99 protein-coding genes, 1 pseudogene and 2 riboswitches (2 of these 102 only partly in view) are annotated in these 113,890 nt (G+C 72.2%); of the genes and pseudogenes, 36 read left to right on the top strand and 64 right to left on the bottom strand.

All coding sequences use genetic code 11. The features are described from left to right. Positions 1-2,796, top strand: partial view of an isoleucine--tRNA ligase gene (ileS, locus tag ACFYPN_RS01765; RefSeq protein WP_389296428.1) — the 3' portion only. Its footprint begins 348 nt before the window's first position; 2,796 of the gene's 3,144 nt are visible here — the last part of the coding sequence; its start codon lies beyond the left edge, outside the window; its stop codon occupies positions 2,794-2,796. 288 nt (positions 2,797-3,084) lie between these two features. On the opposite strand, the gene ACFYPN_RS01760 is transcribed toward ileS, so the two are convergent. The 16 genes from ACFYPN_RS01760 to rsmH form a co-directional block, all read right to left on the bottom strand. Further along, positions 3,085-4,251, bottom strand: a complete 1,167-nt coding sequence (locus ACFYPN_RS01760) for a DivIVA domain-containing protein (protein ID WP_358761053.1) — start codon at positions 4,249-4,251, stop codon at positions 3,085-3,087. A gap of 49 nt (positions 4,252-4,300) precedes the next feature. Continuing rightward, the gene (locus tag ACFYPN_RS01755) at positions 4,301-4,597 is read right to left on the bottom strand and encodes a YggT family protein (RefSeq protein WP_358761052.1); all 297 of its coding nucleotides are present in this window, start codon (positions 4,595-4,597) and stop codon (positions 4,301-4,303) included. 68 nt (positions 4,598-4,665) lie between these two features. Beyond that, positions 4,666-5,283 carry a cell division protein SepF gene (locus tag ACFYPN_RS01750; RefSeq protein ID WP_327175244.1) on the bottom strand — a complete coding sequence of 206 codons (618 nt, stop codon included), beginning with the start codon at positions 5,281-5,283 and terminating at the stop codon, positions 4,666-4,668. 126 nt (positions 5,284-5,409) lie between these two features. Next, on the bottom strand, positions 5,410-6,132 hold the full coding sequence (locus ACFYPN_RS01745; RefSeq protein WP_358761051.1) for a YggS family pyridoxal phosphate-dependent enzyme: 723 nt from the start codon (positions 6,130-6,132) through the stop codon (positions 5,410-5,412). Then, positions 6,129-6,944 carry a peptidoglycan editing factor PgeF gene (gene pgeF / locus ACFYPN_RS01740; RefSeq protein WP_358761050.1) on the bottom strand — a complete coding sequence of 272 codons (816 nt, stop codon included), beginning with the start codon at positions 6,942-6,944 and terminating at the stop codon, positions 6,129-6,131. The genes ACFYPN_RS01745 and pgeF overlap by 4 nt, the downstream gene beginning before the upstream one ends. Before the next feature lie 14 nt (positions 6,945-6,958). Further along, positions 6,959-8,170: a cell division protein FtsZ gene (gene ftsZ, locus ACFYPN_RS01735; protein WP_358761049.1), complete on the bottom strand. Its 1,212-nt coding sequence runs from the start codon at positions 8,168-8,170 to the stop codon at positions 6,959-6,961. 275 nt (positions 8,171-8,445) lie between these two features. Next, entirely contained in the window at positions 8,446-9,240 is a 795-nt protein-coding gene (locus ACFYPN_RS01730) for an FtsQ-type POTRA domain-containing protein (RefSeq protein ID WP_358761048.1), read from the bottom strand. A 49-nt stretch (positions 9,241-9,289) separates the two neighbouring features. Continuing rightward, positions 9,290-10,384 carry an undecaprenyldiphospho-muramoylpentapeptide beta-N-acetylglucosaminyltransferase gene (murG, locus tag ACFYPN_RS01725; protein WP_358761047.1) on the bottom strand — a complete coding sequence of 365 codons (1,095 nt, stop codon included), beginning with the start codon at positions 10,382-10,384 and terminating at the stop codon, positions 9,290-9,292. Positions 10,385-10,390: 6 nt separating this feature from the next. Continuing rightward, the gene (gene ftsW / locus ACFYPN_RS01720; RefSeq protein ID WP_389296427.1) at positions 10,391-11,875 is read right to left on the bottom strand and encodes a putative lipid II flippase FtsW; all 1,485 of its coding nucleotides are present in this window, start codon (positions 11,873-11,875) and stop codon (positions 10,391-10,393) included. A 122-nt stretch (positions 11,876-11,997) separates the two neighbouring features. Then, positions 11,998-13,482 carry a UDP-N-acetylmuramoyl-L-alanine--D-glutamate ligase gene (murD, locus tag ACFYPN_RS01715; protein WP_358761045.1) on the bottom strand — a complete coding sequence of 495 codons (1,485 nt, stop codon included), beginning with the start codon at positions 13,480-13,482 and terminating at the stop codon, positions 11,998-12,000. After that, the gene (mraY, locus tag ACFYPN_RS01710; RefSeq protein ID WP_358761044.1) at positions 13,464-14,534 is read right to left on the bottom strand and encodes a phospho-N-acetylmuramoyl-pentapeptide-transferase; all 1,071 of its coding nucleotides are present in this window, start codon (positions 14,532-14,534) and stop codon (positions 13,464-13,466) included. The genes murD and mraY overlap by 19 nt, the downstream gene beginning before the upstream one ends. After that, on the bottom strand, positions 14,531-15,937 hold the full coding sequence (gene murF / locus ACFYPN_RS01705; protein ID WP_358761043.1) for a UDP-N-acetylmuramoyl-tripeptide--D-alanyl-D-alanine ligase: 1,407 nt from the start codon (positions 15,935-15,937) through the stop codon (positions 14,531-14,533). Before murF ends, mraY begins: the two co-directional genes overlap by 4 nt. A 4-nt stretch (positions 15,938-15,941) precedes the next feature. Further along, positions 15,942-17,681 (bottom strand): UDP-N-acetylmuramoyl-L-alanyl-D-glutamate--2,6-diaminopimelate ligase, encoded by a 1,740-nt coding sequence (locus ACFYPN_RS01700; RefSeq protein WP_389296426.1) that lies wholly within the window; start codon positions 17,679-17,681, stop codon positions 15,942-15,944. Between the two features lie 135 nt (positions 17,682-17,816). Next, positions 17,817-19,784 (bottom strand): peptidoglycan D,D-transpeptidase FtsI family protein, encoded by a 1,968-nt coding sequence (locus ACFYPN_RS01695; protein WP_389296425.1) that lies wholly within the window; start codon positions 19,782-19,784, stop codon positions 17,817-17,819. A 4-nt stretch (positions 19,785-19,788) separates the two neighbouring features. Next, positions 19,789-20,394: a septum formation initiator gene (locus ACFYPN_RS01690; RefSeq protein WP_358761041.1), complete on the bottom strand. Its 606-nt coding sequence runs from the start codon at positions 20,392-20,394 to the stop codon at positions 19,789-19,791. A 70-nt stretch (positions 20,395-20,464) separates the two neighbouring features. Further along, entirely contained in the window at positions 20,465-21,430 is a 966-nt protein-coding gene (rsmH, locus tag ACFYPN_RS01685; protein ID WP_358761040.1) for a 16S rRNA (cytosine(1402)-N(4))-methyltransferase RsmH, read from the bottom strand. 617 nt (positions 21,431-22,047) lie between these two features. Here rsmH and ACFYPN_RS01680 point away from each other — a divergent pair. The 4 genes from ACFYPN_RS01680 (at position 22,048) to ACFYPN_RS01665 (ending at position 27,910) form a co-directional block, all read left to right on the top strand. Continuing rightward, positions 22,048-22,611 (top strand): carbonic anhydrase, encoded by a 564-nt coding sequence (locus ACFYPN_RS01680; RefSeq protein WP_358761039.1) that lies wholly within the window; start codon positions 22,048-22,050, stop codon positions 22,609-22,611. A gap of 432 nt (positions 22,612-23,043) precedes the next feature. Then, positions 23,044-24,090 carry an AAA family ATPase gene (locus tag ACFYPN_RS01675; RefSeq protein WP_389296424.1) on the top strand — a complete coding sequence of 349 codons (1,047 nt, stop codon included), beginning with the start codon at positions 23,044-23,046 and terminating at the stop codon, positions 24,088-24,090. A 38-nt stretch (positions 24,091-24,128) separates the two neighbouring features. Further along, positions 24,129-25,493: a DUF58 domain-containing protein gene (locus ACFYPN_RS01670; protein ID WP_389296423.1), complete on the top strand. Its 1,365-nt coding sequence runs from the start codon at positions 24,129-24,131 to the stop codon at positions 25,491-25,493. Next, entirely contained in the window at positions 25,490-27,910 is a 2,421-nt protein-coding gene (locus ACFYPN_RS01665) for a DUF3488 and transglutaminase-like domain-containing protein (RefSeq protein ID WP_358761036.1), read from the top strand. Before ACFYPN_RS01670 ends, ACFYPN_RS01665 begins: the two co-directional genes overlap by 4 nt. Before the next feature lie 299 nt (positions 27,911-28,209). On the opposite strand, the gene ACFYPN_RS01660 is transcribed toward ACFYPN_RS01665, so the two are convergent. The 3 genes from ACFYPN_RS01660 to ACFYPN_RS01650 all read right to left on the bottom strand — a co-directional run bounded on the left by ACFYPN_RS01660 (position 28,210) and on the right by ACFYPN_RS01650 (position 30,325). Further along, the gene (locus ACFYPN_RS01660) at positions 28,210-28,602 is read right to left on the bottom strand and encodes a DUF3040 domain-containing protein (RefSeq protein WP_358758116.1); all 393 of its coding nucleotides are present in this window, start codon (positions 28,600-28,602) and stop codon (positions 28,210-28,212) included. A 302-nt stretch (positions 28,603-28,904) separates the two neighbouring features. Beyond that, complete coding sequence (locus ACFYPN_RS01655) at positions 28,905-29,663, bottom strand: methyltransferase (RefSeq protein ID WP_358758114.1); 759 nt, start codon at positions 29,661-29,663, stop codon at positions 28,905-28,907. A gap of 134 nt (positions 29,664-29,797) precedes the next feature. Continuing rightward, complete coding sequence (locus tag ACFYPN_RS01650) at positions 29,798-30,325, bottom strand: SAV_6107 family HEPN domain-containing protein (RefSeq protein ID WP_389296422.1); 528 nt, start codon at positions 30,323-30,325, stop codon at positions 29,798-29,800. 176 nt (positions 30,326-30,501) lie between these two features. Here ACFYPN_RS01650 and ACFYPN_RS01645 point away from each other — a divergent pair, with 176 nt between their 5' ends. The 5 genes from ACFYPN_RS01645 to ACFYPN_RS01625 all read left to right on the top strand — a co-directional run bounded on the left by ACFYPN_RS01645 (position 30,502) and on the right by ACFYPN_RS01625 (position 36,827). Beyond that, entirely contained in the window at positions 30,502-31,362 is an 861-nt protein-coding gene (locus ACFYPN_RS01645) for an ATP-binding cassette domain-containing protein (protein WP_389296421.1), read from the top strand. Then, positions 31,334-33,463, top strand: a complete 2,130-nt coding sequence (locus ACFYPN_RS01640; protein ID WP_389296420.1) for a YhgE/Pip family protein — start codon at positions 31,334-31,336, stop codon at positions 33,461-33,463. The genes ACFYPN_RS01645 and ACFYPN_RS01640 overlap by 29 nt, the downstream gene beginning before the upstream one ends. Before the next feature lie 52 nt (positions 33,464-33,515). After that, positions 33,516-34,127: a TetR/AcrR family transcriptional regulator gene (locus ACFYPN_RS01635; protein WP_358758107.1), complete on the top strand. Its 612-nt coding sequence runs from the start codon at positions 33,516-33,518 to the stop codon at positions 34,125-34,127. A 445-nt stretch (positions 34,128-34,572) separates the two neighbouring features. Continuing rightward, the gene (locus ACFYPN_RS01630) at positions 34,573-35,190 is read left to right on the top strand and encodes a DUF4126 domain-containing protein (RefSeq protein WP_358758106.1); all 618 of its coding nucleotides are present in this window, start codon (positions 34,573-34,575) and stop codon (positions 35,188-35,190) included. Positions 35,191-35,309: 119 nt separating this feature from the next. After that, entirely contained in the window at positions 35,310-36,827 is a 1,518-nt protein-coding gene (locus tag ACFYPN_RS01625) for a phytoene desaturase family protein (RefSeq protein WP_389296419.1), read from the top strand. Positions 36,828-36,941: 114 nt separating this feature from the next. Here the strand turns inward: ACFYPN_RS01625 and ACFYPN_RS01620 are convergent, their stop codons facing one another. The 5 genes from ACFYPN_RS01620 to ACFYPN_RS01600 form a co-directional block, all read right to left on the bottom strand. Then, positions 36,942-37,910 (bottom strand): hypothetical protein, encoded by a 969-nt coding sequence (locus ACFYPN_RS01620; protein ID WP_389296418.1) that lies wholly within the window; start codon positions 37,908-37,910, stop codon positions 36,942-36,944. A 52-nt stretch (positions 37,911-37,962) separates the two neighbouring features. Further along, positions 37,963-38,880, bottom strand: a complete 918-nt coding sequence (gene metF, locus ACFYPN_RS01615) for a methylenetetrahydrofolate reductase [NAD(P)H] (RefSeq protein ID WP_389296417.1) — start codon at positions 38,878-38,880, stop codon at positions 37,963-37,965. A 117-nt stretch (positions 38,881-38,997) separates the two neighbouring features. Continuing rightward, positions 38,998-39,642 (bottom strand): thiamine phosphate synthase, encoded by a 645-nt coding sequence (gene thiE / locus ACFYPN_RS01610; protein WP_389296416.1) that lies wholly within the window; start codon positions 39,640-39,642, stop codon positions 38,998-39,000. A 78-nt stretch (positions 39,643-39,720) separates the two neighbouring features. Further along, a complete protein-coding gene (locus ACFYPN_RS01605) occupies positions 39,721-40,086 on the bottom strand; it encodes an Rv2175c family DNA-binding protein (protein ID WP_358758097.1) in 366 nt (121 codons plus the stop codon). Positions 40,087-40,220: 134 nt separating this feature from the next. Continuing rightward, positions 40,221-41,462, bottom strand: a complete 1,242-nt coding sequence (locus ACFYPN_RS01600; RefSeq protein WP_389296415.1) for an NAD(P)/FAD-dependent oxidoreductase — start codon at positions 41,460-41,462, stop codon at positions 40,221-40,223. Positions 41,463-41,566: 104 nt separating this feature from the next. Further along, positions 41,567-41,678: riboswitch (TPP riboswitch) on the top strand. On the opposite strand from ACFYPN_RS01600, the gene thiO reads away from it, so the two are divergent. From thiO to ACFYPN_RS01575, 5 genes are all read left to right on the top strand, one after another. Then, on the top strand, positions 41,676-42,920 hold the full coding sequence (gene thiO / locus ACFYPN_RS01595) for a glycine oxidase ThiO (protein ID WP_389296414.1): 1,245 nt from the start codon (positions 41,676-41,678) through the stop codon (positions 42,918-42,920). It overlaps the preceding riboswitch by 3 nt. Further along, entirely contained in the window at positions 42,917-43,183 is a 267-nt protein-coding gene (gene thiS / locus ACFYPN_RS01590) for a sulfur carrier protein ThiS (RefSeq protein WP_389296413.1), read from the top strand. Before thiO ends, thiS begins: the two co-directional genes overlap by 4 nt. A gap of 2 nt (positions 43,184-43,185) precedes the next feature. Then, complete coding sequence (locus ACFYPN_RS01585) at positions 43,186-43,980, top strand: thiazole synthase (protein WP_358758090.1); 795 nt, start codon at positions 43,186-43,188, stop codon at positions 43,978-43,980. A gap of 110 nt (positions 43,981-44,090) precedes the next feature. Beyond that, positions 44,091-46,085 (top strand): Stk1 family PASTA domain-containing Ser/Thr kinase, encoded by a 1,995-nt coding sequence (gene pknB, locus ACFYPN_RS01580; RefSeq protein WP_389296412.1) that lies wholly within the window; start codon positions 44,091-44,093, stop codon positions 46,083-46,085. A 14-nt stretch (positions 46,086-46,099) separates the two neighbouring features. Next, positions 46,100-46,963: a deoxyribonuclease IV gene (locus ACFYPN_RS01575; RefSeq protein WP_358758130.1), complete on the top strand. Its 864-nt coding sequence runs from the start codon at positions 46,100-46,102 to the stop codon at positions 46,961-46,963. Between the two features lie 69 nt (positions 46,964-47,032). On the opposite strand, the gene ACFYPN_RS01570 is transcribed toward ACFYPN_RS01575, so the two are convergent. Next, the gene (locus tag ACFYPN_RS01570) at positions 47,033-47,665 is read right to left on the bottom strand and encodes a sulfite oxidase-like oxidoreductase (protein ID WP_358758086.1); all 633 of its coding nucleotides are present in this window, start codon (positions 47,663-47,665) and stop codon (positions 47,033-47,035) included. 152 nt (positions 47,666-47,817) lie between these two features. On the opposite strand from ACFYPN_RS01570, the gene bfr reads away from it, so the two are divergent. Beyond that, positions 47,818-48,297 (top strand): bacterioferritin, encoded by a 480-nt coding sequence (bfr, locus tag ACFYPN_RS01565; protein ID WP_358758084.1) that lies wholly within the window; start codon positions 47,818-47,820, stop codon positions 48,295-48,297. 43 nt (positions 48,298-48,340) lie between these two features. Here bfr and ACFYPN_RS01560 read toward each other — a convergent pair whose 3' ends face one another. Together ACFYPN_RS01560 and ACFYPN_RS01555 are read right to left on the bottom strand one after the other, a co-directional pair. Continuing rightward, entirely contained in the window at positions 48,341-48,616 is a 276-nt protein-coding gene (locus tag ACFYPN_RS01560; RefSeq protein WP_358758082.1) for a (2Fe-2S)-binding protein, read from the bottom strand. Positions 48,617-48,780: 164 nt separating this feature from the next. Beyond that, positions 48,781-50,127: a class II 3-deoxy-7-phosphoheptulonate synthase gene (locus ACFYPN_RS01555; RefSeq protein ID WP_358758128.1), complete on the bottom strand. Its 1,347-nt coding sequence runs from the start codon at positions 50,125-50,127 to the stop codon at positions 48,781-48,783. A gap of 259 nt (positions 50,128-50,386) precedes the next feature. On the opposite strand from ACFYPN_RS01555, the gene ACFYPN_RS01550 reads away from it, so the two are divergent. Next, the gene (locus ACFYPN_RS01550) at positions 50,387-52,282 is read left to right on the top strand and encodes an anthranilate synthase family protein (protein ID WP_389296411.1); all 1,896 of its coding nucleotides are present in this window, start codon (positions 50,387-50,389) and stop codon (positions 52,280-52,282) included. A gap of 142 nt (positions 52,283-52,424) precedes the next feature. Here ACFYPN_RS01550 and ACFYPN_RS01545 read toward each other — a convergent pair whose 3' ends face one another. From ACFYPN_RS01545 to ACFYPN_RS01530, 4 genes are all read right to left on the bottom strand, one after another. Further along, positions 52,425-53,429: a 2-hydroxyacid dehydrogenase gene (locus ACFYPN_RS01545; RefSeq protein ID WP_358758079.1), complete on the bottom strand. Its 1,005-nt coding sequence runs from the start codon at positions 53,427-53,429 to the stop codon at positions 52,425-52,427. Positions 53,430-53,558: 129 nt separating this feature from the next. After that, the gene (locus ACFYPN_RS01540) at positions 53,559-54,203 is read right to left on the bottom strand and encodes a response regulator transcription factor (RefSeq protein ID WP_358758126.1); all 645 of its coding nucleotides are present in this window, start codon (positions 54,201-54,203) and stop codon (positions 53,559-53,561) included. Between the two features lie 137 nt (positions 54,204-54,340). After that, positions 54,341-55,564 (bottom strand): MacS family sensor histidine kinase, encoded by a 1,224-nt coding sequence (gene macS, locus ACFYPN_RS01535; protein ID WP_389296579.1) that lies wholly within the window; start codon positions 55,562-55,564, stop codon positions 54,341-54,343. 206 nt (positions 55,565-55,770) lie between these two features. Beyond that, positions 55,771-56,556, bottom strand: coding sequence for a lysophospholipid acyltransferase family protein (locus ACFYPN_RS01530; RefSeq protein WP_389296410.1), 786 nt, complete (start codon positions 56,554-56,556; stop codon positions 55,771-55,773). 225 nt (positions 56,557-56,781) lie between these two features. Between ACFYPN_RS01530 and ACFYPN_RS01525 the strand changes: the two genes are divergently transcribed. Both ACFYPN_RS01525 and ACFYPN_RS01520 read left to right on the top strand, forming a co-directional pair. Next, positions 56,782-57,561, top strand: coding sequence for an alpha/beta fold hydrolase (locus tag ACFYPN_RS01525; RefSeq protein ID WP_358758077.1), 780 nt, complete (start codon positions 56,782-56,784; stop codon positions 57,559-57,561). After that, positions 57,554-58,210, top strand: a complete 657-nt coding sequence (locus tag ACFYPN_RS01520; RefSeq protein WP_389296409.1) for a hypothetical protein — start codon at positions 57,554-57,556, stop codon at positions 58,208-58,210. The genes ACFYPN_RS01525 and ACFYPN_RS01520 overlap by 8 nt, the downstream gene beginning before the upstream one ends. Positions 58,211-58,246: 36 nt before the next feature. Here ACFYPN_RS01520 and ACFYPN_RS01515 read toward each other — a convergent pair whose 3' ends face one another. From ACFYPN_RS01515 to ACFYPN_RS01490, 6 genes are all read right to left on the bottom strand, one after another. Beyond that, positions 58,247-59,011 carry an endonuclease/exonuclease/phosphatase family protein gene (locus tag ACFYPN_RS01515; protein ID WP_389296408.1) on the bottom strand — a complete coding sequence of 255 codons (765 nt, stop codon included), beginning with the start codon at positions 59,009-59,011 and terminating at the stop codon, positions 58,247-58,249. An 80-nt stretch (positions 59,012-59,091) separates the two neighbouring features. After that, complete coding sequence (locus ACFYPN_RS01510) at positions 59,092-60,033, bottom strand: ROK family glucokinase (RefSeq protein WP_275494622.1); 942 nt, start codon at positions 60,031-60,033, stop codon at positions 59,092-59,094. A 74-nt stretch (positions 60,034-60,107) separates the two neighbouring features. Further along, positions 60,108-60,599: a DUF5304 domain-containing protein gene (locus ACFYPN_RS01505; protein ID WP_389296407.1), complete on the bottom strand. Its 492-nt coding sequence runs from the start codon at positions 60,597-60,599 to the stop codon at positions 60,108-60,110. 136 nt (positions 60,600-60,735) lie between these two features. Continuing rightward, positions 60,736-61,983, bottom strand: coding sequence for an ArsA-related P-loop ATPase (locus ACFYPN_RS01500; RefSeq protein ID WP_389296406.1), 1,248 nt, complete (start codon positions 61,981-61,983; stop codon positions 60,736-60,738). A gap of 4 nt (positions 61,984-61,987) precedes the next feature. Beyond that, positions 61,988-62,437: an SRPBCC family protein gene (locus tag ACFYPN_RS01495; protein WP_358758068.1), complete on the bottom strand. Its 450-nt coding sequence runs from the start codon at positions 62,435-62,437 to the stop codon at positions 61,988-61,990. Between the two features lie 117 nt (positions 62,438-62,554). Next, positions 62,555-63,379 carry a metallophosphoesterase gene (locus ACFYPN_RS01490; protein WP_358758066.1) on the bottom strand — a complete coding sequence of 275 codons (825 nt, stop codon included), beginning with the start codon at positions 63,377-63,379 and terminating at the stop codon, positions 62,555-62,557. Between the two features lie 274 nt (positions 63,380-63,653). Between ACFYPN_RS01490 and ACFYPN_RS01485 the strand changes: the two genes are divergently transcribed. Then, positions 63,654-65,450: an AMP-dependent synthetase/ligase gene (locus tag ACFYPN_RS01485; RefSeq protein WP_358758064.1), complete on the top strand. Its 1,797-nt coding sequence runs from the start codon at positions 63,654-63,656 to the stop codon at positions 65,448-65,450. A gap of 70 nt (positions 65,451-65,520) precedes the next feature. Here the strand turns inward: ACFYPN_RS01485 and ACFYPN_RS01480 are convergent, their stop codons facing one another. Next, positions 65,521-66,663 carry a glycosyltransferase family 4 protein gene (locus ACFYPN_RS01480; protein WP_389296405.1) on the bottom strand — a complete coding sequence of 381 codons (1,143 nt, stop codon included), beginning with the start codon at positions 66,661-66,663 and terminating at the stop codon, positions 65,521-65,523. 204 nt (positions 66,664-66,867) lie between these two features. Here ACFYPN_RS01480 and ACFYPN_RS01475 point away from each other — a divergent pair, with 204 nt between their 5' ends. Continuing rightward, a complete protein-coding gene (locus tag ACFYPN_RS01475; RefSeq protein WP_389296404.1) occupies positions 66,868-68,109 on the top strand; it encodes a glycosyltransferase 87 family protein in 1,242 nt (413 codons plus the stop codon). Here ACFYPN_RS01475 and ACFYPN_RS01470 read toward each other — a convergent pair. The 5 genes from ACFYPN_RS01470 to ACFYPN_RS01450 all read right to left on the bottom strand — a co-directional run bounded on the left by ACFYPN_RS01470 (position 68,085) and on the right by ACFYPN_RS01450 (position 73,702). Beyond that, a complete protein-coding gene (locus ACFYPN_RS01470; RefSeq protein WP_389296403.1) occupies positions 68,085-69,371 on the bottom strand; it encodes a hypothetical protein in 1,287 nt (428 codons plus the stop codon). The genes ACFYPN_RS01475 and ACFYPN_RS01470 overlap by 25 nt on opposite strands. A gap of 16 nt (positions 69,372-69,387) precedes the next feature. After that, complete coding sequence (locus ACFYPN_RS01465) at positions 69,388-70,449, bottom strand: NlpC/P60 family protein (RefSeq protein WP_389296402.1); 1,062 nt, start codon at positions 70,447-70,449, stop codon at positions 69,388-69,390. 268 nt (positions 70,450-70,717) lie between these two features. After that, positions 70,718-71,743 carry an NlpC/P60 family protein gene (locus ACFYPN_RS01460; RefSeq protein WP_358758055.1) on the bottom strand — a complete coding sequence of 342 codons (1,026 nt, stop codon included), beginning with the start codon at positions 71,741-71,743 and terminating at the stop codon, positions 70,718-70,720. A 318-nt stretch (positions 71,744-72,061) separates the two neighbouring features. Then, positions 72,062-73,423: an NYN domain-containing protein gene (locus ACFYPN_RS01455; RefSeq protein WP_358758123.1), complete on the bottom strand. Its 1,362-nt coding sequence runs from the start codon at positions 73,421-73,423 to the stop codon at positions 72,062-72,064. A gap of 36 nt (positions 73,424-73,459) precedes the next feature. Further along, positions 73,460-73,702: a hypothetical protein gene (locus ACFYPN_RS01450; RefSeq protein ID WP_358758054.1), complete on the bottom strand. Its 243-nt coding sequence runs from the start codon at positions 73,700-73,702 to the stop codon at positions 73,460-73,462. 188 nt (positions 73,703-73,890) lie between these two features. Here ACFYPN_RS01450 and ACFYPN_RS01445 point away from each other — a divergent pair, with 188 nt between their 5' ends. Together ACFYPN_RS01445 and ACFYPN_RS01440 are read left to right on the top strand one after the other, a co-directional pair. Continuing rightward, positions 73,891-74,643 (top strand): rhomboid family intramembrane serine protease, encoded by a 753-nt coding sequence (locus tag ACFYPN_RS01445; protein WP_358758052.1) that lies wholly within the window; start codon positions 73,891-73,893, stop codon positions 74,641-74,643. Then, complete coding sequence (locus tag ACFYPN_RS01440) at positions 74,640-74,921, top strand: Lrp/AsnC ligand binding domain-containing protein (protein ID WP_358758050.1); 282 nt, start codon at positions 74,640-74,642, stop codon at positions 74,919-74,921. Before ACFYPN_RS01445 ends, ACFYPN_RS01440 begins: the two co-directional genes overlap by 4 nt. A gap of 76 nt (positions 74,922-74,997) precedes the next feature. On the opposite strand, the gene ACFYPN_RS01435 is transcribed toward ACFYPN_RS01440, so the two are convergent. The 6 genes from ACFYPN_RS01435 to ACFYPN_RS01410 all read right to left on the bottom strand — a co-directional run bounded on the left by ACFYPN_RS01435 (position 74,998) and on the right by ACFYPN_RS01410 (position 82,126). Then, entirely contained in the window at positions 74,998-76,398 is a 1,401-nt protein-coding gene (locus tag ACFYPN_RS01435; RefSeq protein WP_389296401.1) for an aminotransferase class V-fold PLP-dependent enzyme, read from the bottom strand. A gap of 172 nt (positions 76,399-76,570) precedes the next feature. Beyond that, a riboswitch (SAM riboswitch) is annotated at positions 76,571-76,688 on the bottom strand. An 87-nt stretch (positions 76,689-76,775) separates the two neighbouring features. After that, on the bottom strand, positions 76,776-77,840 hold the full coding sequence (gene trpD, locus ACFYPN_RS01430) for an anthranilate phosphoribosyltransferase (RefSeq protein WP_389296400.1): 1,065 nt from the start codon (positions 77,838-77,840) through the stop codon (positions 76,776-76,778). 124 nt (positions 77,841-77,964) lie between these two features. After that, positions 77,965-79,590, bottom strand: coding sequence for a cytochrome bc complex cytochrome b subunit (locus tag ACFYPN_RS01425; protein WP_358758044.1), 1,626 nt, complete (start codon positions 79,588-79,590; stop codon positions 77,965-77,967). Next, positions 79,587-80,642: a Rieske 2Fe-2S domain-containing protein gene (locus ACFYPN_RS01420; RefSeq protein ID WP_358758042.1), complete on the bottom strand. Its 1,056-nt coding sequence runs from the start codon at positions 80,640-80,642 to the stop codon at positions 79,587-79,589. Before ACFYPN_RS01420 ends, ACFYPN_RS01425 begins: the two co-directional genes overlap by 4 nt. Beyond that, positions 80,639-81,448, bottom strand: a complete 810-nt coding sequence (locus ACFYPN_RS01415; RefSeq protein WP_358758040.1) for a c-type cytochrome — start codon at positions 81,446-81,448, stop codon at positions 80,639-80,641. Before ACFYPN_RS01415 ends, ACFYPN_RS01420 begins: the two co-directional genes overlap by 4 nt. 57 nt (positions 81,449-81,505) lie before the next feature. Then, positions 81,506-82,126 (bottom strand): heme-copper oxidase subunit III, encoded by a 621-nt coding sequence (locus ACFYPN_RS01410; protein WP_358758038.1) that lies wholly within the window; start codon positions 82,124-82,126, stop codon positions 81,506-81,508. A gap of 187 nt (positions 82,127-82,313) precedes the next feature. Between ACFYPN_RS01410 and ACFYPN_RS01405 the strand changes: the two genes are divergently transcribed. Further along, positions 82,314-82,724: a hypothetical protein gene (locus tag ACFYPN_RS01405; protein WP_389296399.1), complete on the top strand. Its 411-nt coding sequence runs from the start codon at positions 82,314-82,316 to the stop codon at positions 82,722-82,724. A 56-nt stretch (positions 82,725-82,780) separates the two neighbouring features. Here ACFYPN_RS01405 and ACFYPN_RS01400 read toward each other — a convergent pair whose 3' ends face one another. From ACFYPN_RS01400 to coxB, 4 genes are all read right to left on the bottom strand, one after another. Then, positions 82,781-84,046, bottom strand: coding sequence for an Ig-like domain-containing protein (locus tag ACFYPN_RS01400; protein WP_389296398.1), 1,266 nt, complete (start codon positions 84,044-84,046; stop codon positions 82,781-82,783). A 118-nt stretch (positions 84,047-84,164) separates the two neighbouring features. Next, entirely contained in the window at positions 84,165-84,563 is a 399-nt protein-coding gene (locus ACFYPN_RS01395) for a cytochrome c oxidase subunit 4 (RefSeq protein WP_358758032.1), read from the bottom strand. Continuing rightward, positions 84,560-86,296: a cytochrome c oxidase subunit I gene (gene ctaD / locus ACFYPN_RS01390; RefSeq protein WP_358758030.1), complete on the bottom strand. Its 1,737-nt coding sequence runs from the start codon at positions 86,294-86,296 to the stop codon at positions 84,560-84,562. Before ctaD ends, ACFYPN_RS01395 begins: the two co-directional genes overlap by 4 nt. Next, a complete protein-coding gene (gene coxB, locus ACFYPN_RS01385) occupies positions 86,293-87,258 on the bottom strand; it encodes a cytochrome c oxidase subunit II (protein ID WP_358758028.1) in 966 nt (321 codons plus the stop codon). The genes ctaD and coxB overlap by 4 nt, the downstream gene beginning before the upstream one ends. Positions 87,259-87,529: 271 nt before the next feature. Between coxB and ACFYPN_RS01380 the strand changes: the two genes are divergently transcribed. Then, the gene (locus tag ACFYPN_RS01380) at positions 87,530-88,942 is read left to right on the top strand and encodes a cysteine desulfurase/sulfurtransferase TusA family protein (RefSeq protein ID WP_389296397.1); all 1,413 of its coding nucleotides are present in this window, start codon (positions 87,530-87,532) and stop codon (positions 88,940-88,942) included. Between the two features lie 93 nt (positions 88,943-89,035). Here the strand turns inward: ACFYPN_RS01380 and ACFYPN_RS01375 are convergent, their stop codons facing one another. Next, positions 89,036-90,010 carry a carbohydrate kinase family protein gene (locus tag ACFYPN_RS01375; RefSeq protein WP_358758024.1) on the bottom strand — a complete coding sequence of 325 codons (975 nt, stop codon included), beginning with the start codon at positions 90,008-90,010 and terminating at the stop codon, positions 89,036-89,038. A 318-nt stretch (positions 90,011-90,328) separates the two neighbouring features. Between ACFYPN_RS01375 and ACFYPN_RS01370 the strand changes: the two genes are divergently transcribed. Further along, the gene (locus ACFYPN_RS01370) at positions 90,329-90,526 is read left to right on the top strand and encodes a hypothetical protein (protein ID WP_389296396.1); all 198 of its coding nucleotides are present in this window, start codon (positions 90,329-90,331) and stop codon (positions 90,524-90,526) included. 172 nt (positions 90,527-90,698) lie between these two features. Then, positions 90,699-92,105 carry a hypothetical protein gene (locus ACFYPN_RS01365; RefSeq protein ID WP_389296395.1) on the top strand — a complete coding sequence of 469 codons (1,407 nt, stop codon included), beginning with the start codon at positions 90,699-90,701 and terminating at the stop codon, positions 92,103-92,105. Between the two features lie 144 nt (positions 92,106-92,249). Here the strand turns inward: ACFYPN_RS01365 and ACFYPN_RS01360 are convergent, their stop codons facing one another. Further along, positions 92,250-92,606: an iron-sulfur cluster assembly accessory protein gene (locus ACFYPN_RS01360; RefSeq protein WP_266703501.1), complete on the bottom strand. Its 357-nt coding sequence runs from the start codon at positions 92,604-92,606 to the stop codon at positions 92,250-92,252. Positions 92,607-92,879: 273 nt separating this feature from the next. Here ACFYPN_RS01360 and nadA point away from each other — a divergent pair, with 273 nt between their 5' ends. Continuing rightward, positions 92,880-94,067 (top strand): quinolinate synthase NadA, encoded by a 1,188-nt coding sequence (gene nadA, locus ACFYPN_RS01355; protein ID WP_389296394.1) that lies wholly within the window; start codon positions 92,880-92,882, stop codon positions 94,065-94,067. A gap of 109 nt (positions 94,068-94,176) precedes the next feature. Here the strand turns inward: nadA and ACFYPN_RS01350 are convergent, their stop codons facing one another. The 5 genes from ACFYPN_RS01350 to ACFYPN_RS01330 form a co-directional block, all read right to left on the bottom strand. Further along, complete coding sequence (locus ACFYPN_RS01350; protein ID WP_389296393.1) at positions 94,177-97,341, bottom strand: efflux RND transporter permease subunit; 3,165 nt, start codon at positions 97,339-97,341, stop codon at positions 94,177-94,179. Between the two features lie 216 nt (positions 97,342-97,557). Continuing rightward, the gene (locus tag ACFYPN_RS01345; protein WP_358758015.1) at positions 97,558-98,247 is read right to left on the bottom strand and encodes a response regulator transcription factor; all 690 of its coding nucleotides are present in this window, start codon (positions 98,245-98,247) and stop codon (positions 97,558-97,560) included. Further along, complete coding sequence (locus ACFYPN_RS01340; protein WP_358758013.1) at positions 98,244-99,500, bottom strand: sensor histidine kinase; 1,257 nt, start codon at positions 99,498-99,500, stop codon at positions 98,244-98,246. The genes ACFYPN_RS01345 and ACFYPN_RS01340 overlap by 4 nt, the downstream gene beginning before the upstream one ends. 174 nt (positions 99,501-99,674) lie before the next feature. Beyond that, complete coding sequence (locus ACFYPN_RS01335) at positions 99,675-99,953, bottom strand: hypothetical protein (protein WP_358758011.1); 279 nt, start codon at positions 99,951-99,953, stop codon at positions 99,675-99,677. 8 nt (positions 99,954-99,961) lie between these two features. Further along, positions 99,962-100,747, bottom strand: coding sequence for a PspA/IM30 family protein (locus ACFYPN_RS01330; RefSeq protein ID WP_358758009.1), 786 nt, complete (start codon positions 100,745-100,747; stop codon positions 99,962-99,964). A 297-nt stretch (positions 100,748-101,044) separates the two neighbouring features. On the opposite strand from ACFYPN_RS01330, the gene ACFYPN_RS01325 reads away from it, so the two are divergent. The 3 genes from ACFYPN_RS01325 (at position 101,045) to ACFYPN_RS01315 (ending at position 103,666) form a co-directional block, all read left to right on the top strand. Beyond that, positions 101,045-101,641: a DUF3043 domain-containing protein gene (locus ACFYPN_RS01325; protein ID WP_358758007.1), complete on the top strand. Its 597-nt coding sequence runs from the start codon at positions 101,045-101,047 to the stop codon at positions 101,639-101,641. A 59-nt stretch (positions 101,642-101,700) separates the two neighbouring features. After that, on the top strand, positions 101,701-102,444 hold the full coding sequence (locus tag ACFYPN_RS01320; protein WP_389296578.1) for a class I SAM-dependent methyltransferase: 744 nt from the start codon (positions 101,701-101,703) through the stop codon (positions 102,442-102,444). 118 nt (positions 102,445-102,562) lie between these two features. Continuing rightward, positions 102,563-103,666, top strand: a complete 1,104-nt coding sequence (locus ACFYPN_RS01315; RefSeq protein WP_389296392.1) for a S1C family serine protease — start codon at positions 102,563-102,565, stop codon at positions 103,664-103,666. 245 nt (positions 103,667-103,911) lie between these two features. Here ACFYPN_RS01315 and ACFYPN_RS01310 read toward each other — a convergent pair. Next, a pseudogene (locus tag ACFYPN_RS01310) lies at positions 103,912-104,112 on the bottom strand (hypothetical protein); the annotation flags it as partial. 208 nt (positions 104,113-104,320) lie between these two features. Here ACFYPN_RS01310 and ACFYPN_RS01305 point away from each other — a divergent pair. Next, positions 104,321-105,523 carry a bifunctional adenosylcobinamide kinase/adenosylcobinamide-phosphate guanylyltransferase gene (locus ACFYPN_RS01305; RefSeq protein WP_389296391.1) on the top strand — a complete coding sequence of 401 codons (1,203 nt, stop codon included), beginning with the start codon at positions 104,321-104,323 and terminating at the stop codon, positions 105,521-105,523. Between the two features lie 64 nt (positions 105,524-105,587). Here ACFYPN_RS01305 and ACFYPN_RS01300 read toward each other — a convergent pair whose 3' ends face one another. Beyond that, entirely contained in the window at positions 105,588-106,583 is a 996-nt protein-coding gene (locus ACFYPN_RS01300; protein ID WP_389296390.1) for an SGNH/GDSL hydrolase family protein, read from the bottom strand. 322 nt (positions 106,584-106,905) lie between these two features. Between ACFYPN_RS01300 and cobT the strand changes: the two genes are divergently transcribed. Next, positions 106,906-108,030: a nicotinate-nucleotide--dimethylbenzimidazole phosphoribosyltransferase gene (gene cobT / locus ACFYPN_RS01295; RefSeq protein ID WP_389296389.1), complete on the top strand. Its 1,125-nt coding sequence runs from the start codon at positions 106,906-106,908 to the stop codon at positions 108,028-108,030. Positions 108,031-108,121: 91 nt separating this feature from the next. Here the strand turns inward: cobT and ACFYPN_RS01290 are convergent, their stop codons facing one another. Beyond that, on the bottom strand, positions 108,122-108,883 hold the full coding sequence (locus ACFYPN_RS01290) for a hypothetical protein (protein ID WP_389296388.1): 762 nt from the start codon (positions 108,881-108,883) through the stop codon (positions 108,122-108,124). An 88-nt stretch (positions 108,884-108,971) separates the two neighbouring features. Here ACFYPN_RS01290 and ACFYPN_RS01285 point away from each other — a divergent pair, with 88 nt between their 5' ends. Continuing rightward, complete coding sequence (locus ACFYPN_RS01285; protein ID WP_358757994.1) at positions 108,972-109,778, top strand: adenosylcobinamide-GDP ribazoletransferase; 807 nt, start codon at positions 108,972-108,974, stop codon at positions 109,776-109,778. 57 nt (positions 109,779-109,835) lie between these two features. Here the strand turns inward: ACFYPN_RS01285 and ACFYPN_RS01280 are convergent, their stop codons facing one another. Further along, positions 109,836-110,663, bottom strand: a complete 828-nt coding sequence (locus ACFYPN_RS01280; RefSeq protein WP_389296577.1) for an endo alpha-1,4 polygalactosaminidase — start codon at positions 110,661-110,663, stop codon at positions 109,836-109,838. Positions 110,664-110,984: 321 nt separating this feature from the next. Here ACFYPN_RS01280 and ACFYPN_RS01275 point away from each other — a divergent pair, with 321 nt between their 5' ends. Next, the gene (locus tag ACFYPN_RS01275; protein WP_358757992.1) at positions 110,985-112,526 is read left to right on the top strand and encodes a leucyl aminopeptidase; all 1,542 of its coding nucleotides are present in this window, start codon (positions 110,985-110,987) and stop codon (positions 112,524-112,526) included. A 354-nt stretch (positions 112,527-112,880) separates the two neighbouring features. After that, on the top strand, positions 112,881-113,890 hold the 5' portion of the coding sequence (lpdA, locus tag ACFYPN_RS01270; RefSeq protein WP_389296387.1) for a dihydrolipoyl dehydrogenase. The gene runs 379 nt beyond the window's last position; only the first 1,010 of its 1,389 coding nucleotides appear in the window; it begins with the start codon at positions 112,881-112,883; its stop codon lies off the right edge, out of view.

Raw genomic sequence — 113,890 nt, 5'->3', positions numbered from 1 at the left:
ATCGCCGAGTTCAACGCCAAGTGCCGTGAGTCCGTGACCCGCCACACCGACGCCTTCTCCGACCTGACGACCCGCATGGGGTACTGGGTCGACATGGACGACGCGTACCGGACCATGGACCCGGAGTACGTCGACTCCGTCTGGTGGTCGCTGAAGAAGATCTTCGACAAGGACCTGCTGGTCCAGTCCCACCGCGTCGCCCCCTGGTGCCCGCGCTGCGGCACCGGCCTCTCCGACCACGAGCTGGCGCAGGGGTACGAGACGATCGTCGACCCGTCGGTCTTCGTCCGCTTCCCCCTCACCTCCGGCCCGCTGGCCGGCCGGACGTCGCTGCTGGTCTGGACGACCACCCCGTGGACGCTGGTCTCCAACACCGCCGTCGCCGCCCACCCCGGGGTCGAGTACGTCGTGGCGACGGACGGCGAGGAGCGTCTCGTCGTGGCGCGCCCGCTGGTCGAGAAGGCGCTCGGCGAGGGCTGGGAGCTCACGGGAGAGTCCTTCACCGGCCGGGAGATGGAGCGCTGGACCTACGAGCGCCCCTTCGACCTGATCGAGTTCCCCGCCGAGGCGCACTACGTCGTCAACGCCGAGTACGTCACCACCGAGGACGGTACGGGTCTGGTCCACCAGTCCCCCGCGTTCGGCGCCGACGACCTCCAGGTCTGCAAGGCGTACGGTCTGCCGGTGGTCAACCCGGTGCGCCCGGACGGCACCTTCGAGGAGGACCTGCCGCTGGTCGGCGGGGTCTTCTTCAAGAAGGCCGACGAGGCCCTCACCGCGGACCTGGCCGCCCGGGGCAAGCTCTTCCGCCACGTCCCGTACGAGCACAGCTACCCGCACTGCTGGCGCTGCCACACCGCGCTGCTCTACTACGCGCAGCCGTCCTGGTACATCCGCACGACCGCCGTCAAGGACCGTCTCCTCGCCGAGAACGAGAAGACCAACTGGTTCCCGGACTCGGTGAAGAACGGCCGCTTCGGCGACTGGCTGGAGAACAACGTCGACTGGGCGCTCTCCCGCAACCGCTACTGGGGCACCCCGCTGCCCATCTGGCGCTGCGAGGACGGCCACCTCAGCTGCGTCGGCTCGCGCGCCGAGCTGACCGAACTCACCGGCAGCGACCAGTCGGACCTCGACCCGCACCGGCCGTTCGTCGACGCGATCACGTTCACCTGCACCCAGGAGAACTGCCAACTGGAGGCGTACCGCGTCCCGGAGGTCATCGACGCCTGGTACGACTCGGGTTCGATGCCGTTCGCGCAGTGGGGCTACCCGTACAAGAACAAGGAGACCTTCGAGAGCCGCTACCCGGCGCAGTTCATCTCGGAGGCCATCGACCAGACGCGTGGCTGGTTCTACACGCTGATGGCGGTCGGCACCCTCGTCTTCGACGAGTCCGCCTACGAGAACGTCGTCTGCCTCGGCCACATCCTCGCCGAGGACGGCCGGAAGATGTCCAAGCACCTGGGCAACACCCTGGACCCGATCCCGCTGATGGACCAGCACGGCGCCGACGCGGTGCGCTGGTTCATGGCCGCGGGCGGTTCCCCCTGGGCGGCCCGGCGCGTCGGCCACGGAACCATCCAGGAGGTCGTCCGCAAGACGCTCCTGACGTACTGGAACACGGTCGCCTTCCAGGCGCTCTACGCCCGTACGTCCCAGTGGGCGCCGTCGGCGGCCGACCCGGCGCCGGCGGACCGCACGGTCCTGGACCGCTGGCTGCTGAGCGAACTCAACGCCCTGGTGGCCCAGGTGACCACCGCACTGGACGGCTTCGACACCCAGCGGGCGGGCAAGCTGCTCTCCTCGTTCGTCGACGACCTGTCCAACTGGTACGTCCGCCGCTCGCGCCGCCGCTTCTGGCAGGGCGACAAGGCTGCGCTGCGCACGCTGCACGAGGTCGTCGAGACGGTGACCCGGCTGATGGCCCCGCTGACCCCGTTCATCACCGAGCGGGTCTGGCAGGACCTGGTGGTCCCGGTGACGCCGGACGCGCCCGAGTCGGTGCACCTCTCCACGTGGCCGGTGGCCGACGCCTCCATGGTCGACCCCGAACTCTCCACCCAGATGGTGCTGGTGCGCCGGCTGGTCGAGCTCGGCCGGGCCACCCGCGCCGAGTCGGGCGTGAAGACCCGCCAGCCGCTCTCCCGCGCGCTGGTCGCGGCGGCCGGCTTCGAGACGCTCTCCGCCGATCTGCACGCGCAGATCACCGAGGAGCTGAACGTCTCCTCGCTGGCCTCGCTCTCCGAGGTGGGCGGCTCGCTGGTCGACACCACGGCGAAGGCCAACTTCCGCGCGCTGGGCAAGCGTTTCGGCAAGGGCGTGCAGGCGGTCGCCAAGGCGGTCGCGAACGCCGACGCCGCCGCGCTGTCGCAGGCGCTGCGCGAGGGCACCGCCTCGGTCGAGGTGGACGGCGAGACGGTCTCGCTGACGCCGGACGAGGTCATCATCACGGAGACCCCGCGCGAGGGCTGGTCGGTGGCGTCCGACTCGGGCGCCACGGTCGCCCTGGACCTGGAGATCACCCCGGAGCTGCGCCGCGCCGGCCTCGCCCGTGACGCGATCCGGCTGATCCAGGAGGCCCGCAAGAACAGCGGCCTGGACGTGGCGGACCGGATCGCGGTGCGCTGGACTTCCGACTCGGCCGCGACGGTGGAGGCGCTCACCGAGCACGCCCCGCTCATCACGGACGAGGTCCTCGCCCTGGACTACGCCCGGGGCGACGCGGACGACTCGTACGGCGCCCCCTTCGAGGACGAGGGCCTGGGCCTGAGCTTCCGCCTCCGCAAGCACTGACCGGCTGCTCCTCGGCCACCCCAAGGCCCGGCGGATCTCCCGCCGGGCCTTCGGCGTTCCCCGACCCAGCAGGCAGGCCTTCCAGACGGTACCGACAACTTCGTCCCACTACAGGGTGATTCACCCGCGCCTGAGTTGATTTCTTCGGGTACGGGCGGCCCTGCCGGGCTTCGGTTGACCGGACGCCCCCGGCTCACCGGTACAGGGAAAAGAGCCGGGCCCCGGGGAGATCCCCGGGGCCCGGCCCTCAGCCTGCCGACGGCTACGCGCTCAGCGAGCGCGTGCCGGTCAGTTGTCGTCCTCGTCGATGAGGAACCCGCGCATCGGCGACGGAGCCTGCTGCATCGGCTGCGGCGCCTGCGGCCGTACCGGTGACATCGGCTGCGTCATCGCGGGCGACATCTGCTGCTGCCCACCGAACGACGGGCCGGGGCCCATGGACGGGTTTCCACCCATCGACGGGCCGCCGTGGTTGCCGGCGCCCATGCCGTGACCCATCGCACCGGCACCGGCCGGAGCCAGCGAGGACGACGGCGGCAGCGACGCGGCCGCGGGAGACCGCGGCGGAGCCAGCGAGTCGTCGGCCTGGGTCTCCAGCTGACGCAGCTGGCTCTCCAGGTACGACTTCAGGCGGGTACGGTACTCGCGCTCGAAGCCGCGCAGGTCCTCGACCTTGCGCTCCAGCGTCGCGCGGGCCGACTCCAGCGAGCCCATCGCCACGCGGTGCTTCTCCTGTGCGTCCCGCTCCAGCGCGTCGGCCTTCGCCCGCGCGTCGCGCTCCAGACCCTCGGCGCGGCTGCGCGCCTCGCCGACGATCTTGTTGGCCTCGGAACGGGCCTCCGCGATCGCCTGGTCGGCGGTCTGCTGCGCGAGCGAGAGGACACGGGCGGCACTGTCGCCGCCGGGTCCCTGACCGGGCTGCTGCATCTGCTGCATCGGCTGCTGCATCTGCTGCATGGGCTGCATCTGCTGCTGCATCTGCTGCGGAGCGTGGCCCATGGGACCGCCCATGGGGCCACCCATCGAGCCCATGGGACCGCCCATGGGGCCACCCTGCATCGGGCCGGGACCGTGCTGGCCCTGCGGGCCGGGGCCGTGCTGACCCTGCTGGGGGCCGTGACCGCTGGGACCGGCGGGCAGCTGCGGCGGACCCATCTGCGGGGGCTGCTGCTGGACCGGCGGACCCGATATGGCGGCGGGCACGGGAGCCCCGGGCCTCTCCTGCTGCTGCTGCTGCTCCGGAGGCTTGCGCATGGCCTGCTGCTGCTGGTTCTGCGCGGCGGCACGCGTCGCCGCGGCCAGCTTGGCGCGCAGGTCCTCGTTCTCGCGGAGCAGTCGCGTCAGCTCGGATTCGACCTCGTCGAGGAAGGCATCGACCTCGTCCTCGTCATAGCCTTCTCGGAGGCGGACGGTCGTGAACTGCTTGTTCCGCACGTCCTCGGGGGTCAGCGGCATCTCTTCTTCACCTCTACGTAGTCGTCGGCAGTCGGCAAGACCGTATCGTTCACACGCTGCTCGCAAGCCACTTGAACAGCTCGATCAGGATGTAGACGATGATCATCAGAACGAAGAAGGACAGGTCGAGTGCCACGCCCCCGAGACGCAGCGGCGGGATCAACCGCCGCAGGAGCTTGAGTGGTGGATCGGTGACCGAGTAGGTGGCCTCGAGAACCACCACCATCGGCTTGCCCGGCTCCCATGAGCGCGCGAACTGGAAGACGTAGTCCATGACCAGCCGGAAGATCAGCACGATGAGGAAACACATCAGCGCGACGCTGACCACATCGAGTGCGACGCCCATGACCGCGCTCCCCTCCCCTGGCTCTCGTAGCTCCGGCCTCTCGGCCGGGTCGTTTCCGTGTCGCGTTCTCAGCTCTGGTTGAAGAACCCGCCCTCTGCAATACGAGCCTTGTCCTCCGCCGTTACATCGACGTTAGCAGGCGACAACAGGAACACCTTCTGCGTCACGCGCTCAATGCTGCCATGAAGCCCGAAGACGAGTCCTGCGGCAAAGTCGACAAGTCGCTTCGCATCCGTGTCGTCCATCTCCGTGAGATTCATGATCACCGGAGTGCCCTCACGGAAGTGTTCCCCGATGGTACGGGCCTCGTTGTAGGTCCGGGGGTGCAACGTGGTGATGCGGTACGGCTCCCGCTCGGAGACGACCTTGGGCATGATCACGGGCGCGTTCTTCTCCAGGTTGGGGCGTTCAGGTGTGATGGATGCCACGGGCGCGATCCGGGCGGGTCGCACACTGTCCGCGGGGAGCTGAACAGGCTCGCGCGGTGCGGGGGGTTGCACCACTCGTACCGGTTCGTCCCTTTCGCGCTCCCGCTCCACCTGATGCGCGGGCTGATGCCTGCGCCGGTCCCGCTCGGGCTCCGGCTCGGGTTCGAATTCATCGTCGGGGTCGAACCCCGGACCGTCGTACCCATCGTCCTCCACGAGGCCGAGGTAGACCGCCATCTTGCGCATCGCGCCGGCCATGCTCCGATTCCTCCGCTCTGTGGTGGATCGGCAATCGTCACCAAGTGCCAGCGATCCACGGTGGTCTCTCCCGTAAGGATCGGGAATGACCATATTTTCTGCTGTGGTCCGACCTTCTTCGCGACGTTACCCGAGCCGGGGTCGGACTCCGAGTACCGCAGTACCGACGCGTACATGTGTCGCTCCGGCCGCAACGGCGTCCTCGAGGTCCGAACTCATCCCCGCGGAGACCATGTTCGCAGCCGGATGGTCCGTGCGCAGCCGGGATGAGATTTCCATCAGCCGCTCGAAGGCGGCCCGTTGCCGTCCTGCGTACGGGCCCGCGAGCGGCGCGACGGTCATCAGACCGTCGAGCCGGAGTCCGGGTGCCGCCGCCACCGCGGCGGCCAGCGCCTCCACGCCCTCGGGAGCGACTCCGCCCCGCTCGCCGCGCTCACCGTTCCCGGCGTCGAGGGCGACCTGGATCAGGCAGCCGAGTTCGCTCTCCCGCTCTCCGGCCACGGCCGTGGAGAGAGCGGACACCAGCTTGAGCCGGTCGATCGACTGCACCACATCGGCATAACGCGTCACTGAACGGGCCTTGTTCGTCTGAAGTTGACCGACGAAGTGCCAAGTGAGCGACAGATCCGAACAGTCCGCGGCCTTCGGGGCCGCGTCCTGATCCCGGTTCTCGGCCACCTGACGCACCCCGAGTCCGTGCAGGACCCGCACGTCGCTCGCGGGATAGGTCTTGGTGACCACGATGAGCGTCACCTCGTCCCGCGACCGACCGGCCGCGGAACAGGCGGAGGCGATACGTTCCTCCACCCGCGCCAGGTTCTCGGCGAGTTCCTTGCTTCGCTCCGTCATGCTGTGTCCTCGGCGTCCCGGTCGTCCCGCTCGACAGGTCCGTCCAGCCATACGTATCCGGCGAGCCGGCCGGTGGTGCGGTCGCGCCGGTAGGAGAAGTGGTCGTCCGACTCCCGCGTGCAGAACGGCGACCGCCGCACGTCCCGCACACCGAGGGCGTCGAGTTGGGAGTGGACTCCGGCGACGACGTCCACCGCCGGTGTGCCCCACCGGGTTTCGGCCCGGGCGGCGGGCACGGCCGCGGCGACCTCGTCCCGCATCGCGGCCGGAACCTCGTAACAGCCGCCGCAGACCGCGGGTCCGGTGCGGGCGACGATCCGGGAGGCTTCGGCGCCGAGGGCGAGCATCGCCTCCACGGCCGCGGGGACGACTCCGGCGACGAGACCGGGGCGGCCCGCGTGCGCCGCCGCCACGACCCCGGCGACCGGGTCGGCCAGCAGGACCGGGACGCAGTCCGCGGTGAGCACGGCGAGCGGGAGCGCCCGACGGCTGGTCACCAGCGCGTCCACCGCCGGAATCCCGCGGTCCGGACCCCAGGGCCCGTCGACCACGGCGGCCTCACGGCCGTGCACCTGGTTCATCCAGACGACCCGCTCCGGGTCGAGCCCGAGGGTGCCGGCCGCACGTGCCCTGTTCGCGAGCACGGCGGCGGGGTCGTCTCCGACCGCGCCGCCGAGGTTCAGCGACCCGTACGGGCCGGTGCTCACCCCGCCCCACCGGTCGGTGAAGGCGAAGTGAGCACCGGCGCCGCCGGACGGGTCCGCTGCGGGTACCGCTGTGACCGTGGGACCCGCGGTGGTCGCAGGTCCCACGTGGTGCCGGTCTATCACTTCAGGAAGTCCGGTACGTCCAGCTCTTCGGCCTGGGTGTCCTGGTAGGGACGGGCCGTCGGGACGTGCGGCGGGGAGACCGGCGGCAGTGAGCCGTCGTTCGCGACCGGCGCGGCTTCGACCGGGGCCGGGGCTTCCTCGCGGGCCGGCACGGAACCGAGTCCGGCCGAGTGGCGGACCGGCTCGGGCCGGGCCGGCGGGGCGGGCTCCTCGCGCTTGGTGGCACCGGCGCCGATCACGTTCTCCCGGCGGGCCGGCGGCTGGCCGCCGTCGAAGCCCGCAGCGATCACGGTGACCCGCACCTCGTCGCCCAGCGCGTCGTCGATGACCGCGCCGAAGATGATGTTCGCCTCGGGGTGCGCCGCCTCGCTCACCAGCTGGGCGGCCTCGTTGATCTCGAAGAGACCGAGGTCGCTGCCGCCGGAGATGGAGAGCAGCACGCCGCGGGCGCCGTCGATGGACGCCTCCAGGAGGGGCGAGGAGATCGCCATCTCGGCCGCCGCCACCGCGCGGTCGTCGCCGCGGGCCGAACCGATGCCCATGAGCGCCGAACCCGCCTCGGACATGACCGACTTGACGTCGGCGAAGTCGAGGTTGATGAGCCCGGGGGTGGTGATGAGGTCGGTGATGCCCTGGACACCCGAGAGCAGCACCTGGTCGGCCGACTTGAACGCGTCGAGCACGCTCACCTGGCGGTCCGAGATGGACAGCAGCCGGTCGTTGGGGATGACGATGAGGGTGTCGACCTCTTCGCGGAGCTCGGCGATGCCGTCCTCCGCCTGGTTCGCGCGCCGACGCCCCTCGAAGGTGAACGGGCGGGTGACCACACCGATCGTCAGGGCGCCCAGCGAACGAGCGATGTTGGCGACGACGGGTGCGCCGCCGGTGCCGGTGCCGCCGCCCTCTCCTGCGGTGACGAAGACCATGTCGGCCCCCTTGAGGACCTCCTCGATCTCTTCACGGTGGTCCTCTGCCGCCTTGCGACCGACTGCCGGGTTCGCCCCGGCGCCGAGTCCCCGGGTGAGTTCACGGCCGACGTCGAGCTTGACGTCGGCGTCGCTCATCAACAGGGCTTGTGCGTCCGTGTTGATCGCGATGAACTCGACGCCCTTGAGACCGACCTCGATCATTCGGTTGATGGCATTGACACCACCGCCGCCGACACCGATGACCTTGATGACTGCGAGGTAGTTCTGCGGTGCTGCCACGTCGAAGGCCTCTCGCCTCGATTTACGTGTCGTCGCTCTGCGGTGGCCCGCCGCGACGACGGATGTCGATGGGGACGGTCCGAACGCCGACCCAAACCCTAACGCTGAAGTTTAGGGTTACCAGTGTGTCTGCTTCTTGGACTCTTCCGAACAGGACACTAAGTCGACAAGTGGCGCACGTTCAACGAACACGCCGAACCTCCCGTTTTTCTTTTCACCCTATGTGATCACCCGTAGCGATGACCAACCAGGGTGCCGGTCAGGCCAAATACCCGTCAACTCCCCGAAGCGGCAGGAGCGGTGGGCGCACTCACGTCGAAGTGTCCCGCTTTGGGCGCGGCTTTCATCAGGGCCGTGAGGACTTTCGCCTTCACGGCACCCTGTTCACCACTGCCCCAGATCACTTCCCGTCCACCTGTCAGCCGCAGCGAGATCGAATCGTACGAGGTCACCCGCACCGTCTCGGTGTCCCGGGCGATGGCCGCGGGGAGGTCACCGGCGACTCCGACCGCTTCCCGCAACAGACGGTCACCGCCGAAACGGCGCAGGCTCGCGGAACGATCGGGCGACAATTCCAGCAGCGGAACCCTTTCGGGCGCTCTGTCCACGGTGGCGAACCGCACGCCCCCCGCGTCGACTTCGGTGAACTTTGCGCCCTTTTCCAGCAGAAGGACCGGCTTTCGCTCCTTCACCGCGATGTCGATTCCGTGCGGCCAGGAACGCGTGACCTCCACGGTGTCGATACGGGGGAGTTTCCGCCGCAATCGCCGCTCCAGGGAATCGGTGTCCACGGCGATCAGCGGCGAGCCGACCGGAGCCGACGCCGCCGCCTCCACCTCGGCCGGGGAGAGGACACCGGTCCCGCTCACGCCGACCTGCTCCAGGCGGAGCCAGGAGGACCCCCAGAGCGCCCACGCCACGCCCCCGGCGAGCAGGGCGGCCCCGGCCGCGCCGAGGACCAGCGCCCTGCGCCGGGCGAACCCGCCCTTTCCGGGGCCGGCGTGCGGCGCCCGCGCCGGAGTGTCCGCCTGCTGCCCTGCACCGCGCTGGGCGGTCGTCGGTCCGGCCACGCTCGCTCCTTCGCCGGGCCCGGGGCACACGCCCCGGGCCCGCCCCGCCTCACGCCTGGCGGCGTGCGGCAATCGCCTCGTACACCATGCCGACGAGCAGGTCGTCGGCGTCGCGCCGGCCGAACTCCGCGGCAGCGCGTGACATTTCATACAATCGGTGCGGATCGGACAGCACCGGAAGGACGTTGGCCTGCACCCACTCGGGGGTGAGGGCCGCGTCGTCCACCAGCAGGCCGCCGCCGGCGTTGACCACCGGCTGGGCGTTGAGCCGCTGTTCGCCGTTGCCGATCGGCAGCGGTACGTACGCGGCGGGCAGCCCGACGGCCGAGAGTTCGGCCACGGTCATCGCGCCCGCACGGCAGAGCATCATGTCGGCCGCCGCGTACGCGAGGTCCATCCGGTCCACGTACGGTACCGGGATGTAGGGCGGCATACCGGGCATGTTGTCGATGCGCGGCAATTCGTTCTTCGGGCCGACCACGTGCAGGATCTGGATGCCGGAGCGCTGCAGCAGCGGCGCGACCCGCTGGACCACCTCGTTGAGGTGGCGGGCGCCCTGCGAGCCGCCGGAGACCAGCAGCGTGGGCAGGTTGGGGTCGAGCCGGAAGGCGGCACGCGCCTCCGGACGCACCCGGGCCCGGTCCAGGGTGGCGATGGTGCGGCGCAGCGGGATGCCGATGTAGCGGGCGCCGCGCAGCTTGCTGTCGGGGGTGGAGACGGCGACACCGTGGGCGTACCGGGAGCCGATCTTGTTGGCCAGTCCGGGGCGCGCGTTGGCCTCGTGGACGACGATCGGCACCCCGGCGCGCTTGGCGGCGAGGTAGCCGGGCAGCGCGACGTAACCGCCGAAGCCCACCACGCAGTCGGCCTTGGTGCGTTCCAGGATCTGCTCGGCGGCCTTGATGGTGCCGCGCAGCCGGCCCGGGACGGTGATCAGCTCCGGTGTGGGCCTGCGGGGCAGCGGTACGGCCGGGATGAGCGCGAGGTCGTACCCCCGCTCGGGTACGAGCCTGGTCTCCAGGCCGCGCTCCGTGCCGAGGGCGGTGATGCCCACGGTCGGGTCCTGCCTCCGCAGGGCGTCTGCGAGGGCAAGCGCGGGCTCGATGTGGCCGGCGGTCCCCCCGCCGGCGAGTACGACATGCACCGAAATTCACCGCTCTCCGGACGGACGCCTCTTGACGCGCCGTCTCATCGTCTTCCATCTCACCCCGGGCCTCCGCATGGCCAGGGCCGCTTTCGCGCCGGTCTCGTCCCGCGCGAAGGCGATCATCAACCCGACCGCGAACATGGTCGGCAGCAGGGCCGACCCCCCGTAGGAGAACAGCGGGAGCGGGACTCCGGCGATCGGCAGCAGGCCGAGCACCGCACCGATGTTGATCACGGCCTGCGCGGTGATCCACGTCGTCACGCCTCCCGCGGCGTACCTCACGAAGGGGTCCTCCGTGCGTCCGGCCACGCGGATACCCGCATAGCCTAGAGCCGCGAAGAGGGCGAGCACCGACAGTGTGCCCGCCAGCCCCAGTTCCTCACCGGTGATGGCGAAGATGAAGTCGGTGTGCGGTTCGGGGAGTTGTCCCCATTTCTCCACGCTCGCACCGAGCCCCGATCCGAACCAGCCGCCGGACGCGAGGGCGTAGATTCCGTGTGCGGCCTGCCAGCAGCCGCCCGCGGCGTCCGGTTCGCTGACGCCCACGCAGGCGAGCCGGGACATGCGGTTCGGATTGGTCTTGATCAGCAGCACGGCGATGGCCCCGGCGAAGCCGAGCACTCCGACGAAGAGCCGGGTGGGCGCCCCCGCGAGCCAGAGCAGGCCGAAGAGGATGGCGGTGAGGATGATCGCGGTGCCCATGTCGCCGCCCAGCATGATCAGGCCGAGCAGCATGAAGGCGACCGGGATCAGCGGCACCAGCATGTGTTTCCACTGGGTGAGCAGCCGCTTGTCCTGTTTGCGGGCGAGCAGGTCGGCGCCCCACAGCACGAGGGCCAGCTTGCCGAACTCGCTGGGCTGGAGCTGGAACGGTCCGCCGATGTAGAGCCAGTTCTGGTTGCCGTTGACCGACATCCCTATGCCGGGTACCTGGACCAGGGCCATCAGGAAGACCGTGCCGAGCAGCATCGGGTAGGCGAGCCCCCGGTGGAGCTTGACCGGCATGCGGGCGGCCAGCAGCATCAGCCCGGCCCCGATGACGGCGGCCAGGAACTGCTTGCGGAAGAAGTAGGTGCTCGGCTTGGCGAGTTCCAGCGCCTTGATCATGGAGGCGCTGTAGACCATCACGAGGCCCAGCACGGTGATCAGCAGGCTGGAGCCGAGGATGACGTAGTACGCCGTCAGGGGGCGGTCCCAGGCCCGCCGTGCCTGCTCGTAGGACCGGCGCACCCCGCCGCCGCGCAGGTCGCGGGGTGCGGGGGCGGATCGGCCCGGAGGGCGGGGCGGCCGGGAAGGGCGTCCCGCGCCGGTGGCGAGCCGTCCCCGCAGGGCCGTTCCGGGGTGTGTGGGTACCCCGGAGTCCGGTGGACCGGACGGGGCCACCAGCGCGGCCCGGACCAACGGCCGGGTACGGAAGGGGCCGGTCCTCGCCGCGTGTGCCCGCGCGCGGACCCGTCCCAGGGCGTCGGGACCCTCATCGGCCGGCATAGTCGCTGTCCCCTCCGCTTGTCGTGCCCGGGGCGGCGGCAGCCCGGCGGCCCGGCCGTCGGGCCGTACCGTCCCCCGGGCACATTGTCTCCGGGGACGGTACGGCCCGGGGGCCGGTCCTGTCAGGCGCTGTCGTCGGCGAGTGCGCGGACCGCGTCCGCGAACGCCTCGCCCCGCTCGTTGTAGTTGGCGAACATGTCCATCGAGGCGCAGGCCGGGGCCAGCAGCACGGTGTCGCCCGGGCGGGCGAGACGTGCGGCCTCGGCGACCGCCTCGGACATGGCCCCAGTGTCGGTCCGGTCCAGGTCGACCACGGGTACCTGGGGGGCGTGTCGCGTCAGGGCTTCGCGGATGAGGGCCCGGTCGCGGCCGATGAGGACCACGCCGCGCAGGCGCTTCGCGGCACCGCTCACCAGTTCGTCGAAGGTGGCTCCCTTGGCGAGGCCGCCGGCGATCCAGACGATCGGCTCGTAGGCGGCGAGGGAGGCTTCGGTGGCGTGGGTGTTGGTGGCCTTGGAGTCGTCCACGAAGGCGACACCGTCGACGTCCGCGACGTGCTCGATGCGGTGCGGGTCGGGGCGGAACGCGCGCAGTCCGTCGCGGACCGCCGCGGGCTTGACGCCGAAGGCGCGGGCCAGTGCGGCGGCGGCGAGGGCGTTGGCGATGTTGTGCGGGGCGGGCGGGTCGACGTCGGCGACCTCGGCGAGCTCCTGGGCCTGCTTCTGCCGGTTGGTGACGAAGGCCCGGTCCACCAGGATGCCGTCGACGACGCCGAGCTGGGAGGGGCCGGGGGTGGAGAGGGTGAAGCCGATCGCCCGGCAGCCCTCCTCCACGTCGGCCTCGCGCACCAGTTCCTCGGTGGCGGGGTCGGCCGCGTTGTAGACGCAGGCGACGGTGTTGCCCTCGTAGATCCGGCCCTTGTCGGCGGCGTACGCCGCCATGGAGCCGTGCCAGTCGAGGTGGTCCGGGGCCAGGTTGAGCACGGTCGCGGAGTGGGCGCGCACCGAGGGCGCCCAGTGCAGCTGGTAGCTGGAGAGTTCGACGGCGAGCACGTCGTACGTCTCCTCGCCGAGCACGGCGTCCAGCAGCGAGACGCCGATGTTGCCGACGGCCGCGGTGCGCAGCCCGGCGGCCTCCAGGATGGAGGCGAGCATCCGTACGGTCGTGGTCTTGCCGTTGGTGCCGGTCACCGCGAGCCAGGGGGCGGGTTCGCCGCCCTTGACCCCCCGCAGCCGCCAGGCGAGTTCGACGTCGCCCCAGACGGGGACGCCGGCCGCGGCCGCCGCGAGGAAGAGCGGCTTGTCGGGCTTCCAGCCGGGGGCGGTGACGATCAGTTCGGTGGGCTCGGGCAGGGTGTCGCCGTCGCCGAGGCGCACGGTGATCCCCTCCGCCGCCAGGCCGGCCGCCTGGGCGCGGGAGCGCTCGTCGTCGCCGTCGTTGACGACGGTGACCAGCGCCCCGAGTCCGTGCAGGGCCCGGGCGGCGGGAATCCCGCTGACCCCGAGTCCGGCGACCGTGACGTGCTTGCCCCGCCAGTCCGCCGTGTCCTGGCCAGCCCGGTCCGCCCGGTCCGCCCCTTCGGGGTTGTTCACTTCTTGGCTGCCCATCCCGCGTAGAAGAGTCCGAGACCGACGATCACGCACATGCCCTGGATGATCCAGAACCGGACCACCACCAGGACCTCCGACCACCCCTTGAGTTCGAAGTGGTGCTGGAGCGGCGCCATGCGGAAGACCCGCTTGCCGGTCATCTTGAAGGAACCGACCTGGATGACCACGGACATGGTGATCATCACGAAGAGACCGCCGAGGACGGCCATCAGGAACTCGGTGCGCGAGCAGATGGCGAGGCCCGCGAGGGCGCCGCCGAGCGCGAGCGAACCGGTGTCACCCATGAAGATCTTGGCCGGCGAGGTGTTCCACCAGAGGAAGCCGAAGCAGGAACCCATCAGCGCGGAGGCGACGACCGCCAGGTCGAGTGGGTCCCGCACTTCGAAACAGGCGCTGGGGTTGGTCAGTTCCATCGCGTTGGCGCACGACTCCTGGAACTGCCAGAGGCCGATGAAGGTGTAGGCACCGAAGACCATCACCGACGCACCGGTGGCCAGGCCGTCCAGACCGTCCGTCAGGTTCACGCCGTTGGACATGGCGAGAATCATGAACAGGGCCCAGACGACGAAGAGGACCGGTCCGATCGACCAGCCGAAGTCCTCGACGAACGAGAGCCGGGTGGACGCCGGGGTGTTGCCGTGGATGTCGGCGAACTGGAGCGAGAGCACCGCGAACGCGATGCCGACGATCAGCTGGCCGGCCATCTTCGCCTTGGCCCGCAGGCCGAGCGAACGCTGCTTGACGATCTTGATGTAGTCGTCCAGGAAGCCGACGAGCCCCATCCCCGTCATCAGGAAGAGCACGAGGACACCGGAGAACCGCATCTCCTCGCCGGTGATGACCTTCGCCAGGACGTACGCGATGATCGTCGCCAGGATGAAGGCGATGCCGCCCATGGTGGGCGTGCCCTTCTTGCTGCCGTGCGTGCGCGGGCCGTCGTCCCGGATGAACTGCCCGTACCCCTTGCGGGCCAGCAGCTTGATGAGCAGCGGGGTCCCGACCAGGGTCAGGAAGAGGCCGATGGCCCCCGCGAAGAGGATCTGCCTCATCGGCCGGTGACCTCGCCCTCGGTCGAGTTCTCCAGCAGTGCCTGGACGACCTTCTCCAGGCCGACCGACCGGGACGCCTTCACCAGCACGACGTCTCCCGGGCGCAGTTCACTGCGCAACAGGTCGACGGCCGCCTGTGCGTCGGACACGTGCACCGACTCCTCACCCCACGAACCCTCGTTGTAAGCGCCCAGTTGCAGCCAGGAGGCTTCTCTCCCCCCGACCGCGACGAGCTTGCTGACGTTGAGCCGGACGGCAAGCCGTCCGACCGCGTCGTGCTCGGAGAGCGACTCGTCACCGAGCTCGGCCATCTCACCGAGCACCGCCCAGGTCCGCCGGCCCCGGCCCATGGCGGCCAGCGCACGGAGTGCGGCTCTCATGGATTCGGGGTTCGCGTTGTAGGCGTCGTTGACGAACGTCACACCGTCCGGACGCTCGGTGACCTCCATGCGCCAGCGGGAGAGGGTGCCCGCCTCGGAGAGCACCTCGGCGATCTCGTGTACGGGCATGCCCAACTCATGGGCGACGGCGGCCGCGGCGAGCGCGTTCGACACGTGGTGCTCACCGTACAGGCGCATGGTCACCTCGCTGCACCCGGTGGGTGTGTGGAGGCTGAATGCGGGGCGTCCGTCCGCGGTGAGACGTACGTTCTCTCCCCGTACGTCCGCTTCGGGTGCCTCTCCGAAGAGCAGGAGCCGTGCTTTCGTACGGGAGGACATGGCACGCACGAGCGGGTCGTCGGCGTTGAGGACGGCCACCCCGTCCTCGGGGAGCGACTCCACCATCTCGCCCTTGGCCTGGGCGATCTGCTCCCGGCCGCCGAACTCGCCGATGTGTGCGGTGCCGACGTTGAGGACGAGTCCGATGCGGGGCGGGACGAGTCCGGTGAGGTAGCGGATGTCGCCGATGTAGCGGGCGCCCATCTCCAGCACGAGGTGCTGGGTCTCCTCGGTGGCGCGGAGCACCGTGAGCGGCAGACCGATCTCGTTGTTGAGGTTGCCCGCCGGGTAGATGGTCGGCCCCATGCGCTCCATGAGCTGGGCGATGAGGTCCTTGGTGGAGGTCTTGCCCGCCGAGCCGGTGAGGGCGACGACGGGGACGCCGAGGCGTTCGACGACGTGGCGGGCGAGGGCGCCCAGAGCGGCCACGACGTCGCTGACGACGATCGCGGGCACCCCGACGGGGCGGGTGGCCAGCACCGCGACGGCTCCGGCCGCCACAGCACCGGTGGCGTAGTCGTGGCCGTCGACCTGTTCACCGACGAACGCGGCGAACAGGCTGCCTCGCTCCACCTTCCGGGAGTCGATGACGACCGGGCCGTCGACGACGACCGAGGTGTCCGGTATGTCGTGCGGCTGCCCGCCGACGATTTCGGCGATCTCGGCGAGGGAAAGGGCGATCACTTGGTCATCCCTGACTGTTGTTCTCGTGGTGGGCTTCGTGCTGCTGCGGGTCGGTGCCGCCGGACGCGGCCCCGGAACGCCCCAGGGACCGTTCGATGGCCGCGCGCAGGACCAGGCGGTCGTCGAAGGGGCGTACCACCCCGTGGACGTCCTGGCCCTGCTCGTGCCCCTTGCCGGCGATCAGGACGGTGTCGCCGGGCTGCGCGCGGGCCACGGCCGCCGCGACGGCCGCGGCGCGGTCCGCGTCGACCAGGACGTCGCCGCGTTCGTGGACGGGCACCTCGGCGGCGCCCGCGAGCATCGCGGAGAGAATCCGCAGCGGGTCCTCGGAGCGGGGGTTGTCGGAGGTCAGTACGGCGGTGTCCGCGAGGCGGGCCGCGGCCGCGCCCATCGGGCCGCGTTTGGTGGTGTCGCGGTCTCCGCCGCAGCCGAGCACGACGTGCACCCGGCCCCGGGTGACCTTGCGCAGCGAGCGGAGCACCGATTCCACGGCATCCGTCTTGTGCGCGTAGTCGACGACCGCGAGGTACGGCTGCCCCGCGTCGACGCGCTCCAGCCGGCCGGGGACGCCGGGTACGGCCCCGACGCCGTCGGCGGCGGTCTGCGGGTCGATCCCGGCGACCGCCAGGGTGACGATCGCGGCGAGGGTGTTGGCCACGTTGAACGGGCCGGGCAGCGGCGCCCGGGCGGTGACGCGCTCGCCCTCGGGGCCGACGACGGTGAAGGTGCTGTCCTGCGGCCCGACTTCGACGTCCTCGGCGCGCCAGTCGGCGTCGGGGTGGCCCTCGGCGGAGAAGGTGGTGACCGGGACGCCGGCCTCGGTGACGAGTCTGCGGCCGTAGTCGTCGTCGTAGTTGACGACCCCTCGCCTGCTGCGCTCCGGGGTGAAGAGCTGGGCCTTGGCCTGGAAGTAGTCCTCCATGCCGGAGTGGAACTCCATGTGTTCCGGGCTGAGGTTGTTGAAGACGGCAACGTCGAAGACGCAGCCGTCGACCCGGCCCAGTACCAGCGCGTGGCTGGAGACCTCCATCGCGACGGCTTCGACACCGCGTTCGCGCATGACGGCGAAGAGGGCTTGCAGGTCGGTGGCTTCGGGGGTGGTGCGTTCGGACTTGATCCGCTCGTCGCCGATGCGCGTCTCGACCGTGCCGATGAGCCCGGTGGCACGACCGGCGCCGCGCAGCCCGCCCTCGACGAGGTACGCGGTGGTGGTCTTGCCCGAGGTCCCGGTGATGCCGATCTGGAGCAGGCCGGCGCCGGGGCGGTCGTAGATCTCGGCGGCGAGGTCGCCCATGACGGCGCGCGGGTCCTCGGCGACCAGCACCGGGAGCCCGGTGGCGGCGGCACGGTCGGCGCCCGAGGGGTCGGTGAGGACCGCGACGGCGCCCAGTCCGGCCGCCTGGGCCGCGAAGTCGGCGCCGTGCAGCCTGGCACCCGGCAGCGCCGCGTACACATCGCCGGGCCGGACCGCCCGGGAGTCGTGGGTGATGCCGGAGACGTCCACCGCCTTCGGTGGTTCGAGGCCGAGGCGGGCTGCCAGCTCGCCGAGGGGGGTCGGCCGGAGCCGCTCCGGTCGGGGCGCTCCCGGGTAGTTCACGGGCGCGTCCTTCTGGGTGATTCGGTACTGATCAGCGTGGGGCACGGCGGTGAGCGTACCGGGCTGACCCGGCCTCCCGCGAAGCGAGGGGCCGGGGTTGCGGAACCTTTCGTTCCGGTTCCCCGGATCGGGGGTGATGGTTGTCACTGGTGCTCCCCTGGGAACGTACGAGGTCACGGCCGGGTCCGGCCGGGTGCGGCGCGCGGTGCGGCTCGCCGTGCGGTCCGTGCCGGCCGGAACGTCTCCGTCCGCCCGGCACGGACCGCGGTGGTACTGCGCCTCTCAGCCGCCCGGCTGGAAGGAGACCGGCAGGCCGGGCGACTTGGTGCCGCTCGGCTGGGTCTGGAGGGTCTTCAGCGCGAACTCCATGACCTTCTTGTAGATCGGCCCGCAGATCTGGCCGCCGAAGTAGTTGCCCCGGGTGGGGTTCTGGATCGCGCAGTAGACGGTGATCTGCGGATCGTCGGCCGGCGCGAAGCCGGCGAACGAGGCGGTGTAGCCGTCGTAGACGCCGCTGACCGGGTCCACCCGGTTGGCGGTACCGGTCTTGCCCGCCACCCGGTAGCCGGGGATGCGCGCCTTGGTACCGGTTCCCTCTCCGTCGTCGACGACGGACTCCAGCATGGTGGAGAGTTCCTTGGCGGTCTTCTCACTGATCACCCGGGTCTTCCCGGGTTTCGGGGCCTCCGTGTAGCGGCCGTCGGCGCCCTTGGTGCCGCGGACGAGCGTGGGGGCGATCCGTACTCCGCCGTTGGCGACGGTCGAGTAGACCGAGGCCGCCTGGACGGCGTTGAGGGAGAGGCCCTGGCCGAAGGGGATCGTGTACTGCTGGGAGGTCGACCAGTCCTGGGGCTCGGCGAGGATGCCCGACGACTCGCCGGGGTAGCCGAGGCCGGTGGGGCTGCCGATGCCGAACTTGCGGAGGTAGGAGTAGAGGACCTTGTTCGCCTCGGGCTGGGTCCTGCCGAGCTGACCGGTCGCCAGGATGGTGCCGATGTTGCTGGACTTGGCGAGTACGCCGTTGAGCGTGAGGTACCAGGTCTTGTGGTCGATGTCGTCCTTGAAGAGCCGGTCCCCGCGGTGCAGCCGGTTCGGCACGGTGACGTGGGTGGTGGGGGTGGCGGCGCCCTCCTCCAGCACGGCGGCCATCGACATGACCTTGGCCGTGGAGCCCGGCTCGTAGACGTCCTGGAGCGCCGCATTGCCGAGGGAACCGGAGCCGACCGTGGAGAGGTCGTTCGGGTCAAAGCCGGGGGCGTTGGCCATGGCCAGCAGCTCACCGGTCCTGGTGTTCTGCACGACGACGTACCCGCCGTCCGCCTTGGACTCCTCGACCTGCTCGGAGATGGCCCGCTGGGCGGCCCACTGGATGTCCCGGTCGATCGTCAGCTCGATGTCCGTGCCCTCGACGGCGGGGATCTCCTTCGCCCCGGCGGTCGGCACCCGGCGGCCCCCGGACTGGGCGTACTTGATCTTCCCGTCCTGGCCGGAGAGCTCCTCGTTCAGCTGGGACTCCAGGCCACCGCCCCCCTTGCCGTCGGCGTTGACGAATCCCAGTATCCCGGCGGCGAGGTCGCCGTTGGGATAGACGCGTTTGGTCGTCGGCTCCTGGAAGACCCCCGCCAGCGCACTGGTCCCCTTCCCGCCTTTCTCGGCCGCCTTCTCCGCGAGGACGGACTTCAGATCCTTGATCTGCTTCCAGACCTGCGGGGTCTGCCGCCGGGCGAGCACGGTGTAGCGGCTCCCGGGCTTCGACAGCTGCGCGGTGAGCGTGGCCGTGTCCTTGCCGAGGATGGGGGCGAGCAGGGCCGCCGCCTGTTCCGGCGCGTCCGGGGTTCCGCTCTCGGCCGGGGTGAACATCTTGGGGTCGGCGGTGATGTCGTACGCGTCGACGCTGGTCGCCAGGGCGATCCCGTTGCGGTCGGTGATCTCGCCGCGTTCGGCGGCCACGGTGTACTCGAGGTAGCGGTTCTCCTTGGCCTTGGCCGCGTACGCGTGCGCGTCGACGGCCTGGACCTGGAGGAGCCGGGCCACGAACGCCAGCATGACGAGGGTCAGTCCGAGGCCGACCAGGCGCAGCCGGGGACGCGGGTTGCCGAGGCGCAGGGAGCGCGGTGCCGGGCGGCCGGGCCGGCCGGACGAGGGGCGCGGGCGCCGGGCCCCGGGCCGGGGGCGTCCCGTACCGCCGACGGCCCCCCGGGGGCGGGCGGGGCCGGGTACACGGCGGCGCGGCGGTTCCTTGGACGGCACTGCGTCACCTGCCGGGGCTCGTCGGGGTCGTGGTCGTCGCGGTGGAGTCCGCCGGGGTGGCGGCCGTGGAGTCCGCCGGGGCGGAGGGGGGCGGGACGCCGGCCGAGGGGCTCGCGGCCTCCTCCCCGGGGGCTCCGGCGGCCTGGGGCACTCCGGCTGCCGTGGGATCACCGGCGGCCTGGGGATCTCCGGCGGCCGTGGGGGCGTCCGCCGGGGGCGGGGTCGGTGTGGGTTCCGGGGCGGCGGTGACCTCGGCGGGAACGCCCCGCACCGTGCCGTCCGGGTTCAGGAAGGCGGGGCTGCCGCCGGGGACCATGCCCAGCTCCCTGGCCCGCCGCTCCAGCGCGTCGGGCTGCGAGTACCCGTCCACGTCCCGCTGGAGCGCCTGCTCCTCGTCGGTGAGGTCGGTCGTCTGCTTCCGCAGCTCGCTGAGCCGGAAGGAGCCCTCGTTGAGCGCGGAGTTGAGCAGCAAGAGGCTGATCAGCCCGCCGCCGAGGAGGACCACCACCAGCAGCATGAAGGGGGTACGGGCGGCGTTGCTCGGCCCCGACGGCATCAGCCGGGCCAGGCGGGCGGCGCGTCCCTTCAGCGGTGCGGCCGGTCCGTTCACCGCGCCGCCTCCCGCGCGCCCGTACCGTCGGCGGGAGTACGCCCCGGCAGCCCCGGGCCCGGCCGCGCGGTCACCGCTCCTCCTCGCGGATGCGTTCGGCGCCGCGCAGCCGGGCCGGGGCGGCCCGCCGGTTCTCGGCGACCTCCTCCTCGGTGGGCAGCTCGGCGCCCCGGGTGAGGAGCTTGAGGCGGGGCTGGTAGCGCTCGGGGACGACGGGCAGTCCCGGCGGCGCGGTGTTCGCGGCGCCTGCCGCGAACACCTGCTTGACCAGCCGGTCCTCCAGCGAGTGGTAGGACAGCACGGCGATCCGGCCACCGACGGCGAGGGAGGCGACCGCGGCGGGGATGGCGTTCTCCAGGACCGTGAGTTCGCCGTTCACCTCGATGCGCAGCGCCTGGAAGGTGCGCTTGGCCGGATTGCCGCCGGTGCGCTTGGCGGCCTGCGGCAGCGAGTCACGGATCAGTTCGACCAGCCGGGCACTGTTGGTGAACGGTTCCTTCTCGCGCTCGCGCACGACGGCCGAGACGATCCGCTTGGCCTGCTTCTCCTCGCCGTACGCGCGCAGGATGCGGACGAGTTCGCCCGGCGGGTAGGTGTTGAGCACCTCCGCCGCACCGATCCCGGTGCTCTGGTCCATGCGCATGTCGAGCGGCGCGTCCTGGGCGTACGCGAAACCCCGGTCGGCCTCGTCCAGCTGCATGGAGGAGACGCCGAGGTCGAAGAGGACACCCTGGACCTTGGGGATACCGAGCCGGTCCAGCACCTCGGGCAGTTCGTCGTAGACCGCGTGCACCAGGGTGGCGCGGTCGCCGTACGGGGCGAGGCGCTCGCCCGAGAGCCGGAGTGCCTCCTTGTCCCGGTCGAGGGCGACCAGCCGGGCCTCGGGGAAGGCGGTGAGCAGTGCCTCGCTGTGTCCGCCCAGGCCGAGGGTGCAGTCGACGACCACCGGTGGGGTGCCGTCCTCCCGCCGCAGAGCCGGGGCCAACAGGTCCAGGCATCGCTGGAGCATCACCGGGACGTGTCGGGTCTGGCTCAATGCGCCCTCTCAGGCTCAGGTCCGTGAGGCGGCACGTGCGGCCTGGTCCCCGCCCGCTCAGAAGGGGAGGCCTGCCGGCGCCGGGGAAGGGGCGCCGGCCGGCCATGAGCGGGAGAGGGCCGGGCCGCACGTTCGCCGCACATCACGGGGAGATCGGAAATACGGAGAACGTCGGAACACTACGGAGAACTGGGAGAACTAGGGGGACGACGACTGGTGGGACTGCGACGGATCACTGCCGCCCACCGCGGTGCGTGCGGAGAACCACCGGAACCGCTGCGGTACGTGCGGAGAACCACTCGAACCACGGGCACCACCGGTACCGCCGACGTCGCGGAAGGACCGGAACATGCGGCGGAAACGCACGGAGCCCGCGGAACGCGGCCGGCCTTACGGCCGGTCGGTAACTTCGCGTCACTTTAGTCCACCCTGCCATTCGATCGATTCCGGATCAACGAACCGCCCAGCGCGTCGCCCCGCTCCGGTGGCCCACGGTCCTCACTCGGACGGGTGAGCCGTAGTGAGTCCTGTGGATTGGCTCACAACAAGGCTCGTTGATGTTCTTTGTCCTTTTCCTAGAACCGCTCCGAGCAGGTGGGGCGGCTAACGTCGTATCCATGTCGACTTCCGCACAGTCCCCCTCCGCAGCCGTCCCCGCCGCCTCGGACACCTCCCGTCCGGCCGACTCCGTCACGGACCGCCTGGTGCAGGCGAACAGCCACTACGCGAGCGCGTTCACGGACCCGGGCATGGACGCCCGGCCGGTCCAGAAGGTGGCCGTGGTCGCCTGCATGGACGCCCGCATCGACCTGCACGCAGCGCTGGGCCTGGAACTCGGTGACTGCCACACGATCCGCAACGCGGGCGGCGTGGTCACCGACGACGTGATCCGGTCGCTCACCATCAGCCAGCGGGCGCTGGGCACCCGCAGCGTCATACTCATCCACCACACCACCTGCGGCCTCGAATCGCTGACCGAGGACTTCCGCCACGAGCTGGAGCTCGAGGTCGGCCAGCGGCCGGTGTGGGCCGTGGAGTCCTTCTCCGACGTCGACCAGGACGTGCGCCAGTCGATCCAGCGGGTCCGTACCTCGCCGTTCCTGCTGCACACCGACGACGTCCGGGGCTTCGTCTTCGACGTCAAGACCGGTCTGCTGCGCGAGATCTCCCCGGCCTCCTGACCCTCCCGCCCCGGCGAGCCCGCGGGGTCGCCGGGGCCCGCCGTCGCCCGGACCGGGTGGCGGGGCCCCTGACGGAGTTCCGCCCCGGGGTCCCGTGAGGTGCGCGGCGCGCCGGACCGTTCACCACCGGCTGCTTCCCCCGGACCCCTCCTCACCAGCTCTTCACCTCCCCTCGTCCGCCGGCTCCGTCCGTCGTCGGCCATCCGTCCCGCCCGCGGCCGGCCCCCGTCGCCTCTCGTCCCGGCATACGAATATCGACAACACCCGACATATCGGTGCCGGTTGTCCGCAGGCAAGTGACACGAAGCGGTAACGGCAACAAGAATGCGGTGGGTGACGTACTCCGGGGCTTCCGGAAGGGCGTCCGCAATTCGGGGTGGGCCAGGCCGTTCGGCGGTGGGGGCCCGTGCGTGAAGGGCCGAGGAGGACCGGGTGACCACCTATGACGAGCGAGCGAACCTCACAGATCTGACCACCACGACGGAGCGGGTGCGCGGGTCGGTGGAGCGCGTGATCGAGGGCAAGCCCGAGGTCGTGCGGATCGCGCTGACCGTGTTGCTCGCCGAGGGTCACCTGCTGATCGAGGATGTACCCGGGGTCGGCAAGACCATGCTGGCCAAGGCGCTGGCCCGGTCCATCGACTGTTCGGTGCGCCGCATCCAGTTCACCCCGGACCTGCTGCCCTCGGACATCACCGGTGTGTCGGTCTTCGACCAGCAGCGCAAGGACTTCGAATTCAAGCCGGGCGCCATCTTCGCCCAGATCGTGATCGGCGACGAGATCAACCGCGCGTCGCCCAAGACGCAGTCCGCCCTCCTCGAATCGATGGAGGAACGGCAGGTCACGACCGACGGGCAGACCTACGCGCTGCCCGACCCCTTCATGGTCGTCGCGACCCAGAACCCGGTCGAGATGGAGGGCACCTACCCACTGCCGGAGGCCCAGCGCGACCGGTTCATGGCGCGGGTGTCCATGGGATACCCCAGCCTGGAGGCCGAGCTGCGGATGCTCGACGTGCACGGCGGGGTCCCGCCGCTGGACGACTTCCAGCCGGTGGCCCACGCCCACGACATCGTGAAGCTGATCGACGCGGTCCGCGCGGTGCACGTGGCCGAGTCGGTGCGGCGATACACCGTGGAGCTGGTCCAGGCCACCCGCAACCACCCCGACCTGCGGCTCGGCGCCTCCCCCCGGGCCAGCCTGCACCTGCTGCGCGCGGCCAAGGCGTCGGCGGCCCTCGGCGGCCGGGACTACGCGCTGCCCGACGACGTCCAGGCGCTCGCGGTGCCGGTGCTGGCCCACCGTCTGCTGCCCACCGCGCAGGCGCAACTGAACCGCCGCACGGCGGAGCAGGTGGTGCAGGAGATCCTGCACCGCACGCCCGTACCCACCTCGCCGGACACGGTTGCCGCCGACCGGCGCGTCCTTCCGTACCCGCAGGGCGGTCCGGCGTACGCGCCCGGCGCGCGGCGCCCGTGATGGCGGACGCGCACCGGGGTCCCGGGCCCCGTGGCGGGATGGCCGGCGACGAGGCCGACGGCGGCAGAGGCACCTTGCGGGCGGCGCTGGGCGGGCTGACCACCCGGGGCCGTTCCTTCCTGGCCGCCGGGATAGCCGCCGCGGTCTGCGCCTTCGTCCTGGGCCAGGCCGACCTGCTGCGGGTCGGTCTGCTGCTCGCCGTGCTGCCGCTCGTCTGCGTCACCGCGCTCCACCGCACCCGCTACCGGGTGGTCGGCACCCGCCGGCTGTCGCCCTCGCGGGTGCCCGCGGGCTCGGAGGCGCGGGTGCACCTGCGGGTGGAGAACGCCTCCCGGCTGCCCTCCGGACTGCTGATGCTGCAGGACCGGGTTCCGTACGTGCTCGGCCCGAGGCCCCGGTTCGTGCTGGACCGGGTGGAGCCCGGCGGGCGGCGGGAGGTCTCCTACCGGGTCCGGTCGGACCTGCGCGGGCGGTATCCGCTGGGGCCGTTGCAGCTGCGGCTCGCCGATCCGTTCGGGATGTGCGAGCTGACCCGCTCCTTCAGTGCCCACGACACCCTGGTGGTGATCCCCCGTACCCAGGCGCTGCCGCCGCTCCGGCTGACCGGCGCGGCCTCCGGCTACGGTGACGGGCGCCAGCGCTCGCTCGCCCAGGCGGGCGAGGACGACGTGCTGCCGCGCGGTTACCGGCACGGGGACGACCTGCGCCGGGTCCACTGGCGCTCCACCGCCCGCTACGGCGAGCTGATGGTGCGCCGCGAGGAGCAGCCCCAGCGGGCTCGGGCCTCGGTGCTGCTGGACACCCGGCGGGCGGCCTTCCGGGGTGCCGGACCCGACTCGGCGTTCGAGTGGGCGGTGTCGGCGGCGGCCTCCGCGCTGGCCCACCTGGTGGAGCGGGGCTTCGCGGTCCGGCTGCTGACGGACGAGGGCGGGGCCGTGCCCGGTGACGGCGGTGACGGATTCTCCGGTTCTTCCGGCTCCGCCCACGAGTCCGCGGAGGCGGCCGGGCTGGTGCTGGACACCCTCGCGGTCGTCGATCACTCCGACGGCAGCGGACTGACCGGCGCGCACGACGTGCTGCGGTGCGGCCGGGAGGGGCTGCTGCTCGCCTTCCTGGGCGACCTCGACGAGGAGCAGGTGGCGGTCGCGGCGGCCATGCGGCGGCGCTGCGGTGCGGCCGTCGCGTTCGTCCTGGACGGCGAGGAGTGGGCGCCGGGCCCGGGGCAGGCTCCGGCGATCCCGTTCGAGGAGCGGCTGCGGCTGCTGCGTGAGGCGGGCTGGACCGCGGTGCCGGTGCCGCCCGGCGTGGACCTCTCCCGGGTGTGGCAGCAGGCAGGGCAGCCCGGTGACACCCAGCCCGCCGGTGGCGGCGCTGCGACAGGTTTCTCCGGAGGATGGTCATGAGCGGTCCGGTGCGGCTCGCCCTGTGCGCGTGGGTGGCGACACTGCTGGCGGCGGGGGCGCTGCTGCCCCTGGTCGACCCCTGGACGTGGATCTTCGAGGCCGCGCTGCTGCTCGCGGTGCAGAGCGCGGCGGGCGCGCTGGCGCGGCGGTTCGTCCCGGCGCGCACGGCGGCCGTCGGCGTGCAGGTGCTGGTCACCCTGGTGCTGCTGACGGCTGCGTTCGCCCGCGCGCGGGCGGTTCTCGGGGTACTCCCCGGTCCGCAGGCCGTCCAGTGGCTGGGCGACCTGCTGACGGCGGGCACGGAGGACGTCAGCAGGTACGCGATCCCCGCTCCCATGACGGACGGCATCCGGCTGCTGCTGGTCGGCGGGGTCCTGCTGATCGGGCTGCTGGTCGACGTGCTGGCGGTGACATGGCGCGCCGCCGCGCCGGCCGGGCTTCCGCTGCTCGCGCTGTACTCCGTGGCGGCGGGGCTGTCCGACGGCGGGGCGAGCCGATGGTGGTTCGCGCTCGCGGCGACGGGTTATCTGCTGCTCCTGCTGGCCGAGGGACGGGACCGTGCCGCCCAGTGGGGGCGGCTCTTCGGCGGCCCGGCGCGGGGCGGTCCCCCGTCCGGTGCCGGGGTGTGGCCGAAGGTGAAGTCCCCGGTGCGGACCGGGCGCCGGATCGGGGCGGCGGCGCTGGGGGTCACGCTGGTGGTGTCCTTCGCGCTGCCCGCGCTCGGCGGCGGGCTGCTGGACGGCCTCGGCTCGGGCAGCGGGCGGGGCGGCGGGGGCACCATCTCGGCGGTGAACCCGCTGGTCTCCCTCCAGGACAACCTCAACCAGTCGGAGAACCGGGAGGTGCTGACCTACCGCGCCGGTGACGGTGCCCCGCAGGGCACGTACCTGCGCATCCTCTCCCTCGACCGGTTCACCGGAAGCGAGTGGCTGCCGTCGAAGCGCGCGCTGCAAGACGTACCCGACCGGCTTCCGCAGCCCGCGGGTCTCGGGCCGGACATCGCCGCCAAGGAGGTCTCCTCGGAGATCACCGCGTCCGCCGGTTACCGGCAGGACTACCTGCCGATGCCGTATCCGGCGACGAAGGTCCGCGTCGACGGCCGGTGGCGGTACGAGCCGGAGGGGCGCACCCTCATCGGCGACGGAGGCCAGACGACGGGCGGGAAGCGGTACCGGGTCAGCAGTCTGATGGTGGAACCGACGGCGGCGCAGCTCGCGGCGGCCGGACTGCCTCCGAAGGAGCTGACCCTGGAGTACACCGAGGTGCCGACATCCCTGCCGGACGTGGTGGCGGAGACCGCCCGGCAGGTCACGGAGGGCTCGGCCAACCACTACGAGCAGGCCGTGGCGCTGCAGGACTGGTTCGCGCTGAGCGGAGGGTTCACCTACGACACCGCGGTGAGTTCGGGCACCGGGGTGTCGGCGATCTCGCGGTTCCTCAAGGACCGGCGCGGTTTCTGCGTGCACTTCTCGTTCGCGATGGCGGCGATGGCGCGGACGCTGGGCATCCCGGCCCGGGTCGCGGTGGGCTTCACGCCGGGCACGACGCAGGCGGACGGGTCGGTCTCGGTGGGACTGCGGGACGCCCACGCCTGGCCCGAGCTGTACTTCGAGGGCGTGGGATGGACCCGGTTCGAGCCGACCCCGACGCGCGGCACGGTGCCCTCGTACACGGTGGCGGACGCGCCGGCCGGGGCCGCGGACGAGTCGGCCGCGCCGACCGCTTCGGCCTCGGCACAGCCCTCGGCCGCCCCGTCCGCGTCGGAGAGCTGCCCGGCGCAGGGGCGCCGGGAGGGCGAGTGCGGGGCCTCGGCAGCGGCGGCCGCAGGAGGCGGCGCCGAGCCGGATCACCCCTTCGGCCCGCTGGTCACGGCGGCCCTGGTGGCCCTGAAGGTGGCCGGGGTGGCGGTGGTCCTGCTGCTCCTCCTCTCGCCGTGGCTGTGGCGGACCCGGACGCGGAGCCGGCGGCTGCACGGGTCGGGCGGCCGGACGCCCGCGGACGCGGCGGCGAGGACGCTGGCGGTCTGGCGGGAGATCACGGACACGGCCTGGGACCACGGCATCCTCCCGGACGACGCGCTGACCCCGCGCAGGGCGGCCGACCGCATCGTGCGGCTGGGCGAGCTGGAGGGTGAGCCGGCGGCGGCGCTGCACCGGGTGGCGGGAGCCGTGGAGCTGGTGCTCTACGCGCCCCGGCCACAGCAGCCGGTCCGTCTCTCCGAGGACGCGGTGACCGTCCGGGCGGCGCTTGCCGGGCGGGCGAACCGGTTCGCCCGGTTCCGCGCCGCGCTCGCTCCCCGCTCGGCCGTCCGGGTGATGTGGGCGGTCTCGGAACGCCGGACGGCGCTGGCCAAACGGTTCTCGGAGCGGATGGGGGCGGCGGGCCGGTCCCTCCGCCCGACCCGGTCCCGGGGCTGAGCATGGGAGCGGCCGGGGTGTGAGGCGGCCGGGGTTCGAGGCGGCCGGGGTTCGAGGCGGTCTCGCCCGGAGGCATCGACGCCCGCTCCCGGCTGCGGCCGGGAGCGGATCGGGCCGTGCACAGCTTGGGGCGGGCGGTGCACGGCCACGACCCGGGGCCCTGAGGACAACGACCCCGACGTACGGCTGAGGGGCGGGACGCTTCGCGCGTCCCGCCCCTCAGCCGTACGTCGTACCTCGTGCGCTGTTACGTCGTACCGGTCCCGCCCGGCTCACCGGGCGGGAGAAGTCTCACCGTTTCACTGGCCCTGTTCGTCGCGACGGCGCTGCCACCGTTGCTCGATGCGGTTCATCACCGAACGGCGCTGTCTGGGCCCACGCGCGGCAGCCGGGGTGCCGCGCTGCGGCTGTTCTCCGGGCTTGGGCGCCCTGCGCCAGCCGGTGACCGCGAGTACGGCGCAGCCCAGCATGACGAGGAACCCGACCACGCTGATCCAGATCTGCTTGGCGACCATTCCGGCCATGAGGAGCGCGATACCCACCAGAAACCCAGCGACCGCCTGGTAGACCCGTCGCCGGGTGTACGTACGCAGCCCGCTTCCCTCAAGCGCTGTCGCGAACTTGGGATCTTCGGCGTACAGCGCTCGCTCCATCTGCTCGAGCATGCGCTGCTCGTGCTCCGAGAGCGGCACGGAGTCCTCCTCGTCGTCGGCCGCGGGGGCGACCGGTAAGCGGCCCTTCCAGGATAGGCAGGGATTCGCCCCCGGGAAACCCGCCCACCAGCCAGCAGCCAGTCCGTACCGCCATGTCGGTTCGGCCCTTGGAGCGTTGATTCCCCGACGGCCGATCCGTCATGCCGGATCCTGTCACCCGATCATACGGGGCCCGGGCCCGGATCGGGGGCCCGGAGCGAGAGGGGATGCCCACCGGGTCCGTCCCCCGCGGCGCCGATCAGCCGCTCCCCCGCCACCCGGTGTTCCCCGGCGGACCGCCGTCAGGCCCGGCGCTCCCCCAGGACGTGCAGCTGGGTGGCGACCGAGTGGAAGGCGGGCAGCTCGGCGGCGGCGGCCTCCAGCTTCAGCAGAGCCTCCATCGCGCCGGGCTCGGTGTCCACCAGCACACCGGGGACGAGGTCCGCGAAGACCCGCACCCCGTGCACCGAGGTCACGTCGAGGCCCGCGTCGCGGATCAGGCCGGAGAGCTGGTCGGCGGTGAACCTGCGGGGCACCGGGTCGCCGTCGCCCCAGCGTCCGGCCGGGTCGGTGAGCGCCCGGCCGGCCTCCGCGAAGTGACCGGCGAGGGCGCGGGCCAGTACGGCGCCGCCCGAGCCCGCGGCGAGCAGGCTGAGCGCGCCGGAGGGGCGGAGCGCCTCGACCGCGTTCCGTACCCCTTCGGCCGGCTCGTCCACGTACTCCAGGACTCCGTGGCAGAGCACCGCGTCGAAGGTGCCGCGCTCCACCACGTCGAAGAGTCCGAGGATGTCGCCCTGGACCCCGCGGACCCGGTCGGCGACGCCGGCCTCGTCGGCCCGGCGCTCCAGCGCGAAGAGGGCGTCGGGGCTGGGGTCGACGACGGTGACGCGGTGGCCCAGCCGGGCGGCGGGGACCGCGAAGTTGCCGGTGCCGCCTCCGGTGTCCAGAACCTCCAGGCTGTCGCTGCCGGTCGCCTTCACCTGGCGGTCGAGGGCGCCCTTGAGGACCTCCCAGACCACGGCGGTACGGAGGGAGGCGCGGGGGCGCGGCTGGTCCGACACGGCAGATGACTCCTCGGCACGGCGCCGCTGCGGGCGGCGGAGCGTGAACGGTGCAGGTGGTGCGGGTGCGCCCCCACCCTATTGCCTCGCACCTCCCGCTCCGCCACCCCGCGCCCCGCCCTCCGGGAGCGCCGTCACCCCGCGCCGGGGCGGCCCCTCCTGGGCTGCGGGAGGGAGGGGTGGAGCCTGAGCAGCCGCTCCACCAGACGCAGGAACATCGCCACGTCGCGCAGCAGGTCGTCGGCGTCGCGCCGGCTCGCCGCACCGGGGAGGCCCGCCTCGGCCCGGGCCCGGCGCTCGGCGCCGGAGGCGAAGAGTGCGCTCCACTCGGTGAGCTCCGGCGCTGTCTCGGGGAGCACCTCCCACGCGCTGCGGATGCGCTCGCGGTGGCGCTTGGTGGTTTCGGGGCGGCCACGGGCGGCGAGCACGGCGGCGGCCGCGCGCAGGGCCGCGAGGTGCGCGGTGGCATAGCGCTCGTTGGGGACGTCGAGGACGGCGGCCTCGGTCAGGCCGGCGTGGGCCTTGGCGAGGAGATCGAGGGCGGCAGGCGGGGCTCCGGCCCGGCGCGCGACGGGGTGCACGTCGTCGGGCGGTCCGGTCGGTGAGGGGGCAGGGCTGCCTGCGCGGCGCCGCGGGGCGGCAGCTGCGGACGAGCTGGCCATGACGATCCTCCTGTCGTCTGTGACGGCTCGATGGCCGTGTGTGTCCATGGTGGCGGGTACCACTGACAATGCTGTTCAAGCCCCCGTTGACCTGGTCTTTTGCTTCACGCCTGAGTTCCGGCTACGTTTTTGCACTGACCAGTCAGTCCAAAAGTGGGTTCACCACAGGGGGAGCGATGGCAGACGAAGAGCCGGCGGCCGCCCCGTGCGGGGCGGCCGTCGAGGTACGGGGGCTCGGGCTGCGGGGGTCGCGCGGATGGGCGTTCCGGGGCGTGGAGTTCGACGCCCCGCCCGGCACGCTCACCGCTCTGGAGGGTCCTTCGGGTTCCGGCCGTACCTCGCTGCTGCTGGCCCTCACCGGCCGGATGCGGACGACGGAGGGCCGGGCGAGCACCGGCGGCCACCCGCTTCCGGGACGGCTCGCGGCGGTCCGGCGCATCACCGCGCTCGGACCGGTCCAGGGCGTCAGCGAACTCGACCCCGCCCTGACCGTCGCCGAACACCTGCGGGAACGCGCCCTGCTCCGGAACCGGTACACCGGCCCCGTCCGGGCGCTGCTCCGTCCGCGCCGGGAGCGAGCCGCGGTGGGCGAGCGGATCGGCCAGGTGGTGAACGCCGCCGGGCTCGACCTCAGCGCTCTGCCGAGGGCCGGGCGGACCCGGGCACGGGACCTGGAACGCCTGGACGCGCTGCGGCTCTCCGTCGCACTCGCCCTGCTGGACGAACCGCGGCTGCTCGCGGTGGACGACACGGACCTCGGCCTCGACACGGCGGGCCGGGCGGCGGCCTGGGAGCTGCTGCGCGCGGTCGCCGCCGGGGGCACGACCGTGCTCGCGGTCTGCGCCGAGGCCCCTGGGGGCGTGCGGACCGTACGTACCGGCCCGGACGCGGGCACAGGCGCGGACGACACCGCCACGGACACCACCACCCGCACCGGCCCGGACACCGAAGCCCGCCCGGACACCCACGCCGGCACCGGCATCCACACCGACGGGAAGGAGGCCGGCGATGCGCGCGACCGGACTGGCCGGGCTTGAACTGAGGCGCTTCGGCCGGGGGAGGCTGCCGCGCGCGGCGCTCGCCGCGCTCCTGCTGCTGCCCCTGTTGTACGGGGCGCTCTACCTCTGGTCCTTCTGGGACCCGTACGGGCACCTGGACCGGATTCCCGTGGCCCTGGTCAACGAGGACAAGGGGGCACGGCTCCCCGGGGAGAAGGGGGGTGAGGGGGCCGGGGACGGCGGTACGAGCGGTGACCGGCTCGCCGCCGGTGACGAACTCACCGGAAAGCTGCTGGACTCCAAGACCTTCGAGTGGCACCGGGTGGACGCCGCCGAGGCCCGCCGGGGTGTCGAGGACGGTACGTACTACCTCTCGCTCACCCTGCCCGCGGACCTCAGTCGGCGGATCGCGTCGAGTGGTGGCGACTCCCCCGAGACGGGCGCCCTCCAGGTGCGCACCAACGACGCCAACAACTACATCGTCGGCCAGATCTCGCGGACGGTGTTCTCCGAGATCCGCGCCGCCGCGTCGACCGAGGCATCGCGCGGCTTCCTCGACCGGATCTTCGTCGACTTCTCGGATCTCCACGACGCGACGGCGAAAGCCGCCTCCGGAGCCGACGACCTGCAGAGCGGCATCGCGAAGGCCGAGAAGGGTTCGAAGGACCTCGCCGAGGGGCTCGGGGAGAGCAAGGCCGGCAGCCAGCGGCTCTCCGACGGCATCACCGCACTCGACCAGGGCTCCGCCGATCTGCGGACCGGATCGCGGCAGGTGGCCGACGGCACGCAGCTCCTCGCCGACGAGGTCAACGGGCTCGCGGCCGACGTCCGCCCGTTCCTCCGGGACGACGGCAAATCCATCGGCGACACCGCCCGGCTGGTCGCCGACGCCTCGCACACCGTGCGGGAGAACCTCGACGGGCTGGTGAAGGCGGCGCCCGTCGCGGCCACCGCCGCGCAGACCGCCGCCGGTGATCTCGCCGCCGTGCACACCCAGCGGTGCGAGGACCCGCCGGTGCCGGACCCCGCCGTCTGTGCCCCTCTGGAGAAGGCGGTGACGGCGGCGGCCGAGGTCGCACGGGTCGCCGACGACGTGGGCGCACTGGTGAAGGACGAGGACGGCGATCTCGCCGCACTGCGTACCCGGCTGACGGTCCTGCAGCAGCGGGCGGAGGACCTCGCGGAGCACGCGCCGACGCTCGGCGACGACCTGGAATCGGCCGTGGCGAAGGTCAACTCCCTCAACGCGGGTGCGCAGCGGGTCGCCGAAGGCGCCGGGACCCTGCACACCGGGCTCTCGACGGCGAAGTCCGGGGCCACCGCGCTGAACACCGGTGTCGGGGAGCTCGCGTCCGGCGCCACCGGCCTGGACAGCGGGCTGCACCGGCTGAGCGACGGCTCCACCACCCTCGCCGACGGCCTGAACGACGGGGTCGGCCGGATTCCGGACTACGACGAGGACGACCGTGACGCGCGTACCGGTGTCATGGCCGACCCGGTCCGCCTCGCGTCCTCGTCCCTGCACGCTGCTCCGAACTACGGCACCGGCTTCGCCCCCTACTTCATCCCGCTCTCCCTCTGGGTCGGGGCGATGGTGGCGTACATGCTGATGCAGCCGCTGAACCGGCGCGCGCTCGCAGCGGGCGCCTCCGCCCGTCGGACCGCGTTCGCGGGCTGGCTGCCGGTGGCCGCGATCGGCCTGCTCCAGGTCGCCGCGCTGATGTCCGTACTGCACTGGGGGCTGGGTCTGGAGATGGCGCGTCCGGTGGCCACGATCGGTTTCCTCGCCCTGGTGACCTGCTGCTTCGCCGCGATCGTGCAGTGGCTGAACGCCCGGTTCGGAGCTGCCGGGCGGATTCTGGTGCTGGCGCTGCTGATGCTCCAGCTGACCTCGGCCGGCGGTACCTACCCCGTCCGGACCAGCCCCGGCTTCTTCCAGGCTCTCCACCCCTGGCTGCCGATGAGCTACGTCGTCGACGCGTTGCGCCGGCTGATCACCGGCGGCGGGTCCGGGCCCGTCTGGCTGGGCTGCGCGGTCCTGGCCGCCTTCACGGCCGGGGCCCTCGCGCTGACCGCCTTCACCGCCCGCAGCAAGCAGGTGTGGACGCTGGAACGGCTGCACCCGGAGCTGAGTCTGTGAAGCCCGGGGCGGACGGGCTCGGAGCGCCGGTGGACCTGTGAGAATCGACCTCATGGAAAGCAGTGGCACCACTCGCCGCCAGGCCACCCGGCAGAAGCTCTACGAGGCGGCCGTGACCCTCATCGCCGAGAAGGGATTCTCGGCGACCACGGTGGACGAGATCGCCGAGCGGGCCGGAGTGGCCAAGGGCACGGTGTACTACAACTTCAAGAGCAAGACCGAGCTCTTCGAGGAGCTGCTGCGGCACGGCGTGGGCCTGCTGAGCGCAGCGCTGCGGGCGGCGGCCGAGGAGACCGCCGGCCGCGGCGGGACCCGGGTGGCCGCGCTGGACGCGATGATCCGGGCGGGGCTGGCCTTCATCGACCGCTACCCCGCCTTCACCCAGCTGTACGTGGCCGAGCTCTGGCGCACCAACCGGGCCTGGCAGTCGACCCTCCTGGTGGTGCGCCAGGAGGCGGTCGCCGTGGTGGAGGGCGAGCTGCGGGCGGGTGTGGAGAACGGCGAGCTCAGTCCGGAGATCGACGTCCCGCTGACCGCCGCCGCGCTGGTCGGGATGGTGCTGGTGGCGGCCCTGGACTGGAAGGCGTTCCAGCCCGAGCGGTCGCTCGACGAGGTCCACTCGGCGCTGTCGCTGCTGCTCCACGGCCGGGTCAGCGGGCGCTGACGGCGGGCGACGGACAGCGGACGGCAGCCTGAAGACCACGAGCCCGCGGCTCGCGCCTCGTGACTCGCCCCCCGCGGACCGCCGGCCGGGAGGCACGGAAGCACGACCGCCACGGAAAAAGACGCCGGTCCGGCGGAGTTCGATCCCCCTCGAACCCCACCGGACCGACGTCCCGCGTACTGCCGGAGGAGCCTTCCCCCGTGGCCCCGGTCCCCCGTGGCCCCCGGCTCCTCCGTCGTGCGCCCCCGTTCTGTCGGAGGCACGGACCGTCCGCCGCCCCGTGCCGGCGGTCCGCGCACCGTGCCCCTTCCATGCCCCCACTCTTCCGTCCGGGCAGGTGGCGGCCCATCCGCTCAGCTACTCATCCGGCGCACTGGGTACGCGTACTCAGCCCTGTGTGCGAGAGCTCACCCGCAGCCGTCGCCGGCTGACTACGATCGCCTCCGTGTCCGTACTCCCCTTGGTTTTCACGAGCGGCTGGGCGAGCGGGATCAACGCGTACGCGGTGGTCCTCCTCCTCGGCGTCTTCGGCGCGACCGGCCTCACCGACGAGGTCCCCGCGTCCCTGCAGCGCCCCGACGTCCTCGCCGTGGCCGCGCTGCTCTTCCTGCTGGAGGCGGTGGCGGACAAGGTCCCGTATCTCGACACCGCCTGGGACGCGGTGCACACCGTGGTCAGACCGGCCTCCGGAGCGGTCGTCGCCGCGCTGCTGGCGGGCGACTCCGGTTCGCTGCCGCAGCTGGCGGCGGGGGCGGTCGGCGGTTCGACGGCGCTGCTGAGCCATCTGGTCAAGGCCGGTACCCGCATGGCGGTCAACTCCTCCCCCGAGCCGTTCTCCAACGTGGTGGTCAGCACGGCGGAGGACCTCGGCGTGGCGGGGATCATCACCTTCGCGATATTCCATCCGGTGGCGGCTGCCTCCGTCGCGGCGGTGCTGCTGGTGCTCGGCCTGGTGGCGCTCCTCCTGCTCGCCTCCCGCATCCGCCGCTACCTCCGCCGCCGGGCGCAGCGGCGGCAGGAGCGGGAGTTGGCCGGAACCGGCCGCCGCTGGCCTTACGACTGACGGACCGTACGACTGGCGGGCCTTACCGGGGGCCTTACGACGGAGGGCCCGGCCGCCCCGGCCCCGGGCGGCGCCACCTGGCGCCCGGGCGCCCGCCGGTGGTCGATAAGGTCACCGGCATGGCACGAATTGCGGTGATCGGCGCCGGGACGGGCGCCATGGCGGCGGCCGCCCGGCTCGCGGTGGCAGGCCACCGGGTGACGGTGTACGAGCGGTCGGACACGTACGGCGGCTCCCTCGGGCGGCACGAGCGGGACGGCTTCGTCTTTGACACCGGTCCGGCCCTGCTGCACCTGCCGGCCGTGCAGCGCGACCTCTTCGTCAAGACCGGCAAGGAGCCCCTGGAGCAGCGGGTGACGCTGACCCAGGTCGATCCGGCGAGCCACCACGTCTTCGCCGACGGCACCCGGGTCTCGCTCCCCCACGCCTCCCGGGCCGGGGTGGTCGCGGCCCTCGACGGGGCGCTCGGCGGGGGCGCGGGAGCACGGTGGGGCGAGTTCCTCGACCGGGCCCGGGACGCCTGGGACCGCTCGCGCCGGCCGCTGCTGGAGGAGCCGCTGCGAGAGGACTGGCAGGTGCTGGGCCGTGACCCGTACCCGGCCGTCCGGACGCGCCGGCTGCTGCGCGGGGTCCGTCGGGCCACCACTCCGGCCGAGGTCGGGGCGTGGGAGCTGGCCGATCCCCGGCTGGCCGCCCTGCTCGACGGGTATGCCCTGGCGTACGGCCTCGACCCGCGTGAGGCACCGGCGAGCGCCGCCCTGCTGCCGTACATGGAGGAGACCTTCGGCACCTGGTACGTGACGGGCGGGATGCGGGCGCTGGCCGACGCGCTGTACGAGCGGTGCCTGGCGCGGCGGGTGGAGTTCATGTTCGGCGCGGAGGTGGTCCGGGTCGTCGAGAAGGACGGCCGGGCGGCCGGGGTGGAGCTGGCGGACGGGACGCCGGCCGGGGCCGACCACGTGGTGCTGGGCGTACAGCGCCGTCCGGACCTGGTGCCGGGTACGGCCCTGGGGGCGGACGGGGACGTGCCGGTGCAGCCGCACCCCGGGGCGGGGCCACTGCCGGGCCGCTTCGTGGTGATGCTCTCGCTGCGCGGCGGCCGGGATGCCGGGGCCCCGCACCGGACCGTGGTGCACGCCCCGGACGGCGCGGCGGAGCAGGCGGCACTCTTCGCGGGGCGACTCGCCGAGGCGCCCACGGTCACCGTGCTGCGGCCGGACGACCCGGCGACCCGGCCGGACGAGGACCATGAGGCGGTGACGCTGGTGGCCACGGTCGCCCCGCACGGCCCGGTGGACTGGACCGGCCCGGAACTGCGCGAGCGGTACGCCGCGACGGTGATCGCCGCCGCCGGGAAGGCGGTCCCCGGACTGCGCGGCCGGATCCTCGACACCGAGGTGCGCACCCCCGCCGAGACGGAGGCGCAGACGGGGGCGGCCGGCGGTTCGGTGCCGCCGCCCGCGTTGGCGGGAGCGGCCGGCGCCCGGCTGCACGCCGCCAACCGCACCCGGCTGCCGGGGCTCTACCTGGCGGGCGGCTGGTCGCACCCGGGCGGCGGTCCGGCGCACGCGGGGATGTCGGGCGCCCTGGTCGCCGGGCTGATCGTGGAGGGCGACGACTTCAAGGGCTCGCGGTGAGCCGTGGGTTCAGGCGGTGAGCGACGGCTCCGAGGTCTCGCGGTGAGCGACGGCCGCGAAGGCTCGCGATGAGGGCGCGTCCCCTCCCGGGAGGGGACGCGCGGGAACAGCGGGTCAGTAGCGGTACTGCTCGTTCTGCCCCGTGTCGTAACCGTTGCCGTTGCCGTTGCCGTTGCCGTAACCGTCGTCACCGGCCGGATAGTTGCTCCCGTGCGGAGCGGGCGCGCCCTGGGCGTGCTGCTCGCCCTCCCGCTGCTGCGGCACCCAGACGCCGCCCGGCGGGGTGTCGGCGCCGTACTGCGGGGCGGCGTACGGCTCGGTGTACTGCTGCTGGTTCGGGTAAGCGTCGTAACCGCCGCCCGACCCCGCGTCGTAACCATTGCCGTTGCCGTTGCCGTAGGCGTCGTAGGACGCGTACGGCGGAGCAGCCGTGCCGCCGGCGCCGATGTACGGGTCGGAGTACGCCGCGTAGCTGTGCTGGTCGGTGCCGTAGGCGTAGCCGCCGTCGTACGAGGAGTTCTGCGCGGGCTCGCCGTAGCCGCTGTACGGGTCGTGGGCGGCGTACTGGGGCTGGGCGCCGGCCGGTTGCTGCTCCCGCGGGTGGCGCTGCTCCTCGTACCCCTGGTCGCCGCCCGGCTGCGCGTACGGGCTCGGGCTGTACACGCCGTACTGGCCGGTCTCCTCCGGCATCGGCTGCGGCTCGTACACGGCGGCCGGGTCGTCCTGCGCGGGTGCGGCCGGTTCCTCGTACTCCAGGCCGGAGACTTCGAGGACGGGCTCCTCGTTGACGGAGGGCCCGCGGCCGCGGCGACGGCGGCTGGCCCCGGGGCTGCCCCCGATGGCCCAGCCGGTGGAGAAGCCCCGCCGGAAGGAGAGCGTCACGTAGGTCTGACCCACCGCGAACGCGATCGCGCCGAGTGCGATGACCAGCACGGACGGGATCAGGACGCCGAGCACCACGCAGAGGAATCCGGAGAAGGCGAGGAGCCTCCAGCGCAGCCGTGCCTTGTACTGCAGAAGCACTTCCCCCAGCAGCCACAACGCCACCACGCCGAAAGCGATGTAGAGGACCGTCCAGCCCACGCCCGCCCCCTTCTACGGCCACCGCCGCCGGATCGGTGGCGGGTACGGCCGGTCACGACTGCTTGTGCAGTCCGAGATTTTCGTAGATTTCGAGCGTTGCCGTCGAGTTGTTGAGCGTGATGAAGTGCAATCCGGGCACACCTTCGGACAGCAGCTCCGCGCAGAACTCCGTTGCGAACTCGATGCCAATGGAGCGTACAGCCGCGGGATCGTCCCTGACCGCGTGGATGCGCTCTTCGAGGGCCCTGGGCACTGCCGCGTTGCTCAGCTGGGGGAATCTTTCGAGCTGTCTGACGCTGGTGACCGGCATGACCTCCGGAATGATGGGGGTGTCGCAACCCGCGGCGACCACACGATCACGCATCCGGAGGTAGTCGCCGGGTTCGAAGAACATCTGGGTGATGGCGTAGTCGGCCCCGGCCCTGCACTTGTCCACGAAGTGACGGGTGTCCGTTTCCCAGTCGGACGACCGCGGGTGCATTTCGGGGAACGCGGCGACCCCCACGCAGAAATCGCCCGACTCCTTGATGAGCCGCACCAGGTCGGCGGCGTACCGCACGCCCTCCGGGTGCTCGACCCACTCGCCCATCGGGTCGCCCGGCGGGTCTCCGCGCACGGCGAGGATGTTCCTGATCCCCGCGTCGGCGTACTGGCCGATCATGTTGCGCAGCTCCGCGACGGAGTGGTTGACCGCGGTGAGGTGCGCGACGGGGGTGAGGGTGCTGTCGGCGGCGATCTGCTGGGTCGCCCGGACCGTGCCCGCCCGGGTGGTGCCCCCGGCTCCGTACGTCACGGAGACGAAGCTGGGCCCCACGGCCTCGACCCGGCGCAACGCGTTCCAGAGGTTGCGCTCGCCCTTCTCGGTCTTGGGTGCCCAGAACTCGAAGGAGTACGACGTCTTGCCGGACGCGAGCAGGTCGCGCACGGTGCGTGCGCGGTCCGTCCGGGTGGAGGAGGTGCCAAGGGCCATACCGCGAGGTTAACCAGGGACCGGCCGTCACCCAACCAGAGCGGGATATTTGTCCGTATTGCAGTGAATACCGTCCACGCCTCGGACAGCCCGCCGGGACACCCGGCCGGGCGGGTGTCAGCGCTCGCGGATCCGCTTCGCCAGGCCGGCGGCGGCCGCGGCCGGGTCGTCGGCCTCGGTGAGCGCGCGGACCACCACGACGCGCCGGGCCCCGGCGTCCAGCACCTCGTCGAGATTGCCCGCGTCGATGCCGCCGATGGCGAACCACGGGCGGTGCCCGCCGAGGGAGGCGGCGTACCGCACCAGACCGAGGCCGGGCGCGTGGCGGCCGGGCTTGGTCGGGGTGGGCCAGCAGGGGCCGGTGCAGAAGTAGTCGACGCCGGGCTGTGCGACGGCCGCGTCCACTTCGGACTCGGCGTGGGTGGAGCGGCCGATCAGCGGAGGCTCGCCGATGATCGCGCGGGCCGCGGGGACCGGCAGGTCGCCCTGGCCGAGGTGGAGCACGTCGGCGCCGGAGGCGTGGGCGATGTCGGCGCGGTCGTTGACGGCGAGGAGTGTGCCGTGGCGGGCGCAGGCGTCCCGGAACACCTGGAGGTGCTCCAGCTCCTCCGCGGCTTCCATGCCCTTGTCGCGCAACTGGACGATGTCCACTCCGGAGCCGAGCACCGCGTCGAGGAATTCGGGGAGGTCCCCCTGGCGCCTGCGGGCGTCCGTGCAGAGGTAGAGACGGGCGTCGGTGAGCAGGTGGCGCGGCGTGGGCATCAAGGTTCCCCCCAGGTGGGTCACGTGGTCGCGGGCCGCGGGAAGCACGGCCCGCGACCACGTGTGCGGTCGTCTCGGTCAGACGGCGAGCGCCTGGGCGCGGCGCTTCACCTCCGTCCCGCGATTCTCGCTCAGCGCCTGCGCGGGGGTGCCGGGCAGGCTCGGGTCGGGGGTGAAGAGCCACTCCAGCATCTCTTCGTCGGAATAGCCGTCGTCCCTCAGGAGGGTCAGGGTCCCCGCGAGGCCCTTGACCACCTTGTCGCCGTCGATGAAGGCGGCAGGCACCTGGAGCGTCCGGTTCTCACCGCGGCGCACCGCGATCAGCTGGCCTTCCTTGACCAGCTGCCGCACGCGCGTCACCTCGACGTCGAGGAGTTCCGCGATGTCGGGGAGGTGGAGCCAGGCGGGGACGAGAGCATCGATCTTTGCGTCAATCCGGTTCACGAGGACAAGCGTGCCATCTGGGACCGACAGCTGGAAGCCGGGCCGACCGTACGGACCACGTCGCAGGGCGTCCCCGCAGGTCGCGCCCGGGTTCGGAGCGGCCCGGCCGGGCGCGCACGACCCCGCGCCGGGGCTCAGCGGACGGCGGACTTCAGGGGTACGGCCGGGTCGGCGGCCCGCTCGGGGTCGAGGGTCCGGCCGGAGGTGACGAGCTTGCGCCCCTGGGTGAGATCGCGCGGACGGCCGACCGCCAGCAGGGCGACGAGCGCGCCGTCGCGCAGCCAGAGCACGGTCCACTCCTCGTCGGCGGGGTCGCCGCGCCACAGCAGGGTGTCGGCGTCCGCGTGGTGCCCGGCGTACTGGACGAAGCGGCCGAACTGCTCGGACCAGAAGTACGGCACCGGGTCGTACGGCTCCGGTTCTGCGGCCTTTGCCCCTCCCGTCCGTGCGATGCCCGCCGCGACGGTGCGCGGGCCCTGGAGCGCGTTGTCCCAGTGGTGGACCAGGAGACGTGCGCCGTAGCGCGCGGAGGGGTACGAGGCGCAGTCCCCGACCGCGTACACCCCGGGCGCGGAGGTGCGCAGGGCGGCGTCCGCGATGACCGATCCGTCCGGGCCGAGCGCGACGCCCGAGCCGGCGAGCCAGCCGCTGGCGGGGCGGGCGCCGATGCCGACGACCACCGCGCCGGCCGGGAGCCGGCGTCCGTCGGCCAGGATCACGGCGCCGGGTTCGACGCGGTCGACCCGGGCGCCGGTGAGGAGCGTGGCACCGGCGTGCGCGTACCAGTCGGCCATGGGTGCGGTGACCTCGGCGGGCAGCACCCCGGCGAGCGGGCGGGCGGCGGCCTCCACGACGGTGACCGCGCAGCCGGCCGCACGGGCGGCGGTGGCGAACTCGGCGCCGATCCAGCCCGCGCCGACCACGACGACGTCGTGGCGCCCGGCGAGGACGGGCCGCAGCCGCTCGGCGTCGTCCAGGGTGCGCAGCAGGTGGACGCCGGGAACCCCTTCGGAGCCGGGCAGCGTCAGCGGTTCGGCCCCGGTCGCGAGGACCAGCACGTCGTACGGCACCGGGCCGTCCGGGGTGTCCACCTCCCGGTCGGCGGGGCGCAGGCCGTCCACGGGGAGCCCGAGGCGCAGACGGACGTCGAGCGCCTTGAAGTCGATGCCGAACGCGGAGTGTTCGGCGGTGCCGAGCAGGACGGCCTTGGAGAGCGGCGGCCGGTCGTAGGGCTGGTGGGGCTCCGCGCCGATCAGGGTGACGGGCCCGGTGTACCCCTCGTCCCGCAGTGCCACGGCGGTCCGCACGCCCGCCATGCCCGCTCCGACGATGACGACGCCGTGCTCCGGCGCCCGCTGGTCGCTCTCTTCGCTCACGTACCCACCCTAAGCACCTGACGCTCCATCACGTCACGGGGTCCGGTGCCCTCCGCGGCGGCTCCTTCGTACCGCGCGGGCGGCGGGGTCTAGGGTGGCTGCGCGAAGACACTCGCGGGAGCCCGGACGAACCGGGCTGAGAGGGAGGCTGGCGGCCTCCGACCGTACGAACCTGATCCGGGTCATGCCGGCGAAGGGAGGGGCTGGACACCCATGCGTGCATCACAGGAATCGTCCTCCGCCGCGAGCGGGGGCACCACGGGCGGGGGCACGGGAGACGCGGGCCGCCGGGGGCCCGCGTACGACGTGCTCGTCGTCGGGGGCGGCATCATCGGCCTGGTCACCGCCTGGCGGGCGGCGCAGGCGGGACTGCGGACGGCGGTCGCCGATCCGGAACCGGGCGGCGGGGCCGCGCGGGTCGCGGCCGGGATGCTGGCCGCCGTCACCGAACTCCACTACGGCGAGCAGATGCTGCTCGGGCTCAACCTCGCCTCCGCCGCCCGCTACCCGGATTTCGTGGCGGAGCTGGAGGCGGCGAGCGGCCGGGACACCGGCTTCCGCGCCTGCGGCACCCTCGCGGTGGCGCTCGACTCCGACGACCGGGCGCACCTGCGCGAACTGCACGCCCTCCAGGAGCGGTCCGGGCTCGACTCGCAGTGGCTGTCGGGGCGCGAGTGCCGGCGGCTGGAACCGATGCTGGCGCCGGGTGTGCGGGGCGGGCTGCGGGTCGACGGCGACCATCAGGTCGACCCGCGCCGGCTGGCGACCGCGCTGCTGACGGCCTGCGAGCGGGCCGGGGTGGTCTTCCACCGCAGCCCCTGCGAGCGGCTGGAGGTCGCGCGCGGCCGGGCGGCCGGGGCGCTGCTCGCGGACGGCACCGCGGTCTCGGCCGGCCAGGTCGTGCTGGCCGCCGGCAGCCTCAGCGGCCGGCTCGCGGGGCTGCCGGAGGGCGTCGCCCCGCCGGTGCGCCCGGTGAAGGGCCAGGTGCTGCGGCTGACCGTGCCGCGTGCGTACGCCCCCTTCCTCAGCCGGACGGTGCGCGCGGTGGTGCGGGGTCAGGACCTGTACCTCGTCCCGCGCGAGAACGGCGAGCTGGTCGTCGGTGCGACGAGCGAGGAGATGGGCTGGGACACCACGGTGACGGCCGGCGGGGTGTACGAGCTGCTGCGCGACGCCCACGAGCTGGTGCCGGGCATCACCGAGCTGCCGCTCACCGAGACCCTGGCCGGGCTGCGTCCCGCCACCCCGGACAACGCGCCGGTGCTCGGCCCGACCGCCCTGCCGGGGCTGCTGGTCGCCACCGGCCACCACCGCAACGGGGTGCTGCTGACCCCCGTCACCGGCGACGCCATGGCGCACGCGCTGACCACCGGCGAACTGCCCGAGGTGGCCCGCCCGTTCGCGCCGGGCCGCTTCACCACCCCCGTCGCCCCCGCACGCGAGGAGCAGTACGCATGACCGATCCGGCCGTCCCGACCGACCTGACCGATCCGACCGGCCTGACCGCCCCGACGGCCAGAGTGCCCGTCTCCGTCAACGGTGACCCGCGCGAGCTCCCGCCCGGGACCACCCTGGGCACCCTCGTGGCGTCCCTGACCCGCGCGTCCTCGGGGGTCGCCGCCGCCGTCAACGAGAGTGTGGTGCCGCGCTCGGCCTGGCACACCACCGCCCTCGCCGGGGGCGACCGCGTCGAGGTCCTCACCGCCGTACAGGGAGGCTGACCATGTCCGACGACCTCTTCCGCCTGGGCGGACTGGAGTTCTCTTCCCGGCTGATCATGGGCACCGGCGGCGCCCCCAGCCTGGACGTGCTGGAGCGGGCGCTCATCGCCTCCGGCACCGAGCTGACCACCGTCGCGATGCGGAGGCTGGACCCGACCGTGCGGGGTTCGGTCCTCTCCGTGCTGGAGCGCCTCTCCATCCGGGTACTGCCCAACACGGCGGGCTGCTTCACCGCGGGTGAGGCGGTGCTGACCGCCCGGCTGGCCCGCGAGGCCCTCGGTACGGAGTGGGTCAAGCTGGAGGTGGTGGCCGACGAGCGGACCCTGCTGCCGGACCCGGTCGAGCTGCTGGACGCGGCGGAGATCCTCGTCGACGACGGGTTCACCGTGCTCCCCTACACCAACGACGACCCGGTCCTCGCGCGGAAGCTGGAGGACGTGGGCTGCGCGGCGGTCATGCCGCTCGGCTCCCCCATCGGCTCCGGTCTCGGTATCCGCAACCCGCACAACTTCGAGCTGATCGTGGAGCGGGCCGGGGTCCCGGTGATCCTGGACGCCGGGGCGGGCACCGCCTCGGACGCGGCACTGGCGATGGAACTGGGGTGCGCGGCCGTGATGCTCGCCTCGGCGGTGACCCGGGCGCAGGAGCCGGAGCTGATGGCGTCGGCGATGCGGCACGCGGTGGACGGCGGGCGTCTCGCCCGGCGGGCGGGCCGCATCCCCCGCCGCCACTTCGCCGAGGCCTCCTCCCCGGTGGCGGGACGCGCGGTCCTGGACCCGGAGCGCCCGGCGTTCTGACCCTCCGGCGCGGGGAACGCGGACCCCGGTTGTCACGGCTCGGCTGCGATACGGCCCCGGGCCCGCTCCGGGGCGCCCGGGGCGCCGGCGGCGCCTCGTAGACTCGTCCGGTGGACACCACCCTCCAGGACCCGCTGCTCGGACGGCTGCTCGACGGCCGCTACCGCGTCGAGGCACGCATCGCGGTGGGCGGGATGGCCACGGTCTACCGGGCCGTGGACATCCGGCTCGACCGGGTGCTCGCCCTCAAGGTGATGCACCCCGCGCTCGCCGCGGACGTCTCCTTCGTCGAACGCTTCATCCGTGAGGCGAAGTCGGTGGCACGCCTCGCGCACCCCAACGTGGTGTCCGTCTTCGACCAGGGCGCCGAGGGCGCCTACGTCTACCTCGCCATGGAGTACGTCGCGGGCTACACGCTCCGTGAGGTGCTGCGGGACCGCGGGGCCCTCCAGCCGCGTGCCGCGCTCGACATCCTGGAGCCGGTGCTGGCCGCGCTGGGCGCCGCGCACCGGGCCGGGTTCGTGCACCGCGACATGAAGCCGGAGAACGTCCTGATAGGGGACGACGGCTGGGTGAAGGTCGCCGACTTCGGGCTCGTCCGCGCGGTCGGCACCGCCACCGACACCACCGGCTCCCTGCTGGGCACGGTGTCCTACCTCGCCCCGGAGCAGATCGAGCACGGCACGGCGGACACCCGCTCGGACGTGTACGCCTGCGGTGTCGTGCTGTACGAGATGCTGACCGGCACCAAGCCGTACACGGGCGAGAACGCCGCGCAGATCATCTACCAGCACCTCCATCAGGACGTCCCGCCGCCGTCCGCCACCGTCCCCGGGCTCTCCCCGGCGCTGGACGCGCTGGTGGCGGCGGCCACCGCGCGCGACGCCCGGGTCCGCGCGCAGGACGCGGTGGTGCTGCTCGCCGCGACCCTCGAAGCGCGGGCCCTCCTCAGCGACGCGGAGCTGGACGCGGTACCGCCGCAGGCGCTCCCCCCGGCGAGCGCCGGTGCGGCCGACCCCTCAGGTGTCTCCGGTGTCTCCGGTGTCTCCGGTGTCTCCGGTGCGGAGGACCGTACGAGCGTGCTGCCGCGCGCGGTGGCCGAGGACCGGGGCACCACCCACCGGACCAGCCGGCTGGAGATGCCCGCCACCGCCTCCGCCTCGGTCGCGCCCGGCCGGCCCCGGCGGTCCGCACGGACGGGACGCTCCGGCGGCACCCCGCGCCGCGGGGTCTACGCCGTGATCACCGCCCTGGTGCTGGTACTGCTGGCCGGGGGCGGCGTCTGGTACATCAATTCGGGCCAGTTCACCCAGGTCCCCTCGCTCCTCGGCCAGACGCAGGAGGCCGCCGAGAAGCGGCTGGGTGACGCCGGGCTCGATGTGAAGTCCGTCGCCAAGGCCTACAGCGACACGGTCGACCGGGGCTCCGTGATCAGCACCGACCCCGCGCCCGGCGACCGGGTCCGGGGCAACGAGTCGGTGAAGCTGGTCGTCTCGCGCGGCCCGGAGATCGTGAAGGTGCCCGATGTGGCGGGTACCTCACTGACCGACGCGCGCCGGGCGCTGAAGGAGGCCGGCCTGGCACCGGGCATGGTGACCAGGGAGTTCAGCGACGACGTCGGGCGCGGCGAGGTGGTCCGTACGGACCCCGGCGCGGGCGAGGAGCGTCACCCCGACTCCGCCGTGGCGCTGGTCGTGAGCAAGGGCTCCCCGGTTGAGGTACCGGACGTCTCCGGGCTCTCCGTGGAGGACGCCACCGACGCCCTGGACGAGGAGGGGCTGAAGGCCGAGGTACGGCCGGGCCGGATCAACTCCTCCGAGGTGGCGGGCGACGTCGCCGAGCAGACGCCGGACCCCGGCGCCGAGGCGGCCGAGGGGGACACCGTCCAGCTCACCGTCTCCAAGGGCCCCCGGATGATCGAGGTACCGGACGTCACCGGCAAGGACGTGGACGAGGCGCGGGAGATCCTGGAGGACGCCGGGTTCGAGGTCGAGGTCGACCGGCCGTTCCTCTCCTTCAGCGACACCGTCGCGAGCCAGTCCGTCGACGGCGGCGGCCGGGCGGCCGAGGGATCGGCCATCACCATCAGGACCAAGGGACTGTGACCGTGCGCAATCCTGTGCGCAACCCGGTGGGCGGACACGTCCCGGTGGCCGGCGGGCTGGTGAAGACCGGCCTCGGCCACGCCGACGAACTGGCGGCCGAGGCCATCCAGATCTTCGTGGCGAACCCGCGCGGCTGGGCCACCCCGGCCCGGAAGCCCGACCAGGACGAGCTGTTCCGCAAGGAGTGCGAGGCCCGGGGCATGCCGGTGTACGTGCACGCCCCGTACCTGATCAACTTCGGCTCGCACACCGGGGCGACGGTGGAGAGGTCCGTGGATTCCCTGCGGCACTCGTTGCGCCGGGCGCGCGAGATCGGCGCGCTGGGCGTCGTCGTCCACACCGGCTCGGCGACGGGCGGCCGGCCCCGGGAGGTGGCGCTGGCGCAGGTGCGCACCCACCTGCTCCCGCTGCTGGACGAGCTGACCCACGACGACGATCCCGATCTCCTGCTGGAGTCCACCGCCGGGCAGGGGTTCTCGCTCTGTTCGCGCACCTGGGACTTCGGCCCGTACTTCGAGGCGCTGGACTCCCACCCCAAGCTGGGTGTCTGCCTGGACACCTGCCACATCTACGCGGCGGGCCACGACCTGGCCGGCCCGTCCGGGATGCGGCAGACCCTGGACCTGCTGGTGGAGACGGTCGGCGAGGGGCGGCTGAAGCTGATCCACGCCAACGATTCCAAGGACGTGGTCGGCGCCCACAAGGACCGGCACGAGAACATCGGCGCGGGCCACATCGGCGTGGAGCCGTTCCGGGAGATCTTCACCCACCCGGCGACGGCCGGGGTGCCGCTGATCATCGAGACGCCGGGCGGGAAAGAGGGGAACGCGGCGGACGTGGCGCGGCTGAAGGAGCTGCGGGACTCCGCCGGTTCCTGAACCCGGCCGCGACCGGACCCGGCGGCCCGGAGTCGGGGCCCGGAGTCCGGGGGGGTCGGAGTCCGGGGCTCAGAGTTCGGGGCCGTCCCCGGGTTTCTCCTGGTAGGAGTAGCGCTGCTCGCTCCACGGGTCGCCGATGTTGTGGTAGCCGCGCTCCTCCCAGAAGCCGCGGCGGTCGGCCGTCATGTACTCGACGCCCCGGACCCACTTCGGGCCCTTCCAGGCGTACAGGTGCGGGACGACCAGGCGCAGTGGGAAGCCGTGCTCGGCGGTGAGGAGTTCGCCGTCCTTGTGGGTGGCGAAGAGGGTGTGCTCCGAGGCGAAGTCGGCGAGCCGGAGGTTCGAGGAGAAGCCGTACTCGGCCCACACCATCACATGGGTGACGTCGTCGGCGGGCGGGGCGAGACCGAGGACGACCGAGGCGGGCACGCCACCCCATTCGGAGCCCAGCATGCTGAATTTGGTCACGCAGTGCAGATCGGCCACGACCGAGGAGAACGGGAGTTCCGAGAACTCCTCGTGGTTCCAGCAGCGCTTCCCGCCGTCGGCGGTGGCTCCGAAGACCCGGAATTCCCAGCGTTCGGGACGGAACTTGGGTACGGGACCGTAGTGGGTCACCGGCCACCCGCGTTGCAGTCGCTGGCCCGGCGGAAGCTCGGACTGCCCCGCCGCGCGGTACCCCTCGCTCTCCGGCTGACCCATGCCTCCATGGTGACAGACAGGCAGGGGTGGTGATGACCAGAGACGAGGCAATTGGGGCAACTCGTACTAAGCATGTACTTACTGGACGGCCGGGGGGCGCGGTGCGAGGATCGGCGCAACTGTCCGGTACACGGTTGGAAGGAGCCTCTGCGATGCAGGGCGACCCCGAGGTCATCGAGTTCCTGAACGAACAGCTGACTGCCGAACTGACTGCCATCAACCAGTACTTCCTCCACGCGAAGATGCAGGACAACTTCGGCTGGACGAAGCTCGCCAAGTACACCCGGGCCGAGTCGTTCGACGAGATGAAGCACGCGGAGCTCCTGACCGACCGGATCCTCTTCCTCGACGGCCTGCCGAACTACCAGCGCCTCTTCCACGTACGTGTCGGGCAGACGGTGACGGAGATGTTCCAGGCGGACCGCCAGGTGGAGGTGGAGGCGATCGACCGCCTCAAGCGCGGCATCGAGGTCATGCGGGCCAAGGGCGACATCACCTCGGCCAACATCTTCGAGTCGATCCTGGAGGACGAGGAGCACCACATCGACTACCTGGACACTCAGCTGGAGCTGGTGGAGAAGCTCGGCGAGCCCCTCTACATCGCCCAGCAGATCGAACAGCCGGAGGGCTGACGACCCCGACGACCAAGGAGCGCGGGACGCCGCACGAGTCCGGTCAGGCCGCTTCGGGGAACGCGGTGTCCAGCGGATTGGCGGCGTCCGGCAGCTCCGGCAGCCCCACGGAGGCCACCAACGAGTCCGCGCGGCGCTCCAGCAGCTCGCGGCGCGGGCACTCGCCCCGGCCCAGCAGCGCCTGGATGCGGCGGACGCAGCCCCCGCAGTCGGTGCCGGCCTTGCAGACCGAGGCGATCTGCCGGGGAGTGCACGCCCCGGCCGCCGCATGCTGCTTCACCTGCTGCTCGGTGACGCCGAAGCAGGAGCAGACGTACATGCGGTTCACCTCTCCGGGGGTGTGCGAACACCGGAACACCTCCCGATGCGGTGAGGCAACCCTTACCTTACCCATTGGAACCGGTGGGCAAAAGCCCCGGAACGCCCGTGGGGCACGGATCACATGGATCCGTGCCCCACGGGCGCGTCACGCGGTCTTCCCGGCTACTGGTCGCGGTACATCTCCGCGACGAGGAAGGCCAGATCGAGCGACTGGCTGCGGTTGAGCCGCGGGTCGCAGGCCGTCTCGTAGCGCTGGTGCAGGTCGTCCACGAGGATCTCGTGGCCGCCGCCGACGCACTCGGTCACGTCGTCACCGGTGAGTTCGACGTGGATGCCGCCGGGGTGGGTGCCCAGGCCCTTGTGCACCTCGAAGAAGCCCTTGACCTCGTCCAGGACGTCGTCGAAGCGGCGCGTCTTGTGGCCGGAGGCGGCCTCGAAGGTGTTGCCGTGCATCGGGTCGGTGACCCAGGCGACGACCGCTCCGGAGGCGGTGACCTTCTCGACCAGCTCGGGCAGCTTGTCGCGGACCTTGTCGGCGCCCATGCGGACGACGAAGGTCAGCCGGCCGGGCTCGCGCTCGGGGTCGAGGCGGTCGATGTAGCCGAGTGCCTCGTCGACGGAGGTGGTCGGGCCGAGCTTGATGCCGATCGGGTTGCGGATCTTGGAGGCGAACTCGATGTGGGCGCCGTCCATCTGGCGGGTGCGCTCACCGACCCAGACCATGTGGCCGGAGGTGTTGTAGAGCTCGCCGGTGCGCGAGTCGGTGCGGGTCAGCGCCGTCTCGTAGTCCAGCAGCAGGGCCTCGTGCGAGGAGTAGAACTCGACCGCCTTGAACTCGGCCGGGTCGGTGCCGCAGGCCTTCATGAAGTTCATGGCGTTGTCGATCTCGCGGGCCAGCGCCTCGTAGCGCTGCCCCGAGGGGGACGACCGTACGAAGTCCTGGTTCCAGGCGTGCACCTGGCGCAGGTCGGCGTAGCCGCCGGTGGTGAAGGCCCGGACGAGGTTCAGCGTGGAAGCGGACGCGTGGTACATCTGCTTCAGGCGGTCGGGGTCCGGGATGCGCGCGGCCTCGGTGAACTCGAAGCCGTTGACCGAGTCGCCGCGGTAGGTCGGCAGGGTCACGCCGTCGCGGGTCTCGGTCGGCTTGGAGCGCGGCTTGGAGTACTGCCCGGCGATGCGGCCCACCTTGACGACCGGGACGGCCGCCGCGTAGGTCAGGACGGCGCTCATCTGGAGCAGCGTCTTCAGCTTGGCCCGGATGTGGTCGGCGGACACGGCGTCGAATGCCTCGGCGCAGTCGCCGCCCTGCAGCAGGAACGCCTCGCCCTTGGCGACGGCTCCCATGCGGGCGCGCAGCTGGTCGCACTCGCCGGCGAAGACGAGCGGCGGATACGACGCGAGGTCCGCGAGTACATCGCGCAGCGCCTCGGAGTCGGGGTACTCGGGCTGCTGCGCCGCGGGAAGGTCTCGCCAGGTGTTGCCACCGGCGGCGGAGGTATTGGCGTTCACGGTCACGGCGACCACATTACGTGGTTACGCGACGCGTCCATCCGGTCGCTCAATAGTTGAGACGCTTGCTCGCGTGACAGTGCGCACCGCTAGGATCGCCCCATGTTCACGATGTTCACGCACACGACCCAGAACTGGTGGTGGCCCGCTCGCCGGCGGCCCGCTGACAGTTCGCGCTGAACATCTCGCGAAGGCCGCCCCGAGGGGCGGCCTTTTCCGCGTTCGCGGAGCCGTTCCTCCCTGTTGGAAGGAACTCCTCATGCCGCACCGCGCCGCCCCGCTCGTCCACCGCCTCCTCCAGGACGACGCCCCGCCCTTCGCCCTGCTGCGCCGCCGCACGCCCGGTCACGACCACGACACGGTGGAGGTGCTGACCGGCGAGGTCCGGAAGGTGGCACGCCTCGCCGACCTGCCGGTGGGCGAGCTTCCCTCGCTGGCCCTGGTGCCGTACCGGCAGATCGCCGAGCGGGGCTTCGACGTGACCGACGACGGGACGCCGCTCGCGGTCCTGGTCGCCGACGAGGCGTACGCGCTGCCGCTCGCCGAGGTGCTCGCGGCGCTGCCCCCGCACGAGGTGCGGGTGACGGGCGGCGCCTTCGACGTGCCGGACGAGGAGTACGCGGGGATCGTCCGCCGGGTGATCGAGGACGAGATCGGGCGCGGCGAGGGCGCGAACTTCGTGATCAGGCGCACCTTCCGGGGCGAGATCCCCGGGTACGGCCGGGCGGACGCGCTCGCGCTCTTCCGCAGACTGCTGGAGGGCGAGCGCGGGGCGTACTGGACCTTCGTGGTGCACACCGGCGGTCCCCGGGGGCGGACCCTGGTCGGGGCGAGCCCCGAGGTACACGTGCGGATGTCCGGCGGCACGGTGGTGATGAACCCCATCAGCGGGACCTACCGCTACCCGGAGGGGGGACCGACCGTCGAGAACCTGCTGGACTTCCTCGGCGACCGCAAGGAGACCGAGGAGCTCTCCATGGTCGTCGACGAGGAACTGAAGATGATGTGCACGGTCGGCGACATGGGCGGGGTGGTGGTCGGCCCCCGGCTGAAGGAGATGGCCCATCTCGCGCACACCGAGTACGAGCTGCGCGGGAAGTCGACGCTGGACGTGCGGGAGGTACTGAAGGAGACGATGTTCGCGGCGACCGTCACCGGCTCCCCGGTGCAGAACGCGTGCCGCGTGATCCAGCGGTACGAGCCCACCGGGCGCGGCTACTACAGCGGGGCGCTGGCGCTCCTGCGCCAGGACGCCGACGGCGCCCAGACGCTCGACTCGCCGATCCTGATCCGTACCGCAGACATCGCGGCCGACGGCGGCCTCGCGGTGGCGGTGGGCGCCACCCTCGTACGCCACTCGGTCCCCGACGGCGAGGTCGCGGAGACCCACGCCAAGGCGGCCGGGGTGCTGGCGGCCCTCGGGGTGCGTCCCGGCCGGCGCCGGGAGGAGCGGACCGGGCAGCCGTTGGCGACCGATCCCCGGGTGCAGTCGGCGCTGGACGACCGGCGGGGCGGGCTGGCGCCGTTCTGGCTGCGGATGCAGGAGCGGACGCACGCGATGTCGGGCCACGCGCTGGTGGTGGACGGCGAGGACACCTTCACCTCGATGCTGGCGCACCTGCTGCGCGCCTCGGGGCTCGACGTGTCGGTGCTCAGGTTCGACGCTCCCGGGCTGCGGGAGACCGTCCGGGCGCACCGGGGCCCGGTGGTGCTGGGCCCCGGGCCGGGCGACCCCGGCGATCCGTCCGACGCCAAGATGCTGCTGCTGCGCTCGGTCGCGGCGGAGCTGGTGCGCGACCACCGGGACGGGCTGCTGGGTGTGTGCCTGGGCCATGAGCTGATCGCGGCGGAGCTCGGCCTGGAGGTGGTGCGGAAGGCGGAGCCCCACCAGGGGGCGCAGACACGGATCGAGCTGTTCGGCCGGCCGGAGACCGTGGGCTTCTACAACAGCTACGCGGCGCGGTGCGACGACGCGGCCGCGAGTGAGCTGGGCGCGCACGGCATCGAGGTCAGCCGGGACGGCGCCACCGGCGAGCTGTACGCCCTGCGCGGCGACGGGTTCGCCTCGGTGCAGTTCCACCCGGAGTCGGTGCTGACGCTGCGGGGCTCGGCGATCGTCACCGAGCTGCTGGCGGGGCTGCCGGTACGCGGCTGAAAGCGCGCGGGAACCGGAACCGCGCCGCGCCCTGCCCGGGGGTTCGGCACGGTTCCGGTTCCCCCGCCGTGCTCATCCCTGCACGCTCAAACCTGCACGCTCATCCCTGCGTGCTCAAGCCTGCACGCTCATCCCTGCGTGCTCAGGCCTGCGGGGAAGCCGGCACCAGGACGTTCTCGCCGCGGCGTCCGGAGAGGTAGTCGTCCACGTTGGCGGCCGTGGCGTCGATGATCTGTCCGACGGCGTCCTCGGTGTAGTACGCCTGGTGGGAGGTGACCAGGACGTTGGGGAAGGTCAGCAGCCGGGCGAGGGTGTCGTCGTCGATGCCCTCCAGCGACTTGTCGAGGAAGAAGAGTCCGGCCTCCTCCTCGTACACGTCGAGTCCGACGCCCAGGAAGTGGCCCGAGCGGAGTTCAGTGACGAGTGCGCGGGTGTCGACCAGTCCGCCGCGGCTGGAGTTGACGAGGATCGCGTCGCGCTTCATGAGCGCCATCGCCCGCTGGTCGATGAGGTGATGGGTCGCGGGCAGCAGGGGGACGTGCAGGCTGACGAGGTCCGCCTCGGCGAAGAGCTGGTCCTTCTCGACGTACCGCATGCCCAGCTCCACGCAGGCGGGGTTCTCGGCGACGTCCCAGCCGAGCAGGTTCATGCCGAAGCCGTGGGCGATCCGGGTGAACGCCTCGCCGATCTTGCCGGTCCCGATCACGCCCGCCGTCCGGCCGTGCATGTCCCGGCCGAGGAGTCCGGCGAGCCGGAAGTCGAAGTCGCGGGTACGGGTCGCCGCGCGGATGACCTTGCGGTTCACCGCCATCGCCAGGGTCCAGGCGAACTCGGCGACGGAGTGGGGCGAGTAGTAGGAGACCCGGGCGACGCGCAGACCGAGGCGGGCGGCGACGTCCAAGTCGATGTTGTTGAAGCCGGTGGAGCGCTGGGCGATCATCCGCGTGCCGCCCGCCGCCAGGATCTCCAGGGACCGGGGGCCGAGATCGGCGTTGACGCTGGTGGAGATGATCTCGTACCCCGCGGCGATGGCCGCCGTGTCCGGGGTGAGGAACACCTCCAGGCAGCGGACCTCGTGCTTCCCGGCGAACGCCTTCTCGATCAGGGGCTTCTCGTCGGCCTGCACACCGAATGCCAGGATTTCCACGACATCTCCCGTAGGTGCTGCGGTACGGCACATGACCCGGTCACCGCGAATATACGGCTCCGGCCGGGAGCGCGCCGCTCGGCGGCCCGCCGGGGCGGAAGCCGCCCCGGCAGGCATCCCCGGCCCGGCTCAGACGTCGTCCAGGCCGCGCTCGATGGCGTAACGGACCAGCTCCACCCGGTTGTGCAGCTGGAGCTTGCCGAGGGTGTTCTGGACATGGTTCTGGACCGTGCGGTGCGAGATCACCAGGCGCTCGGCGATCTGCTTGTACGACAGTCCCTTGGCGACCAGCCGGAGCACCTCGGTCTCCCGATCGGTCAGGCGCGGCGCTTTCGGATCGTCGGGGGCCGCCGGGGCCGGGTCGGAGGCGAGCCTGCGGTACTCGCCGAGGACGAGCCCGGCCAGCCCGGGGGTGAAGACGGGGTCGCCGACCGCCGTGGAGCGGACCGCCTCGATCAGCTCCTGGGTGCTGGCCGACTTGAGCAGATAGCCGGTGGCTCCGGACTTCACCGCCTCCAGCACGTCGGCGTGCTCCCCGCTGGCGGAGAGCACCAGCACCCGCAGGCCGGGATGGTGGGCGACGAGTTCCTTGCAGACCTGGGCACCGGGCATGCCCGGCAGGTTCAGGTCGAGCACGAGGACGTCGGGCCGGACCGCCTGGGCCCGGCGGACGGCCTGCGGGCCGTCGCCCGCGGTCGCGACGACGTCGAAGCCGGCCTCGGCGAGGTCGCGGGCGACGGCGTCGCGCCACATCGGGTGGTCGTCGACCACCATGACCCTGACGACCGTGGTGTCGTTGTGCGTCCGCGGCCCCGGCGCGCCCGCCGTGTCCGGTGCGGCCGCCGTGTTCGGTGCGGCCGCCGTGTTCGGTGCGGCCGCCGTGTTCGGTGCGCCCGGCGCTGTGGGTGTACTCATCGGATCGATCCTGCCTTCCCCCGTGGGACTTTCGGAACCTTCAACTCGACCTCCGTGCCCTGCCCCGGCACGGAGATCACCTCGGCCGTGCCTCCCAGATCGCGGAGGCGTCCGCGTATGGAGAGGGCCACACCGAGCCTGCCCTCGCCCTCGGCCTGGGCCAGCCGCCCCTCCGGGATGCCCGGTCCGTCGTCCCGGACCGTGACGACCACCTCGCCGGGTTCGTCCTCGACCAGGATCCACGCGTGCGCACCCTCCCCGGCGTGCGCGCGCACGTTGTCCAGGGCGGCGCCGGTGGCGGCGGCCAGCTCCCGCGCCTCGGCGGCCGGCATCAGAACCGGGGCTCCCGGCTCCGCGAAGCTGACCTTGGAGCCGGCGTGCGGGGCGAGCAGGGTCCGCAGATCGATGTCGGGAGCGTCGGCGGGCATCTCCTCCGGGGCGACCGTGCGGACCACGGCGCCGAGCGAGGCGTCTTCGGAGACCCGGGTCGCGGGCAGCAGGCCGCTGGAGACGAGGGTGCGCAGGGCGATCTCCTGTTCTCCGGCCATCCGGCCCAGTTCGGCCGCCTCGCCGCCGAGCGCGTTGCCCCGGCGCTGGACCATGGCGAGCACCTGGAGGACGCTGTCGTGGATGTCGCGGGCGAGCCGCTCCCGCTCCCGGGTCGCGGCCTCGATCTCCAGGGCGCGGGCGAGGGTGCGCTCACTGGCCCGGGCGACCTCGACGACGTAGCCGATCGCTATCGAGGCGACCCACACCAGCAGGACGTTGTGGAAGGTGTCCCGGCTGGGCTCGCCGCGCTCGACGATGTTGGCGACGGCGACGAGCGTGGACGCGAAGGCCGCCCACCGCCAGCCGCCCTTCAGTGCGAAGGCCAGCACCGCACCGGCGGTCCAGATCGACGGCAGGGTCGACCCGTCGATGCGGTGGGCGTCGAGATCGGCGACCGGGGTGAGCAGGATGCCGGCGAGCGCCACCACCAGGTCCGCGCCGAGGAACGGCCTCGTACAGCTCGCCGCGTTGGCCACCCGGGGCAGGGTGAGCAGCGTCCACACCGTCATCACGGCGAGGAACCCGAAGGCAACCACGGGCCGTTCGAACTCCGCGCGGCCCATCACCGCCAGCGTCAGGGCGTAGAGCGTCGTCAGCACCCGGTACGCGGTGAGCGCGCGCCACATGGGCTGCTCGACCGACATCCGTACGACCCGCTCGCGTCCGGCCATCTCCCCCACCCCCGTGGTCCGCGCCCCCATCGGCCGGACCATTCTCTCCACCGTTGCCGTTGCCGTTGCCGTTGCCGTTGCCGCGGACGCCCGTTGCCCGCGGGGTGTGTCGCCCGCGGACGCCTGTCGTCCCCGGACGCCTGCCGCCCGGCAGGCGTCCGTCCCCCGGGCCACCGGCTCGCCCCACCGTCCGCCGGTGACAACCGCTACGGTGTGGGCGGTCGTTCCGTCGAACGCTGCTTCCCGTCCCTCGCCACGTGCTTCTGCTCCAGCGCGGCCTGCTTCTGTTCCTGGGCGGCCTGTTTGGCCTCGTCCGCGATCCGGCGCTTGGCGGCCGTCGCGTAGACGTCCACGTACTCCTGACCGGAGAGCCTCATGATCTCGTACATGACCTCGTCCGTCAGCGAACGCAGGATGAACCGGTCGCCCTCCATGCCCTGGTAGCGGGAGAAGTCCAGCGGCTTGCCGATCCGTATGCCCGGACGCAGCAGCTTGGGAATCTTCTGGCCGGGCGGCTGGATCTTCTCCGTGTCGATCATCGCAACCGGGATGACGGGCGCGCCGGTGGCCAGCGCCACCCGGGCGAGGCCGCCGGGCTTGCCGCGGTAGAGGCGGCCGTCCGGCGAGCGGGTGCCCTCGGGGTAGATGCCGAACAGCCCGCCGTCCTCGATCACCTTGATGCCCGCCCGGATCGCGGCCTCGCCGGCGCCCCTGGCCCCGGAGCGGTCCACGGGCAGCTGGCCCACGCCCTTGAAGAAGGCCGCGGTGAGCTTGCCCTTCACCCCGGGGGCGGTGAAGTACTCGGCCTTGGCGATGAAGATGACCTTGCGGTCCAGCACGGCCGGCAGGAAGAAGGAGTCGGAGAAGGAGAGATGGTTGCTCGCGAGGATCGCCGGGCCGGTGAGGGGGATGTTCTCCAGTCCCTCGACCCACGGCCTGAAGGCGAGCTTCAAGGATCCCCCGAGGGAGAAGTGCATCGCGCCGTAGATCAACTCGGGTGCCTCCTGTGTCCTGTGTCACCGACCCTACCCGCGCGCGGCCCGCCGCCCCCGCGCGGTGCGGGGCGCTGCCCCGGGCCGGCGGCGCGACGGCCCTGGTCGGTGTCGGCCCGGTCGCGTACGGTGAAGTCATTCTTCTCGCGGGTGCCCCGTACGCCCCCCTCGCAAGCCCCCGAACACTCCCCCGCCCGAGCCCAGCCACACGAACAGGAGTCACCGGTGCCGGTCCTCCCTGGAGCCGAGCCGTTCCGCCACGAGGGCGGAGAGGTCGGCGTCCTTCTCTGTCATGGCTTCACCGGATCGCCCCAGTCGCTGCGCCCGTGGGCCGACTACCTGGCCGCGCGCGGGTACACCGTGTCGCTGCCGCTGCTGCCGGGGCACGGAACCCGCTGGGAGGACATGGCGGTCACCGGCTGGCAGGACTGGTACGCCGAGGTGGACCGGGAGTTGCGGGTACTGCGCGAGAGGTGTGCGCGGGTCTTCGTCTTCGGCCTCTCCATGGGCGGGGCGCTGGCGCTGCGGCTCGCCGCGCGGCACGGCGACGCGGTCGCCGGTCTGGTGCTGGTCAACCCGGCGAACAAGGTGCACGGCCTGTCCGCGTACGCCCTGCCGGTCGCCCGCCACCTCGTCCGGACGACGGCGGGCCTGGCCGGCGACATCGCGCTGGAGGGCGGTCGCGAGGTGGGTTACGACCGGGTCCCGCTGCACTCCGCCCACTCGCTGCGCCGGTTCCTTCGGATCGTCGACGCCGAACTCCCGCAGGTGACGCAGCCGTTGCTGCTGCTCCACAGCTCGCAGGACCATGTGGTGCCGCCCGCCGACACGGCCCGCGTCCTCAGCAGGGTGTCCTCGCGAGACGTCGAGGAGGTGCTGCTGGAACAGAGTTACCACGTCGCGACGTTGGACCATGACGCGGAGCGGATCTTCGACGAGAGCCAACGGTTCCTCGCCCGTCTCGCATCCGGCGTCGCGGAGAAGGGGAGTACGTCCGGTGGCTGAGCAGGACGCGGATCGCACGGGCAGTGACGAGGAGCGCGAACCGCCGCAGGCGGAGGGGCAGACCGCCGCACCCGGGCTTCCCGGGAGCACGGACGAGGCGCACCCGGACGACGTGCGCCCGCTGGACGAGGACGCCGCCTGGGCGGCGATCGTCGCGGGTTACGGCGAGGAGCCGCCGGACCCGCCGGGCGCCAAGCCCTTCAAGTCCGTGGAGGATCTCGCCCTGCTCGACGAGGACCAGATCAATCAGCTGGACGACGACGCCCGGCCCGACGGCCCGGCGGACAAGGGCAACGGAAAGAGCGGGCTGGGCAGTTCGGTGACCTTCGCCCCCGGCGTGGGCGGTCCCCGCGACCATGTGCTGCCGGACGGGGCTTCCGGCGAGGGCGACGCCGATACCGAGGGGCACTTCGTGCCGCCGGAGCCACCGCCGCTCCCGGAGGCGGACGCCACGTCGAAGTTCGCCTGGCTCGGGGTCGTCGGCTCGCCGGTGCTGATGCTCCTCGCGGTGCTGCTGGGCTGGGAGATGACCTGGTGGCTGACGACCGTCTGCATCGGCGGGTTCCTCGGCGGCTGCGCGACGCTGGTGGCCCGGATGCCGCACGACGACGAGGACCTGGGCGACCCGGGGCACGGCGCCGTCGTCTGAGCCGGTGAACCGGCGGGACGGCGGATCGGCGGGCTCTCAGCCGCCGCCCCGCGCCGCGGGGACCCGGAGGGCGGCCAGCACCGGCAGATGGTCGGTGGCCGCCCGCAGGTCGGCCTCGTCGACGCCGGGCAGCCCGGCAGGCACCCCGCAGCCGAGGACCTCGATGCCGTCGGTGGCGAGGACGGCGTCGATGCGGCGCACCGGCCCGTCGGACGGGAAGGTGTGCTCCCCTCCCCACGGCCGGACCTCCCAGCCGTCCCTGAGCCGCCCTGCGAGCAGCCGGAACGCCCCGCCGGTGGGCACCTCGTTGAGGTCGCCGCCCACCACCGCGTGCTCCACGCCCATCGCCTCCACCCGCTCCAGCAGCGCCCGCGCCTGGGCGCGGCGTTCGTCGGGCCGCAGGCTCAGATGGCAGCTGACGACGCCGAGCCGGGTGCCGGCGATCCGGACCACCGCCGTGGCGAGGCCCCTGCGGTGCTCTCCGGGGGTGCGCGGCAGCAGGACGTCCTCGGTGCGTTCGACGGTGGCGCGCAGGGAGCAGAGCAGCAGGGGGCCGGCGGCGGTGGCGCCGCCGGAGAGGACGACCAGGTCGGTCGCGGCGGCGAGCCGGGCGGCGGCCTTGCGCCAGCGGAAGAACCGCGGTGCCTCCTGGACGAACACCAGGTCGGGGGCGCAGGCGCGGATGACGCGGGCGAGTGCGGCGGGGTCGTCGCGCAGGGAGCGGACGTTGTAGCCGAGGACGCGGACGACGGCCGACCCGTCGTCCTCGGTACGGGAGGAGGGCAGCGGCGTCAGAACCATGCGGGCCACCCTACGACGGACGCCCGCCGTGCCCCTGGGGGCGCGGCGGGCGTCCGTCGTGATGACCGTGGTGCGGTGATTCAGCCCTGGCGGGCCAGGTCGGCGGCGCCGACCAGGCCGGCCTTGCCGCCGAGCTGTGCGGCGAGGACCTGGGCGTGCGGACGCCACTCGCCACCGATCAGCCAGCGGCGGAACGACTTGCGGATCGGGTCGAGCACCAACTCGCCCTCGTCGGAGACTCCGCCGCCGACGATGAAGGCGGACGGGTCGAAGAGGGAGGCCAGGTCGGCCAGGCCCGCACCGGCCCAGCGGGCCAGCTCGCGGAACGAGTCGATGGCCACCGCGTCGCCCTGGCGGGCGGCCTCACTGATGTGCTTGCCCTCGATGCCCTCGACCGTGCCGTCGCCGAGCGACAGCAGGACGGCGGCGTTCTCCGGGGTCGCGTTGGCGCGCTGCTTGGCGTACCGCACGAGGGCGCGGCCGGAGGCGTACTGCTCCCAGCAGCCCTGGCTGCCGCAGCCGCAGAGCAGACCGTCGGGGACGACCCGGATGTGGCCGAATTCGGCCGCTACGCCGAAGCGTCCGCGCCGCAGCTTGTTGCCGATGATGATGCCGCCACCGAGACCGGTGCCGAGCGTGATGCAGATGACGTCGTCGTGGCCCTTGCCCGCCCCGAAGCGGTACTCGCCCCAGGCCGCGGCGTTCGCGTCGTTCTCGACGACGACGGGGAGGCCGACACGCTGTTCGACCTCGTCCTTGAGCGGCTCGTGGCGCCAGTCGATGTTGGGGGCGAAGAGCACGGTCGCGCGCTTGTCGTCGACGTAACCGGCCGCGCCGATGCCGACCGCCTCGACGGTGTGTCCCTCGCTCGCACCGGCCACGGCCGAGCAGATGGCGTCGACGATGCCCGAGGCCGTCGGCGGGGTCGGTACTTTGAACATCGAGAGGATCTGGCCCTCTTCGTCGACCACTCCAGCCGCGATCTTCGTGCCGCCGATATCGACGCCGATGGTGAGTCCCATGAATCCCTCAGTTCCGGTCGAGCCCCGCTGGGTCAACCGTACCCGAGAAGGCAGCCGGAATTTCCGGCCAGGGTTCAGTCCAGGTCGATGTGTTCGCCCGCCGGCGACCCCCCCGACGACCCGTCCCGGGGGTCGGACGGGTCGTCGGCGGCCCGTCCGGGCGTGTCGGTGGGGCGGGGAGCTCCGCCGGAGGCGCCCTCGGTGGTCCGCGTCCAGCGGCCCTCCTGGCCCTCGACGGCGGAACGGTAGGCGGCCAGCAGTTCGTTGCCGGCAGCGGCGAGGTGGTCGAAGATCTCCGGATTGCGCTCGATGACCGGTTCGACCGCCGATTTGGCCTGCTGGATGACCTGCTGCACCGCGCCCTGGGCGGCGGTGCCGAGCAGCGGCGAGGAGAACGAGCCGAGCTTGCCGGCCACGGCGTCGACCAGCTTGCGCAGCTCCTCTGCGGCGGAGGCGGGCGGCGGCCCGTAGGTGGCGCGGCGGCGGGCCTTCTCCGCCTCCAGGTCCTCGGCGCAGGCATCGGCCCACGCGTCGCCGTCGACGGGACGATCGTTGGCTTCACTCATGGCGGGCTCCTGCGAGGCGGGTGACGTACTACCGACGTTACCCGAACGGAGGTCGTCCGTTCAGGGCGTGCGCGGGCGTGCGCGTACGTGCGGGGCGGACGCGGTCGGGGCCGCCCCCTCGCCGGCCGGCCGTCCGTCAGGGCGTGCGCGGCCAGAGCGACGGGTCGGGGGTGAAGCGGACGCGCAGCACACCGTCCCGGAGGGCCGCCCCGGACACCGAGCAACGGCGGAGCGCGGAATCCAGGCGCACGCTGCGACGGAAGGGGCCGACGGCGAGGAGGATCTCGTCGCCCCGGCGGACGAGCCGCAGACCGGACTTGACCGCTCCGGGCAGCGGCAGGCACCAGACGAACCCCTCGGCGCCGTCCGATCCGTCCGATCCGCCGGGTGGGGCGGCCCGTTCCGTCCACCAGGGGTCGTCGGCGCGGCCGGCCGGGCGGTCGTCCGGGGCGGGAATGCCGAGCAGGTCCAGGTCCCCGGGTTCCCGCGGGTCGTGGCCGAGGTGCGGGGCCTCGTAGAGCGCCTCGCCGGGGACCGTGGTGCGTGCGACCGCGTCGTCCGGTGCCCGGTCCTCGTACCAGCGGGTGAGGGTCTTCTCCTGCTGGGCGGCGAGTCCGGCGAACCACGGGTCGGCGCTGTGGCGCGGCAGCACCCGGTTGGCGACCAGCAGGTCGGCGCGCAGTCCGTGCAGCGCGAAGCCGGTGCGGGCGCCGCGCAGGGCATCCTCGGCGGCGGGTCCCGGCTCGGCGACCAGCCGGAGGGTGGTGGAGCGGTCCTCGATCAGCGCCTCGACCTCGGCGAGTTCGGCGTCCTTGCGAGCAGCGGCGGCGTACAGCCACTGCGCGGGCATCGGAACGCCGGCGAGCTGGGCGAGCACCGGGCGCAGCGCGCGGGCGGCCTGCCGTTCCGGGGGCAGCAGCCGGCGCAGGTAGCGGCGGAGCTGGGCGGGGAGGGCGAGCAGGGCGATGGCCTCGGGGAGGGGCGGCAGGGCGACGACGAGGGTGTCGTATCCGGCCTGGGACCAGTCGCCGGCGGCGGCCCGGTGCAAGGTGTGGAGGAGCGCGAGTTCGGGACTGCCGGGGAGCTCGGTGAGTTCCTCGGCATCCATGCGGCCGGCGCCGAGGAGGTCGAAGACGGCGGAGGCGCGTTCCTGGAGGGCGAGGAGTTCGGCGCGGAAGTGGGCGCCGGAGTCGGTCCGCGCGTGGTCCAGGAGGTCGTCCGCGGGGACGGGCCCGGGTTCGTCCGGGAAGCCGAGGCCACCGGGCATCCGGTCGCGGGTGACCAGGAGGGTGCGGCGGCCGGTCCGGGCCGCGGCCCGTGCGGTGGCCGCCGCGACCGTGGTGGTGCCGGCGCCGCCCGGCCCGGTGACCAGGACCGTGCGCACCGGGTCAGCCCTGGGGGGAGGACTCGACGCGCTTCTTCAGACCGGCCAGCGCGCGGTCGATGATGACCTTCTCCGCCTTGCGCTTGATCATGCCGAGGAGCGGGATCTTGACGTCGACGGCGAGCCGGTAGGTGACCTCGGTGCGCTCGCCGCCGGCCAGGGGCGCCAGCGCGTAGGTGCCGTCGAGCGCGCGCAGCATCTGGGACTTCACGAGGCTCCAGCTGACCTCGTGGTCGCCGTTCCAGGTGTAGGCGAGGACGTGGTCGTCCTTGATGGCTCCGGCGTCGAGGACCAGGCGGACCTGCTCGGCGCGGCCCCGGTCGTCGGTGGCCAGCACCTCGGCCTCCTTCACCTCGCCGGTCCACTCCGGGTAGCGGGCGAAGTCGGCGATCACGCCCATCACGTCGGCCGGTGCCGCCTCGATCGTGATGCTCGAGCTGGTGTGTTCAGCCATCGCCGTGGCCCTCCATGCGCTGTGCCGGTCCGTTCTCGGCAGGAGCCTGCCGGGTGCAGGCTATCGCGTGCGGGTGGACGTCCCGCGCGGGCGTCCCTCGCGGGCCCGGACGCCCTTTCACCACTCCAGCACCCACGGCTTGCCGGTGGAGGCGAAGTGTCCGACGTTGACGCACTCGGTCGCGCCGATCCGCATCCGGCGGGCCAGGGGCTGGTGGACGTGGCCGAAGAGGGCGTACCGGGGGCGGGTGCGTCGGATCGCGTCCAGCAGGGCACGGCTGCCGCGTTCGAAGCGGCGGGCGACGGTGTCGTAGACGAGTTCCGGCACCTCGGGCGGGATGTGGGTGCAGAGGACGTCGACCTCGCCGACCGCCTCCAGCTTCGCGGCGTACTCCTCGTCGCTGACCTCGAACGGTGTGTTCATCGGGGTTCTGAGCCCACCGCCGACGAATCCGAAGACCCGTCCGCCGATCTCCACGCGCTGGCCGTCCAGCACGGTGGTGCCGGGCCCGGCGTACTCGGGCCAGAGGGTGGGGACGTCCACGTTGCCGTAGGTGGCGTACGTCGGGGTCGGCATGGCCGCGAACATCTCGGCGTACTGCTTGCGGACCGCGCCGAGGATGGCGGCGTTGCGGTCCAGGCCGGCCCAGAGCTCGCGGCCGAAGTCGCGGGCCTCTTCGTAGCGGCGGGCGGTGCGCAGCGCCACGATGCGGTCCGCGTTCTCCACACCGAACAGCTCGGGGAAGATGCCGCGCGAGTGGTCGGCGTAGTCGAGGAAGAGCACCAGGTCGCCGAGGCAGACGAGGGCGTCCGCGCCGTCGCCGGCGCGGGCCAGCGCCCCGGTGTTGCCGTGCACGTCGCTCACCACGTGAACCCGGGTACCGCGGGTCCGGCGGGAGGCCGCTCCCGGGGCTCCCGTCGCTCGCTCTCCTCCTGCACGCATGCGATCACCCTAACCACGGCCCCGCGGCCTGAACAGGGCCTCGGACCTGCGGTTACTTCCGAGTCCTGAGGGGGGTGGTCTAGGGTTCCGGGAACGACGGCCTCTGTATGTGATGCATAAGACATCTGTCCTGCTGCTCTATCCGGAAGCACTACCGGTGGGTAACGTCCGGGCAGTCCAGTCGTGCTCACCCCACTGAGCACCTGCCAATCGTGGACCGTTCCGGTGCGTCACACAGAGCCGTGGCACCGGAGCCCGATGAGGAGCAGCAGTCTTGCGCGAGTTCAGCCTTCCGGCCCTGTACGAGGTCCCGACGGACGGCAACCTGACGGATCTCATCCGCCGCAACGCCGCTCAGCATCCCGCCACCGCGGTGATGAGCCGCAAGGTGGCCGGAGTATGGACCGACGTGACCGCGACCCAGTTCCTGGCCGAGGTCAGAGCCGTCGCCAAGGGCCTCATCGCCTCGGGCGTCCAGCCGGGCGACCGGGTCGCCCTGATGTCGCGCACCCGCTTCGAGTGGGTTCTCCTCGACTTCGCGATCTGGACCGCGGGTGCCGTGACCGTACCGGTGTACGAGACCAGCTCGGCGGAACAGGTCCAGTGGATCCTGGGTGACTCGGGCGCCGTCGCGGTGATCGTGGAGAGCGACGCCCACGCCGCCTCGGTCGCCTCCGTCCGGGGGGCGCTGCCGGATCTCGAACAGGTCTGGCGGATCGACGGGGGCGCGGTGGACGAACTGACCGCGGCCGGCGCGGAGGTCTCCGAGGAGACCGTGGACGCGCGGACGACCGCGGCGAAGGCCGACGACCCGGCCACCATCGTCTACACCTCCGGGACCACCGGCCGCCCCAAGGGCTGCGTGCTCACCCACCGCAGCTTCTTCGCGGAGTGCGGGAACGTCGTGGAGCGGCTGAAGCCCCTCTTCCGCACCGGCGAGTGCTCGGTGCTGCTCTTCCTCCCCACCGCGCACGTCTTCGGCCGGCTGGTGGAGGTGGCGGCCGTGATGGCGCCGATCAAGCTCGGCTGCGTACCGGACATCAAGAACCTCACCGACGAGCTGGCCTCTTTCCGGCCGACGCTGATCCTCGGTGTCCCGCGGGTCTTCGAGAAGGTCTACAACGCGGCCCGCGCCAAGGCGCAGGGCGACGGCAAGGGCCGGATCTTCGACCGGGCCGCGGCGACGGCCATCGCCTACAGCCAGGCGCTGAGCACCCCGAAGGGCGCCTCCCTCGGGCTGCGGCTCCGGCACCGGCTCTTCGACCGGCTCGTCTACGGCAAGCTCCGCGCGGTGCTGGGCGGCCGCGGCGAGTACGCGATCTCCGGCGGCGCCCCGCTCGGCGAGCGGCTCGGCCACTTCTACCGGGGCATCGGCTTCACCGTCCTGGAGGGCTACGGCCTCACCGAGAGCTGTGCGGCCACCGCCTTCAACCCGTGGGACCGGCCGAAGATCGGTACGGTCGGCCAGCCCCTGCCCGGGTCCGTCGTGCGGATCGCCGACGACGGCGAGGTCCTGCTCCACGGCGAGCACCTCTTCGGGGGGTACTGGGGGAACGAGGCGGCGACCGCCGAGGCACTGGCCGACGGCTGGTTCCACACCGGTGACATCGGCACCCTGGACGAGGACGGCTACCTCGCGATCACCGGCCGCAAGAAGGAGATCATCGTGACGGCGGGCGGCAAGAACGTCGCCCCCGCCGTGATCGAGGACCGCATCCGCGCCCACGCCCTGGTCGCCGAGTGCATGGTGGTGGGCGACGGGCGGCCTTTCGTCGGCGCGCTGGTCACCCTGGACGAGGAGTTCCTCGGCCGCTGGGCCGCGGAGCACGGCAAGCCCGCCGGTTCGACGGCCCGTTCGCTGCGCGAGGACCCCGAGCTGCTGGCGGAGGTCCAGCGGGCGGTGGACGACGGGAACGCGGCGGTTTCCAAGGCGGAGTCGGTGCGCAAGTTCCGTGTACTGGACGCCCAGCTCACCGAGGAGGCGGGACACATCACGCCCTCGCTGAAGCTGAAGCGGAACGTCGTCGCCAAGGACTTCGCCCACGAGATCGAGTCGATCTACGGCGGCTGACCCCCCGCAGCACGCCGGAGAGGCCCGCACGCGATCAGGAGCGTGCGGGCCTCTTCCGTGGTGCACGGGGTCAGAGCAGCGTGCGGAGCCTCTCGGCGAGCAGGTCCCAGCGCCACTTCTCCTCGACCCACTCGCGCCCCCGCTCCCCCATCCGGCGGCGGAGTTCGGGGTCGCCGAGCAGGGTGGTGATCCGGTCGGCGGTGTCCTCGGCGTCGCCGCCGCGGACCACCCACCCGGTCTCGCCGTCCAGGACCGCGTCGGGCGCCCCGCCGGAGTCGCCCGCCACCACCGGCAGTCCGGTCGCCGATGCCTCCAGGTAGACGATGCCGAGGCCCTCCACGTCCAGGCCGCCGCGCCGGGTCCGGCAGGGCATGGCGAAGACGTCGCCGGCGCCGTAGTGGGCGGGGAGCTCGTCCCAGGGCACGGCGCCGGTGAAGCGGACGGACTCGCTCACCCCGGTGTCGGCGGCGAGCCGCTCCAGGTCCTTGGCGTACGGCCCGCCGCCGACGACCAGCAGCACGGTGTCGGGGTGGCGGGCGAGGATCGCGGGCATCGCGAGGATCAGGGTGTCCTGGCCCTTGCGCGGCACCAGCCGGGAGACGCAGACGACGACGGGCCGGTCGGTGAGCCCCAGCCGGGCCCTGACCCGGTCGCCGCCGGACGCCGGGTGGAAGGTCTTCTCGTCGACGCCGGGCGGGAGTTGCACCATGCGGCCCGCGGCCTCGGGGGTGAGCGCGGCGGCGATCCTGGACCGGGTGTACTCACCGAGGTAGGTGATCGTGTCGGTGCCCTCCCCGATGCGGCGCAGCAGTTGCCGGGAGGCGGGGAGCTGCGCCCAGCCCGCCTCGTGGCCGTGGGTGGTGGAGACGAGGCGGCGGGCCCCGGCCCTGCGCAGCGCGGGAGCCATCAGCCCGAGCGGGGCGGCGGCACCGAACCACACGGAGGTGCAGCCGTGTTCCCGCAGCAGTCCGGCCGCGCGCCGGGTGACCCTGGGGGTGGGCAGCAGCATCGTCGTGCGGTCGCGGACGACGGTGAAGGGCTGTTCGGCGTCGAAGTCGGCGGTGGCCCGTACGCCCTCCTCGGTCCGCTTCCAGGTGGAGCCGTAGACGACGAGCCGTCCGGGGTCGAGCCGGAGCGCCATGTTGTGCAGGAAGGCCTGGATGCCACCGGGGCGGGGCGGGAAGTCGTTGGTCACGATCAGGGTCTTGTCCATCGCCGCCGACAGTAACGGACGACCGCGTGCGACGGGCCGTCACCTGCCGGGAACGGCCCCGGGCGACCGGCCGCGCCTGAGTCCCGCGCACCGCCGGGCCCGGCATCATGGCTGACCGGGCGTACGGCACGAGGTCCGTCGTCCGGTTCGGGTCGCATGCGGGCCCGGCATGATCCGGACGACGGATCGAGGGGCAGGAGCGCCATGACGGGACGGGCCGGAGCGGGGGGACTCCTCGCGGTCTGGGGGTTGACCAGGGCGCTTCTGCTGCTCTGGGTGCTGAAGGTGGTCACCGCCCCCGGGCTGGACGTCACCGTGGACGTCTCGGTGATCTACCGGGGCTGGTACGACGTGCTGCGCACCGGGGTCTTCCCGGCGGGCGATATCACCTGGCAGTACCCGCCGGCGGCGGCGCTGCCGGTCCTCTCCCCCGCGCTGCTGCCCTTCCTGGAGTACGCGACGGCGTTCTCCGTGCTCGTGCTGGTCTGCGACGCGCTGGTGGTGGGGGTGCTGCTGCGGGCGGGCTCTCGGCCGGGGTCCCGGCGCGCGGGTGCCTGGGTCTGGGTGGCGGGCGTACCGCTGCTGGGCCCGACCGCCTACGCCCGGTACGACCTGATGGTGACGGCGGTCGCGGTGGCGGGGCTGCTGGCCGGAGTGCGCCGCCCGAGGGTGCTGGGGGCGCTGGCGGCGTTCGGGGCGCTGCTGAAGGTGTGGCCGGTGCTGGTGCTGCTGGGGACCGCCCCGGGACGGGTGACCCGACGCGCCTGGTCTGCGGCGGCGGTGACGGCCGGGGTGGTGGCAGCGGGGTTCTGGCTGGCGATGCCGGGGGCGTTCGAGTTCCTCGCGTACCAGCGCGACCGGGGCACCGAGATCGAGTCGCTGGGCGGTCTGGCGCTCCATCTGGCCCGGTGGTCCGGCTGGCCGGGGCGGATCGAGCTGAGTTACGGCTCGATGGAGTTCCTCGGCCCGGGGGTGGACCTGGTGTCGTCCCTGGCGCTCTGGCTGAGCGTGGCGGGGTTCGGCTGGCTGGTGGTGTGGCGGCTGCGGGCGCGTACCTTCGCGGCGCACACCGCGGCGGACGCGGCGTTCACCGCGGTGCTGCTCTTCACGACGACGAGCCGGGTGATCAGTCCGCAGTACCTGGTGTGGCTGGTCGGTCTCGCGGCGGTCTGCCTGGTCTTCCCGGCCGGCCGGATGGCCCGGCCCGCGTGCCTGGTCCTGTTGGCCTGCCCGGTGACCTTCCTGGAGTTCCCGCTCGGCTTCGGGCACGTGGTGGCGAGCGACGGCACGGGCGTGGCCCTGCTCCTCGTACGGAACGGCCTGCTGGTCGCGGCGTCGCTGATCGCGGCGACGCGGCTGTGGCGCTCCACCGGACGGGCGGCCGCCCCGGTGGTGGCGGCGGAACCCGGGGAGCGGGTGCCTCAGCCGAGCCGGTCGGCGAGGTAGTCCCGCCAGCGGGTGGTGAACTCCCGCTCGCCGACGCCGAGTACCTTCTCCATCGCCGTGTCCACCGCCCCCTCGCGTCCGCCGTGCGCCCCCACCGCCCGGTAGAGGTCGGTGAGCGCGTCCTCGCCCCACTCCCCGGCGATGAGCGCGCAGGCGAGCCAGCCGCCCTCGTACGCCCGTGCCAGCTCGTCCGCGTCCCGGTCGAAGGCGAAGTCGTCGTCCAGGGGCAATGCGGCGGGCAGGTCGCGGGCGCGGACGGCGGTGGCGAGTTCGGGAGCGATCTCGTCGGCCGTCCGGTCCTCCCGCCGGTACGCGGCCCAGTCGGCGAACCCTTCGGAGAGCCAGAGCGGGGTGGCCGCGGTGGTGGCGGTGCGGGTCGCCACGTGGGTGGTCTCGTGGGTGAGGACCACCCGGCGGCCGAAGGTGCCGAGGGTGGCGTACGCCTCGGGGTTGACGACGACCCGGTCCGCGAGGCCCGGCTGCCCTTCGCCGCTGGAGACCGCGCCGGTGGTGACCGCCGCTATTCCCCGGTAGCTTCCGTCCGACGAGCCCAGGAGCCGCGCCATGTCCTCGGTGGAGGCCGGGACGAGGTAGACCGCCCGTGCCGCCCAGGGGTCCGGCCAGGCGGCGGAGACCGCGGGGACGGCGTGGTCGGCGGTCTCCGCGATCTCGCGCAGTTCCTTCGCCGGGCGGCCGACGCCGAGGACCAGGCTGTGGGTGCCGTGCACCACGACCACGGGGCCCTGGTCCCAGAGCGGTACGGCCGCGTCCTTCGCGGGCCGGTCCGCCGTGAGGTACCAGGACCCGCCCGAGCCGTCCCGGGCGACCTCCAGGGTGCGGCGGGCGGTCGCGGGGGCGGTGTCGAAGCCCGCGACGCGGTAGGCCAGCTCCACGTCCGCGGTGGCCCGGTCGGCACCCCGCTCGGTCACCGCCTTCACGGTGTACGTCCAGGAGCGCAGGGGTACCTGCGCCAGGGCGGCCAGTTCGGTGCGCTGGGCGGTACGCAGGGCGGCGGCGTCCGGGTCGACGACGTCCAGGTAGCCGGCGGTGTCCTGGTGCAGGACGGCTGCGGCCCGCCGGTCGAGGACGTCGGTGATCTGCCGGGCGGTGGCGGAGTCAGCGGTGCGGTCCGGGGCGGCGGCGCAGCCTCCGGCGGACAGCAGTCCGGCGAGGAGCAGCCCGAGGAGCGGGGCGGCCGCCGCACGCCGGGTGCGGGGGCGGCCCCGCCACGCGGGGGGCCGGAGCGGCGCGAGTCGTGCCATCGCGCCGATCGTACGGTCAGACCCGGGTGACCGAGGAGACGGGCATCATGCCGACGGGGTCGAAGCGGACCCGGGCGCCCGGGTACGGGGCGTGGATGACCCGGCCGTTCCCGGCGTACATGGCGATGTGGCTGGCGTCCGCCCGGTAGGCGACGAGGTCGCCGGGGAGCGCCTGGGAGAGCGGCACCATGCGGCCGGCGTACCGCTGGGCCTGGGAGGTGCGGGGCAGGCTGACGCCCGCGCGGGCGTAGGCCCACTGCATGAGTCCGGAGCAGTCGAAGCTGCCCGGGCCGTTGGCTCCCCAGACGTACGGGCGCCCCAGGGCCTGCCGGGCGGCGGCCAGGGCTGCCAGTGCCCTCGCCGAGCCGGGAAGGCCCTCGGTGGCGATCGGCGGTGCCGCCGGCCCGTCGGCGCCGCCCGGGCCGGGGGGACCGCCGGAGCGGGACGCGTCGTCGCCGAAGGCGGCGCGCTCCTCGGGCGGAAGGGCGGCCAGCAGCCGGCGGGCCTCGGCCAGCTTCGACTCGACGGTGCGCTTGTGGCGGGCCACGGCGGCCCGGCCGCGTTCCAGGTCCCGCAGGTCGTCCGCGGCCTCGGCGCGGATCTGGTCCATCTTCTGGCGGGTCCGGCGGAGCTTGTCGAGTGCGAGCGACTGGCGGGCGCCGAGCCGGTCGAGGGTGGCGGCCCGGTCGAGGTAGGTGTCCGGGTCCGAGGAGAAGAGCAGCGCCAGGGCGGGGTCGAGGGAGCCGGCGCGGTACTGCGCCCCGGCGAGGGCGCCGAGGTCCCCGCGCATCCCGTTGAGGGCGGCCCGGGTGCGGGCGGCGGCCTCCTGGGCCCGGCCGACCTCGTCGCGGAGGCGGTCGGTCTCCTCGCCGGCCCGGTTGTACTCCTCGGTCGCCCGCTCCGCCTCGCCGTACAGCTGGTCGATACGGGCCCGGGTGGCCTCCCGGTCGTGCACCGGCTCCGCGCTCGCGGGCGCCCCGGTGAGACCGGCGGCGGCGCTCGCCGCGGCCGCCGTCAGGACCGTGGCGCGGACACCCCGGTTGAGGCCGGACTGGTGGGGACGGCGATGGGACACCACGGGGGTCGTACTCCTTCCGCTGCGCGCGTGCGCACGCGGCCCCCTGCCGCCCGGGACGGGCGGGACGACGGACGGAGGCCGCACAGCAGACAGACAGTAGTCGTCCGGTCACACCCGGCCAAGGACCGCGCGGGCCGCGCGCGGGGGCGAAATGACTCCGCCCCGGCGGTGACCTCGGTCTCCGTCGGGGCGGGGCGTCGTGCGGGGGTGTACCGATTCGCCCGTTCGGGCGTCGGGCGAGCTCCGTCGGGCGAGGGCCGGGCGGGCCTCAGATGCGGACGCCGACCTGGAAGCTGCCGATGGTGTCCATCGACTCGTAGCGGACGAAGGCACCGGGGTGCGGGGCGTGCAGCACCGTGTTGTTTCCCGCGTACAGGGCGACGTGCGAGGTGTTGTTGAAGAACACCAGGTCGCCCGGCTTCAGCGAGCTGCGGCCGATCTGGGTGCCCTGGTTGATCTGCGTGTACGTGGTGCGGGTGATCGCCACACCGGCCTGGGCGTAGGCCCACTGCGTGAGGCCCGAGCAGTCGAAGGAGCTGGGGCCCGTGCCGCCGGAGACGTACGGCTTGCCGATCTGCGTGGCGGCGTTGGCGAGGGCGGCGGCGCCGAGGGCGGAGGCGGGGACCTCGTTGCCCAGGTCGACGCGGGTACCGGCGGAGCGGCTGGCGCGCGCGTCCTGGTCGGCCATCCTCTGACGCTCGGCGGTGGTGAGGGTGTTCAGCAGGGCCTGCGCGTCGGCGAGCTTCTTCTGGAACTTCTTCTTGTTCGCGCCGAGGGCGTCGCGGACCTCGGAGAGCTCGGAGAGCTTCCCTTCGGCCTCCTTGCGCTCCTGGGCGAGGGTGCGCTGCTTGGCCTGGATCTTCTCCAGCGACTCGGTCTGCTTCGCCGTCATCTGGTCGAGCGCGGAAGCCTGGTCGAGGAAGCTGTCCGGGTCCGAGGCGAGGAAGAGCTGTACGGAGGGGTCGATGCCACCGGAGCGGTACTGCGCGGTGGCGATCGAACCGAGTTCGCCGCGGAGGCTGTTGAGGTCGGCCTGCTCGCGCGCGACCTTGTCCTGGAGGGCGTCGACCTCCTTCTTCAGCTTCTCCTGCTGCTCCTTGGCCCCGTTGTACTTCTCGGTGGCGGCCTCGGCCTCGTCGTAGAGCTTGTCGACCTTCTCCTTGACCTCGGCCTTGGTGGGCTTGGGGTCGGCGTGCGCGGCCTGGGCGGACAGGGCGACGGCGGCCGCGGCGGTCGCGGTGAGCACGGTCACCCGAGCGCGGCTCGGCTGCTTGGGTCGACGGTGGGACGCCACGAAGGCGAGCTCCTTCTTCCTCAGAGCCGCCTACCAGACCGGAGGGCAGTGCACCCGGAACGACCCGGCTCCGTACGTCACGGACTCGGCGGTTCCTTCGCCGTCACCCCGAATGAGTGATCAACCGTGCGAAGGTTCGAGGCCCGACCCTAGTGACCAAGCTGTGATCAGTTCAAATCCTCGTCGGTAAATCTTCGTCACATTCGGCCCTCGCGCACCGTCGACGCACCGCGTGTGGCCGGAAGTTGACGGTACGTACTCCGGATTACGGCCGAAAAGCAGCTGAAGCGCAGCATGCCGCCCACACCGGGACAGCCCTCAGACGCGCGAAAGCCGCTTCAGGAGCAAGGCGGACGCGACGGGCCTGGCACCCACCTTGGCCACCCCGTCCGCCACCTCCCGGTCGGTGGAGACCACCACGAGGGGGCGTCCCTGGGGTTCGGCACGGGCCAGTTGGCGGATCAGCTCGTCGGCGGTCACCCCGGCCTTGCTGAAGAGCACCCGGACTCCGCGGGGCGGCGCGAGCAGCACCGGCACGGCGAGCTCCGCCCCGTCGAACACGCAGGTCATCTCGGCGCCGGTCTGCGCGGCGAGCATCGAGAGGCCGCCCAGCAGTCTCAACCGCTGCTTCTCCAGGGGCATCTGCGGGTAGCCGGTCTTCGTGACGTTGTAGCCGTCGACGATCAGGTGCGCCTGGGGCAGGGCCAGGAGCTGGTCCAGCAACGCCGGATCGGTCTCCGAAAGCGCCCGCGCGGCGATGTCCTTGGGCGACATCCGGCCCGGCTCGACCGCGTCCACCCCGTCTGCGGGACGGGACGTCGCGGGCGGCAGCGCGAGTTCGCGGCGCAGCCCCGCGGCGGCGTCGAGCACGGTGTCCAGCAGCAGCCGCAGCCGCATGTCCTCGACCGAACGGCCCTCGCGGGCGGCCCTGCGGCCCGTCTCCACGGCCGTCTCGGCCTCCGTCAGGCGGGTCTTGAGCCGCCGGGTCTCGCTTTCGGCACGGGAGACCTGTGCCGCCGCCTCCGCGCGTACGGCGTCCGCCTCCGCGGCGGCCCGGCGCAGCGCGGCCTCGTGGCGCTTGACCTCGCTGAGGGCGCTGCGCAGCTTGCGGTGGAGCGACTCGGACTCCTTGCGGGCGGCGTCGAGTTCGGCGCGGAGCCGCTCGGTGTCGGCCTTCGTCTGGCCGCGCGCCTGAGCCAGCTCCTCGCGCAGGCGTTCCGTCTCGCGCCGGGTCTCGTCGTCGACGCGCTCCGCACTGGCCCGCTGGACCTCCTCGCCGGCCGCCTGCACCAGCTTGACCCAGCCGACGGGGCGCAGCACGTAGGCGGCGGCGGCGACGTCCACCGGATCGGCGGCGGCCGGGGGTGCGCCGCTCTCCAGGGCGCGGGCCAGCTCCGGCTGGGCCGCCGCGATCCGCTCGCCGATGCGCCCGCGGAAACGCGCGTCGCCCTCCAGGGCCGCGGCCATGGCGTTTCCGGCGAACTTGGCCCGCCGGGTGGGGGTGAAGCGGGCATACTGCCGCAACTGGGCGGGCAGCTCGCCGACCGTCAGACCCCCGAAGGCGTCCGAGACCAGCGCGACGACCCGCCGCCGCACTCCCTCGGGCAGCGGGCGGTCGAGCGCCTCGACGGCGCCGTCGGCCCCATCGGCCGGATCAGCGCCGTTGGTCGGCTGCTCCACCATCCGTCACCCCATCGTGTCTGTGGTGCGACTCCGTCAGGAGTCGGCACCTGGCCTGTCCACCAGTTCGATCTGGTCCACCGCGTTGCACCAGCGGCAGCGCACCGATTCGATCGTCTCACTGACGACCTCCCGCTCTTCGACGCTGGCCTCACCGGCCAGGTCGAGGTGGATGTACTCCACCACCTTCGACGACCGCGTCACGTCGAAACGAGTGAGGTTCCCGCAGAGCGTGCAGCGCCAGCGGGTCGCGTCGGTCGGCTGGGGAACCGTCGTCATCGTGCCGTCCTCTTTCGTCGTCGGGCCTCGTGCCGTCCCGGACCGAGCCCCGTCCTGTCCTGCCTCAAGGATCTCGCGGTGCGCCGTCGAACTGCGGGTGTCCTGGGGCAACCCTACGGCCTCGTGCCCCGCCACCGGCACGGCGAGGCGGCCCGGCCCGTTCCGTCCCGGTACGTCATGCTCCGTGCATGATCGAACAGCGTGACGGGGGCCCGCCGGGCGCCGTACGGAGACTCCGCCTCCCCGCGGCGGCGGGCGGTGCGCCGGTCACGTACGGCCTCATCGCCGTGTGCTGCCTGGTCTTCGTCGCCTCCCCGGTCTCCGGCTTCGGCCCCTCCTACGGCACCGCCGACGCGTTGCTCGCCGCCCAGGCCGGGTACTTCGAGCGGTGGGGCGTGATCCCCGCCGAGTTGTGGGGCGGCTCCGCCCACGCCTGGCTCACCCCGTTCACCGCCCTCTTCGTGCACGGCGGCTGGCTGCACCTGCTGGGCAACATGCTCTTCCTGCACGTGTTCGGCGCCATGGCCGAGGAGCGGATGGGCCACCTGGGCTTCGCCCTCTTCTACACGGGCTGCGGCTACCTGACCCTGGTGGTCTACGCGGCGGCGTACTCCGGCTCCGAGCAGACGCTGGTCGGAGCCTCGGGGGCCATCTCGGCGGTGCTCGGGGCGTTCCTCCGCCTCTTCCCCCGGGCGCGGGTCACCAGCATCTTCCCGTTCCTCCTCTTCCTGCCGCTCCGCTTCCCGGCCTGGATCGTGCTCCTGTTCTGGTTCGCCCTCCAGTGGCTGGCGGCCCGGAGCGCGGCGAGCGGTCCGGGCGTGGCCTATCTGGCCCACGTGGCCGGGTTCGCCGCCGGGTTCGTCCTGGCCCGGGGGGCGCACCGGCGTGGGGCTAAAGTGAAGGCACCAGCCACGGCCACCGAGGGAGAAAGCCAGCCGTGATCACCGCGATCGTGCTCATCAAAACCAGCGTCGACCGGATTCCGGAGATCGCGGAGTCCATCGCGGCGCTCGACAGCGTCAGCGAGGTCTTCTCGGTCACGGGCACGTACGACCTGATCGCCATGGTCCGGGTGGCCCGGCACGACGACCTCGCCGAGGTCATCCCCGGCCGGATCAGCAAGATCCCGGGTGTGGAGGGCACCGACACGCACGTGGCCTTCCGCACGTACTCCCAGCACGACCTGGAAGCCGCGTTCGCCATCGGCCTGGACGCGTAACCACCTCTTCCGCACAGCACGTCGGGCGGGTACGGGCAGCCGCCCGTACCCGCCCGACGTGCTGTCGGCAGCCGCGTCAGAGCTGCGCGGCGCCCCGGTCCGGGACGCAACGGCCGCCCTCGGTGCGGTACTTCCACTGGGCGCCCTCGCTCACCAGCTCGCCGACCGCGCGCACGAAGCGGTCCACGTGCTCGTCCGGCGTACCGGCGCCGAAGCTGACGCGGATGGCGTTCAGGGAGCGCTCGCCCGGCTCGGCCTCCGGCGCGCCGCACTCGCCCGGGTCCTGCGGTTCGCTGCCGAGCAGGGTGCGGATCAGCGGGTGGGCGCAGAACAGGCCGTCGCGGACTCCGATGCCGTACTCGGCGGAGAGCGCGGCGGCGAAGTGGGAGCTGTTCCAGCCCTCCACCACGAAGGAGATGACGCCGACGCGCGGGGCGTCATCGCCGAAGAGCGAGAGCACCTTGACCTCCGGCACCTCGGCGAGGCCCGCGCGGACCCGGGCCACCAGCCGCTGCTCGCGGGCGACCAGCTTGTCGAAGCCGGCCTCGGTCAGGGCCTTGCAGGCGGAGGCGATGGAGTAGACGCCGATGACGTTGGGCGAACCTGCCTCGTGGCGGGCGGCGGTGGTGTGCCACTCCACGTCCACGCCGCCGTCGGTGCGCCGGGCGACCTTCTTCGACGCGCCGCCGCCGGCCAGGTAGGGCTCGGAGTCCTGGAGCCAGTCGGCGCGGCCGGCGAGGACGCCGGAGCCGAAGGGGGCGTAGAGCTTGTGGCCGGAGAAGGCGACCCAGTCGACGTCGAGCCCGGCGATGTCCACCGGGTGGTGCGGGGCGAGCTGGGCGGCGTCCAGCACGATGCGGGCCCCGTGCGCGTGGGCCGCGGCGGCCAGTTCACGGACCGGCCACAGCTCGCCGGTGACGTTGGAGGCTCCGGTGACGCAGACGAGGGCCGGGCCGTGGGGGTCGCGTCCGGCGAGCGCGCGCTCCAGGGTCTCGACGGCCTGCTGCGGGGTGCGCGGCGCGTTGAGGTAGGTGACCCGGGCGTCGCGCCAGGGCAGCAGCGAGGCGTGGTGCTCGGTCTCGTACACGAACACCTCGCAGTCGGCCGGGATCACGGCTGCGAGCAGGTTGAGGGAGTCGGTGGTCGAGCGGGTGAAGATCACCTGGTCGTCGGGGCGGCAGCCGAGGAACTCCGCGACGGTGGCGCGGCTGTTCTCGAAGAGGTCGGTGGAGAGCTGCGAGAGGTATCCCGCGCCGCGGTGCACGCTGCCGTAGTACGGCGCGTAGGCCGCGACGTCGTCCCAGACCCGCTGGAGCGCAGGGGCGCTGGCCGCGTAGTCGAGTGCCGCGTAGGTGACTTCGCCGCCGGTGACGAGCGGGACGGTGACGTCCTTGCCGAGAACCGGCAGCGGGGCGGTCTCCGCGTCGGATTCGACGGAAACAGCGGGGGTGTTGACGGCAGCAGAAGACACGGACATGACGAACTCCCGGATCACGCAGGCGAATTCACCGCGCCGGCGGATACGCGGCAGCGCAGTGCGAAGAGATGGAGGTGTGCGGAGAAGGGCTGTGCGCCCTATCGCATTCGCTTGCTCACAGAAGGCTCCCTAGGGACCAGGACCCCGGGGTTGGCATTCAAGGATGCCGAGGGGCCCGCGCTTGCCGCAGACCTCGCTGCCTGCGGCCTGGTCTTCACCCGGGGCACCCCGCCACGGACGGAGGGTTGCCGGACAGCGGGCCGGGGCCGTAGTCGCTGTCACTCATGACCTGCCAGCATCTTGCCACACGTGCCGGTGAACGCAAGGGCACGTTCCGCGATGCGGACCGTGCCCTCGTGCGCGCGTACGGCGGTGGGTCAGGCGTTGCTGGCCGCCACCCAGCGCTCCAGCGCGCGGTGCGCGGCCCCGGAGTCGACGGACTCGGCGGCGGCGGCGATCTTGGCGCCGATCTGCTCGGTGAGGGTGCCCTCCCCCGGGTCGAGCGCCACGAGCGCCGCCGCCGTGTTCAGCAGCACCGCGTCGCGCACGGCACCCTTCTCGCCGTCCAGCACCCGGCGGGCGACATCCGCGTTGTACGAGGGGTCGGCGCCGCGCAGGGCCTCGACCGGCACCAGTTCCAGCCCGACGTGGCGCGGGTCGAAGGCATGCTCGCGCACCTCGCCGTCCCGGACCACCCAGACCCGGGAGGTCGCGGTGGTGGTCAGTTCGTCGAGCCCGTCGTCGCCGCGGAAGACGAGCGCGGAGTTGCCGCGCTCGGCGAGGACGCCGGCCACGATGGGTGCCATCCGGAGGTCGGCGACCCCGACGGCCTGGGCGCGGACGTGGGCGGGGTTGGTGAGCGGGCCGAGGATGTTGAAGGTGGTCTGGGTGCCCAGTTCCTTGCGGGCCTTGGCCGCGTACCGCAGGGCCGGGTGGAACTTCACCGCGAAGCAGAAGGTGATGCCCGCCTCCGCCGCCACCTCGGCGACCCGCTGCGGAGTCAGCTCCAGGTTGACGCCGAGCTTCTCCAGGACGTCGGAGGCGCCGCTGGCGGAGGAGGCGGACCGGTTGCCGTGCTTGACGACCTTGGCCCCCGTGCCGGCGATCACGATCGCGGACATCGTGGAGATGTTGACCGTCTTCGCGAGGTCACCCCCGGTGCCGACGATGTCGACCGAGGGACCGGGCACCTCGATGGTGCGGGCGTGCGCGTACATCGCGCGCACCAGGCCGCTCACCTCGGCGACCGTCTCACCCTTGGCGCGCAGCGCGACGGCGAAGCCCGCGATCTGCGCGTCGGTGGCGTCCCCGCTCATGATCCGGTCCATGGCCCAGGCGGTGTCGTCCGCGGCGAGGTCCTCGCCGCGCAGCAGGGGCGTCAGCACGCCGGACCAGGAACGGTCCGCCGCGCTGTCGCCGCCGTTCGGGGTCGCCACGTTCATGGTCCGCTCCAAGAATCCACAGCCGGAAAGGGGGTGCCCGATCACCTTATCGGGGCACGCGGACGGCGAAGAGCCCCGTCCGGCGAATGGACGGGGCTCTCGCTGTGGCGATCAGTTCAAGCGATCAGTGGTGACCGTGGCCGCTGGTGATCTCCTTGTACTCCTCGGCAGTGGGCTTGGCGATCTGGTTGTGCTCGCCGTAGAAGCCCTTGCTGAGCTTGGCGCGCAGCTTGGTGAGGGCCGAGACCTTGCGCTCGACACCGTTCTCGTCGACCGTCGGGCCGATCTCGAGCGGCGTGTACTGCTGGTGCGCGGTGAGGGTGTGCAGGTGGCCCGGGCTGAGCGGCTCGTGCACCTCCACGAACTCACCGTGCGGCAGGCGCTTGATGAGACCGGACTCGCGTCCGTGCAGCACCTTGTCCCTGTCGCGGCGCTGGAGGCCGAGGCAGATCCGCTTGGTGGCGATGAACACGATGACCGGCACCACGAAGAAGCCGACGCGCACGAACCAGGTGATCGCGTTGATCGACAGGTGGAAGTGCGTGGCCCACAGGTCGTTGCCGCCGCCGACGAGCAGGATGAGGTACCAGCTGAGCCAGGCGACACCGAAACCGGTCCGGGTCGGCGCGTTGCGCGGCCGGTCCAGGATGTGGTGCTCACGCTTGTCGCCGGTGACCCAGGACTCGATGAACGGGTAGACCGCGATCGCCGCCAGCACCAGCGGGAAGATGACCAGCGGGATGAAGACGCCCAGGACGAGCGTGTGACCCCAGAGGTTGATCTCCCAGCCGGGCATGACACGGATCAGGCCTTCGGAGAAGCCCATGTACCAGTCGGGCTGCGCGCCGGTGGACACCTGGTCCGGCCGGTACGGGCCGATGGCCCAGATCGGGTTGATCGAGGCGATGGCCGCGACGACCGAGATGACACCGAAGACCAGGAAGAAGAACCCTCCGGCCTTTGCCATGTAGACCGGCAGCAGCGGCATGCCCACGACGTTCTTGTTCGTACGGCCGGGGCCCGCGAACTGCGTGTGCTTGTGGTAGAAGACCAGGATCAGGTGGGCCACCAGCAGGCCCATCATGATGCCCGGGAGCAGCAGGATGTGGATCGAGTAGAACCGGGCCACGAAGTCGCCGCCGGGGAAGTTCCCGCCGAACAGGAAGTACGCGAGGTACGTGCCGACGAGCGGCACGGACAGGATCGCGCCCTGCATGAAGCGGACACCCGTACCGGAGAGCAGGTCGTCCGGGAGCGAGTAGCCGGTGAAGCCGGTGAACATGCCCAGCACGAACAGCAGGAACCCGAAGAGCCAGTTGACCTCGCGCGGCTTGCGGAACGCGCCCGTGAAGAACACGCGCATCATGTGCACGAACATCGCGGCCAGGAAGATCAGCGCGGCCCAGTGGTGGATCTGCCGCACGAGCAGACCACCGCGGACGTCGAAGCTGATGTTCAGCGTCGAGGCGTACGCCTCGGACATCCGGATGCCCTGCATGGGCTCGTACGGGCCGTGGTACACGACCTCGTTCATGCTCGGGTGGAAGAACAGCGTCAGATACACACCCGTGAGGATGATGATGATGAAGCTGTAGAGCGCGACTTCGCCGAGCATGAAGGACCAGTGGTCCGGGAAGATCTTGCGCATGTTGGCCTTGGCCAGGCCGTAGATGCCCAGCCGGCCGTCCGCCCAGTCGGCGACCCGCTCACCGGCGGGCGCCTTGCGCGTGGTTTCCGTCGTAGTACTCATCCGCGCTCCCAGAAGGCAGGACCGACGGGCTCTTCGAAGTCACCGAGGGCTTCGAGGTCGCCCTCGCTGCTCACGCCGATCCGCAGCTGCGGAAGCGCGTGCCCGGCCGGACCGAAGATGACGCGGGCGCCGTCGGAGAGGTCGAAGGTGGACTGGTGGCACGGGCAGAGCACGTGGTGCGTCTGCTGCTCGTACAGGCTGATCGGGCAGCCGACGTGGGTGCAGATCTTGGAGAAGGCGACGATGCCCTCGTGCGCCCACTCGCGCTCGCGCTTGTCCTTGATGTCGTCCGGCTCGATGCGGATGATCATCAGGGCGGCCTTGGCGATCTGCGCCTGGAAGTCCTCCGCGTCCTCCTCCAGCCCCTCGGGCATGGCGAAGGTCAGCGAACCGACCTGGATGTCCTCGGGACGCAGCGGCTCCATCGTGTTCATGTTGATGAGCTTCTTGCCCTTGGCCCACAGGGTCGAGCGGAGCTTCTTCTCCGGCAGCGGACCGAGGTCGCGCAGCAGCACCACACCGGCGAGCGGCACCAGGGCCAGCGCGCCGAACATCGTGGTGCGGATCAGCTTGCGACGGCCGATCACGGACTCCTCGGCACCGGCCTTGAAGTCGGCGAGGACCTGCGCCTTGACCTCGGGCGTCGCCTCGATCGGGTGGCGCTCGGCGGCGCTCTCGACGTCGGACATCAGGGTGCGCGCCCAGTGGACGGCGCCCGCGCCGATGGCGAAGAGCGCCACGCCCAGGGTGAGACCCAGGGAGAAGTTCAGCGCGCTCACATGACCGAACGGCCAGATGTAGACGATCTTGTCGACCGGGAAGATGACGTAGGAGGCGATGAACGCCACCGTCGCCAGCATGGACAGGATGAACAGGTACGCGACGACTCGCTCGGAGCGGTCGGCGGCACGTTCGTCGATGTCCTGGATGCGCGGCTTGTGGGCCGGCAGCCCCGGGTCGGCGAACGGGTCGCCCGTACCCACTACCGCGCCGTGCGCGGCGTCCTGCTCGGTGAGCAGGCTCTTCTCTGGATTCTCTTCTTGGCTACTCATGACTTCTTGGCCTTAGCGGTGTGGGCCGCGACCCAGACGGCGACGGCGATCAGGAGGCCCAGACCGAAGATCCAGGCGAACAGGCCTTCGCTGACCGGTCCGAGGCCACCGAGCGACAGGCCGCCCGGGCTCTCGCTGTTGTCACCGTTCACGGTCTTGATGTACGCGATGATGTCCTGCTTCTGCTGCTCGGGCATCGTCGTGTCGGGGAAGGAGGGCATGCTCTGCGGGCCGGTCTGCATGGCCTCGTAGATGTGCTTCGGGCTCACGCCTTCCAGGTTCGGGGCGTACTTGCCGTTCGTCAGCGCACCACCCTCACCCGTGAAGTTGTGACACTGGGCGCAGTTGGTGCGGAACAGGTCACCGCCCTTGGCGATGTCCGCGCCGTCGGGGCTGACCTGCTTCTCGGTCGGCCGGATCGGACCGGCGCCGAGCGAAGCCACGTACGCCGCGAGCTGGTCGATCTCGCCCTGCGAGTAGACGACCCTCTTCGCCGGGATCTGGGCACCCGGCTGCTGCGCGGGCATCCGGCCGGTGCCGACCTGGAAGTCGACGGCGGCGGAGCCGACGCCGACCAGCGAAGGCCCGTCGGACGAGCCCTGACCACTGGTTCCGTGGCAGCTGGCGCAGCCGACGGTGTAGAGCTTCTTGCCCTCCTCAATGGGGAGGGACTGGACGGATTCGTCTGCCTGCGCCTTGCCCGCAGGCGCAAACGCGGCGTACAGCCCCCCGGTAGCCGCCAGCGCGAGGAGTAGTACGACGACGGCCGCCAGTGGATGGCGTCGTCGTGCGGAGAGCTTTTTCACGGATTACCCCGGTGTCAGGATCTTCTGCGTCGATGATGGGTGGGTGCGAGCGCCCGGTTACTTGATCATGTAGATCGTCGCGAAGAGGCCGATCCACACGACATCGACGAAGTGCCAGTAGTAGGACACGACGATGGCTGCGGTCGCCTGTTCGTGGGTGAACCTCTTGGCTGCGTACGTTCTGCCGAGAACGAACAGGAAGGCGATGAGGCCACCTGTCACATGCATGCCGTGGAAGCCGGTGGTCAGGTAGAACACCGAGCCGTACGGGTCGGAGGACAGGGAGAGCCCGTCCGTCTTGACCAGCTCGGTGTACTCCACGACCTGGCCGCCGATGAAGATCGCACCCATGACGAACGTGATGGTGAACCACGTCCGGAGCTTCTTCACGTCGCCCCGCTCGGCGGCGAAGACGCCGAGCTGGCAGGTGAGTGAGGAAAGCACCAGGATCGTTGTGTTCGTCGCCGAGAACGGGAAGTTCAGATGGTCGGCCATCTCCTTCCAGTGATCCGGTCCCATCACCGATCGCAGGGTGAAGTACATCGCGAAGAGGGCCGCGAAGAACATCAGCTCGGAACTCAGCCAGATGATGGTTCCGACGCTGGTGAGGTTCGGCCGATTGACCGACGGGTGCGCGTGCCCGGTTTCTACTGTCGTTGCTGTCGCCACGACCGACATTATGTCGGTCGCTTATCCCGCCCTCACTCCCGGGGGTGCCGTTCGGTGTGTCAGGGGGGTGTGTCCTCCCCGAACGGCCCAGCGGAACGACGTCATTACCGGTGCTGACGGGCTGTCCGCGGGAGTACGATCCGCGCATCGGTTCATGCCCCGAGAGCCCCGACGACACAGCTGTCACGGAGGAACAATGCAGGCGACCGCCACGGTCCTGGTCTACAGCGACGATGCCAATGTCCGCGAGCAGGTGAAGCTCGCCACCGGACGACGGCCGGCGGCCGACGTGCCCGAGGTGCGGTTCCTGGAGTGCGCGACGCTGCCCGCGGTGCTCTCCGCGCTCGACGCCGGCGGCGTCGACGTCTGTGTGCTGGACGGCGAGACCGCGCCGGTGGGCGGGATGGGCGTGTGCCGGCAGATCAAGGACGAGGTCTTCCACTGCCCGCCCGTGCTGCTGCTGATCGGGCGCCCCCAGGACGCCTGGCTGGCCACCTGGAGCCGTGCGGACGCCGCGGTGACCCTCCCGGTCGACCCGGTCGAGTTCGCGGACGCCCTGGCCGCCCTGGTGCGTACACGGCTCCAGGCGGCGGCCGGGGCGTCCTGAGACTGCCCGCACGGTCCTTCCGGGCGGTCGTCCGGGCAGGCGGCGCACCTCCGGCGTCAGACCTGGGGACGCAGTCGCGCCGCCAGGCCCGACGCCGGCGGATGCGCTCCGGCCCCGGGCGTGGCGTTCCGCAGGGCGCTGCCCTTCTGCCACGCCTCCCAGGAGACGTTCCAGTCCCCGAACCCGTTGTCGAAGGGGGTCATGGTCTCCCCCTCGCTGCCGACGACCTTGACGACGTCGCCCTCGCGGACGGTGTCGAAGAACCATTCGGCGTTGTCCGTGCTCATCCCGGTGCAGCCGTGGCTCACGTTGGCGCTGCCCTGGGAGCCGACGGACCACGGCGCGGCGTGCACGTACTCGCCGCTCCACGTCACCCGGGTGGCCCAGTAGACCGGCAGGTCGTACGACTCGGAGGAGCCCTCGGCGATGCCGACGGTCTCGCCGCGCATCCGGACGAACGGCTCCTTCCCGAGGACGACCTTGACGCCGTTGCGGGTGGAGAAGCCCGGCTTTCCGGTGGTGACCGGAATGGTGTTGATCACTTCTCCGTTGCGGAGCACGGTCATCTCGTGCTCGGCGGCGTCGGTGATGGCCTCGATCCGGTCGCCGATGGTGAGCCGTAGCGGTTTCACCTCGGCGCCGTACAGGGCGTTGGTCACCTTGATGCCCTTGAAGTTGCTGGTCACCTCGACCGACGCCCCGGCGGGCCAGTAGTCCTGGGGCCGGTAGTGCAGGATCTTGTCGTCGACCCAGTACCAGGAGCCGGTCACGGCGGGGGTGGACCGGACCCTGAGGGAGCGTTCGACGGTGGCCCTGGCGGCCCTGTCGGTGACCGGAGCGCTGAGTTCCGCGGTGATGGGCTGTCCGACCCCGTACGTGCCCGCCTGCGGGCCGAAGGAGACGCTCAGGAGCTGCTTCGGGGAGGTGGTCTCGAAGGAGAGCGTACGGCGGCCCGGGGCGCCGTCCTCGTTCTCGGTGGTGACCCTCACCTCGTACCGCGTGCCTGCGGCGAGCGGGGTGGTGGAGTGCCAGCGTTTCCCGTCGGCGGCGAGTTCGCCGGCCAGACGGCGGCCGGTGCTGTCCGCGGCCGTCACATCGGTGATGCGTCCCTCGTCACCCTTGACGGTGACTTCCAGGGGCTTGTCGGGATCGGCCTTCCCCCGCGGGGCATGGCCGTTGAAGGAGACCTGGTCCGCCGCGTCGAACGGCTTGGCCGAGAGCGGGTGGCCATCGGGTTCTCCACAGGCGGTCGCAGCGGCGACCAGGGTCACGACCAGCAGGGTGCAGCTCACTACGGAGCGGGTGCGCGGCGTGTCGTTCATGAACACACGCTAAGAAGATTCATCCGATCCAGCGCGTTCTGTGACTGCAAACGAGGGGCCCGGACCGCTCTTGCCGAGCAGTCCGGGCCCCTCGCGAGGTGTTACGGGTAACGCGGTGTCACTGGGTGCGGTTCTCACCGCGGTAGTACTCGAAGACCCAGCCGAACAGGCCGATCGCCAGCATCGGGGCCGAGAAGTACGCCAGCCACCAGCCGAAGGCGACGCTCATGAAGAGCAGCGCGCCGCCGATCGCCAGGGAGAGCGGCTGCCAGCTGTGCGGGGAGAAGAAACCCACGTCGCCGGCCTCGTCGGCCACGTCCGCTTCCTTGTTGTCCTGGGCCATCTGGTCGACCCTGTTGGCCGTGAAGGCCAGGTAGAAGCCGATCATGATGGACAGCCCGAAGGCCAGGACGAGTGCGGTGGTGCCGACCGGCTCCTTCGACCACAGGCCGTACGTGATGGCCATGATCAGGATGAAGACGCTCAGCCAGATGAAGAGCTTGCCCTGGATCTTCACTTGCCTGCCTCCTTACCACCGGCGAGGACCTTGTCGTCTTCGGAGTGGTGACCGAGCTGCTCCAGCGCGGCGATCTCCGGGTGGTGCAGATCGAACGCCGGGGATTCGGAACGGATCCGCGGCAGGGTGATGAAGTTGTGGCGCGGGGGCGGGCAGGAAGTTGCCCACTCCAGCGAACGACCGTAGCCCCACGGGTCGTCGACCTCGACCTTCTTGCCGTACTTGGCGGTCTTCCACACGTTGTAGAAGAACGGCAGGATCGACAGACCGAGCAGGAACGAGGAGATCGTCGAGATCGTGTTCAGCGCGGTGAAGCCGTCGGCCGCGAGGTAGTCCGCGTAGCGACGCGGCATGCCCTCGGCACCGAGCCAGTGCTGCACCAGGAACGTGCCGTGGAAGCCCACGAACAGCGTCCAGAAGGTGATCTTGCCGAGCCGCTCGTCCAGCATCTTGCCGGTGAACTTCGGCCACCAGAAGTGGAATCCGGCGAACATCGCGAACACCACGGTGCCGAAGACGACGTAGTGGAAGTGCGCGACGACGAAGTACGAGTCCGAGACGTGGAAGTCCAGCGGCGGCGAGGCCAGCAGAACGCCGGTCAGACCACCGAAGAGGAAGGTGATCAGGAAGCCGATCGACCAGAGCATCGGCGTCTCGAAGGACAGCGATCCCTTCCACATCGTGCCGAGCCAGTTGAAGAACTTCACACCGGTCGGCACCGCGATGAGGAACGTCATGAAGGAGAAGAACGGCAGGAGCACGCCGCCCGTCACGTACATGTGGTGTGCCCACACCGTCACGGAGAGACCCGCGATGGCGATCGTGGCCGCGACCAGGCCGATGTAGCCGAAGATCGGCTTGCGGCTGAAGACGGGGATGATCTCCGAAATGATTCCGAAGAACGGTAGCGCGATGATGTACACCTCTGGGTGTCCGAAGAACCAGAAGAGGTGTTGCCACAGCAATGCGCCGCCATTGGCCGCGTCGAATACGTGGGCCCCGAATTTTCGGTCCGCTTCCAATGCGAAGAGCGCGGCGGCGAGAACCGGGAAGGCCAGCAGGACCAGAACAGCGGTCAGCAGGACGTTCCACACGAAGATCGGCATCCGGAACATCGTCATGCCGGGGGCGCGCATGCAGATGATCGTGGTGATGAAGTTGACGGCGCCGAGGATCGTGCCGAAGCCGGAGAAGGCCAGGCCCATGATCCACATGTCGGCGCCGACACCCGGCGAGCGGACCGCGTCCGACAGCGGGGAGTAGGCGAACCAGCCGAAGTCCGCGGCGCCCTGCGGGGTGAGGAAGCCACCGACCGCGATGAGCGAACCGAAGAGGTACAGCCAGTACGCGAACATGTTCAGCCGCGGGAACGCCACGTCGGGCGCGCCGATCTGCAGCGGCATGATCCAGTTGGTGAAACCGGCGAACAGCGGCGTCGCGAACATCAGCAGCATGATCGTGCCGTGCATCGTGAACGCCTGGTTGAACTGCTCGTTCGACATGATCTGCGTACCCGGACGGGCCAGCTCGGCGCGCATGAAGAGCGCCATCAGTCCACCGATGCAGAAGAACGCGAACGACGTGACCAGGTAGAGCGTGCCGATCGTCTTGTGGTCAGTGGTGGTCAGCCACTTGATGACGATGTTTCCCGGCTGCTTGCGCCGCACCGGCAGCTCGTCCTCGTACGAGTCGTCTGCTGCCGCGGCACCCTGGGATTCGTTGAGGATGCTCACAGTTTGTTGGTCTCCGCATTCCTGGCCGGGTCAGTCTGCTCGATGCCTGCCGGCACGTAGCCCGTCTGCCCCTTCTCAGCCAGCTCCTTGAGGTGCTGCTGGTAACGCTCGGGAGAGACAACCTTGACGTTGAAGAGCATCCGGGAGTGGTCGACGCCGCAGAGCTCGGCGCACTTGCCCATGAAGGTGCCCTCCTTGTTCGGAGTGACCTCGAACGCGTTGGTGTGGCCCGGGATGACGTCCTGCTTCATGAGGAACGGCACCACCCAGAAGGAGTGGATGACGTCACGTGAAGTGAGGATGAAACGGACCTTCTCCCCCTTCGGCAGCCACAGGGTCGGACCCGGGTTGCCGGTCTGGGGGTTGCGCGTGCCCGGGATTCCCGCGTCGTAGACGCCGCCGGCGCCCTTCGGGAAGTCCGCGAGGTAGCGGTCGGGGATCGCGGAAAGCTCCGGGGCCGTCTTGGTGGTGTTCGGCGAGCCGTCCACGTCCTCGACGTAGTTGAACGCCCAGCTCCACTGGTAACCGACCACGTTGATGTTGTGGACGGGCTTCGTGGAGAGGCTGAGGAGCTTCGATTCATCGCGCGCGGTGAAGTAGAAGAGCACCGAGACGATGATGAGGGGGACCACTGTGTACAGCGCCTCGATGGGCATGTTGTACCGGGTCTGCGGAGGTACCTCCACCTTGGTCCGGCTACGCCGGTGGAAGAAGGCACTCCAGAGGATCAGCCCCCAGACGAGGACACCCGTGGCGAGCGCAGCCGCCCACGAGCCCTGCCAGAGGGAGAGGATCCGAGGGGCCTCTTCCGTTACCGGGGTAGGCATACCGAGGCGAGGGAAATCCTGCCAGTTGTACGAACAACCGGAGGCCGTCGCCAGGACCAGGCCCGCAGTCAGCACCTGCGGCAGCTTCCGCCGCATCGGGCGCCGCGACGAGCGGTCGGAGCCGTTGGGACTCACGTAGCGCCTTCCCGAGAGTCTCGCCCGCTACGGTCGGCGCGCCCGTATGTCTCTGGTCGGTCGCCGCCCTGTCGCGGGCAGGGGTTTGGATGTTTATGCGGACCAAACCCTACTGGACGCTATTTGGGGTCGCGCGGGGAGGGTGCCCAACGCGCCGTCCGACACCCCGAAGGGGTGGAATCCCGGCTTCCGGGCGCCATCTGACGTTCCCTCTCCTGGTTCGGGGGTGGCCACCACCGGCGGGGGCCCGCCCGCGGACTAGCGTGGCGGGGTGCCCTACTTCGACGCCGCCTCCTCCGCCCCCCTGCATCCCGTGGCCCGTCAGGCCCTGATGGCCTCCCTGGACGAGGGATGGGCCGATCCCGCCCGCCTCTACCGGGAGGGGCGGCGGGCCCGGATGCTGCTGGACGCCGCGCGCGAGGCGGCCGCGGAGGCGGTCGGCTGCCGCCCGGACGAGCTGGTTTTCACCCCTTCGGGGACGGCCGCGGTGCACACGGGAATTGCCGGAGCTCTTTCGGGCCGTCGGCGTGTCGGTCGCCGCCTGGTCGCCTCGGCCGTCGAACACTCGTCTGTATTCCATGCCGCCGCCTCGCACGAGGCGGCGGGCGGGTCCTTCACCGAGGTGCCGGTGGAACGGACCGGATCGGTGGATTCCGCGGTGTTCGGCGCCTCGCTCGGCGAGGACACCGCGCTCGCCTGCCTCCAGTCCGCCAACCACGAGGTGGGCACCGAGCAGCCGGTGGCCGCCGTCGCCGCGCTGTGCCGGGAGGCCGGGGTCCCCCTGCTGGTGGACGCGGCCCAGTCCCTGGGATGGGGGCCGGTGGCGGACGGCTGGTCGCTGCTGACGGCGAGCGCGCACAAGTGGGGCGGCCCGGCGGGCGTAGGACTGCTGGCGGTACGCAAGGGGGTCAGGTTCGCGGTCCGGGGCCCCGCCGACGAGCGGGAGTCGGGGCGGTCGGCCGGCTTCGAGAACCTTCCGGCCATCGTGGCCGCCGCCGCGTCGCTGCGCGCGGTGCGCGCCGAGGCGGCGGCGGAGGCGGCGCGGCTGCGGGCGCTGGTGGACCGCGTCCGCGCGCAGGTGGCGGCCCGGGTGCCGGACGTGGAGGTGGTGGGCGACCCGGAGCGGCGGCTGCCGCACGTCGCCACCTTCTCCTGTCTCTACGTCGACGGGGAGACCCTGCTGCACGAGCTGGACCGGAACGGGTTCTCCGTGTCGTCCGGTTCCTCCTGCACCAGCAGCACGCTGACGCCCAGCCATGTGCTGAAGGCGATGGGGGTGCTCTCGGAGGGGAACGTGCGGGTGTCGCTGCCCGCGGGCACGGCCGCCTCCGACGTGGAGCGCTTCCTCGACGTGCTGCCGGGGGTCGTCGCCGGGGTACGGGAGCGCCTCGGGGTGCCGGTGACCGGCCGGCCCGCCGGGGCGGCCGGAGTCACGGGGGTCGCCACCCCCACGCCGGCCGCCTCGCTCGTGGTGGACGCGCTGGGCCGGCGTTGCCCGATCCCGGTGATCGAGCTCGCCAAGGTGATCGGGGACGTACCGGTGGGCGGCACGGTCACGGTGCTCGCCGACGACGAGGCGGCCCGGCTGGACATCCCGGCCTGGTGCGAGATGCGGGAGCAGGAGTACGTGGGCGAGGAGCCGGCCGAGCGGGGCGCGGCGTACGTGGTCCGCCGGGTGAGCTGAAGGGCTGGGCGGGAGGAAGCCGGCCCGAGGGGCCCGTACGGTCCGGCGGGACACCGGGCCGTACGGATCAGGCCCCGGGATCAGGCCCCGGGATCAGGCGAGGTGCGCGCGGACCTCGTCGGCGGCCTCGTGCCCGTACGCCTTGGCGAAACGGTCCATGAAGCGGGAGCGGCGCAGGGTGTACTCCTGCGTGCCGACCGTCTCGATGACCAGGGTGGCGAGCATGCAGCCGACCTGGGCGGCGCGCTCCAGGCCGACGCCCCAGGCGAGGCCGGAGAGGAAGCCGGCGCGGAAGGCGTCGCCGACGCCGGTGGGGTCGGCCTTCGTCTCCTCGTCGGGGCAGCCGACCTCGATGACCGGCTCGCCCACGCGTTCGATGCGCACCCCGCGCGCGCCGAGGGTGGTGATCCGGTGGCCGACCTTGGCCAGGATCTCCTCGTCGGTCCAGCCGGTCTTGGACTCGATGAGCCCCTTCTCGTACTCGTTGGAGAAGAGGTAGGTGGCGCCCTCCAGCAGTATCCGGATCTCTTCGCCGTTCATCCGGGCGATCTGCTGGGAGAAGTCCGCGGCGAAGGGGATGCCCCGGGTGCGGCACTCCTCGGTGTGGCGGAGCATCGCCTCCGGGTCGTCGGCGCCGATGGAGACGAGGTCGAGGCCGCCGAGGCGCTCCGCGACGCTGTGCAGCTCGATGAGCCGGGCCTCGCTCATGGCGCCGGTGTAGAAGGAGCCGATCTGGTTGTGGTCGGCGTCCGTGGTGCAGACGAAGCGCGCGGTGTGGAGCACCTCGGAGATGCGGACGGACCCGGTGTCCACGCCGTGCCGGTCGAGCCACGCGCGGTACTCGTCGAAGTCGGAGCCGGCGGCGCCCACCAGCACCGGGGAGGTGCCGAGCAGCCCCATGCCGAAGCAGATGTTGGCCGCGACCCCGCCCCGGCGCACGTCCAGGGCGTCGACCAGGAAGGAGAGGGAGACCGTGTGCAGCTGGTCCGCGACGAGCTGGTCGGCGAAGCGGCCGGGGAAAGTCATGAGGTGGTCGGTGGCGATGGAGCCGGTGACTGCGATGCGCACGGGAGGCTGCTCCTGCGGAGGGCGGGGGGACGCGTGAGCGTTCCGGGACGGCGTGACACCTCACGCTACCCGTTGACGCCCTCGGGCCGTGTCCGGCGATTCCCGCCGGGCGGGCGGCGCCCGGCACGGCACCTCGGGGCGTTGTCGGATTGCCCGAGTACATCCAGCACCCGGGCAGTCCTCCGCCTTGCGACGCACCGCGCCGGAGACCGCCCGCTGATCCGACGCGTATGGTCGGACACGGCCTGGCACCGATGGGTTGAAACTACCCGATAGTAGGTCTTTCTCCCCGAGGGGATCGGTGCGTACGGTGCGGATATGCCCACACACAGCGTTGTGTCCGAGCCCGAAGCGAGCCTGGCCGATCTGAGGGGCGACTGCGTGCGGATGGCACCGCACTGGGTCGTTCCGCCGAAGACTGCCACGCCGCGCGTCGCGCCGTCCCTGATTCACGGAGTCAGGGTGCCGCCCGCCTCCGCGCGGCTGATCGAGGCGACGGAGGAGTACGGGGGCTGACCGGACCGGCCGCGACGGTCCCGGACCCGCCCCGAGGCGAACTCCCGCCGCCGGGACGGCACTCGGCGTACCGGGGGGGAACCGATCGCCGCGGCGCGCCGTCACAGCTCCGTCCCCTCCGTGGGGACGGGCGGACCGCCCGCCCAGGCAGTGACGGCGAAGGAGTGATCCGGTGAGCGTCGAGCGACCCGACAACGACATGACCGTCCCCCGGCGGCGGCCCTCCGCCCTGGTCGCCGCGGCGGTGGCCGCGGTCGTACTGGCCGGCGGCGGCGGAGCCTGGTGGGCGGCCACGGCGGACGACGGCGAGGGCTCCCGGGCGGCGGCCCCGGCACCCGCGCGTTCTCCCTCTCCGGCGCCGTTGGACGTCTCCGGGACGGCCGGTCCGTCCGGGCCGGGCATCGCCCCCGGCGAACCGGCGCCCACCGGTGTGGTCTACCGCGTGCACGGCGCACTGCCCGGCGGCCCGGCGACGGCGTCCGTGCGCCGGGCGGACGGCGCGGTGACCGCCTCCCAGGTGTCCCGGCTGGCGCGGGCGCTCGGGATGCGGGGCACCCCGCGCGGCGAGGGCGCGTTCTGGCTGCTGGGCTCCGACGAGGGCGGTGCGCAGCCGTACCTGCGGGTCGCGCGGGCAGCGCCCGGGACCTGGAGCTACGCGCGCGGCTCGGGCCCCCTCTCCCCCTGCCCGTCCGGAGCGGTGTGCGCGGACGGAGCCGAGGAGACGGGCCCGGTGGGCCCCGAGAAGGCGAAGGCGGCGGCCCGGCCGGTGCTCGATGCGGCGGGCCTCGGCGGCGCCGCGCTCGGCACGGACCAACTGATCGGCGCCGTACGGGTGGTGAACGCCGACCCGGTGGTGGACGGGCTGCCGACGTACGGCTGGTCGACCGGGGTCCAGGTCGGGCCGGACGGGACGGTGACCGGGGCTTCGGGCCGGCTGGCGCTTCCCGCCGGGGGTGCCGCCTACCCGGTGGTGACGGCGGCCGAGGCGGTGGCGTCGCTGAACGCCGACGGAACGGCCGGCGCGCCGGACCCGGGGGGCTGCGCGACGCCCGAGCCGCTGGGGGACCCCGCGGGCGGGCCGAAGGCGGCCGGGCCGATGTGCGTCCCGTCCGCCGGCCGCCCCGTGCCGACGGTGGCGATGACGGTGGAGGACGCGGTGTTCGGGCTCTCGGCGCAGTACGTGGACGGGGGCCAGGCCCTCGTGCCGTCCTGGCTCTTCACGGTGCGGCCGGAGGCGGGCGGCGCGGTCTCCACGGTCGCGCGGATCGCGGTGGACCCTGCGTACCTGGCGCGGTCGCGGGAGCAGGAACCGTCCGGCGGCGGGAAGGTCACCTCGTACACGGCGGACGGGCGGACGCTGGACGTCACGTTCTGGGGCGGGGTGTGCTCCGACTACGCGGCGAGCGCCGAGGAGAGCGCGGGGCAGGTACGGATCACGGTCAAGGAGTCCGGTAAGCACGACGGCGGGCCGTGCATCGCCCTTGCCAAAGAGCTCAGGGACACGGTGACGCTGGACTCCCCGCTCGCGGGGCGGACGGTCGTCGACGCGGCCTCGGGCCGGTCGGTGCCCCGGGTCTGAGGGGTCCGGCTGCCTGAGGACCTGAGAACGCGGACGTACGACGGCGGCGGCCCCGGAAGAGATTCCGGGGCCGCCGCCGTACGCGCTCGTGCTCCGCCACCGGCCCGTGACCGGGCGGGGTGTGCTCAGAAAGCCGGTGAGGGCTCAGCTGAAGGAGTCGCCGCAGGCGCAGGAGCCGGTGGCGTTGGGGTTGTCGATCGTGAAGCCCTGCTTCTCGATGGTGTCGACGAAGTCGATCGAGGCGCCGCCGAGGTACGGGGCGCTCATGCGGTCGGTGACGACCTTGACGCCGTCGAAGTCCTTCACGACGTCGCCGTCGAGCGAACGCTCGTCGAAGAAGAGCTGGTAGCGCAGGCCGGAGCAGCCGCCGGGCTGTACGGCGACGCGCAGGGCGAGGTCGTCGCGGCCCTCCTGGTCCAGCAGGCCCTTGACCTTGGCTGCGGCGGCGTCGGACAGGAGGATGCCGTCGCTCACGGTGGTGGTCTCGTCCGATACGGACATCTGCTTCTCTCCCGGGTTGTACGGACTGCTTGCCGACGGTGCAACCGCCGCGCGCGCGGATTCATTCCGCGCCCACGTCCGCCTGTTCTCTTTTCATGCTCGCACACGGCGCGCGCGAGGGTATGCGTCACATCGACGGTAATGGTGTCGTCAAAGTGACACGATCCGGTTATCATAGATAACGTCAAATAGACGAAAAGACTCCCGGCGCTGAGCACCGGCCTCACCGCCCGGCTCCGCCGCGCTCACCAATGACAAGAAAGGGTGCGTGACGTGACCACGGCCCACCCCCCTGTGGAACTCGATGTTCAGCCGTCGCCCCTGGCCCTGCTGCTGCTCGGCCGTGAGGCCGACCCGAGGAGCGAGCGCGGTGTGGAGTGCCCCGGCGACCTGCCCTCCCCGTCCGACCCGGATCTCGTGGAGCGCGCCCGCGCCGCGAAGGAGAAGCTCGGGGACAAGGTCTTCGTCCTCGGCCACCACTACCAGCGCGACGAGGTCATCCAGTTCGCGGACGTCACCGGCGACTCCTTCAAGCTGGCCCGTGACGCCGCCGCCCGCCCGGAGGCCGAGTACATCGTCTTCTGCGGTGTGCACTTCATGGCCGAGTCCGCGGACATCCTGACCGGCGACGATCAGAAGGTCGTGCTGCCGGACCTCGCGGCGGGCTGTTCGATGGCCGACATGGCCACCGCCGAGCAGGTCGCCGAGTGCTGGGACGTACTGACCGAGGCGGGCGTGGCCGACCGGGTCGTCCCCGTCTCGTACATGAACTCCTCGGCCGACATCAAGGCGTTCACCGGGCGCCACGGCGGCACCATCTGCACCTCCTCCAACGCCGAGCGGGCGCTGGAGTGGGCCTTCGAGCAGGGCGACAAGGTCCTCTTCCTCCCCGACCAGCACCTGGGCCGCAACACCGCGGTCCGGGACATGGGGATGTCCCTGGACGACTGCGTCCTCTACAACCCGCACAAGCCGAACGGCGGGCTGACGGTCCAGCAGCTGCGCGACGCGAAGATGATCCTGTGGCGCGGGCACTGCTCGGTGCACGGGCGCTTCTCGGTGGAGTCCGTGGAGGACGTGCGCGCGCGCATCCCCGGCGTCAACGTCCTGGTCCACCCGGAGTGCAAGCACGAGGTCGTCGCGGCGGCCGACCAGGTCGGTTCGACCGAGTACATCATCAAGGCCCTGGAGGCGGCCCCGGCCGGCTCCAAGTGGGCCATCGGCACCGAGCTCAACCTGGTGCGCCGTCTGGCGAACCGTTTCGCGGCCGAGGACAAGGAGATCGTCTTCCTCGACAAGACGGTCTGCTTCTGCTCGACGATGAACCGGATCGACCTGCCGCACCTGGTCTGGACGCTGGAGTCGCTGGCCGAGGGCAAGCTGGTCAACCGGATCCAGGTCGACCGGGAGACCGAGAAGTACGCCAAGCTGGCGCTGGAGCGGATGCTCGCGCTGCCGTAGGGCGGCCCCGTAACGACCGGAGGGCCCGGCCCCCGCACTCTCTTGCGAAGAGTGCGGGGGCCGGGCCCTTTTCGAACACGGGTGCCGGTTCGGCCGTCGTCGGCCGCCGTCAGACGCCGGAGTGGGCCGCCTCGCGGGAGCCGTCCGGGCCCGCGCCGGGGCCCGAGTCGCCCTCCGCGGGAACCTCGCCCTTCGTCGCGCGCCAGGCCGCCTTCCTCTTGGCCCGGCGCTCCTTGCCCAGCTCCACCATGGCGTACAGCGTCGGCACCAGCAGGAGCGTCAGCAGGGTGGAGGTGAGGAGACCGCCGATCACGACGACGGCCAGCGGCTGGGAGATGAACCCGCCGTCGCCCGTGACGCCGAGCGCCATCGGCAGCAGCGCGAAGATCGTCGCCAGCGCGGTCATCAGGATCGGACGGAGCCGGTGACGGCCGCCCTCGACGACCGCCTCGACGACGCCCATGCCCTGCGACCGGTACTGGTTGATCAGGTCGATCAGCACGATCGCGTTGGTGACCACGATGCCGATGAGCATCAGCATGCCGATCATCGCCGGGACACCCATGGGGGTGCCGGTGACGATCAGCAGACCGAGGGCACCGGTGGCCGCGAACGGGATGGAGACCAGCAGGATCAGCGGCTGGATCAGCGAACGGAAGGTCGCGACCAGCAGCATGAAGACGATCGCGACGGCCGCCAGCATGGCGAGGGCCAGCTTGAGGAAGGCGTCGTCCTGGTCCGCGGTGACGCCGCCGATGGTGGCGGTGGCGCCCTCGGGAAGGTCGAGCGCGTCCAGCTTCGACGCGAGCTCGGTGCTGACCGCGCCGGTGTTCTCGTCGGTGGGCCGCGCCGTGATGGTGGCGGCGCGCTGTCCGTCGATCCGGGTCATGGAGACCGGACCGGGAACCAGCTCGACGTCCGCGATCTGGCCGAGCTTCACCGAGCCGAGCCGCACCTCCTTGAGCTGCGCCATGGTGGTGGCCGGCGTCGCGGACTTCACGACGACGTCGCGCTCGGTGTCGTCGAGCATCGCCTTGCCGGACTTCGTGCCGCCGACCGCTCCGGCGACGACGGCGCCGAGCGTGGTCTGGTCGAAGCCGGCGGCGGCCGCCTTGTCGTTGGCGCGGACCGAGATGCGCGGCACGCTCTGCGAGAGGTCGCTCTGGACGTCGGTGACACCGTCCAGCTTCTCCACCTCGGTGCGCACCGCCTCGGACGCCTTCTTCAGCACGTCCGCGTCGGCGGCCTTGACCGTGACGCTCAGGTCCTGGCTGCCGAAGCCGCCACCCGCGGCGATGCTGGTGCGGCCGATGCCGTCCAGCTTCGCGAGACCGTCCTCGATCCGCTTCTGGGCGGCGTCGTAGTCGCCCGCGTCCTTCAGGGTGATCTGGTAGGAGGCCTGGTTGGCTCCCGTGCCACCGCCGAAGGCGGCCATGAAGCCGGAAGAACCGACGGTGACCTGGTAGTCCTTCACGCCCTTGTCGGCGGCGATGACCTTCTCGACCTTGCGGGCCGCCTCGTCGGCCGAGTCCAGGCTGGTGCCCGGCGTCAGCTTCTGGGTGACGGAGAGGACCTCCTGCTCGCCCTGGTCGAAGAAGTTGGTCTTCAGCAGCGGGGCCATGCCGAACGTGCCGAGCAGGATCACCAGCGCGAGCACCACGCTGGTGACGCGGCGCCGGGTCGCGAAGCGCAGGACGGGGACGTAGAAGCGCTGGAGCCGGCTCGCGGCTTCCTTCTCCTCTGCCTTGCGGCGAGCCGCGTCCGGGTCCTCCTCGGCGCCCTTGGGGGCGCGCAGGAACCAGAAGGAGAGGACCGGCACCACGGTCAGCGAGACCAGCAGTGAGGCCAGCAGCGCCGCCGTGACGGTGATCGAGAACGAGCCGAAGAGCTGGCCGACCATGCCGCCGACGAGTCCGATCGGCAGGAAGACGGCGACGGTGGTGAGCGTCGAGGCGGTGACCGCTCCGGCCACCTCCTTCACCGCGGCGATGATCGCCGGCTGGCGCTCCTCGCCGTAGCCGAGGTGGCGCTTGATGTTCTCCAGGACGACGATCGAGTCGTCGACGACCCGGCCGATCGCGATGGTCAGCGCCCCGAGGGTGAGCATGTTGAGCGACAGGTCGCGGGTCCACAGAACGATGAGCGTGAGGACCACGGAGAGCGGGATGGAGACCGCGGTGACGAGCGTCGAGCGGATCGACGCGAGGAAGAGCAGGATCACCACGACGGCGAAGACCAGGCCGAGCGCTCCCTCGGTGGTCAGACCGGAGATCGCCTTGGAGACGGCCGGGCCCTGGTCGGAGACGACCGTCAGCTCGGCCCCGGCGCCCAGGTCCTTGCGCAGGTCGGGCAGCTTCTTCTCGACCGCGTCGGAGATGGCGACGGCGCTGCCGTCCTGGTCCATCGTCGCCATCACGGCGAGGCTGGGCTTGCCGTTGGTGCGGGTGATGGAGACCGGGGCTGCCTCCTCCTGCTTCACGGTGGCGACGTCACCCAGGCGGACCGGCTTGCCGGGCTTGCCGGTCGCCGCGCCGGGGACGATCCGGACGTCCTCGATCTGCTGGAGGGAGGTGAAGCCCCCGCCGACCTGGATGGTGCGGCTCTTGCCCGACTCGGCGAAGGAGCCGGCCGACATGGTGCCGCCGGCCGCCTGGAGCGCCGGGGAGAGCGAGGCCGCGGAGAGGCCGGCCTTCGCGAGCTTCTTGTCGTCGGGGACGACGGAGACCTGCAGTTCCTGGACGCCACTGACCGCGACCTGGCCGACGCCCTCGATGTCCTCCAGCGCGGGCACGACGGTGTGGTCCAGCTGGTCGGCGAGCGCCTGCTGGTCCTTGTCGGAGGTGACGGCGAGGACCACGGTCGGAATGTCGTCGGTGGAACCGGCGATGACCTGCGGGTCGACGCCCTCCGGGAGCTGGTTGCGCGCGCGGTTCACGGCCTGCTGGATGTCGGCGACGAGCTGCTTGGTGCCCTCGTCCCCGAAGTCGAAGCTGGCCATGACGACGGCGTTGCCCTCGCTGGCGGTCGAGGTGACTCCCTCGATGCCGTCGACGGCCTTGATGGCGTTCTCGAGCGGTTCGACGACCTGCTTCTCGACCACATCGGGGGACGCCCCCTGATAGGGCGCCAGGACCGACACCATCGGCAGCTCGATGGTCGGCAGCAGCTGCTGCTTGAGCTGCGGGATCGCTATCGCGCCGAAGACGAGGGCGACGATGGAGATCAGCCCGATCAGGGCCCGTTGCGCGAGGCTGAACCTTGACAGCCAGGACATGGGTGGGGTCTCTCTTCTGTGGCTTACGCGGTGATGGGCGGGTGCGGGGGTCAGAGGGGACACACCCGGCCCACTCTTACGATCCCTGATGGCCCCGGGCGGAGCGTCGCCCCCCGGGCTGCTTTTACGACCGGCGTGTACCGCAGCTGGAGTACGCCCGCCTCCACCCGGTCCGCGCTCCGGGCGGTACGCGCCCCGCCGACGCCGGCGGAGCGGTCAGCGGACCCGGGGGCGTACCAGGCCCGACTCGTAGGCGATGACGACGAGTTGGGCGCGGTCGCGGGCGCCCAGTTTCGCCATGGCCCGGTTCACATGGGTCTTGACGGTGAGCGGGCTGACGGCGAGGCGTTCGGCGATCTCGTCGTTGGGGTGTCCGGCGGCGACCTGGACGAGCACCTCGCGCTCGCGGACGGTGAGTGCGTCCAGCCGCTCGGCGTGGGCGGCGGCGTCGGGCAGCTGGTCCGAGGAGGCCGCCTGCGCGAGGAAGGTGGCGATCAGCCCCTTGGTGGCGGCCGGCGAGAGCAGCGCCTCGCCCGCCGCGGCGACGCGTATCGCCTGCAGGAGCTCCTCGGGTTCCGCGCCCTTGCCGAGGAAGCCGGAGGCCCCGGCCCGCAGCGACTGCACGACGTACTCGTCCACCTCGAAGGTGGTCAGCATGACGACCCGTACGCCGGCGAGCGCCGGGTCCGCGCTGATCAGGCGGGTCGCGGCGAGGCCGTCGGTGCCGGGCATCCGGATGTCCATCAGGACGACGTCGGGGGCGGTGGTGCGGGCGAGTTCCAGTGCCTGGGCGCCGTCGGCGGCCTCACCGACCACCCGCATGTCGGGTTCCGAGTCGACCAGCACCCGGAACGCGCTGCGCAGCAGTGCCTGGTCGTCGGCGAGCAGCACCCTGATCACGCTCACGCGGGTCCTCCCGTACGTTCCGGATCGCCCGGCCGGACGTCCAACGGGAGGATCGCATGCACCCGGAATCCGCCGCCGTAGCGGGGGCCCGCCGTGAGGGTGCCGCCGAGCGCGGTGACGCGCTCGCGCATGCCGAGGAGGCCGTGGCCGCCGCCGAGTCCGCCCTGGGCGGGGACCGCGGGGGTGCCGCGGCCGTTGTCGAGCACGGTCACCTCCGCGGAGGCTCCGACCCGTACGACGCTCACCTCGGCCTTGGTGCCGGCCCCGGCGTGCTTGCGCACGTTGGTCAGGGCTTCCTGGACGACCCGGTAGGCGGCCAGGTCGACGGCGGCGGGCAGCGGGGCGGAGTGCTCGGGGCAGGCGACCTCCACCGGGAGGCCGGCGTTGCGGAAGGTGGCGACCAGTTCGCCGAGGACGGCGAGGCCGGGCGCGGGTTCGGTGGGCGCGGCGGGGTCGCCGGACTGGCGCAGCAGCCCCACGGTGGCGCGGAGTTCGTCGAGCGCCGAGCGGCTGGCCTCGCGTACGTGCGCGAGCGCCTCCTTGGCCTGGTCGGGGCGTTTGTCCATGACGTGGGCGGCGACCCCGGCCTGGACGTTGACCAGCGCGATGTGGTGGGCGACGACGTCGTGCAGGTCGCGGGCGATGCGCAGGCGCTCCTCGGCGACGCGGCGGCGGGCCTCCTCGTCGCGGGTGCGCTCGGCGCGTTCGGCGCGTTCCTGGATGGCGTCGATGAAGGCCCGGCGGCTGCGCACGGCGTCCCCGGCCGCTCCGGCGAGACCGGTCCAGGCGACGACGCCCAGATTGACCTGGCTGTACCAGGGTGCCGCCCCGAAGATCATCGCGGTGGCGGCCAGCGCGCCGCCGGTGACCAGCCCGACCCGCCAGGCGGTGGGCCGGTCGGTGCGGGAGGCGACGGTGTAGAGGGCCACGACCGCGCTCATCACCACCGGCCCCGGTGGGTCGACCACCACGAACTCCACGACCGACAGGCAGCAGGTGAAGCCGAGCACCTGGAGGGCCCGCTTCCTGCGCAGCACCAGCGCTGCGGCGCCGAGCAGCATCAGGACGACGCTGGAGGCGGCGGGGCTCCGGGAACCGAAGGAGGGTCCGTGGTGGCCGGGGCCGCCGGAGTCGGCGAAGGACGCCACGAGCATGGTCCCGAGGACGGCGAGGGCGAGCGCCGCGTCGAAGGCGAGCGGGTGGTCCCGCAGCCAGCGGCGGGCGCGCGCGAGTCCGGTTCCGAGGGTGGTCACGTCGGGCAACGGTACGGCGTCCGGGGAGCGGGGTGGCCGGGGCGGCGGCCGTCGCGCTCCGGTGCGCCCCCCGCGCGCGCCCCTGGCCTGCCTGCCGCGCCGCCCGCACACGCATATCGCCCGCCCGGGGGTCCGGGCGGGCGATATGTGGAGTGCGCGTGCGCGTGCGGTGGGTCAGCCGGGGATCAGCCCGTCGTCGTGGAGCATGGCGCGGACCTCTTCGAGGGTGGCGTCGGGCGACGGCAGGATCAGCTCGGACGGCTCCAGGGAGTCGTCCGGCAGCGGCGAGCCCAGTTCGCGGACCCGGCCGAGCAGGGCGTGCAGCGTGGTGCGGAAGCCGGGGCCGTCGCCGCGCTCCATCTCCGCGAGCAACTCGTCGTCGAGCGTGTTCAGCTCGGCGATCTTGCCGTCGGCCAGTTCCAGCTGGCCCTCCCCCATGATCCGTACGATCATGACCGTCCTCAGCTCTTGTCGTACCGGTGCGGTGACTGCTGCTGGGAGCCGGGCGCGGTGTCCTGGGCGCCGCCCTCGATGGCCTGCTGGCCGGTCGAGGTGCCGCCGGCCAGTTCGGCCTTCATCCGCTGGAGCTCCAGCTCCACATCCGTACCACCGGAGATGCGGTCCAGCTCGGCGGCGATGTCGTCCTTGGCGGTGCCGGTGGGGTCGTCGAGGGCGCCGGAGGCGAGCAGCTCGTCGATCGCGCCCGCCCGGGCCTGCATCTGCTGGGTCTTGTCCTCGGCCCGCTGGATGGCCAGGCCGACGTCGCCCATCTCCTCGGAGATGCCGGAGAACGCCTCCCCGATGCGGGTCTGCGCCTGGGCCGCGGTGTAGGTGGCCTTGATCGTCTCCTTCTTGGTGCGGAAGGCGTCGACCTTGGCCTGGAGCCGCTGGGCCGCGAGAGTGAGTTTCTCCTCCTCGCCCTGCAGCGTCTGGTGCTGCGTCTCCAGGTCGGTGACCTGCTGCTGGAGGGCGGCGCGACGGGAGAGCGCCTCGCGGGCGAGGTCCTCCCGGCCGAGCGCCAGCGCCTTGCGGCCCTGCTCCTCCAGCTTGGACGACTGACCCTGCAACTGGTTCAGCTGCAGCTCAAGCCGCTTGCGCGACGTCGCCACGTCGGCGACTCCGCGACGCACCTTCTGCAGCAGTTCCAGCTGCTTCTGGTACGAGTAATCGAGGGTCTCGCGCGGATCCTCGGCCCGGTCAAGAGCCTTGTTTGCCTTCGCGCGGAAGATCATTCCCATACGCTTCATGACACCGCTCATAGGCTTCGCGCGCCCCCTTCTCAACGACTGAGCTCCAGCACTCCAACAGAACCCACAGTACGGGCCCTGTCTCCATTACCGCACTGTTCGGGGCTCGATGTGCTCCTCCCCAAGGACGACTGCGCCGGGCGGCCGCTCCCGCTCGAGGAGTACACGGCGGTGCGGGCCGACCGGGGTGGGCGTCCGTGTTGCCCCGGTGGGACACCGTTGAGGACGCGGGCCGTTGCCGGATCGTTCCCGCCCTGTCCGTCTGGCCGCGCGCCGGACCCCGTACCCTTGGGTTTTGTGTTCCGTAGCCGCTCCAAAGAAGAGAAGGCCCCCACCGGCAAGGTGACGGCGGACCTCTCCACCCAGTCCCGCGACCCGCAGGCTCCCAAGGGTCGCCCCACGCCGAAGCGCAACGACGCGCAGACGCAGCGCCGTCGCGCCTCGACCACGCCGGTCGACCGCAAGGAGGCGGTGAAGCGACAGCGCGAAGCGCGCCGGGTCGACATGGCCAAGCAGCGCGAGGCCCTCGCCTCCGGTGACGAGCGCTACCTCCCGACCCGCGACAAGGGCCCGGTGCGGCGCTTCGTCCGTGACTTCGTGGACTCGCGCTTCTGCATCGCCGAGTGGTTCCTGCCGATGGCCGTGGTCATCCTGGTCCTCAGCGTGATCCAGATCCGGAACATCCAGAACATCTCGCTGCTGCTCTGGCTCGGCGTGATCGTGCTGATCGTGCTGGACTCCATCGGTCTCGCGTTCCGGCTGCGCAAGCAGCTGCGCGTCCGCTTCCCGGACACCCCGCAGCGCGGTGCCGTGGCGTACGGCCTGATGCGTACGCTCCAGATGCGCCGGCTGCGGCTGCCGAAGCCGCAGGTCAAGCGAGGAGAGCGGCCCTGACCGCGGACACCTCGGGATTCGCCGGAGGGTCCTCGACCTGGCTCGCGGGACTCGGCGGACTGCGCAACGTCGTCCGCCAGGAGCTCGTGGCCCGGCAGTTGGACGAGCAGATAGCCGCCCGCTTCCCGGTGGGGCGGCGGCTGAGCATCCTCGACGTCGGGCTGGGCCAGGGCACCCAGGCCCTGCGCCTGGCCCGGGCCGGCCACTCGGTGACCGGCCTGGACTCCGACCCCGAGATGCTCGCCTCGGCCCGTGAGGCGCTGGCCCACGAGCCGGAAGGCATCCGCGAGCGCGTCCGGCTGATCGAGGGCGACGGCTCGGAGACCGGGGTCCACTTCCTCCCCGGCAGCTTCGACATGGTGCTCTGCCACGGCGTACTGATGTACGTCGAGGAGCCGGACGCCCTGCTGGCGGGGCTGGCCCGGGTGCTGGCACCCGGGGGCCTCCTCTCCCTGCTCGTACGGAACGGCGACGCGCTGGCGATGCGCCCGGCCGCGGCCGGTGACTTCGGATCGGCGCACGCCGCCTTCGACACCGCCCGTTACACCAACCGGCTCGGCCTCCAGGTCCGGGCCGACCGGCTCGACGCGCTGACCGCCACCCTGGCGGGGATCGCGGCGCCGCTGCGCGCCTGGTACGGGGTGCGCGTCTTCACGGACAACGCCCCGGGCGACGCCCCCCTGCCCGACGCCGCCGAGCTGGAGCAGATCTTCGCCGCCGAGGAGCGGGCCGGGCGGACCGATCCGTACCGGCGGGTGGCAGCACTCCTCCACCTGTGCGGCGTACGCGGCGAACGGACCTGACGGGGCCTGCCCGCCCCGGCGGGACGGGCCCGACGGTGGCCGGAGCGAACGGCGGGGACCGGACCGTTCGGCCCAGCAGCACCCGCCGCCCGAAGGGGACGAACGGGATACTCCGGACATGGACGCATCCCCCTCCCGCAGCCTCGCCCGCCGGCTCTCGCTGCCCCTGGCCGCAGGTCTGAGCGCACTCGCCCTGGTGAGCGGCTGCTCCGGCCGGGCCCCCGGCGGCCACGCCTCGGAGCGTGTCTCCCCGGCGGCCTCCGCGTCGGCGGCCCGGCAGGATTCCGCGCCCCACGCCGTGGCGCAGCTGGAGACCGACTACCAGCGGGTGATCCGCGAGGTACTGCCCTCCGTGGTCCAGATCCAGACCGCCGACGGGCTGGGTTCCGGCATCGTCTACGACGACCGCGGCGACATCGTGACCAACGCCCACGTCGTCGGCGACGGGAAGTCCTTCAAGGTCAGCGTCGCCACCGGCGAGAAGGTGCTCGCCGCCTCCCTGGTCGCGACCTACCCGGCGCAGGATCTGGCCGTCATCCGCCTCGACGACGTACCGGACGGACTGCGGGCGGCGAAGTTCGGCGATTCGGAGAAGGTCGAGGTGGGGCAGATCGTGCTGGCGATGGGCTCGCCGCTCGGTCTGTCCAGCAGCGTCACGCAGGGCATCGTCTCGGCGCTCGGCCGGACGGTCAGCGAGTCCGAGTCGGGCGGCGGTACGGGGGCGACCCTCGCCAACATGGTGCAGACCTCGGCGGCGATCAACCCGGGCAACAGCGGGGGCGCGCTGGTCAACCTGAACAGCGAGGTCATCGGCATCCCCACGCTCGCGGCGACCGACCCCGCCCTCGGCAACAGTGCGGCGCCCGGCATCGGCTTCGCGATCCCGGTGTCGACGGTGAAGACCATCGCGGACCAGATCATCGAGAAGGGCAAGGTCACCGACTCCGGGCGGGCCGCGCTCGACGTCACCGGCCGCACGGTCGTCGACGACGACTACCAGCCGGCCGGCGTGGCGCTGGTGAGCGTGGCCCGGGGCGGGGCCGCGTACGACGCGGGGATGCGGGTCGGCGACATCGTCACCCGGCTCGGCTCCACCGAGGTCACCACGATCACCTCGCTCGCGGAGGCGCTCGCCTCCGAGCAGCCCGGGGACGAGGCCGAGGTGACGTACACCCGCGGCGGGGCCACGCGGACGGCCCGGGTCACGCTCGGCGAGATCTGACACACCGGCGGACACGGGAACGGCTCCGGCGGCGCGGCTGCGGCGTCGGGGCTACGGCAACGGCCACGAGCGCGCACGGGAACGAAAGCGGGAGCGGGCGGTCCGGGACACTCCGCTCCCGCCCGCTCCCGCCCGCTCCCGCCCGATCAGACGGTCTCGGCCTGCGGGCCGCCGGGTTCCGCCGCGGCTCCGGTGCCGGAGGACTCGGGCTCGGGCTCGGGTGCGGGCTCCGGCTCCGGGTCCGGTTCCGCGTGGAGGCTCATCGGGCCGTAGATCTTCGTGGAATCGTCGAAGAGCGTCACCTGGTCCGCCCCGCCGTCCAGGAGTTCCTTCCAGAACTCGCCGATCCAGGACTCCGCGTCACCCTGTGTGGTGAATTCCTCCGGCTGCAGCGCCGGCTCCGTCTCCGTACCGTCGGACTTCTCGAACCGCCACGTCCACGCCATGTCAGCCTCCTGGGTCCTGTTGCTGCCCCGAGCCTAGGGCCTCCACCCGCGATCCTGCCGCGATCGTCCCGAAGATTGCCGTCGGGGGGCCGGGAACCCGCCACCGCCCGCCCCCTCGTGCGCGCCGGGCGGTCCTCCGGGGCCCGTGGCGCGTCGCCAGGGCGTGGCCGGGCGCGCACGCCCGGCGCGCACGCGGGAGGATCACCGTGTGGAACTGACTCTCCTCGGCACCGGAGCCCCCGGCGGGCTGCCCCGGCCCGACTGCCCCTGCGCCGTGTGCGCGACCGCCCGCGGCGGGTCCGCGCGAGCCACGACGGCCCTTCTGGTCGACGACGCCGTGCTGCTCGACCTCACCCCGGGCGCGGCGCTCGCCGCCGCCCGGGCGGGCCACTCGCTGGCCGGTGTCCGCCAGGTGCTGCTGACCCGCCCGCAGAACGGGCCCGCGGTCGAGCTGCCTCCCGGGCTCCCCCGGGCCGGCCGGGTGCCGGACGGGCAGGTGCTGACACTGATCAGCGGGCACCGGGTGCGGGCCGTGCCGATGGACGCGCCGGGCACGGGGTACGAAGTCACCTCCCCCGCCGGCGCACGGCTGCTCTACCTGCCGCAGGGCGCCGCTCCTGCCGGGCTCACCGAGCCGTTCCCGGAGCCGTACGACCTGGTGGTCGGCGACGTGGTGGGGCGGCCCGACGCGCTGGCGCGGCTGCGGGCGGTGGGCGCGGTCGGGCCGGCCACCGAGGTCATCGCCGTCCATCTGGACCACGACGCCCCGCCCGGGGCCGAGCTGGACCGCCGGCTCGCGGCGGCCGGGGCCCGGACGGTGCCCGACGGGACGACGCTGGTGACCGGGGAGTACCGCCCCCTTCCCGAGGTGCCCCGCCGCACCCTGGTGACCGGGGGCGCCCGGTCGGGGAAGTCGGTGGAGGCGGAACTGCGGCTGGAGACCTTCCCCGACGTGGTGTACGTGGCGACGGGCGGGCGGCGGGACGGGGACACCGAGTGGGCGGCGCGGATCGGGCTGCACCGGGAGCGCCGGCCGGCCGCCTGGCGCACCGCGGAGACCTGCGAGGTGGCGGGACTGCTGCAGGCGGACGGGCCGCCACTGCTGATCGACTGCCTCTCGCTGTGGCTGACCGATGCGATGGACCGGGTGGGGGCCTGGGACGACGGCCGGTGGGCGGAGGGCGGCGAGAAGGCGCTGCGGGCGCGGGTCGCGGAGCTGGTCGCCGCCGTCCGGGAGACCTCGCGGACCGTGGTGGCGGTGACGAACGAGGTGGGTTCGGGCGTGGTCCCGGCGACGGCCGCGGGACGGCGGTTCCGGGACGAGCTGGGGCGGCTGAACGCGGCGTTCGCGGCGGAGTGCGAGACGGTGCTGCTGGTCGTCGCGGGCCTGCCGCTGGTGCTGCGCGGCTGAGGGCATCGGGCGGGACCCCGGGCGGGGGTCCCGGGCGGGGCCGGAGCCCCGCCCGGGACCTGCGTCAGTACCGCGTCGGGCCCGCGCCGGAACCGTGCCGGACCTGCTTCAGCCGGCTCAGCACGGCATCCGCCATGGACTGCTCGCCCTTGGCGTTCGGGTGGGCGGGGGCCGCGGGCGAGGCCGGCACGAGCGGCTCGATCCAGCGGTCCCCGGGAGCCTTGCACATGTCGTGCCCGACGGTGGGTCCGTAAGTGTCGACGTACTCGGCGTGATTGCGGACGGCGACCTGGCGGAGCATCGTGTTGAGCCGCTTCTCGGTGTCCCGCAGGTAGGGGAAGTCCCCGGCCGCGAAGGGCACCGCGGGAAAGCAGCCGCTGCCGTTGTCGGGCAGCAGATCGGGGTAGCCGACGACCAGCACCCGGGCGTGCGGTGACCGCGCGTGCACGGCCCGCAGCACGCGGGCGATCTTCGGGGCGGTCTCCGCGACGGCGACGCTCAGCCGGTCCGTCCCGGAGGAGGTGTAGTGGCTCCGGCACGGATCGCCCGCCGGATCCTGGACGCCCAGACCGGCGCAGGTGGCGATGATCGAACCAAAACCGACGTCGTTGCCGCCGATCTGGAGCGTGACGAGATCGGTGTCGCGCTCCAGCGCCTCCAGCTGCGGGGCGTTGGCGCCCTGCGCCGTCCACATCTGCTCGGTCGTCGCCCCGCCGCAGCTCACGTCCTCGAACGCGGACGCCTTCTTCCGATCGGCAACCAGTGAGGGGTAGTTGAGGCCGGAGCGGGCGCAGCCGACGTCGGTCTGCGGGGGGATGGCCGGCCCGGAGGTGTACGAGTCCCCGAGCGCGACGTACCGCGGGCCGTGCGCCCCACCGTGCCCGCTGCCACCGTGCCGCCAGCCGCCCCCGTGGCCGGCTCCCGTGCCGTGTGCCGCGGCGGGTGTCACCGAGGCCATGAGCAACGCGCAGCTCCCGAGCGCGGCCCCCACCGCCATCCGCCGTGCCCGGCGCCGCGCCACCGCGCCGGCTCCCGCACCCTCAAGTCCGTTGCCCGTCATGCCTGTTCCTCCCCGTAGACCTGGATGCCACCACGCGAAGCCAACACCCGGACTTGGGCGCCGCACGACACGACGGAGCTTGTATACCGCCCGGTAGCTCCACGCGGCCAGAGGTGTGCGGCGGCAATCTCTCCCGGCCACCGGGAGCCCGCACGGCCCGACGGGCGCGCCGCCCGCCCCCGTCGGCCCCTCGCCCGCGGTGCCGTGCCGTCCTCCGGGCCGGTCGGGGGAAGGGTGTGCCGGGATACTGTCCGGATACTGTTCCGAGGAGCCCGCCCGCGGGCTCCGGCCCCCGATGCGACGACCCGCGAGGCAGACCTCCGTGAACCTGGACGACTTCTCCGACCTGATCGAGCGCCCCGACGGCGGTGTGCGGCGCGACGCCGAGGACCGCCGGGGGCGGCTGATCGTCCCGCCCGGCGCGCTCGGCCGGCTCGACGAACTGGGCGAGTGGCTGTCCGCCGCACAGCAGTCGGTGCCGGTGCGGCCCGTGGACCAGCCGCGCGTGGTGCTCTTCGCCGGTGACCACAAGGTCGCCGAACTGGGCGTCTCCGGGCGCGCCGCGGGGAGCGCGTACGAACTGGTCCGCGCCACCCTGGACGGGGCGAGCCCGCTGGCCGTGCTGGCCCGGAGTTTCTCGGTGCCGGTACGGATCGTCGACGCCGGTCTGGACTGCGACCCGGAGCTGCTGCCGGAGTCCGTCGTGCGGAGCCGGGTACGGCGCGGGACCGGGCGGATCGACGTCGAGGACGCCCTGACCGCCGACGAGGCGGCCGAGGCCGTACGGCTGGGCATCCGGATCGCGGACGAGGAGGCCGACTCCGGTACCGACCTGGTGGTGCTGGGCGACATCAGCGTGGGCGGGACGACGGCGGCGGCCACCCTGATCGCCGCGCTGTGCGGCACCGACGCCTCGGTGGTGACCGGCCGCGGCGGTGCGGGGATCGACGACCTGGCGTGGATGCGCAAGTGCGCGGCGGTCCGGGACTCGCTGCGCCGGGCCCGTCCGGTCCTCGGGGACCAGGTGGAGTTGCTGGCGGCGGTCGGTGGCGCGGATCTCGCCGCGATGACCGGCTTCCTCCTCCAGTGCGCGGTGCGCCGCCTCCCGGTGGTCCTGGACGGTGTGGTCTCGGCGGCCTGCGCGCTGGTGGCGCAGCGGGCCGCGTTCCGGGCGCCGGACTGGTGGCTGGCCGGGCACGCGAGCGGTGAACCGGCGCAGGCGAAGGCCCTGGACCGGATGGCGTTGACGCCGCTGCTCGACCACGGGGTCACGGTCGGCGAGGGGACGGGCGCGCTGCTGGCCCTCCCGCTGGTGCGGGCCGCCGCCGCGTTCGCCGCCGAACTCCCGGAGCGGGAGCCGGAGAAGCTCGCCGAGGAGCCGGCCGGGGCGCCCGACGACGAGCGGGACGACGAGCGGGACGGGATCGTGGCGGACCCGGCCGTCTGAGGCACCGCGGTCCTCCGAGGCGCCCCGGTCGTCCGAGGCACCTGGTTGTCCGAAGCACCTGGTCGTCCGAGGCCCTGCGTACGGGTCGGGGTCAGGGTTTGGGGCCGGGCAGCGGTACCCGGTCCGGGGCTCCGCCGATCAGGTCCTGGAACTTGCGGCGGGGACCGGCCCAGCGGACGTCGTGGTGGTAGGCGCGCAGCACCGCACGGGCGCGGGCCCGGTGGCGGCGGCCGTAGAACCGCTTGGCCCACGGTGAGCCGGGGCGGGCCAGCCGGAGGGCGCCGATCACCGCCACGAAGGGGACGAGGGCACCGACGACCGCCATCCGCGCCTTGCCCTTGAAGAGCGTGACCAGGACGAAGAGGAAGTTGACGACCATCGTCAGGACGAGGCCGAGCCGGCCGTTCTCCTGCTCGTCCGTCAGTTCGTCCACCCCGAGGGGCGAGAAGCCCGCGAGGACCAGCAGCACGAGCGAGGTCGTCAGCACGACCATCTCCACGCTCTGGCGTCCCTGTTCCGTCCAGTAGACGTCGTCCAGGTGCAGGATCAGCGCGAACTCGTCCAGCACCAGGCCCGCCCCGATTCCGAAGATCACCGCGAAGACCATCGCGGTGGCGCTGTGCTGGCCGCTGGCGACCGCGCCGAAGCCGCCGAGGACGGAGAGCACCACCCCTGGGACGACGTGGTGGACGTGGACCCCGCCGGGGGTGATGTTGCGGAACGGCCCCTTCCCCGCCCGGATCATGCGGGTGATGGTGCGGGTGATGGCGAAGGTCAGCACGAACGCGGCCAGCGCGAGGAGCAGCGGCAGTTTTCCGGGCTCGGTGATGTTGGTGTGCCACCAGTGACCCATGCCACCCTCTCCCGATCGATCACCCTTGTGCGTATTCGTCACATCTTGACCGAATGGCAGGGGTTGTGCACGGACTAACGTGCTCGCGGTGACCTCCCTGAACAGCCACGGCCTCCGTTTCGCCTTCGGCACCCTCACCGTGCTGCCCGTCCGCGTCACCCGCTGGGACCGGGACGCCGCCCGTGCGGGCATGCTCTGCGCCCCCCTCGCCGGGCTCGTGGTGGGGGTGCTCGCGGCCGGCCTCGGTTCGGTGGCGCTGCTGCTCGGCTCGGGCCCGCTGCTCGCGGCCGTCGCCTCCGCCGCCGTACCGGCCGTGCTCACCCGGGGCCTGCATCTGGACGGCCTCGCGGACACGGCGGACGGGCTCGGCAGTGGCAAGCCGGCCGAGGACGCGCTGCGGATCATGAAGCAGTCGGACATCGGGCCGTTCGGCGTGATCACCCTGCTCTTCGTTCTGCTGGCCCAGGTGGCCGCCGGTTACCAGCTCTACGGGCACGGCTGGGCCGAGGGCGCCGCGGGCACGGTGGTGGCCGCCGTCACCGCCCGTCTGGCGCTGACCCTGGCCTCACGCCGGGGCGTACCGGCGGCCCGTCCGGAGGGGCTGGGCGCGGTGGTGGCCGGCACGGTTCCGGTGCCGGGGGCGGTCTCGGTCGCGGTGGTGGCGGTCACGGTCTGCGCGGCGGCCGGCTGGACCGGGGCGGGCGGGGGCTGGACCGACGGGGGCCGGGCGGGCGGGACGGCGCACCACGCGCTCGCCGCGCTGCTCGCGCTCGGGGCGGCAGAGGTCCTGCTGCGGCACTGCGTGAGGCGGTTCGGCGGGGTGACCGGGGACGTGTTCGGCGCGGTGGAGGAGACGGCGGCGACGGCCGCCCTGGTGGTGCTGGCGCTCGGCTGACGCGGCGTCGCCGGCGCTCAGGTGCGCGCCCGGGCCCGACACGGGGGCGGCCGGCGCTCAGGTGCGCGCCGGGCCCGTCGTCGCGCAGCTCTTGCGCCAGGCACCGAGTTCGTACTTCTTCTCCAGCGAGCTGAGCCGGAGTGCGCGCGAGCGGGCGCAGAAGGCGGCGGCCGGCAGTTCGTACTCGACATGGAAGACGGCTTTGTCCGCCTCGACGAACGGGACCAGTTCGTCGCACTCCTCGTACTGCGCGCACTGCTCGTTCACCGCGAAGTCGAAGTCCGGTTCGAGCGCGGGGATCTGGTCGAGGTCGTTCTTGAGGCCGACCGCCAGGCCGTGGCGGTGGGCGACGCGGGCGATCAGCCGGTTGTACGCCAACTGGTCCGCGGCGGTGAGCGGGAAGCCGGTGTCGTTGCGGTAGCCGTCCATGTTGTCCGGTTCCACGGCGTCGAAGCCCTTCTTGGCGCACATCGCGATCCGGTTCTCCATCAGGGGTTCCAGGACGTCGGTGCGCCGGACGTCGAGCCAGCGCTCGCCCTCCCAGCCGTTGCCCTTGCCCAGCACGGAGGCGGGAAAGGCGTCGGCGTCCGGCCGGAAGTCCTCGTGGGCGCCGGTGGAGAGGTAGCAGATGACCTTGCTGCCCCGGTCGTGCAGACCGGCGACGGCGGCGGCGCCGTGGTCGAAGCCGTCGATGTCGTACACCGGGACGTCCACGGTGGCGTCGAGCCGCCCGGAGAGCTGCCACTGCCAGTCCAGACCGGGGCGGGGCTGCCAGCGCCCGGCCGGCGATGAGGCGGTGGACGTCGGGGCGGCCGCGCCGGAGCGGCCGTCAGGGGCTTGACGGGACGCTCCCGAGGTGCAGCCGGAGAGCAGCAGCGACACCATCAGGAAGGTGACCGCCACCGGCAGCCCATGCCTCGTCCCGAACACCGTTCCCCGACCCCGTTCCCGTACCCGCCGCACGCACTCCGGTGCGCCCCTTGCCCTGCTCCCGCGTCAACGAGCCTATGCGACCTCTACGTTCGCCCCGCGCACCGCCTCGACCGGTCCGGACGCCTTCCGGCGGTGAGCACCGCCGTGATCCGGCGGGAAGAGCGCGCGTAGGCTCGTTCCCTGGGCATTGCGGACGCGTCTACGATGCGCCGGGCACGGTCGGCCCACCCCTCGACCGATCCACGTACTCAACGGAAGCGAGAATTCACCACCGTGACTGCTCTCACTCTCAGCACCGCAGGTGCGGCGACGCTGCGCGCCGACGCACTCGTCGTCGGCCTCGCCAAGGGCTCCAAGGGACCGGTGCTCGCACCGGGCGCCGAGGCCGTGGACAAGGCCTTCGGCGGGAAGCTCGCCGCCGTCCTGGAGACCCTGGGTGCCACCGGTGCCGAGGGCGAACTCACCAAGGTTCCCGCGGTCGGCGGCCTCAAGGCTCCCGTCGTCGTCGCGGTCGGCCTGGGCACCGCCCCGGACTCGGCCGACGCCTACGACTCCGAGATCCTGCGCCGCGCCGCCGGTGTCGCCGCCCGCGCGCTGATCGGCTCGAAGAAGGCCGGCTTCGCCTTGCCGTCGACGACGGTCGAGGACGCCGGCGCCGTCGCCGAGGGCGCCCTGCTCGGCGCGTACGCCTTCACCGCCTACCAGGGCGGCGAGAACAAGCTCGCCCCCGCGGCGGCCAAGGCCAACGGTCCGAAGCTGCCGCTCGCCGAGGTCGTCCTGCTCGGTGCCAAGCCGCGCGACAAGGCCTTCAAGGCCGTCGCCGACCGCGCCGTCGCCGTGGCCGAGGAGATCAACCGCGCCCGCGACCTGATCAACACCCCGCCGAACGACCTCTACCCCGAGTCCTTCGCCGCCGTGGCCACCGCCGCCGGCAAGGAGCACGGGATCAAGGTCCAGGTGCTCGACGAGAAGGCCCTGGTCAAGGGCGGCTACGGCGGTCTGATCGGCGTCGGCCAGGGCGCCACCCACGGCCCGCGCCTGGTGAAGCTCGCCTACACGCACCCGAAGGCGGAGAAGACCCTGGCCCTGGTGGGCAAGGGCATCACCTACGACTCGGGCGGCATCTCGCTCAAGCCGGCGGGACACAACGAGACGATGAAGTGCGACATGAGCGGCGCCGCCGCCGTGTTCGCCACCGTCGTCGCCGCGGCCCGTCTCGGCCTGCGCGTCAACGTCACCGGCTGGCTGGCGCTCGCGGAGAACATGCCGTCGGGCAACGCCACCCGCCCGGGTGACGTGCTGCACATGTACAGCGGCAAGACCGTCGAGGTCCTCAACACGGACGCCGAGGGCCGGCTCGTCCTCGCCGACGCGTTGACCCGCGCCTCCGAGGAGGCCCCCGACGCGATCGTCGACGTGGCGACCCTGACCGGCGCCATGATGGTGGCGCTCGGCAACCGCACCTTCGGCATCATGGCCAACGACGACGCCTTCCGCACGTCGATCCACGAGATCGCCGAAGAGGTCGGTGAGGCGTCCTGGCCGATGCCGCTCCCCGCGGACCTGCGCAAGGGCATGGACTCCTCGACCGCCGACATCGCCAACATGGGCGAGCGGATGGGCGGCGGCCTGGTGGCCGGTCTGTTCCTGAAGGAGTTCGTCGGCGAGGGCATCGCCTGGGCGCACCTGGACATCGCGGGCCCGGCTTTCCACGAGGGCGCTCCGTACGGATACACCCCCAAGGGCGGCACCGGCTCCTCGGTGCGCACCCTGGTCCGGCTCGCGGAGCGCACCGCCGCCGGCGACCTGGGCTGACCACCCGCCGGTCCGTTGTGACCAAAGTCGTACAGCCCCGGGCGGATGTCCGGGGCTGTACGCATTGCGTGCGCCGTTCGAACCGGGGCAGGCTCCGGCCGTCGGGGTTTCGCTCTGGACGAACTCGGCCGAATCCACGCGTTTCTGCACGGATGCGGCCCCTGGCGGAACCCCGGGAGTCCGGTCCGGATCGGGCCCCGCGTCCCGTCGGCGGTCAACAAGTGCGAAGATGGGTTCTCGGCAGGACAGGGCCCCCACCACAGGGCCGAACGACTCAGCGGCCGAACACCAGCCGACCGGCCGGTCACACCCCACGGGGCCCGGCGTACGGCGCACATGCATGGAGGACGTGACGTGGCGAACGACGCCAGCACCGTTTTCGACCTAGTGATCCTCGGCGGTGGCAGTGGCGGTTACGCCGCGGCCCTGCGCGGAGCGCAGCTGGGCCTGGACGTCGCTCTGATCGAGAAGGGCAAGGTCGGCGGTACCTGCCTGCACAACGGCTGCATCCCGACCAAGGCACTGCTGCACGCCGGCGAGATCGCCGACCAGGCACGCGAGGCCGAGCAGTTCGGTGTCAAGGCCACCTTCGAGGGCATCGACATCGAGGCGGTCCACAAGTACAAGGACGAAGTGATCTCGGGCCTGTACAAGGGCCTGCAGGGTCTCATCGCCTCCCGCAAGGTGCACTACATCGAGGGTGAGGGCCGCCTGTCGTCCCCGACCTCGGTGGACGTGAACGGCGAGCGCGTCCAGGGCCGTCACGTCGTGCTGGCGACCGGCTCCGTGCCGCGCTCGCTGCCGGGCCTGGAGATCGACGGCAACCGCATCATCTCCTCGGACCACGCGCTGAAGCTGGACCGTGTCCCGAAGTCGGCCATCGTGCTCGGCGGCGGCGTCATCGGCGTCGAGTTCGCCTCGGCGTGGAAGTCCTTCGGCACCGACGTGACCATCGTCGAAGGCATGAAGCACCTGGTCCCGGTCGAGGACGAGAACAGCTCGAAGCTTCTGGAGCGCGCGTTCCGCAAGCGCGGCATCAAGTTCAACCTCGGCACCTTCTTCGACAAGGCCGAGTACACGCAGGACGGCGTCCGCGTGACCCTCGCCGACGGCAAGACCTTCGAGGCCGAGGTGCTGCTGGTCGCGATCGGCCGCGGCCCGGTGTCGCAGGGTCTCGGTTACGAGGAGGCCGGGGTCGCGATGGACCGCGGCTACGTCCTCGTCGACGAGTACATGCAGACCAACGTGCCCACGATCTCGGCCGTGGGCGACCTCGCGCCGACCCTCCAGCTGGCGCACGTCGGCTTCGCCGAGGGCATCCTCGTCGCGGAGCGGCTGGCCGGACTGAAGGTCGTCCCGATCGA

This window comes from Streptomyces sp. NPDC005576 (genome assembly GCF_042871745.1).
In the GTDB taxonomy this organism is placed as follows: Bacteria; Actinomycetota; Actinomycetes; order Streptomycetales; family Streptomycetaceae; genus Streptomyces.
Note: the sequence above shows the minus strand (reverse complement) of the source record. Positions and strands in the feature narration are given on the sequence as shown.

Bases quoted from the DNA above. Each gene is read 5' to 3' on its own strand.
- ACFYPN_RS01760 (WP_358761053.1), bottom strand. From the start codon at position 4,251: ATGCCGCTGACCCCCGAGGACGTGCGGAACAAGCAGTTCACGACCGTC.
- ACFYPN_RS01755 (WP_358761052.1), bottom strand. From the start codon at position 4,597: ATGGGCGTCGCACTCGATGTGGTCAGCGTCGCGCTGATGTGTTTCCTC.
- ACFYPN_RS01750 (WP_327175244.1), bottom strand. From the start codon at position 5,283: ATGGCCGGCGCGATGCGCAAGATGGCGGTCTACCTCGGCCTCGTGGAG.
- ACFYPN_RS01745 (WP_358761051.1), bottom strand. From the start codon at position 6,132: ATGACGGAGCGAAGCAAGGAACTCGCCGAGAACCTGGCGCGGGTGGAG.
- ftsW (WP_389296427.1), bottom strand. From the start codon at position 11,875: ATGCCGGCCGATGAGGGTCCCGACGCCCTGGGACGGGTCCGCGCGCGG.
- murD (WP_358761045.1), bottom strand. From the start codon at position 13,482: ATGGGCAGCCAAGAAGTGAACAACCCCGAAGGGGCGGACCGGGCGGAC.
- mraY (WP_358761044.1), bottom strand. From the start codon at position 14,534: ATGAGGCAGATCCTCTTCGCGGGGGCCATCGGCCTCTTCCTGACCCTG.
- ACFYPN_RS01680 (WP_358761039.1), top strand. From the start codon at position 22,048: ATGTCGACTTCCGCACAGTCCCCCTCCGCAGCCGTCCCCGCCGCCTCG.
- ACFYPN_RS01670 (WP_389296423.1), top strand. From the start codon at position 24,129: ATGGCCGGCGACGAGGCCGACGGCGGCAGAGGCACCTTGCGGGCGGCG.
- ACFYPN_RS01665 (WP_358761036.1), top strand. From the start codon at position 25,490: ATGAGCGGTCCGGTGCGGCTCGCCCTGTGCGCGTGGGTGGCGACACTG.
- ACFYPN_RS01650 (WP_389296422.1), bottom strand. From the start codon at position 30,325: ATGGCCAGCTCGTCCGCAGCTGCCGCCCCGCGGCGCCGCGCAGGCAGC.
- ACFYPN_RS01645 (WP_389296421.1), top strand. From the start codon at position 30,502: ATGGCAGACGAAGAGCCGGCGGCCGCCCCGTGCGGGGCGGCCGTCGAG.
- ACFYPN_RS01640 (WP_389296420.1), top strand. From the start codon at position 31,334: ATGCGCGCGACCGGACTGGCCGGGCTTGAACTGAGGCGCTTCGGCCGG.
- ACFYPN_RS01635 (WP_358758107.1), top strand. From the start codon at position 33,516: ATGGAAAGCAGTGGCACCACTCGCCGCCAGGCCACCCGGCAGAAGCTC.
- ACFYPN_RS01625 (WP_389296419.1), top strand. From the start codon at position 35,310: ATGGCACGAATTGCGGTGATCGGCGCCGGGACGGGCGCCATGGCGGCG.
- metF (WP_389296417.1), bottom strand. From the start codon at position 38,880: ATGGCCCTTGGCACCTCCTCCACCCGGACGGACCGCGCACGCACCGTG.
- thiE (WP_389296416.1), bottom strand. From the start codon at position 39,642: ATGCCCACGCCGCGCCACCTGCTCACCGACGCCCGTCTCTACCTCTGC.
- thiO (WP_389296414.1), top strand. From the start codon at position 41,676: ATGCGTGCATCACAGGAATCGTCCTCCGCCGCGAGCGGGGGCACCACG.
- thiS (WP_389296413.1), top strand. From the start codon at position 42,917: ATGACCGATCCGGCCGTCCCGACCGACCTGACCGATCCGACCGGCCTG.
- ACFYPN_RS01585 (WP_358758090.1), top strand. From the start codon at position 43,186: ATGTCCGACGACCTCTTCCGCCTGGGCGGACTGGAGTTCTCTTCCCGG.
- ACFYPN_RS01570 (WP_358758086.1), bottom strand. From the start codon at position 47,665: ATGGGTCAGCCGGAGAGCGAGGGGTACCGCGCGGCGGGGCAGTCCGAG.
- bfr (WP_358758084.1), top strand. From the start codon at position 47,818: ATGCAGGGCGACCCCGAGGTCATCGAGTTCCTGAACGAACAGCTGACT.
- ACFYPN_RS01560 (WP_358758082.1), bottom strand. From the start codon at position 48,616: ATGTACGTCTGCTCCTGCTTCGGCGTCACCGAGCAGCAGGTGAAGCAG.
- ACFYPN_RS01550 (WP_389296411.1), top strand. From the start codon at position 50,387: ATGCCGCACCGCGCCGCCCCGCTCGTCCACCGCCTCCTCCAGGACGAC.
- ACFYPN_RS01540 (WP_358758126.1), bottom strand. From the start codon at position 54,203: ATGGTGGTCGACGACCACCCGATGTGGCGCGACGCCGTCGCCCGCGAC.
- macS (WP_389296579.1), bottom strand. From the start codon at position 55,564: ATGGCCGGACGCGAGCGGGTCGTACGGATGTCGGTCGAGCAGCCCATG.
- ACFYPN_RS01515 (WP_389296408.1), bottom strand. From the start codon at position 59,011: ATGGTTCTGACGCCGCTGCCCTCCTCCCGTACCGAGGACGACGGGTCG.
- ACFYPN_RS01510 (WP_275494622.1), bottom strand. From the start codon at position 60,033: ATGGGACTCACCATCGGCGTCGATATCGGCGGCACGAAGATCGCGGCT.
- ACFYPN_RS01505 (WP_389296407.1), bottom strand. From the start codon at position 60,599: ATGAGTGAAGCCAACGATCGTCCCGTCGACGGCGACGCGTGGGCCGAT.
- ACFYPN_RS01495 (WP_358758068.1), bottom strand. From the start codon at position 62,437: ATGGCTGAACACACCAGCTCGAGCATCACGATCGAGGCGGCACCGGCC.
- ACFYPN_RS01490 (WP_358758066.1), bottom strand. From the start codon at position 63,379: ATGCGTGCAGGAGGAGAGCGAGCGACGGGAGCCCCGGGAGCGGCCTCC.
- ACFYPN_RS01480 (WP_389296405.1), bottom strand. From the start codon at position 66,663: ATGGACAAGACCCTGATCGTGACCAACGACTTCCCGCCCCGCCCCGGT.
- ACFYPN_RS01475 (WP_389296404.1), top strand. From the start codon at position 66,868: ATGACGGGACGGGCCGGAGCGGGGGGACTCCTCGCGGTCTGGGGGTTG.
- ACFYPN_RS01470 (WP_389296403.1), bottom strand. From the start codon at position 69,371: ATGGCACGACTCGCGCCGCTCCGGCCCCCCGCGTGGCGGGGCCGCCCC.
- ACFYPN_RS01450 (WP_358758054.1), bottom strand. From the start codon at position 73,702: ATGACGACGGTTCCCCAGCCGACCGACGCGACCCGCTGGCGCTGCACG.
- ACFYPN_RS01445 (WP_358758052.1), top strand. From the start codon at position 73,891: ATGATCGAACAGCGTGACGGGGGCCCGCCGGGCGCCGTACGGAGACTC.
- ACFYPN_RS01435 (WP_389296401.1), bottom strand. From the start codon at position 76,398: ATGTCCGTGTCTTCTGCTGCCGTCAACACCCCCGCTGTTTCCGTCGAA.
- trpD (WP_389296400.1), bottom strand. From the start codon at position 77,840: ATGAACGTGGCGACCCCGAACGGCGGCGACAGCGCGGCGGACCGTTCC.
- ACFYPN_RS01425 (WP_358758044.1), bottom strand. From the start codon at position 79,590: ATGAGTACTACGACGGAAACCACGCGCAAGGCGCCCGCCGGTGAGCGG.
- ACFYPN_RS01420 (WP_358758042.1), bottom strand. From the start codon at position 80,642: ATGAGTAGCCAAGAAGAGAATCCAGAGAAGAGCCTGCTCACCGAGCAG.
- ACFYPN_RS01410 (WP_358758038.1), bottom strand. From the start codon at position 82,126: ATGTCGGTCGTGGCGACAGCAACGACAGTAGAAACCGGGCACGCGCAC.
- ACFYPN_RS01405 (WP_389296399.1), top strand. From the start codon at position 82,314: ATGCAGGCGACCGCCACGGTCCTGGTCTACAGCGACGATGCCAATGTC.
- ACFYPN_RS01400 (WP_389296398.1), bottom strand. From the start codon at position 84,046: ATGAACGACACGCCGCGCACCCGCTCCGTAGTGAGCTGCACCCTGCTG.
- ACFYPN_RS01370 (WP_389296396.1), top strand. From the start codon at position 90,329: ATGCCCACACACAGCGTTGTGTCCGAGCCCGAAGCGAGCCTGGCCGAT.
- ACFYPN_RS01360 (WP_266703501.1), bottom strand. From the start codon at position 92,606: ATGTCCGTATCGGACGAGACCACCACCGTGAGCGACGGCATCCTCCTG.
- ACFYPN_RS01350 (WP_389296393.1), bottom strand. From the start codon at position 97,341: ATGTCCTGGCTGTCAAGGTTCAGCCTCGCGCAACGGGCCCTGATCGGG.
- ACFYPN_RS01335 (WP_358758011.1), bottom strand. From the start codon at position 99,953: ATGATCGTACGGATCATGGGGGAGGGCCAGCTGGAACTGGCCGACGGC.
- ACFYPN_RS01330 (WP_358758009.1), bottom strand. From the start codon at position 100,747: ATGAAGCGTATGGGAATGATCTTCCGCGCGAAGGCAAACAAGGCTCTT.
- ACFYPN_RS01315 (WP_389296392.1), top strand. From the start codon at position 102,563: ATGGACGCATCCCCCTCCCGCAGCCTCGCCCGCCGGCTCTCGCTGCCC.
- ACFYPN_RS01300 (WP_389296390.1), bottom strand. From the start codon at position 106,583: ATGACGGGCAACGGACTTGAGGGTGCGGGAGCCGGCGCGGTGGCGCGG.
- ACFYPN_RS01290 (WP_389296388.1), bottom strand. From the start codon at position 108,883: ATGGGTCACTGGTGGCACACCAACATCACCGAGCCCGGAAAACTGCCG.
- ACFYPN_RS01280 (WP_389296577.1), bottom strand. From the start codon at position 110,663: ATGGTGTCGCTGCTGCTCTCCGGCTGCACCTCGGGAGCGTCCCGTCAA.